Origin of the sequence: Streptomyces vietnamensis (genome assembly GCF_000830005.1) — a bacterium.
GTDB lineage: Bacteria > Actinomycetota > Actinomycetes > Streptomycetales > Streptomycetaceae > Streptomyces > Streptomyces vietnamensis.
The window spans coordinates 1,512,188-1,627,530 of the sequence record NZ_CP010407.1 but is presented as its reverse complement, the minus strand read 5'-3'; the positions used below and the strand labels follow the sequence as shown (position 1 = coordinate 1,627,530).

Below are 115,343 nucleotides of genomic sequence, written 5' to 3'. Positions count from 1 at the left end.
CCGGAACATCCCGGCGTTCAAGCTGATGCGCAACGCGGCCGCCTACTGGCGCGGCAGCGAGAAGAACCCGATGCTCCAGCGCATCTACGGCACCGCCTGGCCGTCGAAGGACGAGCTGAAGGCCCACCTCGACTTCCTGGCCGAGGCCGAGAAGCGCGACCACCGCAAGCTGGGCAACGAGCTGGACCTCTTCTCCATCCCGGACGAGATCGGCTCCGGCCTCGCGGTCTTCCACCCCAAGGGCGGCATCATCCGCCGGGTCATGGAGGACTACTCGCGCAAGCGCCACGAGGAGGAGGGCTACGAGTTCGTCTACTCGCCGCACGCCACCAAGGGCAAGCTGTTCGAGAAGTCGGGCCACCTGGACTGGTACGCCGAGGGCATGTACCCCCCCATGCAGCTCGACGAGGGCGTGGACTACTACCTCAAGCCCATGAACTGCCCGATGCACAACCTGATCTTCGACGCGCGCGGGCGCTCCTACCGTGAGCTGCCGCTGCGCCTGTTCGAGTTCGGCACCGTGTACCGGTACGAGAAGTCCGGCGTCGTCCACGGCCTGACCCGGGCCCGTGGCTTCACCCAGGACGACGCGCACATCTACTGCACCCGCGAGCAGATGGCGGAGGAGCTGGACAAGACCCTCACCTTCGTCCTGAACCTGCTCCGCGACTACGGTCTGAACGACTTCTACCTGGAGCTGTCCACCAAGGACCCGGAGAAGTTCGTCGGCTCGGACGAGGTGTGGGAGGAGGCCACCGCGGTCCTCCAGCAGGTCGCCGAGAAGCAGGGCCTGCCGCTGACCCCCGACCCGGGCGGCGCCGCGTTCTACGGCCCGAAGATCTCGGTGCAGGCGCGGGACGCCATCGGCCGCACCTGGCAGATGTCGACCGTGCAGCTCGACTTCAACCTGCCGGAGCGCTTCGACCTGGAGTACACCGCCCCGGACGGCACCAAGCAGCGCCCGGTCATGATCCACCGCGCGCTGTTCGGCTCGATCGAGCGCTTCTTCGCCGTGCTCCTGGAGCACTACGCGGGCGCCATGCCGCCGTGGCTGGCCCCGGTCCAGGCCACCGGCATCCCGATCGGCGACGCGCACGTCGACTACCTGCACGAGTTCGCCGCCAAGGCGAAGAAGCAGGGCCTGCGGGTGGAGGTCGACTCCTCCTCGGACCGGATGCAGAAGAAGATCCGGAACGCGCAGAAGCAGAAGGTCCCGTTCATGATCATCGCGGGTGACGAGGACATGGCCGCCGGCGCCGTCTCCTTCCGCTACCGCGACGGCTCGCAGGAGAACGGCATCCCCGTCGACGAGGCGATCGCCAAGCTCGCCAAGATCGTCGAGGACCGCGTCCAGGTCTGATGACCTGAGCCTTCAGGAGGCCCCCGGGGTGTTCCCCGGGGGCCCCTTCTCGTCCTCCCGGGTGAACGCCTGGATCAGCCAGGACGAGAACGAACCCGTCACCGCGCCGAGCAGGGCGAGCCCCACGCCCATCATGCCCACCGCCGTCAGGCGGCCCATCGGCGTCACCGGGGTCACGTCCCCGTACCCCACCGTCGCCAGCGTCGCGCACGCCCACCACACCGCGTCCCCGAACGTGCGGATCGTCGCCCCCGGGGCGGTGTACTCGTAGTGGTAGACGGTCAGCGCCCCCGCGAAGCCCAGCAGCCCCGCCGTCATTCCCGCGTACGCCATGACCCGGGCGTAGAGCGTGAGCCGGGGCTTGTCGCGGCGGCGCTGCACCCGGTCGTACACGCTCACCACCCGGAGCGGGCGCAGCAGCGGCAGCACCACGACCACCGTGTCGAGGAAGTGGTGGCGCATGAAGCGGAACAGGCCGAGACCGCTCAGCCTGACCCGTACGACATAGTCGACGATGAAGACCGCCCACGCCGTGTACGTGAGCGCGAGGCACAGGTCGCGCAGGGGCCCCGCCAGATCATGGCCGAGGATCCGCAGCGCGTAGGCGGCGAGATAGACCAGGGCCATCACCGTCAGCGGGGTCTCCATCAGGTCGTCCCAGCGTTCCTGCGCGGGCGGGATCAGCGGCCTCTCTCTCATCGGATCAGCATGGCCGCTGCATGGATCTTCCGCCCCGGCGACACGTTCCGAACGGGCGACGCAATATGCTGCTCAGCATGACGACTGAGCCGGAACAGCAGATCGGAGTGGGGACGCAGGACGCGTTCCAGCGCCTGTGGACGCCTCACCGGATGGCGTACATCCAGGGCGAGAACAAGCCGACCGGGCCGGGGTCCGAGGACGGCTGTCCGTTCTGCGTGATTCCGTCGAAGTCCGACGAGGACGGTCTGGTGATCGCGCGCGGCCAGGGCGTGTACGCGGTGCTCAACCTCTACCCGTACAACGGCGGCCACCTGATGGTGGTCCCGTACCGGCACGTCGCCGACTACACCGACCTCGACGAGGCGGAGACCGTCGAGCTCGCCGCCTTCACCAAGCGCGCGATGGTCGCGCTGCGCGCGGCCTCCGGCGCGCACGGCTTCAACATCGGCATGAACCAGGGCGCCGTCGCGGGCGCCGGCATCGCCGCGCACCTGCACCAGCACGTGGTGCCGCGCTGGGGCGGGGACACCAACTTCATGCCGGTCGTGGGCCACACCAAGGTGCTGCCCCAGCTGCTCGCCGACACCCGGAAGATGCTGGCCGACGCCTGGCCGGCCACCCTCTGACCCTCCGGGTGCCGTACGAGAGGACCCGGGTCAGGCGTCGTAGACGTCGGCCTTCTTCGGGCCCGGGTCCTGGATGCCGCCGCTGAGGACCAGCGAGCGGTTGGTGAAGCGCTCCGTGTCCACGTTGTGCTCGTCGAGCACCTTGATCGTCGCGGCGTGGACGGCGCGGAGCACGGGCGTGGCCATGCGGATGGCGTCGTCGGCCATGAAGCGGTTCTTCCAGGGCGGCCCGGCCCAGACGTGCCGCAGGCCGAAGGGCTCGGGCAGGGTCATCTTGCCGCCGAGGAAGTCCAGGACCGGCGGGTACCAGGTGAGCGGGGCGCGCACCGCGAGCCGCACGATGTCGTTGGTCGTGAGCAGCGGCTGCTGGACCTCCTTCGTCTCCCAGAAGCGGACGGTCTTGGCGACCTCCTTCGTCTTCGCCTTCGGCTTCGTGGTGAACAGGCTGTGGACGGGGCCGAGCGCGTGACCGGTGACCTCGATCCGCAGGGTGTCGTGGAGCGAGGTGACGGTGACCATCATCGTGAGGACCAGGTTGCCGTCGTAGAGGGTGAACTGGACGCCGAGGTAGTAGCGGTTGCCCGAGTCGAACTGCTGCTCGTTGCAGATGCGCTGTATCTCGTGCGGCTTGACCTGGTAGTGGACGATGTTGTCGCTCTCGGGACGGGTGACCTCGTCCGCGCCCTCGCCGACCGAGGAGACGATCCAGTGCTTGACGGTCGGCTTGGGGAAGCCGGTCTTGAGCGCGCCGCGATCGAGCAGCGTCAGCTCGTCGTGGATCTTGCGAACGACGTCCCAGGAGCGGAACGCGTGCATCTCCTTGCCGGGCTGGGGGACGAGGTTCTCGGCGAGCGACCAGCTGCCCCAGCGGGGGCCCAGGCCGAGGATGCCCTTGCCCCCGGCGTAGAAGACGATGTTGGACTGCTGCTCGGCGGAGAGCTTCTCCAGGTTGAGCCGGAGCGCCTCGGCCGACTTCTCGCCCGGGTCCTGGGGGACGGACTTGGGGACGTGGGGGCCGACCCCGCCGCCGCCGAGCAGGCCGGCCCAGCGCTCGCGCAGGTCGACGGCGGCGTTCAGGCAGATCCGGCTCGCGAGGTACCAGCCGACGACCGGGGCGACGACCATCGCGCGCAGGTAGTTCGGCAGGATCCCGTCGAAGGGCAGCTTGAGCAGGACGAGCACCGCGAAGATCCCGGCGGCCCAGAGGAGGGCCGTGCCGACGGCGCTGTTGCGCTTGTTCTCGGAGCCGGAGACGAGGCGGCGCAGCTGGATGACGCCGAGCCAGAGCAGCAGGCCGGGCAGGAAGAGGACGCCGCAGAAGAAGGTGACCAGGGTCAGCTTGATGTCGCGCTGCCTGCGCAGATGGGTGGCGGCCAGGCAGTGCTCGACGACCGGCTGCGGCTCGGCCCCGAAGGACTGGATCAGGGCCTTGCGGGCGCCGCCGAGCATGCGGACCTGGACCGCGCGGGAGAAGGCCTCGCCGAGGTCGGGGCTGAAGAGCCCCCACTTCCCCTCCTTGACCGCGGTCTTGTAGAGCTCGTTGTCGGCTTCCTGGATCGTCTTCAGAGGGCTGTCCCGGTACGCGGCGGAGGCGAGCGCGTTCGTCGCGCCCGTGCCGCCTCCCGTGTTCTGGAGGGGGATCTGAGCCCCGGGTCCGAAACCGTCGATCGCCACTGCCGCCCCCATCGCGCGCGAGTACCTGTGCGGGCTGTTCCCAACTGCCGCGCCCCGCACACCTTCTGAGCTGGGCACCACAGCGTAACCGGGTACGGCACGATGCGTCACGGCCTGTGGATGTCGTCGGCCGAATGACGTCCGCCCGGCAGACGCCGGGCGGACGTTCATCCCTGTCGCTCCATCAACTAGGAGCCTTTTTCGGCCTGTTCGCGGATCTTCTCCGCCAGGTGCGGCGGCATCGGCTCGTGCCGGGCGTACGTGCGGTCGAACCGTCCGGTGCCGTGCGAGATCGAGCGCAGGTCGATCGCGTACCGTCCGATCTCGATCTCCGGCACCTCGGCCCTGACCACGGTCCGTCCGGGACCGGCCTGGTCGGTGCCGACGACGCGGCCACGCCGCCCCGACAGGTCGCTCATGACCGGGCCGACGTACTCGTCGGGGACGAGGACCTCGACCTGGGCGACCGGCTCCAGGAGGTGGACGGGCACGTCGGCGGCCGCCTCGCGCAGCGCGAGCGCCCCGGCCGTCTGGAAGGCGGCGTCGGAGGAGTCCACCGAGTGGGACTTGCCGTCCCGCAGGGTGACCCGGATGTCGACGAGCGGATGACCGGTGGCCACCCCGCGCGCGGCCTGCGCCCGTACTCCCTTCTCGACGGAGGGGACGAACTGGCGCGGGACGGCCCCGCCGACCACCTTGTCGACGAACTCGATGCCGCTGCCCGGCGGCAGCGGCTCCACGTCGATCTCGCAGATGGCGTACTGGCCGTGGCCGCCGGACTGCTTGACGTGCCGCCCCCGGCCCGAGGAGGCGCCGCCGAAGGTCTCGCGCAGCGCCACCTTGTACGGCACGGCGTCGACCTGCACCCCGTACCGGCCGCGCAGGCGCTCCAGGGCGACGTCCTGGTGGGCCTCGCCCAGGCACCACAGCACCATCTGCCGGGTGTCCGGGTTCTGTTCGAGCCGCAGGGTCGGGTCCTCGGCGACCAGCCGGGCGAGGCCCTGCGAGAGCCGGTCCTCGTCGGCCTTGCCGTGGGCCTGGACGGCCAGCGGCAGCAGCGGCTCCGGCATGGTCCACGGCTCCATCAGGAGCGGATCGTCCTTCGCGGAGACGGTGTCACCGGTCTCCGCGTGCCCGAGTCGGGCGACACAGGCGAGATCCCCGGCGATGCACTCCGCCAGCGGGCGCTGCTGCCGGCCGAAGGGCGAGGTGAGCCCGCCGACCCGCTCCTCCGCCTCGTGCAGCTCATGGCCGTTGTGGGACGGGTCCACGAGGCCGTGACCGGAGACGTGCACGGTCTCGTCGGGGCGCAGCGTCCCGGAGAACACCCGGACCAGGGAGATCCGGCCCACATAGGGGTCGGCGGCCGTCTTGACGACCTCGGCGACCAGCGGCCCCTCGGGGTCGCAGGTGAGCGGGGGCCGGGAGCGGCCGTCGGGGGTGGTGACGGCGGGCGCCTCGTGCTCCAGGGGCGAGGGGAAGCCGCCGGTGATCAGCTCCAGGAGCTCGAGGGTGCCGAGCCCCTGCGTCCCCCCGTCGGCGGCGGGGGCGGCCGCGAGCACCGGATGGAAGGCACCTCGGGCGACGGCCTTCTCCAGGTCGTCCACGAGGGTCTTCACGTCGATCTCCTCGCCGCCGAGGTAGCGGTCCATGAGGGTCTCGTCCTCGCTCTCGGCGATGATCCCCTCGATGAGCCGGGCGCGGGCCTCCGCGATGAGCTCCCGCTGCGCCTCGTCGGGCGGGCTCTCCCGGCGTACCCCGGAGGAGTAGTCGAAGATCCGCTCCGAGAGCAGGCCGACCAGGCCGGTCGCGGGCGCGTGCCCGTCGGCGCCGTCGGTGCCGCGCACCGGCAGATAGAGGGGGAGGACGGCGTCGGGGTCGTCCCGCCCGAAGAGCTCGGCGCAGACGGCGGTGAGCTCGGTGAAGTCGGTGCGGGCGGTGTCGAGGTGGGTGACGACGATGGCACGGGGCATGCCGACGGCGGCGCACTCCTCCCAGATCATCCGCGTGGACGCGGCGACGGCGTCGGCCTCCTGGGCGGCCGAGACGACGAAGAGGGCCGCGTCCGCCGCGCGCAGACCGGCCCGCAGCTCCCCGACGAAGTCGGCGTACCCGGGGGTGTCGAGGAGATTGATCTTGTATCCGTCCCAGCCGACCGGGACGAGGGAGAGCTGTACGGACCGCTGCTGGCGGTGCTCGATCTCGTCGTAGTCGGAGACGGTCGCGCCGTCCTCGACCCGGCCGGCCCGGTTGACCGCCCCCGCGGTCTGCGCGAGGGCCTCGACGAGGGTCGTCTTGCCCGATCCGCTGTGGCCGACCAGCACCACGTTCCGCACGGCCGAGGGCCGGTCGGCCGTAGGAGCCCTGCCGGCGGCCCCGGCGGGCGTCTTCGCCTTGTCACCCATGATGTGTTCCTCCCGACTGCTCACAGTGCTCGCACGGTGCGGCGGGACGCGGGCGCGGGGGAGTGGTGTGTCGCGGTACGGCTCCAGCGGTGCCCGCGGTGGTCCTTCGAGCTTTGCACCGACGCCAGGAAGCGTCCATACGTCGTACATCCCGGAGGCCCCCGGAGGGACGCCGACGCGGCGGGGCGGGTGCCCTCCGGTGCGCCGGGACGCGCGTGGCTACGATGGGTGAGCCGGTGGTCGTAGGGGCCGCGCGGCCCACCGAACCTCGGGAAGGCCATGCTGAACAAGTACGCGCGTGCCTTTTTCACGCGTGTCCTCACACCGTTCGCCGCGTTTCTGCTCCGCCGGGGCGTCAGCCCCGACGCGGTCACGCTCATCGGCACGGCGGGGGTGATGGCCGGTGCGCTGGTCTTCTTCCCCCGCGGAGAGTTCTTCTGGGGAACGATCGTCATCACCCTGTTCGTCTTCTCCGACCTCGTCGACGGCAACATGGCCCGGCAGGCGGGGATCTCCAGCCGGTGGGGAGCCTTCCTCGACTCGACGCTCGACCGGGTCGCCGACGGCGCGATCTTCGGCGGCTTCGCGCTCTGGTACGCCGGCAAGGGCGACGACAACATCCTGTGCGCCGTGGCGATCTTCTGCCTGGCGAGCGGCCAGGTCGTCTCGTACACCAAGGCCCGCGGCGAATCGATTGGCCTGCCCGTCGCCGTGAACGGCCTGGTCGAGCGCGCCGAGCGCCTGGTGATCTCGCTGGTCGCCGCCGGCCTCGCCGGACTCCACAAGTTCGGCGTCCCCGGGATCGAGGTCCTGCTCCCGATCGCCCTGTGGATCGTGGCCGTCGGCAGCGCCGTGACCCTGGGCCAGCGGGTCGTGACCGTGCGCCGGGAATCGGCCGAGGCGGACGCCGCCACGGCCGGGGGCGGCGGTGCGGCCTCGTGAGCACCCTGAAGGAACGCCTGAGCGACGGGCTGTACGGCGCCGGCTGGGCGACCGTGAAGAAGCTGCCGGAACCGGTGGCGACGGGCCTCGGCCGACGGATCGCCGACCTCGCGTGGAAGCGGCGCGGCAAGAGCGTCCTGCGGCTGGAGTCCAACCTCGCGCGCGTGGTGCCGGACGCCACGCCCGAGCGGCTCGCCGAGCTGTCGCAGGCCGGCATGCGCTCGTACATGCGGTACTGGATGGAGTCCTTCCGGCTGCCGACCTGGAGCAAGGAGCGGGTCGAGCGGTCCATCGACATCAAGGACCGCCACTACCTGGAGGAGGGCCTCGCCTCCGGGCGCGGGGTCATCCTCGCCCTGCCGCACCTGGCGAACTGGGACCTCGCGGGCGTGTGGGTGACCCGCTCGGTCGGCGTGCCGTTCACCACGGTCGCGGAGCGGCTCAAGCCGGAGTCCCTGTACGACCGGTTCGTCGCCTACCGCGAGTCCCTCGGCATGGAGGTCCTGCCGCACACCGGCGGCTCCGCCTTCGGCACCCTCGCACGGCGGCTGCGGGCCGGCGGCCTGGTCTGCCTCGTCGCCGACCGCGACCTGTCCGCCTCCGGCACCGAGGTCACGTTCTTCGGGGACACGGCACGGATGCCGGCGGGCCCGGCGATCCTCGCCCAGCAGACGGGCGCGCTGCTGCTGCCCGTGACGCTCTGGTACGACGACACGTCGGTCATGAAGGGGCAGATCCACGCACCGATCGACGTACCCGAGTCAGGTACGCGGGCCGAGAAGACGTCCGTGATGACACAGGCGCTCGCCGACGCGTTCGCCGGAGGCATCGCGGACCACCCGGAGGACTGGCACATGCTGCAACGACTGTGGCTCTCGGACCTGGACGAGCGGGAGGGACCGGGCGCGTGAAGATCGGGATCGTCTGCCCGTACTCCTGGGACGTGCCGGGCGGCGTCCAGTTCCACATCCGCGACCTCGCCGAGCACCTCATCCGGCTCGGCCACGAGGTCTCCGTCCTCGCCCCCGCCGACGACGACACGCCGCTCCCGCCGTACGTCGTCTCGGCCGGGAGGGCCGTTCCGGTCTCGTACAACGGCTCGGTGGCCCGGCTCAGCTTCGGCTTCCTCTCCGCCGCGCGGGTCCGCCGCTGGCTGCACGACGGCACCTTCGACGTCGTCCACATCCACGAGCCGACCTCGCCGTCGCTCGGACTGCTCACCTGCTGGGCGGCGCAGGGGCCGATCGTGGCCACCTTCCACACCTCGAACCCGCGCTCACGGGCCATGATCGCCGCGTATCCGATCCTCCAGCCCGCCCTGGAGAAGATCAGCGCCCGCATCGCGGTCAGCGAGTACGCGCGCCGGACGCTGGTGGAGCACCTGGGCGGCGACGCCGTCGTCATCCCCAACGGCGTCGACGTCGACTTCTTCGCCCGCGCCGAACCGAAGAAGGAGTGGCAGGGCGAGACGCTCGGCTTCATCGGCCGCATCGACGAGCCCCGCAAGGGCCTGCCCGTCCTCATGCGGGCCCTCCCGAAGATCCTCACCGAACGGCCGGGCGCCCGGCTGCTCGTGGCCGGACGCGGTGACGAGGAGGAGGCGGTCGCCTCGCTCCCGGCCGAGATGCGCTCGCGCGTCGAATTCCTCGGCATGGTCAGCGACGAGGACAAGGCGCGGCTGCTGCGCAGCGTCGACGTGTACGTGGCGCCCAACACCGGCGGCGAGAGCTTCGGCATCATCCTCGTCGAGGCCCTGTCGGCCGGCGCGCCGGTCCTCGCCTCCGACCTGGACGCCTTCGCGCAGGTCCTCGACCAGGGCGCGGCCGGCGAACTCTTCGCCAACGAGGACGCCGACGCGCTCGCGGACGCGGCGATCGCGCTCCTCGGGGACGCACCGCGCCGCAAGGAGCTCAGCGCCCGGGGCTCGGCCCATGTGCGGCGCTTCGACTGGGCGACGGTCGGGGCGGACATCCTCGCGGTGTACGAGACGGTGACGGACGGGGCGGCGGCGGTGGACACGGACGAACGAACGGGCGGCCTGCGAGCCCGCCTGGGCCTGTAGCCCCGAAGCCCGCCCGGCCCCCTGCACCCCACCCCCGCGCGAGCCCGCGCCTGGCTGGGCGGTGCTCTTCGCCGCCCGCCCGTGTGGGCCCGCACCCGGCTGGGTGGTGCCCCGCCTCCGTGTGGGCAATCGTCCCGCTGGGGCGGGACGGGTGGGCACACGGGACGGCGCCCTTCAGCGGCGCCTCCGCGTTCCGAGCCTGGACCCGCACCGCCAGCGCGCCGCACCGCACGTGCGGGTTCAGGCGCGGAAGCCTCGGGCGCCGGCAGGGCGCGGGCCCGTTGTGCCCACCCTCCCCCAAGCTCTCGGCTTCGCTCGAGCAGGGGGGACCCCCTTGCCCCAGCGGAACGATTGCCCACAACGGGGGCGGCACGAGGCGCCGGCAACGGGGCGGGCGCCGTACGGGTGGGCGCCGCCCCAGCGGAACGATTGCCCACAACGGGGGCGGCGGCGTCCGGGCGGGCATCGCCCTGGCGGAAACGATTGCCCACGACGGGGGCCGGCGGGCAGGGTGCCCGTATGGATGCGATCACCCGGCTCGACCTCGGGCACTTCACCCGCCCCGCCCACGAGTGGGAAGGACCCCACGCCCGCGTGGAGCCCGTTCTCGGGTATCTCGTGCGCCACGCGGGCGTGCGGCTGCTCTTCGACACCGGCATGGGGACCGGGTCCCCGGAGACCGACGCGCACTACCGACCCGTCCGGCACCCCCTGCCCGTAGGCCCGGCGGACGTCGACCTCGTCGTCAACTGCCACCTGCACTTCGATCACATCGGCGGCAACCAGCTCTTTCCCGCGACGCCCGTCCTCGTGCAGCGCAAGGAGCTCGCCGTCGCCCGCGCCGGCGGGTACACCATCGACTCGCTCCTGCCCGGCGTCCGGTACGAGGAGATCGACGGCGAGCACGAGATCGGGCCCGGCATCCGGATCGTGCCGACCCCCGGGCACACCGACGGCCACCAGTCGCTCGTCCTCGACCACGGCGACCGGATCACGGTCCTCGCGGGTCAGGCGTACGACTTCGCCCACGAGTTCGGGACCCCCTACCTGCCCTGGCTCGACCGGCTCGGCGAGCTCGCCGGCGGCCGCCCCGCGCGTGTCCTGTTCGCCCACGACCGTGACCTTTGGGAAGGTGTGCTGCCACCGCCCCGGTAGCCTGTGCGCCCGTGACCGAAACCCTGATCTGGACCGTCGTCGCGCTGATCCTCATCGGCGTCTATCTGAGCTGGACCGCCGGGCGGCTCGACCGGCTGCACTCCCGCATCGACGCCGCCCGCGCCGCCCTGGACGCGCAGCTCCTGCGCCGGGCCTCGGTCACCCAGGAGCTCGCCACCTCCGGCGTACTGGACCCAGCGGCCTCGATCGTCCTTTACGAGGCCGCGCACGCCGCCCGGCAGGCCGAGGAGGACCAGCGGGAGGTCGCCGAGAGCGAGCTGAGCCAGGCACTGCGGGCCGTCTTCGGCGAGCCCGAGCAGGTGGAGCTCGTACGGCAGGCGCCCGGCGGCGAGGAGGCCGCGGGCGAGCTCGCGCAGGCCGTCCGCCGCGTCCCGATGGCCCGCCGCTTCCACAACGACGCCGTCCGGGCGGCCCGCGCCCTGCGCCGCCACCGCAAGGTCCGCTGGTTCCGCCTCGCAGGCCACGCGCCCTTCCCGCTCGCCTTCGAAATGGACGACGAGCCGCCCGTCGCCCTTGCTGATCGTCCGACCTGACCCTCGTAACCTGGGAAAACGATCCACCGGGTCCACATTGGCCCTTGATGTGGACCGCAGGTGGCCTGTTTCCTCATCTTGTCGTCAACCCCGTTGTCACGAGTGAGGTATCCGTGTCCACCACGCCTTCCACCAGCTTCCAGTCCCCCGAGACCGGCACCGCGCGCGTGAAGCGCGGCATGGCCGAGCAGCTCAAGGGCGGCGTGATCATGGACGTGGTCAACGCCGAGCAGGCGAAGATCGCCGAGGACGCCGGCGCCGTGGCCGTCATGGCCCTGGAGCGGGTCCCCGCGGACATCCGCAAGGACGGCGGCGTCGCCCGCATGTCCGACCCGAACATGATCGAGGAGATCATCGGCGCGGTCTCCATCCCGGTCATGGCCAAGTCCCGCATCGGCCACTTCGTCGAGGCCCAGGTCCTGCAGTCCCTCGGCGTCGACTACATCGACGAGTCCGAGGTCCTGACCCCGGCCGACGAGATCAACCACTCCGACAAGTGGGCCTTCACGACCCCCTTCGTCTGTGGCGCCACCAACCTGGGCGAGGCCCTGCGCCGCATCGCCGAGGGCGCGGCCATGATCCGCTCCAAGGGCGAGGCCGGCACCGGCAACGTCGTCGAGGCCGTCCGTCACCTGCGCCAGATCAAGAACGAGATCGCCAAGCTGCGCGGCTTCGACAACAACGAGCTGTTCGCCGCGGCCAAGGAGCTGCGCGCCCCGTACGAGCTCGTCAAGGAGGTCGCCGAGCTCGGCAAGCTGCCGGTCGTGCTGTTCTCCGCCGGTGGTGTCGCCACCCCCGCCGACGCCGCGCTCATGCGCCAGCTCGGCGCCGAGGGCGTCTTCGTCGGCTCCGGCATCTTCAAGTCGGGCGACCCGGCCAAGCGCGCCGCCGCCATCGTGAAGGCCACCACCTTCTACGACGACCCGAAGGTCATCGCGGACGCCTCCCGCAACCTGGGCGAGGCCATGGTCGGCATCAACTGCGACACCCTCCCCGAGTCCGAGCGCTACGCGAACCGGGGCTGGTAAGCACCCATGAGCACGCCCGTAATCGGTGTCCTGGCCCTCCAGGGCGACGTACGGGAGCACCTGATCGCCCTGGCCGCGGCTGACGCCGTGGCCAGGCCGGTCCGGCGCCCCGAGGAGCTCGCCGAGGTCGACGGCCTGGTCATTCCCGGTGGCGAGTCCACCACCATCTCCAAGCTGGCCGTCCTCTTCGGCCTGATGGAGCCGCTGCGCGAGCGCATCGCCGCCGGCATGCCCGTGTACGGCACCTGCGCCGGTCTGATCATGCTCGCCGACAAGATCCTCGACCCGCGCTCGGGCCAGGAGACCTTCGGCGGCATCGACATGATCGTCCGCCGCAACGCCTTCGGGCGGCAGAACGAGTCCTTCGAGGCGGGCGTCACCGTGACGGGGATCGACTCCCCCGTCGAAGGCGTCTTCATCCGCGCCCCGTGGGTGGAGTCCGTCGGCGCCCAGGTCGAGGTGCTCGCCGAGCACGACGGCCACATCGTCGCCGTCCGCCAGGGCAAGGCCCTCGCGACCTCCTTCCACCCCGAACTCACCGGCGACCACCGCATCCACGAGCTGTTCGTGGACATGGTGCGCGCGGAACGGTGACACGATCCCGGTAGGATCTCTGGGGTTCGTTCAAGAAGTTGGTTACGCGAAGGAGACAGGCAGATGTCCGGCCACTCTAAATGGGCTACGACGAAGCACAAGAAGGCCGTGATCGACGCCAAGCGCGGCAAGCTCTTCGCGAAGCTGATCAAGAACATCGAGGTCGCGGCCCGCACCGGCGGTGCCGACCTGGACGGCAACCCGACGCTGTTCGACGCCGTCCAGAAGGCGAAGAAGAGCTCGGTTCCGAACAAGAACATCGACTCCGCGATCAAGCGCGGCGGCGGCCTCGAGGCCGGCGGCGTCGACTACGACACGATCATGTACGAGGGCTACGGCCCGAACGGTGTCGCGGTGCTCATCGAGTGCCTCACCGACAACCGCAACCGCGCCGCCTCCGACGTGCGCGTCGCCATGACCCGCAACGGCGGCTCCATGGCCGACCCGGGCTCGGTCTCGTACCTGTTCAACCGCAAGGGCGTCGTCGTGCTCCCCAAGGGCGAGCTGTCCGAGGACGACGTCCTCGAGGTCGTCCTCGACGCGGGCGCCGAGGAGGTCAACGACCTCGGTGAGAACTTCGAGGTCATCAGCGAGTCCACCGACCTGGTCGCGGTCCGCACCGCCCTCCAGACGGCCGGCATCGACTACGACTCGGCCGAGTCCCAGTTCGTCCCGACCATGCAGGTCGAGCTCGACGAGGAGGGCGCGCGCAAGATGTTCAAGCTGATCGACGCCCTGGAGGACAGCGACGACGTGCAGAACGTCTTCGCCAACTTCGACGTCAGCGACGAGGTCATGGAGAAGGTCGACGCCTGATCGCGGGCTTCTCGGCAGCGGATAGCCTGCAAACAGACTTGCGAACGGGCTTGTGATCAGGAAGGGGGCGGTGTGCGCGTACTGGGGGTGGACCCAGGGCTGACCCGGTGCGGTGTCGGCGTCGTCGAGGGTGTCGCCGGCCGGCCCCTGACCATGCTCGGGGTCGGTGTCGTCCGTACCGCCGCGGACGACGACATCGGCGTGCGGCTCGTCGGCATCGAGCGCGGCATAGAGGAGTGGATCGACCGCTTCTCGCCCGAACTCGTCGCCGTGGAGCGGGTGTTCAGTCAGCACAACGTCCGTACGGTGATGGGCACGGCCCAGGCCAGCGCGGTCGCCATGCTCTGCGCCTCCCGGCGCGGCATCCCCGTCGCCCTGCACACCCCCAGCGAGGTCAAGGCCGCCGTCACCGGCAGCGGCCGCGCCGACAAGGCCCAGGTCGGGGCCATGGTGACCCGGATCCTCCGGCTCTCCGCCCCGCCCAAGCCGGCCGACGCCGCCGACGCCCTCGCCCTCGCCATCTGCCACATCTGGCGGGCCCCCGCCCAGAACCGCCTGCAGCAGGCCGTCGCCCAGAACCGTCTCCAGCAGGCCGTCGCCCAGCACGCCTCCGCAGTGAAAGGCCGTACCCGATGATCGCCTTCGTGAGCGGCCCGGTCGCCGCCCTCGCCCCCACGACCGCCGTCGTCGAGGTCGGGGGCGTCGGCATGGCCGTCCAGTGCACCCCGAACACCATCGCAGGCCTGCGCCTCGGTGAGCATGCCCGGCTCGCCACCTCCCTCGTCGTCCGCGAGGACTCCCTCACCCTGTACGGCTTCGCCGACGACGACGAGCGGCAGGTCTTCGAGCTCCTCCAGACCGCCAGCGGCGTCGGCCCCCGCCTCGCCCAGGCCATGCTCGGGGTGCACAGCCCCGACGCGCTGCGCCTCGCCGTCTCCACCGGCGACGAGAAGGCCCTCACCGCCGTCCCCGGCATCGGCAAGAAGGGCGCCCAGAAACTCCTCCTCGAACTGAAGGACAAGCTCGGCGCCCCGCTGGGCAGCAGCGGACTCGTCGGCGCACAGCGTGCGGCCACGGGCCCCGCCCCCTGGACGGAGCAGCTCCTGTCGGCGCTGATCGGCCTCGGCTACGCGAGCCGCGAGGCGGAGGAGGCGGTGGCGGCGGTGACGCCGCAGGCCGAGGAGTCGATCGCCGGAGGCGGCTCGGCGCCGGTCCCGCAGCTCCTGAGAGCCGCCCTCCAGACCCTGAACCGAGCCCGCTGACGGGCCCGGCTCCGCGGGGCTTGTTCCCCCGCCCCTTCCCGAACGGGGGCCGGGGGCCTGCCCCCGTTCGGGAAGGGGCGGGGTGGGGAAGAAGCCCCGCGCGGCGGCCGCCCCTCCCGCACCCACCGACCACCCGCACCACCACCGAGATAGGCAGACCACGTGAACTGGGACGACGAGACGGAGACCGGGGCCGCGCGCCTCGTCGGTGCCTCCGCCGAGGGCGACGACCAGGCCGTCGAGGCGGCCCTGCGGCCCAAGGACCTCAGCGAGTTCGTCGGCCAGGAGAAGGTCCGCCAGCAGCTCGACCTCGTCCTCAAGGCCGCCCGCCAGCGCGGCGCCACCGCCGACCACGTCCTGCTCTCCGGCGCCCCCGGCCTCGGCAAGACCACCCTGTCGATGATCATCGCGGCCGAGATGGGCGCGCCGATCCGCATCACCTCCGGCCCCGCCATCCAGCACGCCGGCGACCTCGCCGCGATCCTCTCCTCCCTCCAGGAGGGCGAGATCCTCTTCCTCGACGAGATCCACCGCATGTCCCGGCCCGCCGAGGAGATGCTCTACATGGCGATGGAGGACTTCCGCGTCGACGTCATCGTCGGCAAGGGCCCCGGCGCCACCGCCATCCCGCTGGAACTGCCGCCGTTCACCCTGGTCGGCGCCACCACCCGGGCGGGACTCCTGCCGCCGCCGCTGCGCGACCGCTTCGGCTTCACCGCGCACATGGAGTTCTACGACCCGGCCGAGCTCCAGCGCGTCATCCACCGCTCCGCCGGACTCCTCGACGTGGAGATCGACCCCGCCGGCGCCGCCGAGATCGCCGGCCGCTCCCGCGGCACCCCCCGCATCGCCAACCGCCTGCTGCGCCGGGTCCGGGACTACGCCCAGGTCAGGGCCGACGGAGTGATCACCCGCGCCATCTCCGAGGCGGCCCTGAGCGTGTACGAGGTGGACAGCCGCGGCCTCGACCGGCTCGACCGCGCCGTCCTGGAGGCCCTGCTCAAGCTCTTCGGCGGCGGACCGGTCGGCCTGTCCACCCTCGCCGTCGCCGTCGGAGAGGAGCGCGAGACCGTCGAGGAGGTCGCCGAACCCTTCCTCGTACGCGAAGGTCTGCTGGCCCGCACACCCCGTGGCCGGGTCGCCACTCCGGCGGCATGGACGCACCTCGGACTCGTTCCGCCGCAGGCAGCGGGCCCGGCGGCGACACCAAGCGGACAACAGGGGCTCTTCGGGGCGTGACGGTGCTGACACTCGCCCGGACCGGAACCAGGGTGCGATGCTGGACGTTGTTCCATCGATGCGGACTCGCCTAGACTCCGCCGTTGCCGCCCTTTCTGGTCGGCGCGCCCACCCCCGAAGATCAGGCCGCGGGTTCTCCGCGACCGTGCGAAGGAAACCCGTCCCGTGAGCATCGTGACTCTCCTCCCCTTCATCGTCCTCATCGGGGCCATGTTCCTGATGACCCGCTCTGCCAAGAAGAAGCAGCAGGCGGCGGCGCAGATGCGCAACGAGATGCAGCCCGGCACCGGCGTACGGACGATCGGGGGGATGTACGCCACGGTCAAGGAGATCGGCGACGAGACCGTTCTCCTCGAGGTCGCGCCCGGCGTGCACGCGGTCTACGCGAAGAACGCGATCGGCGCGGTCCTCGACGACTCCGAGTACAACCGGATCGTCCACGGCGACGACGAGGAGTCGGACTCCGACACCGTCGTCCCGGACGACGCCTCCTCGCTGACCGAGGCCGTCGAGGCCACGGACGCGGAGACCGTCGAGGACGCGCCGAAGGCCGACCTGACGAAGAAGTCGGACGCGGCCGAGGCCGCCGCCGAGGGTCAGAAGGACGGCAAGGCCGACGGCGAGACCGACGCGAAGTAGTCGCGGCCGGGGACCGCGCGCACGCCCACCGGCGAGCGCGGTCCCCGGAACGGTTCCACGTCTGCGGGGGCAGGTCCCCACACACACTTCGTGGCCGTCTCACGCACACCCGGCGTGAGGCGGTTGGACAGGGAGATACGACAGGTGGCAGCACCGAAGAAGGGCCGAAGGCCGGCGGGGGGACAGAGCCGTCCGGGCCGCGCCCTGGCACTCATCCTGATCGCCATGGTCGCGCTCACCGGCGGGATGTTCTGGTCGGGGCACACCACCCCGCGCCTCGGCATCGACCTCGCCGGCGGTACGTCGATCACGCTCAAGGCGAAGGCCGAGCCCGGCCAGGAGTCGGCGGTCAACGAGACCAACATGAACACGGCGGTCGGCATCATCGAGCGCCGTGTCAACGGTCTGGGTGTCTCCGAGGCCGAGGTTCAGACGCAGGGCGCCGAGAACATCATCGTCAACATCCCTCGCGGGACGAACGAGAAGCAGGCCCGCGAGCAGGTCGGCACCACCGCCCAGCTCTACTTCCGGCCCGTCCTCGCCGTCGCGGCCGCCACGCCGCAGACGGCGCCGAGCGCCACGCCCTCCGGCAAGCCCTCGGGTTCGCCGAAGCCGTCCGCCTCGGCCTCCTCCGGCACGACGGTGGGTGAGAAGTCGGCGACCCCGACGGCCACCGCCTCCCCGCAGGGCCGTGCGCTCACCGAGGCCCTCAAGGCCCCGAGCCCCACGCCCACGGCGAGCTCCTCCGCGAAGCCGAAGGCCACCGGGACCCCGCAGGCGACCCCGAAGCCCGACCCCGCCACCGCGGCGCTCCAGCAGAAGTTCGCCACGCTGAACTGCCTCGACCCCAAGGCGCGCACCGCCGCCGGCCAGGGCGTCAAGTCGACCGAGCCCACCGTGGCCTGCGGCAAGAACGCGATCGGCCAGTGGGAGAAGTACCTCCTCGGCCCGGCCGAGGTGGACGGCAAGGACGTCGACAAGGCCAAGGCCGGCCTGGACCAGCGGACCGGCCAGTGGATCGTGGACATGGAGTTCACGGACGCCGGCTCGAAGAAGTTCCAGTCGATCACCAGCAAGCTGTCGCAGCAGGCCGAGCCGCAGAACCAGTTCGCGATCGTCCTGGACGGCGAGGTCGTCTCCGCGCCCCGCGTCCAGACCACGCTGAGCGCCAGCGCCCAGATCTCCGGCAGCTTCACCCAGCAGTCCGCCCAGGACCTCGGCAACGTCCTGTCCTACGGCGCCCTGCCGCTCGCCTTCCAGACCCAGAGCGTCGACACCGTCACCGCCGCGCTCGGCGGGGACCAGCTGCAGGCCGGCCTCATCGCCGGCGCCATCGGTCTCGGCCTGGTCATCATCTACCTGGTCGCCTACTACCGCGGCCTGTCGCTGATCGCCATCCTCAGCCTCGGCGTCTCCGCGCTCCTCACCTATGTGCTCATGGCCCTGCTCGGCCCGGCCATCGGCTTCGCGCTGAACCTGCCGGCCGTCTGCGGCGCCATCGTCGCCATCGGCATCACCGCGGACTCGTTCATCGTCTACTTCGAGCGCATCCGCGACGAGCTCCGCGAGGGCCGTACGCTCCGCCCGGCCGTCGAGCGAGCCTGGCCGCGCGCCCGCCGCACGATCCTGGTCTCCGACTTCGTGTCGTTCCTGGCCGCGGCCGTGCTGTTCATCGTGACCGTCGGCAAGGTCCAGGGCTTCGCGTTCACGCTCGGCCTGACCACCCTGCTCGACATCGTCGTGGTGTTCCTCTTCACCAAGCCGGTCATGACGCTGCTCGCCCGGACCAAGTTCTTCGGCAACGGTCACGCCTGGTCCGGTCTGGACCCGAAGCGCCTCGGCGCCAAGCCGCCGCTGCGCCGCACCCGCCGTACCCACGCCCCCGTCGACACGAAGGAGGCGTGAGATGTCGAAGCTCGGCAATCTCGGCGCCCGGCTCCACCGCGGTGAGGTCGGTTACGACTTCATCGGCAAGCGCAAGATCTGGTATGGCCTGTCCATCCTGATCACGATCACCGCCATCGTCGCCCTGGCCGTCCGCGGCCTCAACATGGGCATCGAGTTCCAGGGCGGTGCCGTCTTCACCACCCCGAAGACGGACGTCTCCGTCAGCCAGGCCCAGACGTACGCGGAAGAGGCCTCCGGCCACGACGCGATCGTCCAGCAGCTCGGCAACGGTTCCCTGCGCATCCAGGTCGGCGGCCTCGACACCGACAAGTCCGACCAGGTCCGCGCGGAGCTCGCCAAGGACCTGAACGTCCCCGAGAGCAAGATCGCGGCCGAGCTCGTCGGCCCCAGCTGGGGCGAGCAGATCGCCACCAAGGCCTGGACCGGCCTCGGGGTCTTCATGATCCTCGTGGTGATCTACCTGGCCATCGCCTTCGAGTGGAGAATGGCGGTCGCGGCACTCGTCGCCCTCATCCACGACCTCACGATCACGGTGGGCATCTACTCCCTGGTCGGCTTCGAGGTCACCGTCGGCACGGTCATCGGTCTGCTGACGATCCTCGGCTACTCGCTGTACGACACCGTCGTCGTCTTCGACTCCCTCAAGGAGCAGACGAAGGACATCACGAAGCAGACCCGCTACACCTACAGCGAGCTGGCCAACCGCTCGATCAACGGCACCCTGGTCCGTTCGATCAACACCACCGTCGTCGCGCTGCTGCCGGTCGCCGGCCTGCTCTTCATCGGTGGCGGCGTCCTCGGCGCCGGCATGCTCAACGACATCTCGCTGTCGCTGTTCGTGGGCCTCGCCGCGGGTGCGTACTCCTCGATCTTCATCGCCACCCCGCTCGTGGCGGACCTCAAGGAGCGCGAGCCCTCGATCAAGGCGCTCAGGAAGCGCGTCCTGGCCAAGCGCGCCAGCGCCGCCGCCAAGGGCGAGTCGCTGGACGCGGCGGACGACCTGTCCTCCGAGGCCGCCGTCGTGGGCCCCCGGGCCGGCCGTCGCGGCACCCAGGAGCACCGAGGATGACCGCCGAGGCCCAGGACGTCACCGAGCTCCTGCTCAGCCGCATCCGTGACGTCCCCGACTACCCGAAGCCGGGCGTGCTGTTCAAGGACATCACGCCGCTGCTCGCGGACCCGGCGGCGTTCACGGCCCTCACCGACGCCCTCGCCGCGCTGTGCTCCGCGCACGGCGCGACGAAGATCGTCGGCCTGGAGGCCCGCGGCTTCATCCTGGCCGCCCCGGTGGCCGTCCGCGCGGGCCTGGGCTTCGTCCCCGTCCGCAAGGCCGGCAAGCTCCCCGGGGCGACGCTCAGCCAGGCGTACGAGCTGGAGTACGGCACCGCCGAGATCGAGGTGCACGCCGAGGACCTGGCCGCGGGCGACCGCGTCATGGTCATCGACGACGTCCTCGCCACCGGCGGCACGGCCGAGGCCTCCATCGAGCTCATCCGCCGCGCGGGCGCCGAGGTCGCGGGTGTCGCCGTCCTCATGGAGCTCGGTTTCCTCCCGGGCCGCGCCCGGCTCGAACCGGCTCTGGGCGGTGCTCCGCTCACGGCGCTGATCACGGTCTGACATCGGGGTTCACCCCGATCGGGGCGCTCCGGGGAATCCCCGGGGCGCCCTTCCGCGTTCTCCTGAACACCCCCCGGCCGCACGGCGCTGCCCCTCCGGGAGCGGTCCGAAACCCGGGCACGTGAGCACAGCCACTCTTGGCTCGATACCATGGCCTTTCCGGGCCTGACCGGGGGACCCGGAACCGCACGAGGAGCGCTCTTGCCAGACGAGGCCCAGTCACTCTCCGCCGCGCAGCCCGACCCGAAGGCCGAAAAGGCCGCGCCGGGGACCGGCACGCCCCAGAACAAGCCAGCGGAGACCAGGCCCACGCCTGCTGCGCCCGTCCCCGCGCCCCCCGCCCCCGAGCGGCCCGCGCCCGCCCGCTCCGGCGGCTCGTCCAACCGCGTCCGCGCCCGCCTCGCCCGGCTCGGCGTCCAGCGCTCCTCCCCGTACAACCCGGTCCTCGAACCGCTGCTGCGGATCGTCCGCTCCAACGACCCCAAGATCGAGACGGCGACGCTCCGCCAGATCGAGCGGGCCTACCAGGTCGCCGAGCGCTGGCACCGCGGCCAGAAGCGCAAGAGCGGCGACCCGTACATCACGCACCCGCTCGCCGTCACCACCATCCTCGCCGAGCTCGGCATGGACCCGGCGACCCTGATGGCCGGGCTCCTCCACGACACCGTCGAGGACACCGAGTACGGCCTCGAGGACCTGCGCCGCGACTTCGGCGACCAGGTCACGCTCCTCGTCGACGGCGTCACCAAGCTCGACAAGGTCAGGTTCGGCGAGGCCGCGCAGGCCGAGACCGTCCGCAAGATGGTCGTCGCCATGGCCAAGGACCCGCGCGTCCTGGTCATCAAGCTCGCCGACCGCCTGCACAACATGCGCACCATGCGCTACCTCAAGCGGGAGAAGCAGGAGAAGAAGGCCCGCGAGACCCTCGAGATCTACGCGCCCCTGGCCCACCGCCTGGGCATGAACACCATCAAGTGGGAGCTGGAGGACCTCGCCTTCGCGATCCTCTACCCCAAGATGTACGACGAGATCGTCCGGCTCGTCGCCGAGCGCGCCCCCAAGCGGGACGAGTACCTCGCCATAGTGACCGACGAGGTCCAGGCCGACCTGCGCGCCGCCCGCATCAAGGCCACCGTCACCGGCCGCCCCAAGCACTACTACAGCGTCTACCAGAAGATGATCGTCCGCGGCCGTGACTTCGCGGAGATCTACGACCTGGTCGGCATCCGCGTGCTCGTGGACACCGTCCGCGACTGCTACGCGGCCCTCGGCACCGTCCACGCGCGATGGAACCCGGTCCCCGGCCGGTTCAAGGACTACATCGCGATGCCGAAGTTCAACATGTACCAGTCGCTGCACACGACGGTCATCGGACCCAACGGCAAGCCCGTCGAGTTGCAGATCCGGACCTTCGACATGCACCGGCGTGCCGAGTACGGCATCGCCGCGCACTGGAAGTACAAGCAGGAGGCCGTCGCCGGCGCCTCCAAGGTCCGTGCCGACGTGCCGAAGAAGGCCGGCAAGGACGACCACCTCAACGACATGGCGTGGCTGCGCCAGCTCCTCGACTGGCAGAAGGAGACCGAGGACCCCTCGGAGTTCCTGGAGTCGCTGCGCTTCGACCTCTCCCGCAACGAGGTCTTCGTCTTCACACCGAAGGGCGACGTCATCGCGCTGCCCGCCGGCGCCACCCCCGTCGACTTCTCGTACGCGGTCCACACCGAGGTCGGCCACCGCACGATAGGGGCGCGGGTCAACGGGCGGCTCGTACCGCTCGAATCGACCCTCGACAACGGCGACCTGGTCGAGGTCTTCACCTCCAAGGCAGCCGGCGCCGGGCCCTCCCGCGACTGGCTGGGCTTCGTCAAGTCCCCGCGCGCCCGCAACAAGATCCGCGCCTGGTTCTCCAAGGAGCGCCGCGACGAGGCCATCGAGCAGGGCAAGGACGCCATCGCGCGGGCCATGCGCAAGCAGAACCTGCCGATCCAGCGGATCCTGACCGGCGACTCCCTCGTCACCCTCGCCCACGAGCTGCGCTACACCGACATCTCCTCGCTGTACGCGGCGATCGGCGAGGGCCACGTCACCGCCCAGTCCATCGTGCAGAAGCTGGTCCAGGCGCTCGGCGGCGAGGAGGCCGCCGTCGCCGACATCGAGGAGGTCGCCCCGCCGACCCGAGGCCGCTCCAAGCGCCGCTCCAGCGCCGACCCCGGTGTCGTCGTCAAGGGCGTCGAGGACGTCTGGGTGAAGCTGGCCCGCTGCTGCACGCCCGTGCCCGGCGACCCGATCATCGGATTCGTCACCCGGGGCAGTGGCGTATCGGTTCACCGCAGCGACTGCGTCAACGTGGATTCGCTGTCCCGGGAGCCGGAGCGGATCCTGGAGGTCGAGTGGGCCCCGACCCAGTCCTCGGTCTTCCTCGTCGCCATCCAGGTCGAGGCCCTGGACCGCTCCCGGCTCCTCTCGGACGTCACCCGGGTCCTCTCGGACCAGCACGTCAACATCCTCTCGGCGGCCGTCCAGACCTCCCGCGACCGGGTGGCCACCTCCCGCTTCACCTTCGAGATGGGCGACCCGAAGCACCTGGGCCACGTCCTGAAGGCCGTACGGGGCGTGGAGGGCGTCTACGACGTCTACCGCGTGACCTCGGCCCGTCGGCCGTAGCGCCCGTCGGCCGTAGCGCCGTACGCACGAGGAAGGCCCCCGGCGCGATGCCGGGGGCCTTCCTCGTACCGAAACAGCCACGGCGTCAGCCGCCGAACTCCTCCAGGCCCTTCAGCGCCTGGTCGAGCAGGGCCTGACGGCCCTCCAGCTCACGCGACAGCTTGTCGGCCTTGGCGTCGTTGCCGGCGGCGCGGGCCGCGTCGATCTGCTTGCGCAGCTTCTCCACGGCGTCCTGGAGCTGACCGGTCAGACCCGCGGCACGCGCACGCGCCTCCGGGTTCGTCCGGCGCCACTCGGCCTCCTCGGCCTCCTGGATCGCCCGCTCCACCGTGTGCATCCGGCCCTCGACCTTGGGACGGGCGTCACGCGGGACGTGGCCGATGGCCTCCCAGCGCTCGTTGAGGGAACGGAAGGCCGCACGCGCCGCCTTCAGGTCCGTCACCGGCACCAGCTTCTCGGCCTCGGCCGCGAGCTCCTCCTTCAGCTTGAGGTTCTCGGTCTGCTCCGCGTCCCGCTCGGCGAAGACCTCGCCGCGCGCCGCGAAGAAGACGTCCTGGGCGCCGCGGAAGCGGTTCCACAGGTCGTCCTCGTGCTCGCGCTGGGCGCGGCCGGCCGCCTTCCACTCCGCCATCAGCTCGCGGTAGCGGGCCGCCGTGTTGCCCCAGTCGGTGGAGTTCGACAGCGACTCCGCCTCGGCGACCAGACGCTCCTTCGCCTTGCGGGCGTCCTCGCGCTGGGCGTCGAGCGACGCGAAGTGCGCCTTGCGGCGCTTCGAGAACGCCGAGCGGGCGTGCGAAAAGCGGTGCCACAGCTCGTCGTCGGACTTGCGGTCGAGCCGGGGGAGGCCCTTCCAGGTGTCCACGAGCGCCCGCAGCCGCTCGCCCGCGGAGCGCCACTGCTCGCTCTGGGCCAGCTCCTCGGCCTCGGCGACGAGCTTCTCCTTGGCGGTGCGCGCCTCGTCGGTCTGCTTGGCCTTCTGGGCCTTGCGCTCCTCGCGGCGCGAGTCGACCGTCTCGACGAGCTTGTCCAGGCGGGTCGCGAGCGCCGCCAGGTCGCCGACGGCGTGGTGCTCGTCGACCTGCTTGCGGATGTGCTCGATCGCCGCGGTGGCGTCCTTCGCCGAGAGGTCGGTGGTCCTCACCCGCTTCTCGAGGAGGCCGATCTCGACAACCAAGCCCTCGTACTTGCGCTCGAAGTAGGCCAGGGCCTCCTCAGGGGTGCCGGCCTGCCACGATCCGACGACCTTCTCACCCTCGGCCGTCCGCACGTACACGGTGCCCGTCTCGTCGACGCGGCCCCACGGGTCGCTGCTCACAGCGCCTCCTCACCATGATGCCGTCACGGGGTCGTACCCCCGGGCATCGTCCACAGTTTCCCGGCGGGCCTCGCCCGCCATCGCAGCGCGGCCGACGGCCCACGCTGCACAACGCCAATCTAGGCGAACCGCGGCCCGGCTGTCCGCACTCAGCGCGACCCAGATTCCACGGTCACGCGTGCGTGCGGACGAGCGGGCTCACTTCTTGGTGACGGTCGCCTTCTCGATGGTGACGGGCTTCTTCGGAGCGCCGTCCGTGGCGCCGCCCTCGACACCGGCCTTCGCCACCTCCTGGACCGCCTTCAGGCCGGCCGCGTCGATCTTCCCGAAGGGGGTGTAGCTCGGCGGCAGCTTCGTGTCCTTGTAGACGAGGAAGAACTGCGAGCCGCCGGTGCCCGGCTGCCCGGTGTTGGCCATGGCGACCGTGCCGGCCGGGAAGGTCACCGCGCCGTCCGCGCCCGCCTTGCCGAGGGCGGTCAGGTTCTCGTCGGGGATCGTGTAGCCGGGGCCGCCGGTGCCGTCGCCCTTGGGGTCGCCGCACTGGAGCACGTAGATGCCCTGGGTCGTGAGGCGGTGGCACTTGGTCCCGTCGAAGTACTTCTTGTCGGCGAGGTGCTTGAAGGAGTTCACCGTGTGCGGGGTCTTCCCCGCGTCCATGGTGATCGTGATCTCGCCCTCGTTGGTCTTCAGGGCCATGGCGTACGTGGCCTTCTGGTCCACGGTCAGCTTCGGCTCCGGGCTCGACGACTCGCTCTCCGTGGGCGCCGGGGTGGTGGGCGTGTCGCCCGCCGCGCTGTCCGAGCCCTTCGAGGAGTCGCCCGTCAGCGCCACGGAGGCGTACACGGCGCCGCCCGCGGCCAGCACCACCGCGAGGGCGGCCGCGATGACGGTGTTGCGGCGCTTCGCCTTGCGCCGGTTCTCCTCCCGCCGCTGCTGCTGCCGCGCGTACTTCTCCCTGGCAAGCTGCCGCCGTCGCTGATCGCTGGTGACCACCGGGTCCGCTCCTGTCGCTCGGTTGTTCCTGTCCTGGCCGGATGTGCCCGTACCGTATACGGGTTGGCTGTGGAACCGGCACCGCCGGTAGGCTCTGATCTGCCGCATTCCGTGTTTTCTACGAGTTCCGCGCCCCCGTGCCGGACGACACCTAAGGACGAACGTGCTGATTGCCGGGTTCCCCGCCGGGGCCTGGGGGACCAACTGCTATCTGGTCGCCCCCGCCGCAGGCGAGGAGTGCGTGATCATCGACCCGGGCCACCAGGCCGCCCAGGGGGTCGAGGAGACGCTGAAGAAGCATCGGCTCAAGCCCGTCGCCGTCGTCCTCACCCATGGACACATCGACCATGTCGCCTCCGTCGTTCCGGTGTGCGGCGCCCATGACGTCCCCGCGTGGATCCACCCGTCCGACCGCTACATGATGAGCGACCCGGAGAAGGCCATCGGCCGCTCCATCGGGATGCCCCTCATGGGCGAGCTGACCGTGGGAGAGCCCGACGACGTGCGCGAGCTCACCGACGGCGCCCGGCTGAAGCTCGCCGGTCTGGAGTTCTCCGTCGCCCACGCGCCCGGTCATACCAAGGGGTCGGTGACCTTCCAGATGCCCGAGACCACGGAGATCCCCTCCGTGTTCTTCTCCGGGGATCTGCTGTTCGCCGGCTCCATCGGACGCACCGACCTTCCCGGCGGTGACATGGACGAGATGCTCGCGTCGCTGGCCCGCGTGTGCCTGCCGCTCGACAACTCGACCGTGGTCCTGTCGGGACACGGTCCCCAGACGACCATCGGCCAGGAGCGCGCCACGAACCCCTATCTGCGAGAAGTGGCGGCTGGCCGCCACAGGGGCAGTAGCACGGACGCTCCCCGACGAGGAATGTGACGACTTTCGTGAGCACCTTCAAGGCCCCCAAGGGCACGTACGACCTGATCCCGCCCTACTCCGCCAAGTACCTGGCGGTCCGGGACGCGATCTCCGGACCGCTGCGCAAGTCCGGATACGGCTACGTCGAGACCCCCGGCTTCGAGGACGTGAACCTCTTCGCCCGCGGCGTCGGCGAGTCCACCGACATCGTGACCAAGGAGATGTACGCCTTCGAGACCAAGGGCGGCGACAAGCTCGCCCTGCGTCCCGAGGGCACCGCCTCCGTGCTGCGCGCCGCTCTGGAGGCGAACCTCCACAAGCAGGGCAACCTGCCGGTCAAGCTCTGGTACTCCGGCTCGTACTACCGCTACGAGCGCCCGCAGAAGGGCCGCTACAGGCACTTCTCCCAGGTCGGTGCCGAGGCGATCGGCGCCGAGGACCCGGCGCTCGACGCCGAGCTGATCATCCTGGCCGACGAGGCCTACCGCTCGCTGGGCCTGCGGAACTTCCGCATCCTGCTCAACTCGCTCGGCGACAAGGAGTGCCGCCCCGTCTACCGGGAGGCCCTCCAGACCTTCCTGCGCGGCCTCGACCTCGACGAGGAGACCCTGCGCCGCGCCGAGATCAACCCGCTGCGCGTCCTCGACGACAAGCGGGCCGACGTCCAGAAGCAGCTGGTCGACGCGCCGCTCCTGCGCGACTACCTGTGCGACGCGTGCAAGGCGTACCACGAGGAGGTGCGCGCCCTGATCACCGCGGCGGGCGTCGTCTTCGAGGACGACCCGAAGCTGGTGCGCGGCCTGGACTACTACACCCGCACCACCTTCGAGTTCGTCCACGACGGTCTCGGCTCGCAGTCGGCGGTCGGCGGCGGCGGCCGCTACGACGGCCTCTCCGAGATGATCGGCGGCCCCGCGCTGCCGTCGGTGGGCTGGGCCCTCGGCGTGGACCGCACGGTCCTCGCCCTGGAGGCGGAGGGCGTCGAGCTCGACATCCCCGCCGCCACCAGCGTCTTCGCCGTGGCCATCGGCGAGGAGGCCCGCCGCCTCCTCTTCGGCAAGGTCACCGAGCTCCGCAGGGCCGGCGTCGCCGCCGACTTCTCCTTCGGCGGCAAGGGCCTCAAGGGCGCCATGAAGGACGCCAACCGCTCCGGTGCCCGCCTCGCCGTCGTCGCCGGTGAGCGCGACCTCGCCGAGGGCGTCGTGCAGCTCAAGGACATGGAGTCCGGCGAGCAGCAGGCCGTCGCCGTCGACGAGCTCGTGGACGCCGTACGGGCCAAGCTGGCCTGATCCGCCGTACGGAAGGGCCCGGACCGCACCCTGGTCCGGGCCCTTCCTCATCCCGCGCGAACGGCCTTATCCCGCGCGAACGGCCCGGCGACAGGTCCGTGTTGCAGAATGACCGTGCCCACAAGGCCGGTCGAGCGAGGGAAAAGGTGACATGGCGAAGGCAGCGGTGGACGAGGTCGGCTCCGGCCGGGACGGCGGCGGCACGATCGGGGCGAGCCGGGCCTTCTCCTGGCTCCTCGTGATCACCGGAGCGGCCGGACTGCTCGCCGCCTGGGTCATCACCATCGACAAGTTCAAGCTGCTCGAAGACCCCAATTTCACGCCGGGCTGCAGCCTCAACCCGATCGTCTCCTGCGGCAACATCATGAAGAGCGAGCAGGCCTCGGTCTTCGGCTTCCCGAACCCGATGCTCGGCCTCGTCACGTACGCCATGGTGATCGCGATCGGCGTCGGCCTGCTCGCCGGCGCCCGCTACCGCCGCTGGTACTGGCTCGGCCTCAACGCCGGCACCCTCTTCGGCGTCGGCTTCTGCACCTGGCTGATGTACCAGTCGCTGTACGAGATCAACTCGCTCTGCCTGTGGTGCTGCCTCGCCTGGGTCGCCACCATCGTCATGTTCTGGTACGTGACCTCGCACAACGTGCGCCACGGCGTGATCCCCGCCCCCGGCGGCCTGAAGACCTTCTTCGACGAGTTCACCTGGATCCTGCCGGTCCTGCACATCGGGATCATCGGCATGCTGATCCTGACCCGCTGGTGGGACTTCTGGACCGGCTGAGCCGGGGCGGCCCTGTCAGTGCCCTGACTTAGGCTTCATGACGTGGAGCCCGACCTCTTTACCGCAGCAGCCGAAGACCGCCAGGAGAAGGACCCGGCCAGCAGCCCGCTGGCCGTCCGGATGCGCCCCCGCACCCTCGAAGAGGTGGTGGGCCAGCAGCACCTGCTCAAGCCCGGATCGCCGCTGCGCCGACTCGTCGGGGACGGCGACGGCGGCCCCGCCGGCGCCTCCTCGGTGATCCTCTGGGGCCCGCCGGGGATCGGGAAGACGACCCTCGCGTACGTCGTCTCGAAGGCCACGAACAAGCGCTTCGTGGAGCTGTCCGCGATCACCGCCGGCGTCAAGGAGGTCCGGGCCGTCATCGACGGCGCCCGGCGCGCGGTGGGCGGCTTCGGCAAGGAGACCGTCCTCTTCCTCGACGAGATCCACCGCTTCTCCAAGGCCCAGCAGGACTCGCTCCTGCCGGCCGTCGAGAACCGCTGGGTGACGCTGATCGCCGCCACCACCGAGAACCCCTACTTCTCCGTCATCTCCCCGCTCCTCTCCCGCTCCCTGCTCCTCACCCTGGAGCCGCTCACCGACGAGGACCTGAAGGGCCTGATGGCCCGGGCGCTCACCGGCGAGCGGGGGCTCGGCGGGGCCGTGACCCTGCCGGAGGACGCCGAGGCGCACCTCCTGCGCGTCGCCGGCGGCGACGCCCGGCGGGCCCTGACCGCCCTGGAGGCCGCGGCGGGCGCGGCGATCGCCAAGGGCGAGCAGGAGATCACCCTCCAGACCGTCGAGGAGACCGTCGACCGCGCGGCCGTGAGGTACGACCGGGACGGCGACCAGCACTACGACGTGGCCAGCGCGCTCATCAAGTCGATCCGCGGCTCGGACGTGGACGCGGCCCTGCACTACCTGGCGCGGATGATCGAGGCGGGGGAGGACCCGCGCTTCATCGCCCGCCGCCTGATGATCTCCGCGAGCGAGGACATCGGCCTCGCCGATCCCAATGCCCTGCCGATCGCCGTCGCCGCCGCCCAGGCCGTCGCCATGATCGGCTTCCCCGAGGCCGCCCTCACCCTGAGCCACGCCACCATCGCCCTGGCCCTCGCCCCGAAGTCGAACACGGCGACGACCGCGATCGGCGCCGCCCTCGCCGACGTACGGGGCGGCCTCGCGGGCCCGGTCCCCCCGCACCTGCGCGACGGCCACTACAAGGGCGCCGCCAAACTCGGCCACGCCCAGGGGTACGTGTACCCCCACGACGTACCGGGCGGCATCGCGGCCCAGCAGTACGCCCCGGACGCGATCCACGGCCGCCGGTACTACGAGCCCACGCGCCACGGAGCGGAGGCGAGATACGCGGACGTGGTGGAGCGCGTACGGGCCCGTCTGAAGGGCGAGGGGATCTAGGGCCCGTCCGACCCGGTACACTGGTGCGGATCGCTGCGTCCCGTGTCCGACTCCGGTCGGAACCACCAGAACGGGACAGTCAGCCGGAGACCTGGCCCTCGGGCGGGGTTTCCAGGAGCGTCGCGCACCTTCGAAGGTGTCGCGGGCCACCCATCACCACCCGGATTCCCGGGAGCGGCGATGGGTCGTTCGCGTGCTGCACGTATGTGCCCAGACCTGGGAGCGGCTGCCCGCCACGTCCGTCCCGTACGGACCAGACGGGTTTCCCGGGCTGCGGATGCGACCTCCCCTAACCCTGGTGAAGCCGTATTCGTACAGATAGAGAGGTTGGTTCATGGCGAACCAGTCCCGTCCCAAGGTCAAGAAGTCGCGTGCCCTCGGCATCGCGCTGACCCCGAAGGCCGTCAAGTACTTCGAGGCCCGCCCCTACCCGCCGGGCGAGCACGGCCGTGGCCGCAAGCAGAACTCGGACTACAAGGTCCGTCTGCTCGAGAAGCAGCGTCTGCGCGCCCAGTACGACATCAGCGAGCGCCAGATGGCGCGCGCCTACGACCGCGCCAAGAAGGCCGAGGGCAAGACGGGCGAGGCGCTGGTCGTCGAGCTCGAGCGTCGCCTCGACGCCCTGGTCCTGCGTTCGGGCATCGCCCGCACCATCTACCAGGCCCGCCAGATGGTCGTGCACGGTCACATCCAGGTCAACGGTGGCAAGGTCGACAAGCCGTCGTTCCGTGTCCGTCCGGACGACGTCGTCATGGTCCGCGAGCGCAGCCGCAACAAGCCGCTGTTCGAGATGGCCCGTGAGGGTGGCTTCGCCGCCGACGGCGAGACCCCGCGCTACCTGCAGGTCAACCTGAAGGCCCTGGCCTTCCGCCTCGACCGCGACCCGAACCGCAAGGAAATCCCGGTCATCTGCGACGAGCAGCTGGTCGTCGAGTACTACGCCCGCTGATCTCAGTACAGGCGTAGTACCACCCCTGCGGTGTTCAGCCCGCCGCTTCCCCGCCCTTTCCGGTGGGGGAGCCGGCGGGCTTCCGCGTTCCCGGGACCGCCGCGGACCGGGCCGTACGGAAGGGACGCGGGGCCGTCGCGTCCGCCGCGCCGCCGACGGCCGGATCCCGGCGCCCGGCGAGCGCGCGCTCCACGACCGCGTCGAGCGGGAGGTGCCGCCCCTCCTGGACCGCGACGTCGAACGCCTCCGCGCCCAGCGCCTCCGACGCCCGCTGCGCGCACAGCGCCCTCGGCCCGTCGAACGCCGCCGAGCCGAAGAGGCGGATGCCCACCGTGTCCCACACCGGCACCACGGCCCCCTGGAGGAGCGCCGCCTCCGCCGGGTCCCCCTCGCTCACCGTCACGAGCGCGAGCAGCTCGATCGCCAGGACGAGCCCCACCAGGTCGCGGAAGGTGTGGTTGATCGAGACGCACTCGGTGAGCAGCTCCCGCGCCTCCCCGTACGCCTCCCGGGTCCACGCCGAGAACGCCAGGACGTAGAGGGCGTACGCCCGGGTCCAGAGCTCCCCGCGCTCCTCGCAGACCTCCCGGACCTCCCGGCAGATCGCGACCGCCCCCTCCAGGTCGCCCCGGAAGGCCCGCGTCATCGCCACCTCGACCTGCCCCATCAGCACATTGCTGTTGAGCTCGCCGAGCTCCCGGTAGGAGTCCAGCGCCCGCCCGATCAGCGACTCGGCCCGCGGCAGATCGTCCGACAGCAGCGCCAGACAGCCCATCCGGTGCGTCGCGTACGCCTCCGCCAGCGCGTTCCGCGAGGACCGGGCCCGCTCCCCGCACTCGTGGAGCGCCGCCACCGCCGCCGTACCGTCCCCCTGCAGGACCGCCACGTACCCGAGCACCCACAGCGCCTTGAGCCGCGCCTCCTCGTGCCCCGACTCCAGCGCGACCGCCCGCTCCAGCCAGTGCCGGCCCTCCGAAAGCCGCCCGCAGCCCACCCAGGCGAACCAGAGCGTGCCCGCCAGGTGCTGGGCGAGGTGCGCGTCCTCCGGGAATTCGAGGCACACGTCGAGCGCCGCCCGCAGATTGGGCAGCGCCACGTCCGTACGGGCCGCCACCTCCGCCTGGCGCGGACTGAACCACTCCAGCTCGCACCAGGTGGCCAGACCCATGTACCAGTCGCGGTGCCGCCGCCGCATCCGCTCCGTGTCGCCGAGCGCCGCCAGCCACTCCGCCCCGTACGCGGCGACCGTGTCCAGAAGCCGGTACGAAGGACCCGCGGGCGTGTCCTCCCGCGACACGAGCGACTGCGCGAGCAGACCCCCGAGGTGGTCGAGGACCCGCTCCGGCGGCAGCTCCGGGCCCCCGCACACGTACTCCACCGCCTCCAGGTCGAAGGGGCCGGCGAACACCGAGAGCCGTGCCCAGAGCAGCCGCTCCTCCGGGGTGCACAGCTCGTGGCTCCAGCCGATCGCGGTGCGCAGCGTCTGATGGCGGGGAAGCGCCCCGCGCTCGCCGTCCGCTAGGAGACGGAAGCGGTCGTCGAGACGGTGCAGCATCTGCTCGACCGAGAGGAGCGGGAGGCGGCTGGCCGCGAGTTCCAGGGCGAGCGGAATGCCGTCGAGGCGCCGGCACAGCTCCCGTACGGCCGCCGTGCCGGGCTCCGGGGCCACGACCGTCCCCGTGCCCGTCCCCGTACCCGTACCTGCGAAGTCCGGCGCGCCCGCCTCCGCCGCCCGCTCGGCGAGGAGCGCCACCGCGTCCGCCTCGTCCATCGGTGCCAGCGGGAACACCGCCTCGCCCGCCACCCGCAGCGGCCGCCGGCCGACCGCGAGCACGGTGAGACCGGGCGCACGGGCCAGGAGCTCCCGCACCAGCGGCGCGCAGCTCTCCACCAGGTGCTCGAAACCGTCGATCACCAGCAGCATCCGCCGCTCCGCCAGGTGCTCCAGCAGCACCTCGCGCGGGGCCCTCGGCGTGTGGTCGGTCAGACCGAGCGCCTCGACCAGGGCGTACGCCACCAGATCCGGGTCGCGCAGCGGCGCGAGCTCGGCGAGCCTGACCCCCTCGCCGTAGCGTTTCTGCGCTCCCGCGGCAGCCCGCAGCGCAAGCCGTGTCTTGCCGACCCCGCCGACGCCCACGACCGTGACCAGGCGGGATGTCTCGAGGAGCGCCGTCAGTGCGGCCTCCTCGGCGGTCCGTCCGACGAACCGGTTCAGCTCCGCCGGGAGATTGCTCCGTCGCATGGGACACGGAGCGTACTCACCCGCGCGCACTCCGTACAATCGGGTTCCCGTAACTCCCGTCCCACGGGCGGTAATGCGGTACGGCAGGACAGCCCGGGCGCGATAGGGTCGGGAGACGACTTTTCACAGGCCCGACGACAGGCCCACGACAGCAGAGAGCGGTGCACAGTGACCGGTGGAGAGGTTGCCGGGATCCTGGTGGCCGTGTTCTGGGCGATCCTCGTCTCCTTCCTCGCCGTGGTGCTGGTGAGGCTGGCGCAGACGCTCAGGGCGACCACCAAGCTGGTGGCGGACGTGACCGAGCAGGCCGTTCCCCTGCTGGCCGACGCCTCCGCGACCGTGCGCTCGGCACAGACCCAGCTCGACCGGGTCGACGCCATCGCCTCGGACGTCCAGGAGGTCACCTCCAACGCCTCCGCGCTGTCCACGACCGTCGCCTCCACCTTCGGCGGCCCGCTCGTCAAGGTGGCCGCCTTCGGCTACGGCGTCCGCCGGGCGCTCGGCCGGGGCCGCGAGGCGGAGGACGCGCCCCGGGCCGCCGTCCGCCGTACTGTGATCGTCGGCCGTACCGTGCCGTCCTCGCGACGCCGGAAGCAGAAGGGCTGAGCCGCGATGTTCCGCCGCACGTTCTGGTTCACGGCCGGCGCAGCCGCCGGCGTGTGGGCCACCACCAAGGTCAACCGGAAGCTGAAGCAGTTGACCCCCGAGAGCCTCGCCGCCCAGGCGGCGAACAAGGCCGTCGAGACCGGCCACCGGCTCAAGGACTTCGCCCTCGACGTCCGTGCGGGCATGGTCCAGCGGGAGGCCGAGCTGGGCGAGGCGCTCGGCCTGGAAGCCCCTGTGGACCAGGGCCGGGAGCTGCCGGAGCCGCGCCGGAGGGCCGCGCTCGGCCCGGTCGCGCACCCGACCACCTATTCGTTTTCCAAGATGCCTTCGAGTTCGTACAACCGGAATGAGGACCACTGATGGAGTCGGCTGAAATCCGCCGCCGCTGGCTGAGCTTCTTCGAGGAGCGCGGTCACACCGTCGTCCCTTCGGCGTCGCTCATCGCGGACGACCCGACTCTGCTGCTCGTCCCGGCCGGCATGGTGCCGTTCAAGCCCTACTTCCTGGGCGAGGTCAAGCCGCCCTTCACGCGCGCCTCCAGCGTGCAGAAGTGCGTGCGCACGCCGGACATCGAGGAGGTCGGCAAGACCACCCGGCACGGCACGTTCTTCCAGATGTGCGGCAACTTCTCCTTCGGCGACTACTTCAAGGAAGGCGCCATCAAGCTCGCCTGGGAGCTGCTGACCACCCCGGTGGAGCACGGCGGCTACGGGCTGGAGCCGGAGAAGCTCTGGATCACCGTCTACAAGGAGGACGACGAGGCCGAGCAGATCTGGCGCGACGTCATCGGCGTCCCGGCCGAGCGCATCCAGCGCCTCGGCAAGAAGGACAACTACTGGTCCATGGGCGTCCCCGGCCCCTGCGGCCCCTGCTCCGAGATCAACTACGACCGCGGCCCCGACTTCGGCGTCGAGGGCGGCCCGGCCGTCAACGACGAGCGGTACGTGGAGATCTGGAACCTGGTCTTCATGCAGTACGAGCGCGGTGAGGGCTCCGGCAAGGAGGACTTCCCGATCCTCGGCGAGCTGCCGTCGAAGAACATCGACACGGGCCTCGGCCTCGAGCGCCTGGCGATGATCCTCCAGGGCGTCCAGAACATGTACGAGACGGACACCCTCAAGGTCGTCATCGACAAGGCCACCGAGCTCACCGGCGTCGCCTACGGCAAGGCCCACGACAGCGACGTCTCGCTGCGCGTGGTCGCCGACCACATGCGTACGTCCGTCATGCTCATCGGCGACGGCGTCACCCCGGGCAACGAGGGCCGCGGCTACGTGCTGCGCCGCATCATGCGCCGCGCCGTCCGCAACATGCGCCTCCTCGGCGCCACCGGCCCGGTCGTCCAGGACCTCGTCGACACCGTGATCAACACGATGGGCGAGCAGTACCCGGAGCTGGTCACCGACCGCAAGCGCATCGAGACCGTCGCCCTCGCCGAAGAGGCCGCCTTCCTGAAGGCCCTCAAGGGCGGCACCAACATCCTCGACACCGCCGTCACCGAGACCAAGGCCGCCGGCGGCACGGTCCTCGCCGGCGAGAAGGCCTTCCTGCTCCACGACACCTGGGGCTTCCCGATCGACCTCACCCTGGAGATGGCCGCCGAGCAGGGCCTCTCCGTGGACGAGGACGGCTTCCGCCGCCTGATGAAGGAGCAGCGGGACCGGGCCAAGGCCGACGCCAAGGCCAAGAAGACCGGCCACGCCGACATGACCGCGTACCGGGAGATCGCCGACACCAACGGCGCCACCCAGTTCACCGGTTACACCAACACCGAGGGCGAGACCACGGTCGTCGGCCTCCTCGTGAACGGCGTCCCCTCGCCGGCCGCCTCCGAGGGCGACGAGGTCGAGGTCGTCCTCGACCGCACCCCGTTCTACGCCGAGGGCGGCGGCCAGATCGCCGACCAGGGCCGCATCAAGCTGCACAGCGGTGCCGTCATCGAGGTCCGCGACGTCCAGCAGCCGGTCCCGGGCGTCTCGGTCCACAAGGGTTCGGTGCAGGTCGGCGAGGTGACCGTGGGCTCCACCGCCTACGCCACCATCGACGTCAAGCGCCGCCGGGCCATCGCCCGCGCCCACTCCGCCACGCACCTCACCCACCAGGCGCTGCGCGACGCCCTCGGCCCGACGGCCGCCCAGGCCGGTTCCGAGAACCAGCCCGGCCGCTTCCGCTTCGACTTCGGCTCGCCGAACGCCGTTCCCGGCACGGTCCTCACCGACGTCGAGCAGAAGATCAACGAGGTCCTCTCGCGCGAGCTGGAGGTCCACGCCGAGGTCATGCCGATCAACGAGGCCAAGCGCCAGGGTGCCATCGCCGAGTTCGGCGAGAAGTACGGCGAGCAGGTCCGCGTCGTCACCATCGGCGACTTCTCCAAGGAGCTGTGCGGCGGCACGCACGTCAACAACACCGCCCAGCTGGGCCTGGTGAAGCTGCTCGGCGAGTCGTCCATCGGCTCCGGCGTGCGCCGCATCGAGGCCCTCGTCGGCGTCGACGCGTACAACTTCCTCGCCCGCGAGCACACGGTCGTCGCCCAGCTCCAGGAGCTCGTCAAGGGCCGCCCGGAGGAGCTGCCGGAGAAGATCTCCTCCATGCTCGGCAAGCTGAAGGACGCCGAGAAGGAGATCGAGAAGTTCCGCGCGGAGAAGGTCCTGCAGGCCGCCGCCGGTCTCGTCGACTCCGCCCGCGACATCCGCGGCGTCGCCCTCGTCACCGGGCAGGTCCCGGACGGCACCGGCGCCGACGACCTGCGCAAGCTGGTCCTCGACGTCCGCGGCCGCATCCCCTCGGACCGCCCGGCCGTCGTGGCCCTGTTCACCACGGTGGGCGGCAAGCCGCTGACGGTCATCGCCACCAACGAGGCCGCCCGCGAGCGCGGCCTCAAGGCCGGCGAGCTGGTCCGCACGGCCGCCAAGACCCTCGGCGGCGGTGGCGGCGGCAAGCCGGACGTCGCCCAGGGCGGCGGCCAGAACCCGGAGGCCGTCGGCGAGGCCATCGCCGCGGTCGAGCGCCTCGTGGTGGAGACGGCGTGACGATGCGCCGCGGCCGCCGTCTCGCGGTCGACGTCGGGGACGCCCGGATCGGGGTCGCCTCGTGCGACCCCGACGGGGTCCTCGCCACGCCGGTGGAGACCGTGCCGGGACGCGACGTCCCGGCCGCCCACCGGCGGCTCCGCCAGATCGTCGAGGAGTACGAGCCGATCGAGGTCGTCGTGGGCCTGCCCCGCTCGCTCAGCGGGCGGGAGGGCCCGGCCGCGACCAAGGTCCGCGCCTTCGCCCGGGAGATGGCCAAGGGCATCGCCCCGGTCCCGGTCCGCCTCGTCGACGAGCGGATGACCACCGTCACCGCGACCCAGGGCCTGCGGGCCTCGGGCGTGAAGGCGAAGAAGGGGCGGTCCGTCATCGACCAGGCCGCCGCCGTGATCATCCTTCAGAACGCTCTTGAGTCCGAACGGGTATCAGGTAATCCGCCCGGCGAGGGTGTCGAAGTGATTATCTGACTTCTCTTGTTTTCGCTTCGTTCAGCGACTGCGGCGCTAACGTGCGAGCTGTGAAGGGCAAGCGTGTGAGACGGGCCTTCAAGTTCCGTTTCTATCCGACCGATGCGCAGGCGGCAGAGCTGTCTCGCACGTTCGGGTGTGTGCGAAAGGTCTACAACCTGGCTCTCCAAGCTCGCACCGAGGCGTGGTCCCAGAGGTGTGAACGCGTGAATTATGTTCAGACTTCGGCGATGCTCACCAACTGGAAGAAGGCCGAAGGACTCGCCTACCTGAGCGAGGTGTCCTCTGTCCCTCTGCAGCAGGCCCTGAGGCACTTGCAGGGGGCGTTCGTGAACTTCTGGGAGGGGCGAGCGAAGTACCCGCGGTTCAAGTCGCGGAAGAAGTCACGCGCGACAGCGGAGTACACGCGTTCGGCGTTCCGGTGGCGCGATGGGCGTCTGACGCTCGCGAAGCTGAGCGAGCCGCTTCGCATCGTTTGGTCGCGGGCCCTCCCGCCCGGCGCGGAACCGTCTACCGTGACTGTTTCGCGGGACGGGGTCGGCCGCTGGTTCGTATCGCTGTTGGTGGAGGATCCGGAGGTTCGGCCGCTGCCGCCGGCTGACAGTCCTGCTGTCGCGCTCGACGTAGGGCTCACGACGCTGGCGACGCTGTCGACAGGGGAGAAGATCGCCAACCCGAAGTACGAGCGGCGCGACAGGAAGCGTCTCGCACGCGCTCAGCGGAAACTGGCACGGAAGCAGTCGGGGTCACGGAACCGCCAGAAGGCACAGCTCAAAGTCGCGAGGGTTCACGCCAAGATCAGCGACCGGCGTAGGGATTACCTGCACAAACTGACTACTCGACTCGTTCGTGAAAACCAAATGATCGTGATCGAGGACCTCAATGTGCGGGGCATGTTGAAGAATCGCTCGCTGGCGCGCGCGATCTCCGATGCATCCTGGTCGGAGCTCCGCGCCATGCTGGGGTACAAGTGCCATTGGTACGGTCGTCGGCTTGTCGTGATCAATCAGTGGTACCCGTCGAGCAAGACGTGCTCCAACTGCGGATACGTGCTCGCCAAGCTGTCGCTCGGGGTCCGCCACTGGACCTGCCCCGGCTGTGGGACGACTCACGACAGAGATGAGAACGGGGCGAAGAACCTTCTGGCCGCCGGGCTGGCGGTGACGGCCTGTGGAGCCGGTGCAAGACCCCGACGGGAGCGGTCCCGGACAGGGCGACCGGCGCTGAAGCAGGAAGCCAAGCGGGTGACCGCTGGAGATTTCTCCGACTATCGGTGTGGAGGGATCGGTGTCAACTGATCGCGATACGGTAACGTTCCGCGCGATGCGGCGGTGTTCGAACAGCTGCCGCACTACGTAGAGGCGGATCGTCCGGAAGCCTCGCGGCTGTTTTGGGGATCGATGACTGAGTATGGCCGGGGCCCTGGCTCCGAACCGTGGCACCCCGGGGACCCGCTCTACGGGGACCAGGGGTGGGAGGGCCAGCAGCAGTACCCGCACCCGCAGCAGGCGAGCCAGTACGGCCACGAGGGCCAGGGCTACGCGGATCCGTACGGTCAGGGCGGCGGTCAGGGCTACGGGGGCGACCCGTACCAGCAGCAGGCGCAGCAGCAGTACCAGCAGCAGCCGCCCCAGCAGCAGTACGTCGATCCGCAGTACCAGCAGCATCATCAGCAGCAGTTCCAGCAGCCGCAGCAGTACGAGACGGGGTACCCGGGCGGCGGTTACGACACGCCCGGGCAGCTCGGACAGCAGTACGACGGCAACTGGGAGACCGGTCAGGCGGCGATGGCCTACGGCGCGCCCCCGGCCGATCCGTACGGCGGCCAGAACCCGGACCTCTACGGGACGCCCGAGGCCTACCCGCCGCCCCAGCCGCCCGGCCGCCGGCAGAACCCGCCGGAGCCGGTCGTCGACTGGGCGCCGGAGGAAGAGGCGCACCCGGAGCCGGAGCCGGAGGAGGAGAAGCACCCCTTCTTCACGGGCGGCGACGACGAGGACGACGACTACCACGAGGAGCCGGGCCGCGGGCGCGGCCGGGGCTCCCGCGACGACGACCGCGAACGCCGCAGCAAAGCGAAGAAACGCAAAGGCAAGAACGGCGTGGCCTGCCTGGTCGTCGCGCTCGTCCTGGTGGGCGGCGTCGGCGGCATCGGCTACTTCGGCTACCAGTTCTGGCAGGGCGAGTTCGGCGCGGCGCCCGACTACACGGGCAGCGGCAGCGGCGAGGTCCAGGTCGAGATCCCGAAGGCCGCGGGCGGCTACGAGATCGGCAACATCCTCAAGAAGGCCGGCGTCGTGAAGAGCGTCGACGCCTTCGTCTCGGCGCAGCAGAAGAACCCGCGGGGTCTCTCGATCCAGGCGGGTGCCTACACGCTGAAGAAGGAGATGTCGGCGGAGAGCGCCGTCACGCTGATGCTGAACCCGGTCAGCCAGGCCAACCTCATCATTCCCGAGGGCAAGCGGAACGCCTGGGTCTACGAGAAGCTCGACGAGCGCCTCGACCTGGCTCCGGGCACCACGAAGAAGATCGCGCTCGCGAAGGCGGACTCCCTCGGGCTGCCCGACTGGGCCAAGAACCACGAAGAGGTCAAGGACCCCCTGGAAGGATTCCTCTTCCCGGCGAGCTACCCCGTCGCCAAGGGCACCAAGCCCGAGGACGCCCTGCGCAAGATGGTGTCCCGCGCGAACCAGGAGTACACCAAGCTCGACCTGAACGCGAAGGCGAAGGCGCTGGGTCTGAAGGGGCCGTGGGAACTCGTCACGGTCGCGAGCCTGGTGCAGGTCGAAGGCAAGTACAAGCACGACTTCGACAAGGTCGCGCGCGTGGTCTACAACCGGCTCAAGCCCGGCAACATGGAGACCGTGGGCCGCCTGGAGTTCGACTCGACGGTGAACTACCTCAAGGGTCAGAGCACCCTCGACGTCGGCACGGTCGATGACCTGCGCAAGATCGACGACCCGTACAACACGTACAAGGTGATCGGGCTCATCCCCGGTCCCATCAGCAACCCCGGCATCGAGGCCGTCAACTCGGCGATGAACCCCGCCGACGGGCCGTGGTACTACTTCGTCTCGATCAACGAGAACAAGACCGTCTTCTCCGTGACGAACGAAGAGCACAACCGGAACGTCGCGGAGTATGAGAAGCAACGGAAGCAGGGCCAGTGAGCAAGCAACATCGCGCGGCCGTCCTCGGTTCGCCCATCGCCCACTCGCTCTCCCCGGTCCTGCACCGGGCCGCGTACGCCGAGCTCGGGCTCGACGACTGGTCGTACGAGCGCTTCGAGGTCGACGAGGCGGCGCTGTCGGGGTTCGTGGGCGAGCTGGACGGGACCTGGGCCGGGCTCTCGCTGACGATGCCGCTCAAGCGGGCGATCATCCCGCTGCTCGACGAGATCAGCGACACGGCCGCCTCCGTGGAGGCCGTCAACACCGTCGTCTTCCGCGAGGACGGGCGCCGGGTCGGCGACAACACCGACATCCCCGGCATGATCGCCGCCCTGCGCGAGCGCGGCGTCGAGAAGGTGGAGTCGGCGGCCGTCCTCGGCGCCGGCGCCACCGCCTCCTCCGCGCTCGCCGCCCTCGCCCGGATCTGCGCGGGCCCCGTCACCGCGTACGTACGGAGCGAGGCGCGGGCCGAGGAGATGCGCGGCTGGGGCGAGCGGCTCGGCGTGGACGTCCGCACCGCCGACTGGGACGACGCGGCCGAGGCCTTCGCCTCCCCGCTGGTGATCGCGACCACCCCGGCCGGCACCACGAACGCCCTGGCGACCGCCGTCCCCGACCGGGTCGGCACGCTCTTCGACGTCCTGTACGACCCCTGGCCGACCCCGCTCGCCGCCGCCTGGTCCGAGCGCGGCGGCAAGGTCGTCGGCGGCCTCGACCTCCTCGTCCACCAGGCCGTCCTCCAGGTGGAGCAGATGACGGGCGTCCCGAAGGCCCCGCTCGCGGCCATGCGGGCGGCGGGGGAGCGGGCGCTGGCGGCTCGGTAGGCTCCACCCCGTACCGAGTCGATCACGGGGGAGCGGTAGTGGACACGGGCGGGGAACTCGTACTGGCGTCGCGGTGGGGCGTGGCCTTTGACCTCGTGCGACTGGTCTTCGCGGCGTTCCACCACCACTTGCCCGAATGGGTGAGGTATCCGTTGCTCGCGTTCGGCTGCGCCGTGGTCGTCCACCTCGGGCTCGGCTGGCTGCGTGAGCGATTCGGCGCGCCCCTGGAGGAGAGCGAGGCCGACCGCGAGAGCGGCGAGGCCGTCCAGGAGAGCGAGGCCGACGTCCGATAGCTGGACCGGAGGGCGGGTTCGTCCCCCGGACGTGGGAGGATCGGGGTTGGCGGGCCAGGGCCGCGCACCCGGCCGCGTCGTCGCAGTGCCCAGGCGCGAGCAAGAGGAGCATCGTTGAGCAGGTTGCGTTGGCTGACCGCTGGGGAATCCCACGGACCCGCGCTGGTCGCGACCCTTGAGGGTCTGCCCGCCGGCGTCCCGGTCACCACTGAGCTGGTGGCCGACCACCTCGCGCGGCGACGCCTCGGCTATGGGCGTGGCGCCCGCATGAAGTTCGAGCAGGACGAGATCACCTTCCTCGGCGGTGTCCGGCACGGACTCTCCCTCGGCTCCCCGATCGCCGTCATGGTCGGCAACACCGAGTGGCCCAAGTGGGAGAAGGTCATGTCGGCCGACCCGGTCGACCCCTCGGAGCTCAAGGAGACGGGCCGCAACGCGCCCCTGACCCGGCCCCGGCCCGGCCACGCCGACCTCGCCGGCATGCAGAAGTACGGCTTCGACGAGGCCCGGCCGATCCTGGAGCGCGCCAGCGCCCGGGAGACCGCCGCCCGTGTCGCCCTCGGCGCCGTCGCCCGGTCCTTCCTCAAGGAGGCCGCCGGCATCGAGATCGTGAGCCACGTCGTGGAGCTCGCGGCCGCCAAGGCTCCGTACGGCGTCTACCCGGCCCCCGGCGACGTCGAGAAGCTCGACGCCGACCCGGTCCGCTGCCTCGACGCCGACGCGTCGAAGGCGATGGTCGCGGAGATCGACCAGGCCCACAAGGACGGCGACACCCTGGGTGGTGTGGTCGAGGTCCTCGCGTACGGCGTGCCCGTCGGGCTCGGCTCGCACGTCCACTGGGACCGGCGTCTCGACGCCCGGCTCGCCGCCGCCCTCATGGGCATCCAGGCCATCAAGGGCGTCGAGGTCGGCGACGGGTTCGAGCTGGCGCGCGTGCCCGGTTCGCAGGCGCACGACGAGATCGTGCGGACCGAGGACGGCATCAAGCGCACCTCCGGCCGCTCCGGCGGCACCGAGGGCGGTCTGACCACCGGCGAGCTGCTGCGCGTCCGCGCCGCGATGAAGCCGATCGCGACCGTCCCGCGCGCCCTGGCCACGATCGACGTCGCCACCGGCGAGGCCGCGGCCGCCCACCACCAGCGCTCCGACGTGTGCGCCGTCCCGGCCGCCGGCATCGTCGCCGAGGCCATGGTCGCGCTCGTCCTCGCGGACGCGGTCGTCGAGAAGTTCGGCGGCGACAGCGTGACCGAGACCCGCCGCAACGTGCGGTCGTACCTCGACAACCTGAACATCCGGTGACCGGCGGACCCCTGGTCGTCCTCGTCGGGCCCATGGGCTCCGGCAAGTCCACGGTGGGCGCGCTCCTGGCCGAACGGCTCGGCGCGCCCTACCGGGACACCGACGCCGACATCGTCGCCGCCGAAGGACGCGAGATCTCCGACATCTTCGTCGAGGACGGCGAGGAGCACTTCCGCGCCCTGGAGCGGGCCGCGGTCGCCAAGGCCGTCGCCGAGCACGAGGGCGTCCTCGCCCTCGGCGGCGGCGCGATCCTGGACGCCGGGACCCGCGCCCTGCTCGCCGGTCTGCCCGTCGCGTACCTCTCGATGGACGTCGAGGAGGCCGTGCGGCGGGTCGGACTCAACACCGCCCGGCCGCTGCTCGCCGTCAACCCGCGCCGCCAGTGGCGCGAGCTGATGGAGGCGCGCCGCCATCTGTACGAAGAAGTCGCACGCGCCGTCGTCGCCACCGACGACCGCACGCCCGAAGAGGTCGCCCAGGCGGTCCTCGACGCACTGGAGTTGAAGGACGTATGACGGACCAGGACCAGGTGACCCGTATCCAGGTCGGCGGTTCCGCGGGCACCGATCCGTACGAGGTACTGGTCGGGCGGCAGCTCCTCGGTGAGCTCCCCGGCCTGATCGGCACCCAGGCCAAGCGGGTCGCCGTGATCCACCCGGAGGCGCTCGCCGACACCGGCGAGGCGCTCCGCGCGGACCTCGCCGAGCAGGGCTACGAGGCGGTCGCCATCCAGGTGCCGAACGCCGAGGAGGCGAAGACCGCCGAGGTCGCCGCCTACTGCTGGAAGGCGCTGGGCCAGACCGGCTTCACCCGCAGCGACGTCGTCGTCGGCGTCGGCGGCGGCGCCACCACCGACCTGGCGGGCTTCGTGGCCGCGACCTGGCTGCGGGGCGTGCGCTGGATCGCCGTGCCGACCACCGTCCTGGCCATGGTCGACGCGGCCGTCGGCGGCAAGACGGGCATCAACACCGCCGAGGGCAAGAACCTCGTCGGCGCCTTCCACCCGCCCGCCGGGGTCCTGTGCGACCTCGCGGCGCTCGACTCGCTGCCGGTGCACGACTACGTCAGCGGTCTCGCGGAGATCATCAAGGCCGGCTTCATCGTCGACCCGGTGATCCTCGACCTCATCGAGGAGGACCCGCAGGCCGCCCGTACGCCGGCCGGTCCGCACACCGCCGAGCTGCTCGTCCGCTCGATCAAGGTCAAGGCGGAGGTCGTCTCCGGCGACCTCAAGGAGTCGGGCCGCCGGGAGATCCTCAACTACGGCCACACCCTCGCCCACGCCATCGAGAAGAACGAGCGGTACAAGTGGCGCCACGGCGCCGCCGTCTCCGTCGGCATGGTTTTCGCCGCCGAGCTCGGCCGCCTCGCCGGGCGGCTCGACGACGCCACCGCCGACCGGCACCGGGCGATCCTGGAGTCCGTCGGCCTGCCGCTGACCTACCGCGGTGACCAGTGGCCGAAGCTCCTGGAGACCATGCGGGTCGACAAGAAGTCCCGCGGCGACCTGCTGCGCTTCATCGTCCTCGACGGGCTCGCCAAGCCGACCGTCCTGGAGGGTCCCGACCCGGCCGTCCTCATCGCGGCGTACGGCGAGGTGTCCGCGTGAGCGAGACGCGTCCGGTTCTGGTGCTCAACGGCCCCAACCTGGGCCGTCTCGGCTCCCGCGAGCCCGACATCTACGGCGCCACCTCCTACAAGGGGCTCGTCGAGTCCTGCCGGACCCTCGGCGCGGAGCTCGGCTTCGACGTCGACGTCCGGGAGACCAACGACGAGGGCGAGATGATCCGCTGGCTCCACGAGGCCGCGGACGGCTCGATCCCCGTGGTGATCAACCCCGGTGCGTTCACGCACTACTCGTACGGGATGCGGGACGCCGCCGCCCAGCGGACCGCCCCGCTGATCGAGGTGCACATCTCGAACCCGTACGCCCGCGAGGAGTTCCGGCACACCTCGGTCGTCGCGGCCGTGGCGACCGGCACGGTCGCCGGGTTCGGGATCGGTTCCTACCGGCTGGCGCTGCGGGCGCTCGCCGAGGAACTCGCCGACTGACAGATCCCGAGGGGGCCCGACCGGGCACCAGGGGGCGTCCCCGGGCGTTGCACCTGTGAGGGTCGGGGACGGTAACGTTCCGCCGTCCACGGACACACCGGTCCGGGGATCCAGCAGGCGTACGAGACGGAGTGGCACCGGATGCAGCACGCAGTGGGGGGGCCGGCGGGCGGCGGGGACCTCGGCGGGCAGCCGCCCGTTCCTCCGTCGGTGCCGCCGGGCACCCCGTACCCGGGGCCCGCGTCCGGACCCCGGCTCGGTGTGCATCCGACGGTCCAGGCCGGGGCTCCCCGGCCCCCGCACGCCCAGCCGGGCTGGGGCGCCCCCGGAGGCGTACCGCAGCATCCGGTGGGTCCCCCGCACCCTGCCGCACCCCACCCGGCGGGCCCCCAGCATCCCGCGGCGCCCCATCCGGCCGGCGCGCCGCACCCCGGGGCCCCGCAGCATCCCGGCTCCGGGCCGCACCCCGCCGCCCCGCAGCACCCCTCCTCCGCCCCGCCGCGCGCGGACCTGACCGGGCACGTGCCGCTGCCGCCCGTGAGCGCGCCGCTCGCGCCGCCCGTGGAGCACGGCGCCGGGACCGGCGCGGCGACCCTCGCCGTACTCCTCATCGGCCCCGCGGGCGCGGGCAAGACGACCGTCGCCCGGCACTGGGCGCAGCGCCGCCGCGTGCCCACCGCGCACATCAGCCTCGACGACGTCCGCGAGTGGGTCTGCTCGGGCTTCGCCGACCCGCAGTCCGGCTGGAACGAGCACTCCGAGGCGCAGTACCGGCCCCCCCGCCGCACCTGCGGCTTCGCCGCGCGCAACTTCCTCGCCAACGGCATCTCCTGCATCGTCGACGACGCCGTCTTCCCGGACCGGCCCGTCGTCGGCCTCGGCGGCTGGAAGCGCCACGTCGGCCCCGGCTTGCTGCCCGTCGTCCTGCTGCCCGGCCTGGAGATCGTCCTGGAGCGCAACGCCGAGCGCAGCGGCAACCGGCGCCTCTCGGACGAGGAGGTCGCCGCCATCCACGGCAGGATGGCCGGCTGGTACGGCTCGGGCCTGCCGATCATCGACAACTCCACGTACGACGTCGAGACCACCGCACGTGTCCTCGACGACGTCCTCGCCCGCGCGATCGCGAGCCCGCCCACCTGGTGACCCCGCCCGGACGGCCGTTCTGAACAGGACGGCCCGCCGCGACGCTCGTAGGCTCGGAGCATGTCAGAGGTGTATGCGGACCGCCGTGTGCGGCTGCGCGACCGGTGCGCGGCCGCGGGCAGCCCGGCGGCCCTGGTCTCCCGTCCCGCCAACGTCCGCTATCTCGCGGGTGGTTCACCGCCCGGCGCCGTCCTGCTCGTCGGGCCGGAACCGGAGGCGGACGTCCTGCTCTGCCCCGTCGCGCCCGGTGGCGAACCGGCCGACGGGCGGCTCGACGAACTGCTCCGGCAGCAGGTCATGCCCGCCGGGGGCGGTGATCCGGCGGTCGCCGCCGTCGACCTGGCCCGCCGGGCCGGCGCCGACGCGCTCGCCGTCGAGGAGCACCATCTGACGGTCGCCCGGCACCGGGCCATGGGCTCCGTCGCCCCCGCACTGCGCCTCGCCGACCTCGCCTGCGCCGTGGAGCAGCTCAGGATCGTCAAGGACGAGGACGAGATCGCCTGCCTGCGGATCGCGGCGGAGATCGCCGACCAGGCCCTCGGCGAGCTCCTGGAGTCGATCCTGGTGGGGCGGACCGAGCGCCACCTCGCCCTGGAGCTGGAGCGGCGGCTCGTCGACCACGGCGCCGACGGGGCCGCCTTCCCGACCTCGGTGGGGACGGGACCGCACTCCGGGCGCCGGGGGCACCGGCCCACCGACCGCCGGGTCGAGGAGGGCGATTTCCTCACCGTCTGCCTCGGCGCGGACTACCGCGGCTACCGGTGCGAGATCGGCCGGACGTTCGTCATCGGCACCACCCCCGCCGACTGGCAGATCGAGCTGTACGAGCTCGTCTTCGCCGCTCAGCGGGCCGGCCGCGAGTCCCTCGCGCCCGGCGCCGACTACCGGGACGTGGACCGGGCGGCCCGCCAGATCCTGGACGCCGCGGGGCACGCGGGGGCCACCGTGCCCCTCACCGGGCACGGAGTGGGGCTCGAAATCGACGAGGACCCGCAGCTCTCACCTTCGGCCATGGGTAAACTGGACGCTTGCGTGCCGGTCACCGTCGAACCGGGGGTCCACCTCCCGGGCCGGGGCGGAGTCCGGATCGATGACACGCTCGTCGTACGCCAGGAGGCGGACGGCGGACCCGAGCTACTCACCATCACGACCAAGGAGCTGCTCGCGCTGTAGGCGCGCCCTGCCTTCTCGGTCCACGTCAGTCCAGGAGATTCCGCAACCGTGGCTTCCACGAACGACCTCAAGAACGGCATGGTGCTCAAGCTCGAAGGCGGCCAGCTCTGGTCCGTCGTCGAGTTCCAGCACGTCAAGCCCGGCAAGGGCCCGGCCTTCGTGCGCACCAAGCTCAAGAACGTGCTGTCCGGCAAGGTCGTCGACAAGACCTTCAACGCCGGTGTGAAGGTCGACACGGCCACCATCGACCGCCGCGACATGCAGTTCTCCTACATGGACGGCGACTACTTCGTCTTCATGGACATGGAGACCTACGACCAGCTGCACGTCTCCCGTGCGGCCGTCGGCGACACCGCCAACTTCCTCGTCGAGGGCTTCACCGCCTCGGTCGCGCAGCACGAGGGCGAGGTGCTCTACGTCGAGCTCCCGGCCGCCGTCGAGCTGACCATCCAGCACACCGACCCGGGCGTCCAGGGCGACCGCTCCACCGGTGGCACCAAGCCCGCCACCCTGGAGACCGGCCACGAGATCCAGGTCCCGCTCTTCATCACCACCGGTGAGAAGGTCAAGGTCGACACCCGCGACAGCAGCTACCTCGGCCGGGTGAACAAGTAGCCGTGGCTGCTCGGAGCAAGGCGCGCAAGCGCGCCTTCCAGATCCTCTTCGAGGCCGACCAGCGCGGCGCCTCCGTCCAGGAGGTCCTCGCGGACCAGGTCCGGCTCTCGCGGTCCGACGACCGCCAGCCGCCGGTCAACGACTTCACCATGCAGCTGGTCGAGGGGTACGCCGCCCACGTGGCGCGGATCGACGAGCTCATCGCGACCTACGCGGTGGACTGGGACCTCGACCGGATGCCCGTCGCCGACCGGAACATCGTGCGCCTCGGTGCGTACGAGGTGATCTGGGAGGACGACACGCCCGACGCGGTCGCGATCGACGAGGCGGTGCAGCTCGCCAAGGAGTTCTCCACCGACGAGTCCCCGACCTTCGTCAACGGTCTGCTGGGGCGCTTCAAGGACCTGAAGCCGCGCCTGCGCCGCGACGCGGACGCCTAGGTCCCGTACGGCGCGCGAAGGGGCCCGCAGCACTCGGTGCTGCGGGCCCCTTCGCGTATCCGGGGCTCCTGTTCGCGTACCAGGGGCTCCTGGGGGAAAGAAAAGTGCCGGGCCCGTGAACGTCGGATGACGTCCACGGGCCCGGCGGTACGTTTCTGCTACGCCCTCGGCAGGGTCAGTTGTCCTCGTGGGCGACCGCGCGGCGCGCGTCCGCGTCCAGGACGCCCCAGCTGATCAGCTGCTCGGTGAGGACCGAGGGGGACTGGTCGTAGATGACGGCGAGCGTGCGCAGGTCGTCCTGACGGATCGACAGCACCTTGCCGTTGTAGTCGCCGCGCTGCGACTGGATCGTCGCCGCGTAGCGCTGGAGCGGGCCGGCCTTCTCCTGCGGGACGTGGGCCAGGCGCTCCAGGTCGAGGACCAGCTTCGGCGGCGGCTCGGCGGCCCCGCCCGGGGTCGTGCCCGGCAGGAGTTCCTGCACCGGGACCCCGTAGAAGTCGGCCAGCTCGGCAAGGCGCTGCACGGTCACCGCGCGGTCACCGCGCTCGTACGAGCCGACCACGACCGCCTTCCAGCGGCCCTGGGACTTCTCCTCCACCCCGTGGAGGGACAGACCCTGCTGGGTGCGGATGGCACGGAGTTTGGCCCCGAGCTGCTTTGCGTATTCGCTGGACATAACGCTCCCGGACGCTGTGACGACATGCGGCTGCGCCGCGCGGCTGGTAACTCACTGTGAGGTTACGCAGCGTTACACCTACCCGTCAAGCCGAATGGTCCGTACCGCCCCCTCCCGGGGGACGGCGCCCGGAGTGACGACAGGGGTGCGCGGGATGATCCCGCCCACCCCTGGTAAAGTGAACGGCGCAAATCCGACGTCCTTTAAGAGCCGTCCCGTGAGGCGGAGAAGGAGGTCCGTTTTTTCATGGACACTCAGCAGCAGTACGGCGATGAAGCCCGGCCCGTTCTCGAGGCCCCGGACATCGCGCGGGTCCTGACCCGCATCGCCCACGAGATCGTCGAGCGCGCCAAGGGCGCCGACGACGTGGTCCTCCTCGGCATCCCCACCCGCGGCGTCTACCTCGCCCGCCGGCTCGCCGAGAAGCTCGAATCGATCACCGGCACCAAGATCCCGGTCGGTTCCCTCGACATCACCATGTACCGGGACGACCTGCGGCTGAAGCCGGCCCGCGCCATCGGCCGCACCGAGATCCCCGGTGACGGCATCGACGGCCGCCTCGTCGTCCTCGTCGACGACGTCCTCTTCTCCGGACGCACCATCCGCGCCGCCCTCGACGCCCTCGGCGACATCGGCCGCCCGCGCGCCGTCCAGCTCGCGGTCCTCGTCGACCGCGGCCACCGCGAACTTCCGATCCGCGCCGACTACGTCGGCAAGAACCTCCCCACGTCGCTGCGGGAGACGGTCAAGGTCCTGCTCGCCGAGGAAGACGGTCGCGACACCGTCCTGCTCGGCAGCAAGCCCGCCTCCTCCTAGCCGGACCGGCACCCCTCGACGGGGCCCGGGGCACAGCCCTGCGCACCCGCATGCCCTCACACCTCCCCACCACGGAGAGAAACCCCGATGATGCGTCACCTCATCTCGGCCGCCGACCTCACCCGCGACGACGCCGTCCAGATCCTCGACACCGCCGAGGAGATGGCCCGGGTGGCCGACCGGCCCATCAAGAAGCTGCCGACCCTGCGCGGCCGGACCATCTGCAACCTCTTCTTCGAGGACTCCACCCGGACCCGGATCTCCTTCGAGGCCGCCGAGAAGCGCCTCTCCGCCGACGTGATCAACTTCGCGGCCAAGGGCTCCAGCGTCTCCAAGGGCGAGTCCCTCAAGGACACCGCGCAGACCCTGGAGGCCATGGGCGTCGACGCGGTCGTCATCCGGCACAGCGCCTCCGGCGCCCCGTACCGGCTCGCCACCTCCGGCTGGATCGACGCCCCCGTCATCAACGCCGGCGACGGCACCCACCAGCACCCCACCCAGGCCCTCCTCGACGCCTTCACCATGCGCCGCCGCCTCGTCGGCCGCGACGCGGGCCTCGGCCAGGACCTCGCCGGCAAGCGCATCACCCTCGTGGGCGACGTCCTGCACAGCCGGGTCGCCCGCTCCAACGTCGACCTGCTCCACACCCTCGGCGCCGAGGTCACCCTGGTGGCCCCGCCGACCCTGGTCCCCGTCGGCGTCGAGACCTGGCCCTGCGACGTCTCGTACGACCTCGACGGCGTGCTGCCGAAGTCCGACGCCGTGATGATGTTGCGTGTGCAGCGCGAGCGGATGAACGCCGCCTTCTTCCCGACCGAGCGCGAGTACTCGCGCCGCTACGGGCTCGACGGCGAGCGGATGGCGAAGATGCCCGAGCACGCCATCGTCATGCACCCCGGCCCCATGGTCCGCGGCATGGAGATCACCGCCGAGGTCGCCGACTCCGACCGCTGCACGGTCGTCGAGCAGGTCACCAACGGCGTCTCCGTCCGGATGGCCGTCCTCTACCTGCTTCTGGGCGGCAACGAGTCCGCCGTCAGCCACACCCGCACCGAGGAGAACAAGTAACCATGAGCAAGATCCTTATCCGCGGTGCCCAGGTCCTCGGCGGCGAAGCCCAGGACGTCCTCATCGACGGCGAGACCATCGCCGAGGTCGGTACGGGCCTCTCCGCCGAGGGCGCGACCGTGATCGAGGCCGACGGCCAGATCCTGCTGCCCGGCCTGGTCGACCTCCACACCCACCTGCGCGAGCCCGGCCGCGAGGACTCCGAGACCGTCCTCACCGGCACCCGCGCCGCCGCCTCCGGCGGCTACACCGCCGTCTTCGCCATGGCCAACACCCACCCGGTCGCCGACACCGCCGGCGTCGTCGAGCAGGTCTACCGCCTCGGCCAGGAGGCCGGCTACTGCGACGTCCAGCCCATCGGCGCCGTCACCGTCGGCCTCGAGGGCAAGAAGCTCGCCGAGCTCGGCGCCATGCACGACTCCGCCGCCGGCGTCACCGTCTTCTCCGACGACGGCAAGTGCGTCGACGACGCCGTGATCATGCGCCGCGCCCTGGAGTACGTGAAGGCCTTCGGCGGCGTCGTCGCCCAGCACGCCCAGGAGCCCCGCCTCACCGAGGGCGCCCAGATGAACGAGGGCGTCGTCTCCGCCGAGCTCGGCCTCGGCGGCTGGCCCGCCGTCGCCGAGGAGTCGATCATCGCCCGCGACGTCCTCCTCGCCGAGCACGTCGGCTCCCGCGTCCACATCTGCCACCTCTCCACCGCCGGCTCCGTCGAGATCGTCCGCTGGGCCAAGTCCCGCGGCATCGACGTCACCGCCGAGGTCACCCCGCACCACCTCCTCCTCACGGACGAGCTGGTCCGCTCGTACAACCCGGTCTACAAGGTCAACCCGCCGCTGCGCACCGAGAAGGACGTCCTCGCCCTGCGCGAGGCGCTGGCCGACGGCACGATCGACATCGTCGCCACCGACCACGCCCCGCACCCGCACGAGGACAAGGACTGCGAGTGGGCCGCGGCCGCCATGGGCATGGTCGGCCTGGAGACCGCCCTCTCCGTCGTCCAGCAGACGATGGTCGAGACCGGACTCCTCGACTGGGCCGGCGTCGCCGAGCGCATGTCCTTCGCGCCCGCCCGCATCGGACGGGCCAAGGGCCACGGCCGCCCCGTCTCGGCTGGTGAGCCCGCGAACCTGACGCTGGTCGATCCGGCTTACCGTGGTGTCGTGGACCCCGCGGACTTCGCCTCCCGCAGCCGCAACACCCCCTACGAGGGCCGTGAGCTGCCGGGACGCGTCACCCACACCTTCCTGCGGGGCCGGGCAACGGTCGTGGACGGGAAGCTGGCGTGACACCACTCATCGCAATCGCCGCAGAGGCGGCCGAACAGAAGTCGGCGGAGGTGACCGACTGGGCCGGACGGCTCGGCTGGGTCGCCGGACTGCTCCTCTTCGTCGTCCTCGTGTACTGGCTCATGCGCCAGGGCTGGAAGTGGCGCGGCAGCCTCCAGTCGGACCTCCCCGCGCTCCCCGCCCGCCCGTCTCCCACCACCACCCTCAACGGAGGCGGCGAGCCGCCGCAGCCCGGAATGCCGGAGACGACCGGCGAGGCGAAACTGACTCTCAGCGGGCGCTACCACGGGTCCACGACCGCCGGGCAGTGGCTCGACCGGATCGTCGCCCACGGCCTCGGCACCCGCAGCCGCGTCGAGCTCACGCTCACCGACGCCGGGATCGAGGTCGTACGCCCCGGGGCGAACGACTTCTTCCTGCCGACCGCCGCCCTGCGCGAGGCCCGCCTCGACAAGGGCATCGCCGGCAAGGTCCTCACCGAGGGCGGGCTCCTGATCGTCACCTGGGAGCACGGCGGCAAGCAGATCGACTCCGGCTTCCGCTCGGACCGGGCGGCCGAGCACACGGCCTGGGTCGAGACCATCAACTCCATGATCAACACGACGGAAGGCATCGCACGATGACGACCTCCACCAGGGGAGCCGAAAAGGTTCCCGCCGTACTCGTCCTGGAGGACGGCCGCATCTTCCGCGGCCGTGCCTACGGGGCCGTGGGGGAGACCTTCGGCGAGGCCGTGTTCTCCACCGGCATGACCGGCTACCAGGAGACCCTCACCGACCCGTCGTACCACCGCCAGGTCGTGGTCATGACCGCCCCCCACGTCGGCAACACCGGCGTCAACGACGAGGACCCCGAGTCCGCGAAGATCTGGGTCGCCGGCTACGTCGTCCGCGACCCCGCCCGCATCCCGTCGAACTGGCGCTCCCGGCGCTCCCTCGACGAGGAGCTGCGCAACCAGGGCGTCGTCGGCATCTCCGGCATCGACACCCGCGCCCTCACCCGCCACCTGCGCGAGAGCGGCGCCATGCGCGTCGGCATCTTCTCCGGCAACGCGCTGCCCGACGAGGGCACCATGCTCGCCGAGGTCCGCCAGGCCCCCGAGATGAAGGGCGCGAACCTCTCCGAGGAGGTCGCCACCAAGGAGACGTACGTCGTCCCCGCGATCGGCGAGAAGCGCTTCACCGTCGCCGCCGTCGACCTCGGCATCAAGGGCATGACCCCGCACCGGATGGCCGAGCGGGGCATCGAGGTCCACGTCCTCCCCGCCACCGCCACCGCCGAGGACGTCTACGCCGTCAACCCCGACGGCGTGTTCTTCTCCAACGGCCCCGGCGACCCGGCCACCGCGGACGGCCCCGTCGCCGTCATGCAGGCCGTCCTGGAGCGCAAGACGCCGCTCTTCGGCATCTGCTTCGGCAACCAGATCCTCGGCCGCGCCCTCGGCTTCGGCACCTACAAGCTGAAGTACGGCCACCGGGGCATCAACCAGCCCGTCCAGGACCGCACCACCGGCAAGGTCGAGGTCACCGCGCACAACCACGGCTTCGCCGTCGACGCGCCCCTCGACAAGGTCTCCGACACCCCCTACGGGCGTGCCGAGGTCTCCCACGTCTGCCTGAACGACAACGTGGTGGAAGGCCTCCAGCTGCTCGACCAGCCGGCCTTCTCCGTCCAGTACCACCCCGAGGCGGCCGCGGGCCCGCACGACGCCGCGTACCTCTTCGACCGCTTCGTATCCCTGATGGAGGCCGAGCGTGCCTAAGCGCACCGATATCCAGTCCGTCCTGGTCATCGGCTCCGGCCCGATCGTCATCGGCCAGGCCGCCGAGTTCGACTACTCCGGCACCCAGGCCTGCCGCATCCTCAAGGCCGAGGGCCTGCGGGTGATCCTGGTCAACTCCAACCCGGCCACGATCATGACCGACCCGGAGATCGCCGACGCCACCTACGTCGAGCCGATCACCCCCGAGTTCGTCGAGAAGATCATCGCCAAGGAGCGCCCCGACGCCCTCCTGCCCACCCTCGGCGGCCAGACCGCGCTCAACACCGCGATCTCCATGCACGAGCAGGGCGTCCTCGAGAAGTACGGCGTCGAGCTCATCGGCGCCAACGTCGAGGCCATCAACAAGGGCGAGGACCGCGACCTCTTCAAGGGCGTCGTCGAGGCCGTCAAGGCCAAGATCGGCTACGGCGAGTCCGCCCGCTCCGTCATCTGCCACTCCATGGACGACGTCCTCAAGGGCGTCGACGAGCTCGGCGGCTACCCCGTCGTCGTCCGCCCCTCCTTCACCATGGGCGGCGCCGGCTCCGGCTTCGCCCACGACGAGGACGAGCTGCGCCGCATCGCCGGCCAGGGCCTCACGCTCTCCCCGACCACCGAGGTGCTCCTGGAGGAGTCCATCCTCGGCTGGAAGGAGTACGAGCTGGAGCTCATGCGCGACAAGCACGACAACGTCGTGGTCGTCTGCTCCATCGAGAACTTCGACCCGATGGGCGTCCACACCGGTGACTCGATCACCGTCGCCCCGGCGATGACCCTCACCGACCGCGAGTACCAGCGCCTGCGCGACATCGGCATCGCGATCATCCGCGAGGTCGGCGTCGACACCGGCGGCTGCAACATCCAGTTCGCCGTCAACCCGGACGACGGCCGGATCATCGTCATCGAGATGAACCCGCGCGTCTCCCGCTCCTCGGCGCTCGCCTCCAAGGCGACCGGCTTCCCGATCGCCAAGATCGCGGCCCGTCTCGCCGTCGGCTACACGCTGGACGAGATCCCGAACGACATCACGGAGAAGACCCCGGCGTCCTTCGAGCCCACGCTCGACTACGTCGTCGTCAAGGCCCCGCGCTTCGCCTTCGAGAAGTTCCCGCAGGCCGACTCCACCCTCACCACCACGATGAAGTCGGTCGGCGAGGCCATGGCCATCGGCCGCAACTTCACCGAGGCGCTCCAGAAGGCCCTGCGCTCCCTGGAGAAGAAGGGCTCGCAGTTCACCTTCGTCGGCGAGCCCGGCGACAAGGCCGAACTCCTCCGCGAGTCGGTCCGCCCGACCGACGGCCGCATCAACACCGTCATGCAGGCCATCCGCGCCGGCGCCACCCCGCAGGAGGTCTTCGACGCCACGAAGATCGACCCGTGGTTCGTCGACCAGCTCTTCCTGATCAAGGAGATCGCCGACGAGCTGGCCGCCGCCGAGAAGCTCGACCCCGAGCTGCTCGCCGAGGCCAAGCGCCACGGCTTCTCCGACGCCCAGATCGCCGAGATCCGGGACCTGCGCGAGGACGTCGTCCGCGAGGTCCGGCACGCCCTCGGCGTCCGCCCGGTCTACAAGACGGTCGACACCTGCGCCGCCGAGTTCGCCGCCAAGACCCCGTACTTCTACTCCTCGTACGACGAGGAGAGCGAGGTCGCCCCGCGCGAGAAGCCCGCCGTGATCATCCTGGGCTCCGGCCCGAACCGCATCGGCCAGGGCATCGAGTTCGACTACTCCTGCGTCCACGCCTCCTTCGCCCTGAGCGACGCCGGCTACGAGACCGTGATGGTCAACTGCAACCCGGAGACCGTCTCCACGGACTACGACACCTCCGACCGTCTGTACTTCGAGCCGCTGACGCTCGAGGACGTCCTGGAGATCGTCCACGCCGAGACCCTCGCCGGCCCCGTCGCCGGTGTCGTCGTCCAGCTCGGCGGCCAGACCCCGCTGGGCCTGTCGCAGGCGCTCAAGGACAACGGCGTGCCGGTCGTCGGCACCTCCCCGGAGGCCATCCACGCCGCCGAGGACCGCGGCGCCTTCGGCCGCGTCCTCGCCGAGGCCGGGCTCCCCGCGCCGAAGCACGGCACCGCGACCACCTTCGCCGGCGCCAAGGCCATCGCCGACGAGATCGGCTACCCCGTCCTCGTGCGCCCCTCGTACGTGCTCGGCGGCCGCGGCATGGAGATCGTGTACGACGAGGCCCGCCTGGAGTCGTACATCGCCGAGTCCACCGAGATCAGCCCCACCCGGCCGGTCCTGGTCGACCGCTTCCTCGACGACGCCATCGAGATCGACGTCGACGCGCTCTACGACGGCGAGGAGCTCTACCTCGGCGGCGTCATGGAGCACATCGAGGAGGCCGGCATCCACTCCGGCGACTCGGCCTGCGCCCTGCCCCCGATCACCCTCGGCGGCTACGACATCAAGCGCCTGCGCGCCTCCACCGAGGCCATCGCCAAGGGCGTCGGCGTCCGCGGACTGATCAACATCCAGTTCGCCATGGCCGGCGACATCCTCTACGTCCTGGAGGCCAACCCGCGCGCCTCCCGGACCGTCCCCTTCACCTCGAAGGCGACCGCCGTGCCGCTCGCGAAGGCCGCCGCCCGCATCTCGCTCGGCGCCACCATCGCCGAGCTGCGCGCCGAGGGCCTGCTGCCGAAGAACGGCGACGGCGGCACCCTGCCGCTCGACGCGCCGATCTCCGTCAAGGAGGCCGTGATGCCGTGGTCGCGCTTCCGCGACGTGCACGGCCGCGGCGTCGACACCGTCCTCGGCCCGGAGATGCGCTCCACCGGCGAGGTCATGGGCATCGACGCGGTCTTCGGCACGGCCTACGCCAAGTCGCAGGCCGGCGCCTACGGCCCGCTGCCCACCAAGGGCCGCGCGTTCATCTCGGTCGCCAACCGCGACAAGCGCTCGATGATCTTCCCGGCCCGCGAGCTCGTCGCCCACGGCTTCGAGCTGCTCGCCACCTCCGGCACCGCCGAGGTCCTCAAGCGCAACGGCATCAACGCCACGGTCGTCCGCAAGCTCAGCGAGGGCGAAGGCCCCAACGGCGAGAAGACCATCGTGCAGCTCATCCACGACGGCCAGGTCGACCTGATCGTCAACACCCCGTACGGCACAGGCGGCCGCCTCGACGGCTACGAGATCCGTACGGCCGCGGTGGCGCGCAGCGTCCCCTGCCTCACCACGGTCCAGGCGCTCGCCGCGGCCGTCCAGGGCATCGACGCGCTCAACCACGGCGACGTGGGCGTCCGCTCGCTCCAGGAGCACGCGGAGCACCTGACCGCGGCCCGCGACTAAGAGCCCGTACGAGGAGGGGGACACCGGCAGACATGCGGTGTCCCCCTCGTCATGACCTGGAGCGACACCCCATGTACAAGTTCTTCTTCAACCTGGTCTTCAAGCGGATGGACCCCGAGCAGGCCCACTACATGGCCTTCCGGTGGATCCGCCTCGCCGCCCGCATCCCGGTGCTCCGCACCTTCGTCGCCGCCGTCCTCGCGCCCCGGTACAAGGAGCTGCGCACCGAGGCCCTCGGCCTGCGGATGCACGGCCCCTTCGGGCTCGCCGCCGGCTTCGACAAGAACGCCGTCGCCATCGACGGCATGTCGATGCTCGGCTTCGACCACGTCGAGATCGGCACCGTCACCGGCGAGGCCCAGCCCGGCAACCCCAAGAAGCGCCTCTTCCGGCTCGTCCCGGACCGCGCCCTGATCAACCGCATGGGCTTCAACAACGAGGGCTCCGCCGCCGTCGCCGAGCGCCTGGGCGCCCGCAACCCGGTCTTCAAGACGGTCGTCGGCGTCAACATCGGCAAGACCAAGGTCGTCCCCGAGGCCGAGGCCGTCGCCGACTACGTGAAGTCCACCGAGCGCCTCGCCGCGCACGCCGACTACCTCGTCGTCAACGTCTCCTCCCCGAACACCCCCGGCCTGCGCAACCTCCAGGCCACCGAGTCCCTGCGCCCGCTCCTCACCGCCGTCCGCGAGGCCGCCGACCGCACGGTCACCGACCGCCGCGTCCCGCTCCTCGTCAAGATCGCCCCCGACCTGGCCGACGAGGACGTCGACGCGGTCGCCGACCTCGCCCTGGAGCTCGGCCTCGACGGCATCATCGCCACCAACACCACCATCGCGCGCGAGGGCCTCGGCCTGAAGTCCGACCCCGCGCTCATCAAGGAGACCGGCGGCCTGTCCGGCGCGCCCGTCAAGGAGCGCTCCCTGGCCGTCCTGCGCCGCCTCCACGCGCGCGTGGGCGACCGCCTCGTCCTGGTCGGCGTCGGCGGCATCGAGAACGCCGAGGACGCCTGGCAGCGCATCCTCGCCGGCGCCACCCTCATCCAGGGCTACAGCGCCTTCATCTACGAGGGCCCGTTCTACGCCCGCGCGATCCACAAGGGCCTCGCCGCGCGCCTCGCGGCCTCCCCGTACGCCACCCTCGCCGAGGCCGTCGGCGCCGACAACCGAAAGGCCGCCCTGTGACCCTCTCCTTCGGCACCCGCCTGCGCTCCGCCATGGACGAGCGCGGTCCGCTCTGCGTCGGCATCGACCCGCACGCCGCCCTGCTCGACTCCTGGGGCCTGACCGACGACATCGCCGGTCTGGAGCGCTTCACCTTCACCGTCGTCGAGGCCCTCGCCGAGACCGTGGCCGTCTTCAAGCCGCAGTCCGCCTTCTTCGAGCGCTTCGGCTCGCGCGGCATCGCCGTCCTGGAGCGCGCCACCGCCGATCTGCGCGCGGCGGGCGGTCTGGTCGTCATGGACGCCAAGCGCGGCGACATCGGCTCCACCATGGCCGCGTACGCGGAGACCTTCCTGCGCAAGGACTCCCCGCTCTTCTCCGACGCCCTGACGGTCTCCCCGTACCTCGGCTACGGCGCCCTGAAGCCGGCCGTCGACCTGGCCCGGGAGTCCGGCGCCGGCCTCTTCGTCCTGGCCCTCACCTCCAACCCGGAGGGCGCGGAGGTCCAGCGCGCGGTCCGCGAGGACGGCCGGACCATCGGCGCGACGATGCTCGCCCACCTCGCCGAGGAGAACGCGGGGGAGACCCCGATGGGCTCCTTCGGCGCGGTCGTCGGCGCCACCCTCGGCGACCTGTCCTCCTTCGACCTCGACATCAACGGGCCGCTCCTCGCCCCCGGCATCGGCGCCCAGGGCGCGACCCCCGCCGACCTCCCGGCCGTCTTCGGCGCGGCGGTCCGCAACGTGGTCCCGAACGTCAGCCGCGGGGTCCTGCGCGAGGGCCCGGACGTGGCCGCCCTGCGGGACTCGGCGCACCGCTACGCGGACGAGATCCGCGCCGCCGTCGCCGGCTGACCGTCCCCCGGACAATCCGCAGGTCGGAGCGGGCGGGGGTGCCCGACGGTGAGCCGTCTCACTCCTTGACGAAAACTTGGCTCAAAACCGGGTCGATATGCCGGAAAAGTCCTGGTCGGTCGATGCTGACCAGGACTTTTCCGCTGTTCTCGCTGACTGGAGCGGCCTCGGCCGCTAGTCTCCGGAGCAGAGCAGGCGTTCAACGGTCACTCCGTTGATCGTTGCTCCACTGGTGTGGGGCGTCCAGGTTCCTCACCGGTCCGTATCCGACAGATCGACATCCGAGGTGACGTAGGCGTGGCTCTTCCGCCCCTTACCCCTGAACAGCGCGCAGCCGCGCTCGAAAAGGCCGCCGCGGCTCGCCGGGAGCGGGCCGAGGTCAAGAATCGACTCAAGCACTCCGGCGCCTCCCTCCACGAGGTCATCAAGACCGGCCAGGAGAACGACGTCATCGGCAAGATGAAGGTCTCCGCGCTCCTTGAGTCCCTGCCCGGCGTCGGCAAGGTCCGTGCCAAGCAGATCATGGAGCGGCTCGGCATCTCCGAGAGCCGCCGGGTGCGCGGTCTCGGCTCCAACCAGATCGCCTCCCTGGAGCGCGAGTTCGGCAGCACCGGCGCCTGATCGGCGACCGGTGGGGCTTCCCGATCCGGGACACGCGTCCCGGGCACCCCGGTGAAGCTGGAATAATTGCTGCATGGCAGCAGAGGTACGTCCGCGGCTGACCGTGCTCTCCGGCCCCTCAGGGGTCGGCAAGAGCACGGTCGTCGCTCATATGCGCAAGGTCCACCCCGAGGTCTGGCTCTCGGTGTCGGCGACGACGCGGAAGCCCCGCCCCGGCGAGAAGCACGGCGTCCACTACTTCTTCGTCACGGACGACGAGTTCGACAAGCTGATCGCCAACGGTGAGCTCCTCGAGTGGGCCGAGTTCGCGGGCAACCGCTACGGCACCCCGCGCGGCGCGGTCCTGGAGCGTCTGGACTCCGGCGAGCCCGTGCTCCTGGAGATCGACCTCCAGGGCGCCCGCCAGGTGAAGGACTCCATGGCGGAGTCCCAGCTGGTCTTCCTGGCCCCGCCGAGCTGGGAGGAGCTGGTCCGCCGGCTCACCGGCCGCGGCACCGAGTCGCCCGAGGTCATCGAGCGCCGCCTGCAGGCCGCGAAGGTCGAGCTGGCCGCCGAGTCGGAGTTCGACACCACGCTCGTCAACACCTCCGTCGAGGACGTCGCACGCGAGCTGCTAACGTTGATGCACGTTGTCTGATCTTTTTTCCATCTTCGGAAGGTAGAGCGTGTCCTCTTCCATCACCGCGCCCGAGGGCATCATCAACCCGCCGATCGACGAGCTGCTCGAGGCCACGGACTCGAAGTACAGCCTCGTGATCTACGCGGCCAAGCGCGCGCGGCAGATCAACGCGTACTACTCCCAGCTCGGCGAGGGTCTCCTGGAGTACGTGGGTCCGCTCGTCGACACCCACGTCCACGAGAAGCCGCTCTCGATCGCCCTGCGCGAGATCAACGCGGGTCTGCTGACGTCCGAGGCCATCGAGGGCCCCGCGCAGTAAGCACACAGCGCTTGTAATGCTTGTCACCACAGGCCCGGCGGAACATCCGCCGGGCCTGTGGTGTCTCATGGAGTCGTACGCAGCCGAGTGCGGGGAGTCGTGGAAGTCGTGTCCAAGCCGAAGGTCGTCCTGGGCGTGAGCGGCGGCATCGCCGCCTACAAGGCGTGCGAGCTGCTCCGCAGGCTCACCGAGTCGGGTCACGACGTGCGCGTCGTCCCCACCGACTCCGCGCTTCACTTCGTCGGCGCGGCGACCTGGTCCGCGCTCTCCGGGAACCCCGTCTCCACCGAGGTGTGGGAGTCCGTCCACGAGGTCCCGCACGTGCGGATCGGCCAGGCCGCCGACCTCGTCGTCGTCGCCCCCGCCACCGCCGACATGCTCGCCAAGGCCGCCCACGGCCTCGCCGACGACCTGCTCACCAACACGCTGCTCACCGCGCGCTGTCCGGTCGTCTTCGCCCCCGCCATGCACACCGAGATGTGGGAGCACCCGGCCACCCAGGAGAACGTGGCCACCCTCCGCCGCCGCGGCGCCGTCGTCATCGAGCCCGCCGTCGGCCGACTCACCGGCGTCGACACCGGCAAGGGCCGGCTGCCCGACCCGGCGGAGATCTTCGAGGTCTGCAAGAGGATCCTCGCGCGCGGCGTGACCGCCCCCGACCTCGCGGGACGTCACGTGGTCGTCAGCGCCGGCGGCACCCGCGAGCCCCTCGACCCCGTCCGCTACCTCGGCAACCGCTCCTCCGGGAAGCAGGGCTACGCCCTCGCGAAGGCCGCCGCCGCCCGCGGCGCCCGGGTCACCCTCGTCGAGGCGAACACCGGCATCCCCGACCCGGCCGGGGTCGACGTCGTCCACGTCGGCACCGCCGTCCAGCTCCGCGAGGCCGTCCTCAAGGCCGCCGCCGACGCCGACGCGGTCGTGATGGCCGCCGCCGTCGCCGACTTCCGTCCGGCCGCCTACGCCCCCGGCAAGATCAAGAAGACGGACGACGGCGGCGCGCCGACGATCGAACTCGTCCGCAACCCCGACATCCTCGCCGAGCTGGCCGCCGACCGCGCCCTGCCCGGCCAGGTGGTCGTCGGCTTCGCCGCCGAGACCGACGACGTCCTCGCCAACGGCCGCGCGAAGCTCCGCCGGAAGGGCTGCGACCTGCTCGTCGTCAACGAGGTGGGGGAGCGCAAGACCTTCGGTTCCGAGGAGAACGAGGCCGTCGTCCTCGCGTCGGACGGCGCCGAGACCCCCGTACCGTACGGGCCGAAGGAAGCGCTCGCCGAGACGGTCTGGGACCTGGTCCTGCCGCGGCTGCGCTCCACGATCTGACGCATCTCGCCCGTTCCGGCGGACGGGCCGGGGGTCGGCGTGATCTCATTTTCCCGGGACGCGAAACGCCGTCCCAGGAGTGATTTGCGCCCCACCCGGGTGGGCACGTCGGCCTTGCCGGAGACCGGTTTCACCCGGTCACCGGTATTCGCCAGGCGAGACACCTGGTCCATTGCCCGACCACGACCGATAGACTGTTCGTGGAACGTCGCGGGGCGCAGCCCCCTGCCGGTCCGCGTCACGAGTAGCCAGCAGCCGCTGCAACCCCAGGGAGCGTTGTGTCCCGTCGTCTGTTCACCTCGGAGTCCGTCACCGAGGGCCACCCCGACAAGATCGCTGACCAGATCAGCGACACCATTCTCGACGCACTGCTGCGCGAGGACCCCACCTCGCGCGTCGCCGTCGAGACGCTGATCACCACCGGCCTGGTGCACGTCGCCGGTGAGGTGACCACCAAGGCGTGGGCGGACATCCCGACCCTCGTCCGGAACAAGATCCTCGAGATCGGTTACGACTCCTCGAAGAAGGGCTTCGACGGCGCCTCCTGCGGCGTGTCGGTGTCCATCGGATCCCAGTCCCCGGACATCGCCCAGGGTGTCGACACCGCGTACGAGAAGCGCGTCGAGGGCGACGAGGACGAGCTCGACAAGCAGGGCGCCGGCGACCAGGGCCTGATGTTCGGCTACGCGTCGGACGAGACCCCCGAGCTGATGCCGCTGCCGATCCACCTCGCGCACCGGCTCTCCCGCCGTCTCACCGAGGTCCGCAAGAACGGGACCATCCCGTACCTGCGCCCCGACGGCAAGACCCAGGTCACCATCGAGTACGACGGCGACAAGGCCGTCCGCCTCGACACGGTCGTCGTCTCCTCGCAGCACGCCTCGGACATCGACCTCGAGTCGCTGCTCGCGCCCGACATTCGCGAGTTCGTCGTCGAGCACGTGCTGAAGCAGCTCGTCGAGGACGGCATCAAGCTCGACACCGACGGCTACCGCCTGCTCGTGAACCCGACCGGCCGCTTCGAGATCGGCGGCCCGATGGGCGACGCCGGCCTCACCGGTCGCAAGATCATCATTGACACCTACGGCGGCATGGCCCGCCACGGTGGCGGCGCCTTCTCCGGCAAGGACCCGTCCAAGGTCGACCGCTCGGCCGCCTACGCCATGCGCTGGGTCGCCAAGAACGTCGTCGCCGCGGGCCTCGCCTCGCGCTGCGAGGTCCAGGTCGCCTACGCGATCGGCAAGGCGGAGCCCGTCGGCCTCTTCGTCGAGACCTTCGGCACCAACACCGTCGAGACCGAGAAGATCGAGAACGCCATCGGCGAGGTCTTCGACCTCCGCCCGGCCGCGATCATCCGCGACCTCGACCTGCTCCGCCCGATCTACTCCCAGACCGCCGCCTACGGCCACTTCGGCCGCGAGCTGCCGGACTTCACCTGGGAGCGCACGGACCGCGTGGAGGCCCTGCGCCAGGCCGCCGGCCTGTAATCCCAGGCCGAAACGACCGAAGCCCGGTACCCCGAGGGGGTGCCGGGCTTCGGCCATGCCCGGCTGTCGGTGGCGTCTGGTAGGTATGGGGCTGTGAGCAGCGAGAACGAGAAGTCCGACGAGCCCGAGCAGCTCGCGCTCATCCGGGAGACCGTACGGAGGGCGAAGGTGCCGCGGGCCAAGCCGCGGACCTGGCGGGGGGCCGCGCTGGCCAAGGAGCTGCCGGTCGCGCGGGTCGTCGTGAACAAGGGGGCGCTCCACCTCGACCAGTTCTTCGACTACGCGGTCCCCGAGGAGCTGGACGAGGCCGCCCGGCCCGGGGTGCGGGTGCGGGTGCGGTTCGGGGCGGGCGCCCACCAGGTGCGGGGCGGGCGGCGCGAGGGCGGCCGGCTCATCGACGGGTTCCTGGTGGAGCGGCGCGCCGAGTCGGACTACTCGGGGCCGCTCGCCGCGCTCGCCGACGTCGTCTCGCCGGAGCCGGTGCTCGGGCCGGAGCTGCTCGGCCTCGCCCGGGCCGTCGCCGACCGGTACGCGGGAAGCCTCGCCGACGTCCTCCAGTTGGCCGTCCCGCCGCGCAACGCGACCGCCGAGCGCAAGCCCTCGCCCGCGCCGCTGCCGCCGCCGGGACCGCCGGAGCCGGGCAGCTGGACGCGGTACGAGCGCGGGCCCGCGTTCCTCGACTCCCTCGCGCGCGGCGGGGCGCCCCGGGCCGTGTGGAACGCGCTGCCGGGGCCGTACTGGGCCCAGGAGATCGCCCGGGCCGTGGCCGCGACCCTCGCCTCCGGGCGGGGCGCGCTCGTCGTCGTCCCCGACGGACGGGCCGCCGGCCGGGTCGACGCGGCACTGACCGAGGTCCTGGGGGAGGGGCGGCACGCGCTGCTCACCGCCGAGGCGGGACCCGAGAAGCGGTACGCGCAGTGGCTGGCTGCCCGGCGCGGCGCCGTGCGGGCCGTCGTCGGCACCCGGGCCGCCATGTTCGCCCCCGTACGGGACCTCGGGCTCGTCGTCATCTGGGACGACGGCGACGGCAGCCACAGCGAACCGCACGCCCCGCAGCCCCACGCGCGCGAGGTGCTGCTGCTGCGCGCCGCCCACGACCGGTGCGCCTTCCTCCTCGGCTCCACCAGCTGCACCGTCGAGGCCGCCCAGCTCGTCGAGTCCGGCTGGGCCCGGCCGCTGGACGCCGGCCGCGAACAGGTCCGCAGGGCCGCCCCCCTGATCCGTACCGTCGGCGACGGCGAACTCGCCCGCGACGAGGCCGCGCGCGCCGCCCGGCTGCCCTCGCTCGCCTGGCAGACCGTACGGGAAGGCCTGAAGACCGGGCCGGTGCTCGTCCAGGTGCCCCGGCGCGGGTACGTACCGAGGCTGGCCTGCGAGCGCTGCCGCACGCCCGCCCGCTGCCGGCACTGCGCCGGGCCCCTGGAAGCCCCCGAGCAGCAGGAGCTGCGGTGCGGCTGGTGCGGGCGCGGCGCCCCCGACTGGCACTGCGCGGAGTGCGGCTCGGCCCGGCTGCGGGCCCAGGTGGTCGGCGCCCGGCGGACCGCGGAGGAGCTCGGCCGGGCGTTCCCCGCCGTGCCGGTACGGACCTCCGGACGCGACCACGTCCTGGACAGCGTCCCCGGGCGTCCCGCGCTCGTCGTCTCCACCCCCGGCGCCGAGCCCGTCGCCGAGGGCGGCTACGCGGCCGCGCTGCTCCTCGACGGCTGGGCCATGCTCGGCCGGCCCGACCTGCGCGCGGGCGAGGAGGCGCTGCGCCGCTGGATCGACGCGGCCTCCCTCGTCCGGGGGCAGGCCGAGGGCGGCACCGTCGTCGTGGTCGCCGAACCGACCCTCCGGCCCGTCCAGGCGCTCGTCCGCTGGGACCCCGTGGGACACGCCCAGCGGGAACTGGCCGAGCGGGCCGAGCTGGGCTTCCCGCCGGTCTCCCGGATGGCCGCCGTCACCGGGCCGGCGGAGGCCGTCGAAGGCTTCCTGGCCGCGGCCGGGCTCCCCGCCGACGCCGAGGTCCTCGGCCCCGTGCCGCTGCCCGTCGTCCGGCCCGGCGGGCCGCGCAGACCCGGCGACCCGCCGCAGGGCGAGCAGTGGGAGCGGGCCCTGGTCCGGGTTCCGCCCGGCAGCGGCGCGGCCCTGGCGGCCTCGCTCAAACAGGCCAGGGCGGGGCGCCTCGCGCGCGGCGGCGGGGACCCGGTACGGATCCGCGTGGACCCGCCGGACATCGGCTGACGCCGCCGTCCCCGGACACGCCACGGCCGCCCGTCCCCGGTGGGGCGGGCGGCCGTGTTGCGCGTACGGGGTCAGACGTTGCGCGGGCCGGGGAAGGCCGGCGGGCGCGGGTCCTCGCGGAGGGCGGCGCTGCCCGAGGTGGGCTGCGGCGGCATCGAACGGGCGGCGGGGACCGAGGGGATCGCACGGGTCACGCCCGGCTCCACCGCGTGGTCCTGGTCCACGGCCACGCCCGGCTGGGGCGCGCGACGGGCGCCGTAGCGGCGGTGGACGGCCTGCTTGGTGACCCCGAGCGCGGAACCCACCGCGTCCCAGGAGAACCCGAGCGAGCGGTCGAAGTCGACCGCCGCGGTCACCAGCGTCTCGACACTGTCCCGCAACTCCTGGGCGAGACGTACGGTCGGGGCGGGCGCGCGCCCGTAGACGACGAAGCCCGTCGACGGGCCGGAGCGGCGAGGGCGGTAGACATTGCCCAGCTGGGCCGTGAGCGTGCGCAGTGCGTCCACCTGCCGCCGGACCCGCTCGATGTCCCGCACCAACAGGTGCAGACTTGCCCGGGCTTGGGCGTCGTGGGTTGCGTGGTCGGCCATGTGAAAGCCTCTCGAACCGGCGTTTAAGGGGGCGGGCCGCGGAGGGGGAACAGCGGCCCGATTCGGTCAATCTCTCTTGACCAACGCGCCACCGGGAGTTGGGTCACGCTGCGGGGGCGTACACGCATATGCGCGGGGCGCTCGTCCTCCCGTACGCCCCCTTCCCCGTAGGGCGCCTAGACTGGTGCGCTGCCCGCAACGCCCCCGGAGAGACAGGCAGTCCCACCCATGAAGCTCGTCTTCGCAGGCACCCCCGAGGTCGCCGTTCCCGCCCTGGACGCCCTGCTCGCCTCCGGGCGGCACGAGGTGGCCGCCGTGGTCACCCGGCCCGACGCCCCGGCGGGGCGCGGCCGGCGGCTCGTCGCCAGCCCGGTGGCCCAGCGGGCGGAGGAGGCCGGGATCGAGGTCCTGAAGCCGGCCAGGCCCCGCGACGAGGAGTTCCTCGCCCGGCTGCGGGAGATCGCGCCGGACTGCTGCCCGGTCGTCGCGTACGGCGCGCTGCTGCCCAAGGTCGCCCTCGACATCCCCGTCCACGGCTGGGTCAACCTGCACTTCTCGCTGCTGCCCGCCTGGCGCGGCGCGGCGCCCGTGCAGCACTCCCTGATGGCCGGCGACGAGGTGACGGGCGCGTCCACCTTCCTCATCGAGGAGGGCCTCGACTCCGGCCCGGTCTACGGCGTCGTCACCGAGGACATCCGCCCCACCGACACCAGCGGCGACCTGCTGACCCGGCTCGCCTTCGCGGGCGCCGGACTGCTCGCCGCGACCATGGACGGCATCGAGGACGGCACGCTCAAGGCCGTCCCGCAGCCCATCGAGGGCATCACGCTCGCCCCGAAGATCCAGGTCGAGGACGCCCACGTCGACTTCGCCGCCCCCGCGCTCCGGGTGGACCGCGTGGTCCGCGGCTGCACCCCGGCCCCCGGCGCCTGGACCGTCTTCCGCGGCGAACGCCTCAAGCTGATCCAGGTCACCCCGCTCCCGGACCGCACCGACCTCGCCCCGGGCGAGCTCGCCGTCGGCAAGAACAACGTGTACGCGGGCACCGGCTCGTACGCCGTCGAACTGCTCTGGGTCCAGCCCCAGGGCAAGAAGCCGATGAAGGCCGCCGACTGGGCCCGCGGCGTCCGCATCGCCCCCGGTGAGCGGCTGGGGGCGTAGGGCGCGGGCGGCTCCGCGGGCGACGTAGGCTGGGAGCGTTCGACCCTCTTCATTTCGTCACGCGGAGCACCTTTGAGCGAGCAGGCACGTCGTCGTCCCCCCAAGCCCTACCGGCGGCCCCAGAAGGACCCCGTCCGGATGCTCGCCTTCGAGGCGCTCAGGGCGGTGGACGAGCGGGACGCCTACGCGAACCTGGTGCTGCCGCCGCTGCTGAGGAAGGCCCGCGAGAAGGGCGACTTCGACGGGCGGGACGCGGCGCTCGCGACCGAGCTCGTGTACGGGACGCTGCGCCGGCAGGGCACGTACGACGCGATCATCGCGGCCTGCATCGACCGGCCGCTGCGCGAGGTCGACCCGCCCGTGCTCGACGTCCTCTCGCTCGGCGCGCACCAGCTGCTCGGGACGCGGATCCCCACGCACGCCGCCGTCTCCGCCAGCGTCGAGCTGGCCCGGGTGGTGCTCGGCGACGGACGGGCCAAGTTCGTGAACGCCGTGCTGCGGAAGATCTCGCAGCAGGACCTCGACGCCTGGGTCGAGCAGGTCGCCCCGCCGTACGACGAGGACGCCGAGGACCACCTCGCCGTCGTCCACTCGCACCCCCGCTGGGTCGTCTCGGCGCTCTGGGACTCCCTCGGCGGCGGCCGCGCCGGGATCGAGGACCTCCTGGAGGCGGACAACGAACGCCCCGAGGTCACCCTCGTCGCCCGCCCCGGCCGCTCCACCACCGAGGAGCTCGCCGCCGCCACCGAGACCCTGCCGGGCCGCTGGTCGCCCTACGCCCTGCGGATGGCCGAGGGCGGCGAGCCCGGTGCCATCGAGGCGGTCAAGGAGGGCCGGGCCGGCGTCCAGGACGAGGGCAGCCAGCTCGTCGCGATCGCCCTCGCCAACGCGCCCGTGGAGGGCTCCGACACCCGCTGGCTCGACGGCTGCGCGGGCCCCGGCGGCAAGGCCGCCCTGCTCGGCGCCCTCGCGGCCGAGCGCGGCGCCTTCCTGCTCGCCTCCGAGAAGCAGCCGCACCGCGCCCGCCTCGTCGAGCGCGCCCTCGCCGGCAACCCCGGCCCGTATCAGGTGATCGCCGCCGACGGCACCCGCCCGCCGTGGCGCCCCGGCTCCTTCGACCGCGTCCTCGTGGACGTGCCCTGCTCGGGCCTCGGCGCCCTGCGCCGCCGCCCCGAGGCCCGCTGGCGCCGCCGCCCCGAGGACCTCGACGGCTTCGCCCCGCTCCAGCGCGCCCTGCTCACCGAGGCGCTGAGCGCCGTGCGCGTCGGCGGAGTGGTGGGGTACGCGACCTGCTCGCCGCACCTCGCCGAGACCCGGGTCGTCGTCGACGACGTCCTCAAGAAGGTCGGTGGCGCCGAGCTGATCGACGCCCGTCCGCTGCTGCCCGGCGTCCCGGCGCTCGGCGACGGCCCGGACGTCCAGCTGTGGCCGCATCTGCACGGTACGGACGCCATGTATCTGGCGCTGCTGCGCCGGACCGCGTGACCGGCAGGCCCCCGACCCTTCGATCATCTGACCGTAATCTCCCGGTCTGCGCCGGTCCCGGACTCGTCGCTTCGTACCGAAACTGGTCTGGACCGGATTCGAAACCGCTCAGCGGCAAAGAAGTACCCAAGAACGTGGGAGGCTTGGCTCATGGCGCAGATCAACCCCAGCATCCTGTCCGCGGACTTCGCCCGGCTCGCCGATGAGGCGAAGGCAGTCGGCGGTGCCGACTGGCTGCACGTCGACGTGATGGACAACCACTTCGTGCCCAACCTGACGCTGGGCGTGCCGATCGTGGAGTCGCTGGCCCGCGCCACCGACACCCCGCTCGACTGTCACCTGATGATCGAGGACCCCGACCGCTGGGCCCCGCAGTACGTGGAGGCGGGCGCCGGTTCGGTGACCTTCCACGTCGAGGCGGCCGCCGCGCCGGTGCGGCTCGCGCGGGAGATCCGGGCCAAGGGCGCGCGGGCCTCGATGGCGCTCAAGCCGGCCACGCCCATCGAGCCGTACGAGGACCTGCTCCCCGAGCTCGACATGCTGCTCATCATGACCGTCGAGCCCGGCTTCGGCGGCCAGGCCTTCCTCGACATCATGCTGCCCAAGATCCGCCGCACTCGGGAACTGATCTCCAAGCACGGTCTGGAGCTCTGGCTCCAGGTCGACGGCGGGGTCGCCGAGTCCACGATCGAGCGGTGCGCCGAGGCCGGCGCCGACGTCTTCGTCGCCGGTTCCGCGGTGTACGGAGCGGCGGATCCGGCCGCCGCCGTCGCCTCGCTCCGGGCCCGCGCGGAGGCCGCGACCGCCTCCGCCGCGTGGGCGTGTGGCCACTGAGCCTCCGGCGGATGAACGCAGTCCGTCGGGCCGCCGACAGGACTGATCAAGGCCCGCCGGATCTGACAGGATGAACGGCGAGTCCAGAGTGTGAACAGTGTGAACGACAGCCGTACGTGAACAGCGGTACGTGAACAGCAGTGAGGAGATCGCGGTGGCGGGTATGTCGGCGGGACGGTCAGCCCTGCGGATGGGCCCCGCGGAGCTGGTGCAGGCGGCGGCCATGGCCCGCCGCTTCTACCTCGAGGGCAAGTCCAAGATCCAGATCGCCGAGGAGTTCGGCGTGAGCCGCTTCAAGGTGGCCCGGGTCCTGGAGACCGCCCTGGAGCGCGACCTCGTGCGGATCGAGATCCGCGTACCGGCCGAGCTGGACGCCGAGCGATCCGACGCGCTCCGCGCCCGCTACGGGCTCCGCCACGCCGTCGTCGTCGAGTCCCCGGCGGAGGGCGACGACGAGTCGCCCGACCCGGAGAACCTCGGCGAGGTCGCGGCCGACCTGCTCGGCGAGCTCGTCACCGAGGGCGACGTCCTCGGCCTGGCCTGGGGCCGTTCCACCATCCACATGGCGGCCGCCCTCGACCGGCTGCCGCCCTGCACGGTCGTCCAGCTCACCGGGGTGTACGACGCCGGGACCGCCGAGCGCGGCTCCGTCGAGGCCGTACGGCGCGCCGCCCAGGTCTCCGGCGGCGAGGCCCACCCCATCTACGCGCCCATGCTGCTGCCCGACCCGGCGACCGCGGCCGCGCTGCGCAGCCAGACCGGCATCGCGCGGGCCTTCGAGTACTTCGACAAGGTGACCGTCGCCTGCGTCTCCATCGGCTCCTGGGAGCCGGGCATCTCGACCGTCCACGACATGCTCTCCGACGCCGAGCGCGCCCACTACGCCTCGCTGGGCGTCGCCGCCGAGATGTCCGCGCACCTCTTCGACACCGAGGGGCGCCGGGTCGGCCGCGACCTGGGCGAGCGCTGCATCACCGTCGAGGCGGACCGGCTGCGCCGGATCCCCGAGGTCGTGGCGATCGCCGGCGGGCAGCGCAAGGCGGCGGCGATCGGCGCGGTGCTCCGCTCCGGGCTCGTCACCAGCCTGGTCACCGACCGCGCCGCGGCGGACTACCTGCTCACCGAGTCCAGCCCCGGCACGCACCCGGCGCTCGAGCGCAAGGACCCCGACGGCAGCTGAACGCGCGCGCGGTCCTGGGGGCCGGAGCAGTCCCGCGACGGTAGGTTCGGGACATGTTGCTCCGGCCCCTGCGCGTGCTCCTCGCGCTCGTCCTCGCCGTCTTCCTGGCCGGGTGCTCCTCGGCGGGCGGCGGCGGTACCAGCACCGGCACCGCCACCCCGGCCCCCACCCGTACGGTCGCGGCCGCAGCGCCCACCGGGACCTCCGGGCTCCCCACCGTACGAGTGGCGGAGCTGCCGCCCGAGGCCCGGAAGACGCTCGCCCTCATCGCGCACGGCGGCCCCTTCCCGTACGCCAGGGACGGCGCCGTCTTCTCGAACTTCGAGCGGATCCTGCCCCGCAAGGAGCGCGGCTACTACCACGAGTACACGGTGAAGACCCCCGGCGAGCGCGACCGGGGCGCCCGGCGCATCGTCACCGGCCGGGGTGGGGAGACGTACTACACGGACGACCACTACGAGACGTTCCGGGAGGTGGTCGCGGATGAGGATCGATGACGCCGTCCTCCTGGACCTGCACGGGGTCACCGACAAGGTCGCCTTCATGAACCGCTGCGTGCGGGCGCTGCCGCTGCCCATCTGGTTCGGCCGCAACTGGGACGCCCTCGCCGACTCCCTCGCCGATATGCGCGAACCCATGGCGGTCGTGGTGACCGGCTGGCAGGCTTATGCCGAGGCCAGTCCCGAGGACTGGGCCATCGCCCAGGAGGTCTTCTCGGCGGCGGCCCGGGCCAGCTCCGAAGGCCTCGTGGTCCTCCTCTCGCTCGGCCATTTGGAGGATCCGACAGCGCGCCCCGCCCAAGGCTCGGACGTTTAGCCCGGACCGTCTGCGCCACCCCTCGTGGGACAATGAACTACGTGCTTTTTCCCCTGGCTGAAATGCCTAGGGGCCGATCCGAACGACTGGGATGTCAGCACGTGCGTTTCCTCAATGACGTCAAGCCGCCCTACGACCTGACGTACGACGATGTGTTCATGGTGCCGAGCCGCTCGGCCGTCGGTTCCCGCCAGGCCGTGGACCTCTCCTCGCCCGACGGGACCGGGACCACCATCCCGCTCGTCGTCGCCAACATGACCGCCATCGCCGGCCGCCGGATGGCCGAGACCGTCGCCCGCCGCGGCGGCCTGGTCGTCATCCCGCAGGACATCCCGATCGAGGTCGTCACCGACGTCATCTCGTGGGTGAAGAGCCGCCACCACGTCCTCGACACCCCGATCGTCCTGGAGCCGCACCAGACCGTCGCCGACGCGCTCTCCCTGCTGCCGAAGCGCGCCCACGACGCCGGTGTCGTCGTCGACGAGAACCGCCGCCCGGTGGGCGTCGTCACCGACGCCGACCTCTCCGGCGTCGACCGCTTCACCCAGCTCTCCGAGGTCATGTCCAAGGACCTGCTCCTCCTGGACGCCGACATCGACCCGCGCGAGGCCTTCAACACCCTCGACGCCCACAACCGGCGCTACGCCCCGGCCGTGGACGCGGACGGCAAGCTCGTCGGCATCCTCACCCGCAAGGGCGCCCTGCGCGCGACCCTGTACTCCCCGGCCGTCGACGCCCAGGGACGCCTCCGCATCGCCGCCGCCGTCGGCATCAACGGCGACGTCGCCGGCAAGGCCAAGCAGCTGCTCGACGCGGGCGTCGACACGCTCGTCATCGACACCGCGCACGGCCACCAGGAGTCGATGATCTCCGCGATCAAGACCGTCCGGGCGCTCGACCCGCAGGTCCCGATCGTCGCGGGCAACATCGTCGCCGCCGAGGGCGTCAAGGACCTCATCGAGGCGGGCGCCGACATCATCAAGGTCGGCGTCGGCCCCGGCGCCATGTGCACCACCCGCATGATGACCGGCGTCGGCCGCCCGCAGTTCTCGGCCGTCCTGGAGTGCGCCGCCGAGGCGAAGAAGTACGGCAAGCACGTCTGGGCCGACGGCGGTGTCCGTCACCCGCGCGACGTCGCCATGGCGCTCGCCGCCGGTGCGTCCAACGTGATGATCGGCTCCTGGTTCGCCGGGACGTACGAGTCCCCCGGCGACCTCCAGCACGACGCCCAGGGGCGTGCGTACAAGGAGTCCTTCGGCATGGCCTCGGCCCGCGCCGTCCGGAACCGGACCTCGGACGAGTCCGCCTACGACCGCGCCCGCAAGGCGCTGTTCGAGGAGGGCATCTCCACCTCGCGCATGTTCCTCGACCCGCAGCGTCCGGGCGTCGAGGACCTGATCGACTCGATCATCGCGGGCGTGCGGTCCTCCTGCACCTACGCCGGTGCGGCGTCGCTCGCCGAGTTCGAGGAGAAGGCGGTCGTCGGTCTTCAGTCGGCGGCGGGTTACGCGGAGGGCAAGCCGCTGCACGCCAGCTGGAGCTGACCGCTCACGCAGTAGTACCCCTTCTTGGGCCCCGGGACCTCGCTCCCGGGGCCCAAGCCCGTTGCGGGCCGCACCCGCCGTACGGGCCGGCCCGTACGGCGGGTGCGGCCCGCGCGGGGTGGGATCAGGGGCCCGAGCGGGCGCGAGGCGGCTTCAGCGCGTCCCGCAGCGCTTCCGCCACCGCCGCCGCCATGCGCGCATGCCCCGCATCGTTCGGGTGCAACCCGTCCGCCAGGTGCTCCGGGCCGAGCAGCGGGCGGCCGGAGAGGACCAGGAGGTGGGTGTCGCCCTCCGTCGCCAGGTCCCGGCCCGCCCGCTCCATGGCCCGCCGCAGCTCCGTCAGGGTCGCCCCCAGGGCGTTGCGGGTGTGCTCCGCCTCCGGGCGCAGGACCGGCGAGACGATCAGCAGCGGGGCGTCCGGGTGACCCTGGCGTACCAGGCCCACGAAGGCGCGGACCGTCGCGTACAGCCAGTCCGCCGTCGCCGGCACCCGGGACCAGCAGTTCGTGCCGAACGCGAGGGTGATCAGATCGCCCTGGAGGCGGGACAGGTGTTCGGCGAGCGGTAGCTCGCCCCTCGCCCCGCCCGCGTACCCCAGATTCACCGTGTCCAGGCCGAGCAGCCGCCCCGCCGTGGCCGGCCAGGAGTGCGCCGGGCGGGTCGACCACCAGCCCTCGGTGATCGAGTCGCCGTGGACGAGCCACCGGGGCCGCGCCGGGGCGGGGGAGAGGGCGCCTCCGACGGCCCGCAGCGCGAGCGGCACGGGCGCCTGGTCCTCCGGGAGGTGGAGGGTGAACACGCCGCCGTCCGACGGGGCGCCGCCGTCCGACGGGAGGGGGAGCCTCACGACGGCCTCCGGCGCCGGAGGCGCGCAGACCTCGCCGACGAGCCGCGTGCCCCGCCACAGGGCGAAGCAGTGGCGCAGCGCCCGCAGCGGATCGTCCGGCGCCGGGACGGCCGCCCGGTAGCGGAGCTCCACCGCGCGCGTGCCGGGCGCGGCCGTGAACTCGATCCGTACCCCGATGGGCAGCGCGGCCCGCTCGGCGATGTCCCACGGCAGCCGTTCGAGGTCGTCGGGGTCGGCGCGCACGGGCCGGCCCCCGTCCAGCCAGGCCGTGCCGCGCAGGAACGGTGACGGGTCGAGCCAGTGCACCGGGGCCTCCGATCGTGGGCCGCCGAAGGCGGTCGTCAGGGGCTCGCAGCGTGCGTCATTCCCCATGAGGAGTCCATACGCGTGCGCGTGCCGGTTCACACCCCGATGTGTCGATTCATGCGGGGGCGCGCAATGTTTGCCCGTCTGTGCCCGAAGCGCGCAATGATCATCCGGCACTGCGCAACAACCCTGCATTACGACTGCGAAGCTCTGCCCCTTAGGCTCATGCCTCGTACCAGGAGTGGCGTCGACCGCCTGCTCGGCGGTTCCCGTCCCCTGTGGGTGTGCTCAGGCATGCCCGCGTACCGCCGCGGTCGTCTCCGTACCCCACAGGCAGCGATAAGGAGCCTCCGCAGTGCTGGATCAAGGCGCAGCCCCGCCGGTCGTCGACACGACCGCCCCGAAGACCTCCGCTCTCGGCGCTCTCGTCCGGCGCAAGCCGGTGGAACGCCTGGTCGACGAGGGTGGCCAGGGAGAGGGCGGCAGCCTCCGCCGCTCGCTCTCGATGTGGCAGCTGACCATGATCAGCATCGGCGCCACGCTCGGCACCGGCATCTTCGTCGTCCTCGGCGACGCCGTTCCGAAGGCCGGCCCCGCCGTCACGATCGCCTTCGTCATCGCCGGCCTCACGGCGCTGTTCTCGGCCCTCTCGTACGCCGAGCTGGCCGGCTCCATACCGGTCGCCGGGTCCTCCTACTCGTACGCGTACGCAACGATGGGTGAACTCGTCGCCTGGGTCTGCGGCTGGTGTCTGGTCCTGGAGTACGGCGTCTCCGTCGCCGCCGTGGCCGTCGGCTGGGGCGAGTACCTCAACGAGCTGCTCGACGGGACCATCGGCGTCACCATCCCCGACGTGCTCTCCTCGGCTCCCGGCGAGGGCGGTGTCATCAACCTGCCCGGCCTGATCGTCGTGATGCTCGCCATGGTGTTCCTGCTCGGCGGCGCCCGTGAGTCCGCCGTCGTCAACACGATCATGGTCGGGGTGAAGATCGTCACCCTCGTGATCTTCTGCGCGATCGGCTTCATGGGCTTCAAGTCCGGCAACTACAAGGACTTCATGCCGCTCGGCATGACCGGTGTCGGCGCCGCGAGCGCCACCCTCTTCTTCTCGTACATCGGCTTCGACGCCGCCTCCACGGCCGGCGAGGAGGCCAAGAACCCCAAGCGCGACCTGCCGCGGGCGATCATGCTCTCGCTGCTCATCGTCACCGTGCTGTACGTCCTCGTCGCGGCCGTCGCCGTCGGCGCCTGGCACTGGAAGGCCTTCGAGGGCTCCGAGGCCACCCTGGCCGCGATCATGAACGACGTCACCGGGCAGACCTTCTGGGGCACGATGCTCGCCGCCGGCGCCGTCATCTCCATCGCCAGCGTCGTCCTCACCGTGCTCTACGGCCAGACCCGCGTCCTCTTCGCGATGTCCCGCGACGGCCTGGTCCCGAAGGTCTTCGGCAAGGTCAGCGGCAAGACCGGCACCCCGCGCATCAACACGGTCATCGTGTCGCTCTTCTGCGGCGTGCTCGCCTCGGTCATCCCGCTCGGCAAGCTCGTCGACGCCACCAGCATCGGCACCCTCTTCGCCTTCGCCCTGGTCAACGTCGCGGTCATCGTGCTCCGCCGCACCCGCCCGGACATGCCGCGCACCTTCAAGGTCGCCCTCGGCCCGGTCTTCCCGATCCTCGGCTTCGTCTTCTGCATCTACAACATGGCGAGCCTCGACGTCATCACCTGGGTGGTCTTCGGTTGCTGGATGGCCGCCGGGCTCGTGTTCTACTTCCTGTACGGCATGCGCCGCTCCCGACTGGCCACGGCTCCGGCCCTGGCAGAGGCTCCAGCAGAGAAGTGATCCACCCGTAGTGCGACTCAACGACCTCGACGAACGCATCGTCCACGCCCTCGCGGAAGACGCCCGCCGCAGCTACGCCGACATCGGCTCGCTCGTCGGACTCTCCGCCCCCGCCGTGAAGCGGCGCGTGGACCGGCTCCGGGCCGAGGGCGCCATCACCGGCTTCACCGTACGGGTGGACCCGGCGGCGCTCGGCTGGGAGACCGAGGGCTTCGTCGAGATCTACTGCCGCCACAACACCTCGCCGGACGACATCCGGCGAGGTCTGGAGCGGTATCCCGAGGTGGTGTCCGCGTCGACCGTCACCGGTGACGCGGACGCCGTCGTCCAGGTCTTCGCCTCGGACATGCGCCACTTCGAGCGCGTCCTGGAACGCATCGCGGGCGAGCCCTTCGTGGAGCGGACCAAGTCCGTCCTCGTCCTCTCGCCGCTGCTGCGGCGCTTCTCCTCGGGCTCACCGGCGTAGGAACGCGGAGAGAGGGGCGGTGCGGGCCGTGGTTCCCGCGCCGCCCCTCCGTCGTGTGCGACTACTCGGTCGGGTAGTCGATCTGCCAGGGCAGCACCTTGAAGTCGCCGGTGCCCTTCTGCACCTGCTCGAAGGGCGCCGCGCTCAGGCAGGGCGGAACCTCCAGGTTCGTGTCGCGCCCGACCCAGCTGTAGCCCAGACGGTCGTGCTTGCCGTCGTCGTGCACCGAGACCCCGACCCGCTTGTTCCGGAAGGCGTCCACGTCGGTCTCGATCACCTTGCCGGTCACCACGGCCACCTTGCCGCCCGTGGTGAGGCAGTCGACCTTCGCCACCGCGTAGCCGCCCTTCCCGCCCTTGTAGTGGCTGAACCGGAAGGTGCCGGTCGCCGCCTCGGGATCCTTGTTGTCCTTCGCCGCCAGGTGCGCGTCGAAGCTGAACGTGATGTCGTCCCCGGCCGGCCGGTACAGCTTGGCGGTACCGGTCAGCGCGGCGGCCTCCCTGACGGTGGCGGCGGCCGGCACGGGAGCGTCGTTCCCCGAGGCGACGGCGACACCCCCGGCCCCCAGCGTGAGCAGTACGGCAGCGGCGACGGCGATGGTCTTCGTACGGCGGTTCATGGTGCCCCTTTCGGCAGGCCTTCCGGACGAGCACCACTCTTCCGCGCAGGTCCCGCCCGGGCGTCGGGCCGCAGGACGGTCCTCGTCTCCGCCGCGCGGCGGGGGAGACGTACGACCCCGGTCGGAGCCGTACGCAACGAATCGACGCCCCGGCCGCCGATCGCGCAACGGTTCGACGGTCGGTCCGCAACGCCTCCGCCTTGTCCCGGGAGAGCGCGAAACCGTACCGTTTTTGACGTCTTCCCCCTCAACTTTCGACCCCCGAGGATCGCCGATGCCCGCGCTGCGCACCGCCCTGCTCCAGAGCTCCGGTGAGCTCGGTGACGTGGCCGCCAACCTCAAGATCCTCGACGAGGCCGCCGCCCGCGCCGCGGCCGCCGGCGCGAGCGTGCTGCTCGCCCCCGAGCTCTTCCTCACCGGCTACGCCATCGGCGCCGACATCGCGCGCCTCGCCGAGCCGGCCGACGGCCCCTCCTCGCGCGCCGTCGCGGCGATCGCCGTGCGCCACGGCCTGGCCGTCGGCTACGGCTACCCGGAGCGCGACACCGAGCGACACGGCGTCCTGTACAACTCCGCGCAGCTCATCGGCGCCGACGGCGCCCCGCTCGCGCAGTACCGCAAGACCCACCTCTTCGGCGACTTCGAGCTGAAGTGGTTCACCCCCGGCGACCGCGCCGTCGTCCAGACGGAGCTCGAAGGCCTCACCGTCGGCATGATGATCTGCTACGACGTCGAGTTCCCCGAGAACGTCCGGGCGCACGCCCTGGCCGGCACGGACCTCCTCCTCGTACCGACCGCGCTCATGCACCCCGCCGAGGTCGTGCCCCTGTCCGTGGTCCCGGTCCGCGCCTTCGAGAACCAGCTCTACATCGCGTACGCCAACCGGACCGGCCCCGAGGGCGCCTTCGAGTTCGTCGGCCTCTCCACCCTGGCCGGCCCCGACGGCACCGCCCGGGCCCGCGCCGGACGCGGCGAGGAGCTCGTCCTCGGCGACGTCGACCCGGCCTTCCTCGCGGCCTCCCGCCAGGAGAACCCCTACCTCCGCGACCGGCGCCCGGACCTCTACGGCCCCCTCGTCTGAACCGGCCCTCCCCCTCCCCGCCTGATCTCTTTCTTTTCCGTGCAAGGAGTCCGTACCCCATGACGTCCACGGTGCCCACGACCGCCGTCCCCCACAGCGACGGCCAGCCGCCGATCACCATGTTCGGTCCGGACTTCCCGTACGCCTACGACGACTTCCTGGCCCACCCGGCCGGGCTCGGCCAGATACCGGCCACCGAGCACGGCACCGAGGTCGCCGTCATCGGCGGCGGGCTCTCCGGCATCATCGCCGCGTACGAGCTCATGAAGATGGGCCTCAAGCCCGTCGTCTACGAGGCCGACCAGATCGGCGGCCGACTGCGCACCGTCGGCTTCGAGGGCACCGGCACCGAGGGCCTCACCGCCGAGATGGGCGCCATGCGCTTCCCGCCCTCCTCGACCGCGCTCCAGCACTACATCGACCTCGTCGGCCTGGAGACCAAGCCCTTCCCGAACCCGCTGGCCGAGTCGACCCCGTCGACCGTCGTCGACCTCAAGGGCGAGTCGCACTACGCCACCACCGTCGACGACCTCCCGCAGGTCTACCGCGACGTGATGAACGCGTGGAACGCCTGTCTCGACGAGGGCGCCGACTTCTCCGACATGAACCAGGCCATGCGCGAGCGCGACGTCCCGCGCATCCGGGAGATCTGGTCGAAGCTCGTCGAGAAGCTCGACAACCAGACCTTCTACGGCTTCCTCTGCGAGTCCGAGGCCTTCAAGTCCTTCCGGCACCGCGAGATCTTCGGCCAGGTCGGCTTCGGCACCGGCGGCTGGGACACCGACTTCCCCAACTCCATCCTGGAGATCCTCCGCGTCGTCTACACCGAGGCCGACGACCACCACCGCGGCATCGTCGGCGGCTCGCAGCAGCTGCCGCTGCGCCTGTGGGAGCGCGAGCCGGAGAAGATCGTCCACTGGGCGCAGGGCACCTCGCTCAGCTCCCTGCACGAGGGCGCCCCGAAGCCGGCCGTGACCCGGCTGAACCGGACCGCCGGCAACCGGATCACGGTCACCGACGCCTCCGGCGACATCCGTACGTACCGGGCGGCGATCTTCACCGCCCAGTCCTGGATGCTGCTGTCCAAGATCGCCTGCGACGACTCGCTCTTCCCGATCGACCACTGGACCGCGATCGAGCGCACCCACTACATGGAGTCCTCGAAGCTGTTCGTCCCCGTCGACCGGCCGTTCTGGCTGGACAAGGACGAGGAGACCGGCCGGGACGTCATGTCGATGACGCTGACCGACCGGATGACCCGCGGCACCTACCTCCTGGACGAGGGCCCGGACAAGCCGGCCACGATCTGCCTCTCGTACACCTGGTGCGACGACAGCCTGAAGTGGCTGCCGCTCTCGGCGAACGAGCGGATGGAGGTCATGCTGAAGTCGCTCGGCGAGATCTACCCGAAGGTCGACATCCGGAAGCACATCATCGGCAACCCGGTGACGGTCTCCTGGGAGAACGAGCCCTACTTCATGGGCGCCTTCAAGGCCAACCTGCCGGGCCACTACCGCTACCAGCGCCGCCTGTTCACGCACTTCATGCAGGACCGGCTGCCCGAGGACAAGCGGGGCATCTTCCTCGCCGGCGACGACATCTCCTGGACGGCCGGCTGGGCCGAGGGCGCGGTGCAGACGGCGCTCAACGCGGTCTGGGGCGTCATGCACCACTTCGGCGGCGCGACCGACGGCACCAACCCGGGTCCGGGCGACGTGTACGACGAGATCGCCCCGGTCGAGCTGCCGGAGGACTGATCCCGGTTCCTAAGGGCGTGCCAGTGGGGTGAGCAGCATCCGCCCCACCAGGCCCACCGACCGGTCGAGGCGTTCGGTGAACTCCTCGGCCAGGTCGGGCAGCCGCCGCAGCTGCCACAGCGAGCGGGCGGCGAGCCAGGCCCCGTCGCGGGCCCGGTCCAGGCTCCAGCAGCCGAGCAGATGCGTCAGCGGGTCCGCGACCTCCAGGAGGTCCGGGCCCGGCATCAGTTCCTCCCTGATGCGCTCCTCCAGGAGGACGAGGATGTCGCCGACCCGGTCGAACTCGTCCTCCAGGTCGGCCGGCGCGCACTCCAGGATCTGGCAGGCGTCGACCACCGCGAGCGCCAGGTCGTGGCCGATGTGGGCGTTGATCCCGGCCAGCGCGAACTGCAGCGGCCGTACGCCGGGATGGCGGCGGTAGTGGAAGAGGGGCCGCCAGCAGGCGGGGGCGGGACGGCCGGTGGCGGCGGCGTCGACCGCCGCGAGATAGCGCTCGGCGAACCGTACGTCGAGGGTGGCGGCGGCCCGCCGGTCGGCGAAGGTGCCCGCCTCGATGGCGTGGCCGATCTCCTCGGTGACCGTCAGATAGACCCGGTTGAACACGGCGACCCCGTCGGCCGGATGCCAGGCCGCGCGGAGCGCCCGCATCCGGTCCACCACGGGGTCGACCGCGACGAACTGGCCGATCCGTTCTTCGGTCCCCTGGGTCTGCGCCATGGGGGCAGGCTCCCAGCCGCCGGGCCCGGGAGGGTGCTCCTCGGGCCCGGCTTCCCCAGAACGGGCGAATCACTCAGTTCTTCGACATGTCTTCCGCGTTCGTCTCGTACGAGCTGGTACCGGCGTCCAGGAGCGGTTCCTGCGTCTTGAGGTGGGCCGGGGCGAAGGCCCGCAGCACGTGGTAGCCGGTGATGACGACGATCGTGCCGAGCGCGATGCCGCCCAGCTCGAAGGTGTCGGTGAAGGTCAGCTTCACGCCGCCGACGCCGATGATGATGCCGGCGGCGGCCGGGACCAGGTTGAGCGGGTTGCGCAGGTCGACCTTGGCGTTGACCCAGATCTGGGCGCCGAGCAGGCCGATCATGCCGTACAGGATCACGGTGATGCCCCCGAGGACGCCGCCGGGGATCGCGGCGACGACCGCGCCGAACTTGGGGCAGAGGCCGAAGAGCAGCGCGAAGCCGGCGGCGGCCCAGTAGGCGGCGGTCGAGTAGACCCGGGTGGCGGCCATGACGCCGATGTTCTCGGAGTACGTGGTGTTCGGCGGGCCGCCCACACCGGTGGAGAGCATCGACGCGACGCCGTCGGCGGCGATCGCGGTGCCGAGCTGGTCGTCGAGCGTCTTGCCGGTCATCTCGCCGACGGCCTTGACGTGTCCGGCGTTCTCCGCGACCAGGGCGATGACCACGGGCAGCGCGACCAGGATCGCGGACCACTCGAAGCTCGGGCCGTGGAGCGACGGCAGGCCGACCCAGTCGGCCTTGGCGACGCCGGAGAGGTCGAGCCGCCAGTGGTCGGTGACCTGGCCGCCCGGGGACATCGAGTGGATCTTGCCGAAGACGAGGTCGAAGACCCAGGAGATGCCGTAGCCGAAGACCAGGCCGAGGAAGATCGCGATCCGGGACCAGAAGCCGCGCAGACAGACCACGGCCAGACCGGTGAACAGCATCACGAGCAGGGCCGTCCACTGGTCCTGCGGCCAGTACGTCGACGCGGTGACCGGCGCCAGGTTGAAGCCGATCAGCATGACGACCGCGCCGGTCACGATCGGCGGCATCGCCGCGTGGATGATCCGCGCGCCGAACTTCCGGACCGCGAGACCGGCCAGGAAGAGCACCCCGCCCACGACGAACACCGCACCGGTGACGGTGGCGCTGGTGCCGCCGGAGGCCCGGATGGCGGCGGCGACGCCGACGAAGGAGAGCGAGCAGCCCAGGTAGGACGGGACGGTGCCGCGGGTCGCCAGCAGGAAGATCGCGGTGGCGACACCGGACATCATGATCGCGAGGTTCGGGTCCAGACCCATGAGGACCGGGGCCACGAACGACGCCCCGAACATCGCGACGACGTGCTGGGCGCCGAGGCCGACCGTACGGGGCCAGGAGAGCCGTTCGTCCGGGCGGACGACGGCTCCCGGAGCGGGTGTTCTCCCGTCGCCGTGCAGGGTCCAGCGCACGCCGAGGTTCATGAGGTCGCTCCCGTTCTCCGGTTCCGGCGGCCGCGTCGGGACCGCAAAAGATCAGCCATCATGGTAGGCGCCGCCGCCGGGTGGAGTTTTCGACGATTCGTCCCGGGACCTAGCCCACCGGTCCGGCGTCCTGGCCCACCGGCCCCGTGCTCTTCGCCGGCACCGGTGTCGACGACGCCGTCTCCCGGCCGCCGGTCCTGAGCACTCCCGCGCCGAGCACCAGACCCAGGACGAGCAGGGTGACCAGGCCGAAGGAGAAGACCAGGGAGGTCGCGTCGGCGATGCCGCCGATCGCCGAGGGGGCGATCAGACCCGAGGTGTACGTGATGGTGGCGACGCCCGCGATGGCCTGGCTCGGGTTCGGACCGCTGCGCCCGGCCGCGGCGAAGGCCAGCGGGGCGACGACCGCGATCCCGAGTCCGATCAGACCGAATCCGGCCATCGCGACGGCGGCGTGCGGGGCGAGGACGACCAGGACCCCGCCGAGGGTGGCGACGGCGCCCCCGACCCGTACCGTACGGACCGCCCCGAAGCGGTCCACCACCCGGTCGCCGACCAGCCGCGCCACCGCCATCGTCAGCGCGAAGGCGGTCGTGGAGGCGGCCGCGAGCCCCGCCGAGCTGCCCAGCTCGTCGCGGAGGTAGACGGCCGACCAGTCGAGGCTGGCGCCCTCGGCGAACACCCCGCAGAAGCCGATGGCGCCGATGATCAGCGCGGACCTCGGCGGCAGCGAGAAGCGCGGCGGCGCCTCCTCCTCCGGGGTGCTGCGGACGTCGAGCACGCCCTGGCAGAAGACCAGGCCGAGCGCGGTGAGCACGAGGGCGGCGATCAGGTGGTGCAGCCGGGCGTCGCCGCCGAGGTGGGCGGCGACCGTGCCGGCGGCGGAGCCGAGCAGGGCGCCCGCGCTCCACATGCCGTGCAGGCTCGACATGATGGACCGGCCGAGCCGGTTCTCGGTCTCGACGCCCAGCGCGTTCATCGCCACGTCGGACATGCCCGCGGTCGCCCCGTACACGAGGAGCGCTCCGCACAGCCCCCAGACGTTCGGGGCGAGCGAGGGCAGGGTGAGCGACAGGGTCCACAGGGCGAGCAGGCCGCGCAGCGCCGTGCGGGCGCCGAAGCGGTGCGAGACGGCCCCGGCGAGCGGCATCGCGAGGGAGGCGCCGAGCGCGGGGAAGGCGAGTGCGAGCCCGAGCTGTCCGGCGCTGACGCCCGCGTGCTCCTGGATCCAGGGGATCCGGGTCGCGAAGCTCCCGGTGACCGAGCCGTGCACGCAGAAGACGGCGGCGACGGCGAAGCGCGCCCGCCGGAGGCGATCGGTGCTTGTGACGGTCTCCGCCGCCATGGGCCCTCCCTGTGGTCGTGGTTGGTCCGCGTTGTGGCGCGTAAACTATCAGGAACCCTGCCTGATAAATAGACCGCAGTGAGGGCCTCTGGGTCCGATCCGGGTCTGAGAGGATCGCCGCATGGCCGCATCCCCGAGCACCGCACGAGCCATCAACGACCGGTTCGCCCTGCGACTGCTCCAGGACGAAGGCCCGTTGACGGCCGCTCAGCTCAAGACGCTCACCGGGCTCTCCCGTCCGACCGTCGCCGACCTCGTCGAGCGGCTCCAGGGCTCCGGGCTCGTCCACGTCGTCGGCGAGGCCGGGGCCGAGCGCCGCGGCCCCAACGCCAAGCTGTACGGGATCGTCGCCGACCGCGCCCACCTCGCCGCCCTCGACGTCCGGACCCGCTCGGTCTCCGTCACCGTCGCCGACCTCCTCGGCACCACCCTCGCCGAGGCCTCCGTCCCCGTCGGCGACGACAGCCCCACGGGACCCGCCGTCGAGAAGGCGGTCGCGCTCCTGGAGCGGACCGTGAAGGAGGCGGGCGCCGACCGGCTGCACAGCGTCGCCGTCGGCGCCCCCGGGCTCATCGACCCCGCCACCGGCGAGCTGCGCGACTCCTCGGGGCTGCCCGCCTGGCACCGGCGGCTCGTCGGCGTCCTCCAGGAACGGCTGCCCGCCCACGTCCTCGTCGAGAACGAGACCAACCTCGCCGCCGTCGCCGAGCTCCGCGAGGGCGCGGCCAGCGACCGCGAGGACTTCGTCCTGCTCTGGCTCGGCCAGGGCGTCGGCGCCGCCGTCGTCCTCGACGGCCGTCTGCGCCGGGGCGCCTCCGGCGGCGCGGGGGAGATCGGCTTCCTGCCGGTCCCCGGCACCTCCGGACTGCCCTCGGCCACCGGCTGCGACGGCGGCTTCCACGAGCTGGCCTGCGCGGCGGCCGTCGACGCCCTCGCCGCCGCCCACGGCCTCGACCCGGTCGGCGCGCTCGCCTCGGGCCACGGACCCTTCCTCGACGCCCTCGCCCGCCGCCTCGCCGTCGGCGCGGCCGCCGTCGCCTCCGTCCTGGACCCCGGCTGCGTGGTTCTCGCCGGGGACACCGGCCACCAGGGCGGCCCCGGACTCGCCGCGCGCGTGGAGGCCGAACTCGCGGCCCTCTCCCCGCTCCGCACGGAGGTCCGCGCCACCGCCCTCGGTGACGCGGCGGTCCTGCGCGGCGCGCTCCTCCGGGCGCGGGACGCGGCGCAGGACGAGCTGTTCCCCTAGGTCTCGGGCGGGAAGCGCCGCGCGAGGAACTCCTCGAAGGTCACCCGGCCCACCGCCCGTTCCGGCGCCAGATGGCCGCCGTGCCGCAGCCCCTGGTAGACGCGGCCCGGCAGCGGCACCTCCACGAGGCGGCGCCGGCGCCCGGTCGCCCGCAGATAGGCCTGGGCCAGCTTCCTGAAGGTGAGGATCTCCGGGCCGCCCATGTCCTCCACCCGGCCCGCCGGGGACCGTACGGCCAGCTCGGCGAGGCGCGCGGCCACCTCGGTGACCTCCAGCGGCTGGTCCCGGACGTCCTTGGGGAGCAGCATCACGGGCGGCTTCGCGAGGCCCTGGAGCAGCTGGAGGACCAGGTCGTGGAACTGGGTGGCGCGCAGCAGGGTCCACGGGATGCCGGACGCACGGATCATGCGCTCCACTCCGTACTTGGTCCGGTAGTAGGGGAGCGGCACCCGGTCGACGCCGACGATCGAGATGTACACCAGGTGCGGCACCCGGGCCCGCTGCGCGGCCTCGATCAGGAGGCGGGCGGCGTCCTTGTCGCCGCGCAGGATGTTGCTGCAGTGGACGACCGCGTCCACCCCGTCGACCGCCCGGTCGAGCAGCGGTCCGCCCTGCCGCAGGTCGACGGCGTACGGCGGTGAGTGCCGGCTGAGCACCCGCACCTCGTGGCCGTCCGCGCGCAGCCGCTCGCAGACGGGCCGTCCGAGCGTTCCCGTGCCGCCGGTCACCAGGATCGTGCCCATGTCTTCAGCCTGACCGCCCCGGAGCGGGGACGCGACCGCGCCGCGCCACCCTGTCCGGGACGCGACCGCGCCGCGCCCCGGACAGGGTGGCGCGGCGCGGTGGGGCCCGGCGGCGGCAAGGGCCGTGAGTGTCCGCCGCCGGGGGTCAGCCGTGGGTCGTCGGAAGGGGGCGCGTCAGCAGGCGCCGAGGTCCTTCCAGACGCCCCAGTCGCCGGTCGTGCCCGGCTCCTCGTTCTGGGTCCACCACTGGGCCTTCCACTGGTGGCCCTTGTGGGAGACCGTGTTGCCCGCGGTGTAGACCGTGCCGGCCACGTACGCCGGGGCGGTGCAGCCCGTGGTGGGCGGCGTCGTCGGAGGCGTGGTCGGGGGAGTCGTCGGCGGGGTGGTGGGCGGCGTGGTCGGGGGCGTGGTGGGCGGGGTGGTGGTGCCCGGCTCCACGACCGTCGTGCCGCGCGCCAGGTCGCCGGCGAGGGCGTACGTCGTGCCGTTGATGTTCACCGTCCAGTTGGAGGGGGTGGACACCGGCAGGTAGTAGTTGAAGGCCAGGTCGATCGTGGCGCCGGGGGCCAGCGACTGCCAGGCCGGGAGCTTCAGGGAGACGCGGTGGAAGTCGCCCTTCAGGCCGCCCACGTTGGAGCCCGTGTGGTCGCTGCTGATGACCTTCGTGCCGAAGCCGGACTGGTCGGAGGCGTTGTTCGGGGCCGAGGTGGCGTAGTCGAACTGGAACTCCGTGCCGCCGGGCAGCGTCGTCGCCGTGTTGTTGGTGATCTTGATCTTCGGGGTGATCGGGTAGTTCGAGTCGCCCAGCTTGAACTCGGTGAACTGGGTGTCGATCTTCACGGCCTGGGTCGGCAGCGCCTTGTTGGACTTCTTCGCGCCGTACGGGGTGGCCGCCTTGAACTTGTCGTACATCAGCGAGGTGAGCGTGGAGCCCATCTCGTACTGGCCCTTGGTCGCGTTCCAGGCGTAGTCGCCGGCCATCTCCCAGACCATGGTGCCGCCGATGCCGCGGTCGACCACGTAGTCGGCCTTCGCGGCCACGGACTGCTCGTCCTCGGTGGAGAGGAAGACCTTCTTCTCGGCGTTCCACAGCCACGGCGCGACCAGGGTCGAGTCGTACTTGCGGGCGTACGTGCCGGTCAGCGTGGTGCTCGCCGGGAAGCCGTACTGGGTGACGTAGTCGCCGACGATCCCCTTCTCCAGGTTCTTGGCGTGCCACATCGGGTTGGAACCGGCGGGCGACTCGGCGCCGTTGGAGTCCTTGTCGTGCCACAGGTTGTCGATGCCCGAGGCGCCGTCACCGCACTTGGTGAGGCCGGAGCCGGCCGGGCAGGTGGTCGTGGCGGCCTTGCCCCACAGGCCGTCCGTGCCGCCCTGCACGTTCCTGAAGCCGCGGGTGTAGTAGGGCAGGCCGATGTTGATGCGGCCGGCCGGCATCGAGCCGCGGAAGTAGTGGTACGCCCAGTCGGTGTTGAGGTAGCCGATGCCGCCGTACTGCGAGGTGGAGTACACGCTCGCGGCGGCGAGTTCGCCGTCCTTGCCGTCGTCGAAGAGGGAGGCGTTGGGGCCGACGTACTCGTTCCAGGCGCCGTGCAGGTCGTAGGACATGATGTTGACGTAGTCCAGGTACTTCTGCATCTGGAAGGTCTCCATGCCGCGCAGCAGGTAGCCGGAGGAGGGGGCGGCGACGGTCAGCAGGTAGTGCCTGCCGTCGGCGGCGCCGGCCGTGTCCAGCTTCTCGCGCAGGGACTTCATGAGGGCCGCGTAGCCCTGCACGAGCCCGGCGCGGCGCGCGTTGGAGAGCTGCCAGTCGAGCGGGTTGCCCGAGTCCTTCATCGTCGTCGGGTACTCGTAGTCGATGTCGACGCCGTTGAAGCCGTACTTCCGGATGAAGTCGACGGCGGAGTTCGCGAAGGTGTCGATCCCGGCCTGGTTGACCGAACCGTCGGCGTTGGTGGCCATCGAGTAGAAGCCGCCGGAGTTCACCCGGTTGCCGTTGTCGTCGAAGTAGCCGCCGGTCTCCGCCCAGCCGCCGACCGAGATCAGCGTCTTGACGTTGGGGTGCTGCTTCTTGAACTTGTTGAGCAGGTTGAAGTGGCCCTTGTACGGGTACGCGGGGTCCATCTCCGCGCCGGCGACACCGGGCCAGGTCATCCCGGTGGCCGCGTTGTCCGGGCCGTCCGTGCCCACGGAGAGCTTGTTGTCGCCGCCGATGTGGCCGAAGGCGTAGTTGATGTGGGTGATCTTGTCCCACGGGATGTCCTTGGCCAGGTACGCGGGCTGACCGTTCTTGCCGGTGCGCCAGCCGGTGAAGTAGCCGATGACCCGGCGCTGGTGGTCCGCGCCCATCTTCTCGCGGCCCTCGGTGTCGTAGACCGAGCAGTACGGCACGTCGACGCCGGGGGTCTTGTAGAGCCCGTCGGGGCGACAGGACTCGTTGTCGGCCGCGTACGAGACGCCGCCGGAGAGCGAGCTGAGCAGCAGCCCGGCGACGGCCGCGCCGGACGCGAGCAGCGAAGCCCTCTTGGTCGTGGGGGACAGCACGATCGGTCCTCCTGGGGAGGTCAAGGAAACACGCAACGAACAGGGGGGTGGTACGTGTTGGGCCCGTGGAGTGCGCACGCCGACGGACCGTTACCTCGGAGGTGACACGGAGATTAAGAGGACTAGACCAGTGCGTCAATAGGTCTGGACCAAAGAAGGCGGCTGGGGGATTCTGTGAGCCAGCCCACAGGGTTCCGGCCTATCGCCTCACGCGAGCCGTGGCACACTGGCCCTGTATCAGCAGCAGCGCACTCCGGGGTCGGTGTAATTCCGAACCGGCGGTATAGTCCGCGACCCGTCCGCAAGCCAGCGGCCGGTTGACCAGGTGAAATTCCTGGACCGACGGTGAAAGTCCGGATGGGAGGCAGTGCGCGGCGGGTGACCCCTCTCAGGGGCGTGCCGGCCGTACGTCCGCTGGTCGCCGTGTCGTCACCGATCGGCGTACCCGCGAGGACGCGGCCTTTCGGCACACCCTGCGCGAGGCGTCCTTCCCGCTCTCTGTCGTCATCGACAGGCCCCGGAGTCCGTGCCCGAAGAGGCAGGAGGACCCGGTGGCCCAGCAGGCCGACATCACCGCCATGCGACGCGCCGTCGAGCTCGCCGCACGCGGACTCGGCGCCACCAGCCCCAACCCGGTCGTCGGCTGCGTCATCACCGACGCCTCCGGACACCAGGTCGGCGAAGGCTTCCACCAGGGCGCCGGCGGCCCCCACGCCGAGGTCCACGCCCTGCGCGCGGCCGGCGTCCTGGCCCGCGGCGGCACCGCCTACGTCACCCTCGAACCCTGCGACCACACCGGCCGCACCGGCCCCTGCTCCCAGGCCCTCATCGAGGCCGGGATCAGCCGGGTCGTGTACGCGGTCGGCGACCCGAACCCGCAGGCCAGCGGTGGTGCCGACACCCTCCGCGCCGCCGGGGTCGAGGTCGAGCAGGGACTCCTGGAGGACGAGGCCGAGGCCGGCAACCTCGCCTGGCTCACCTCCGTGCGCCGCGGCCGCCCCTTCGTCCGCTGGAAGTACGCCGCCACCCTCGACGGCCGGATCGCCGCCGCCGACGGCACCTCCCGCTGGATCAGCTCCGCCGAGTCCCGCGCCGACGTCCACCGCCTCCGCGCCGAGGCCGACGCCGTCGTCGTCGGCGGCGGGACGCTGCGCACGGACGACCCGCACCTCGCCGTCCGCGGCATCGAGAACGCCACCCAGCCGCTGCGGGTCGCCCTCGACACCCGCGCCGAGCTCCTGCCCACCGCACGGATCCTCGACGACGCCGCGCCCACCCTGCTGGTCGTCGGCGAGGACGCCGACACCCGGCACCTGCCCGACGTCGAACTGCTCCGGCTGCCCCTGCACGACGGTCGCATCGGCGTGCACGAGCTGCTCACCCAGCTGCACGCGCGCGATGTCCGCTCGATTCTCCTCGAAGGCGGCCCCACCCTCGCGGGCGCCTTCATCGCCGCGGGCGCCGTCGACCAGGTCGTCGGCTACCTCGCCCCGGTCCTCCTCGGCGCGGGCCCCGCCGCCCTCGCCGACGCCGGAATCACCACCATCACCGAAGCGTTGCGGCTCGACGTCACCGAGACCGCGCGCGTCGGATCCGACCTCCGCATCACCGCCACCCTCAAGGGAGCCTGACCGTGTTCACCGGAATCGTCGAAGAACTGGGCGAGGTCGTCGCCGTCGAACAGCTGGAGGACGCCTCCCGCTTCCGGCTGCGCGGCCCCCTGGTCACGGAAGGCGCCCAGCACGGCGACTCCATCGCCGTCAACGGTGTCTGTCTCACGGTCGTCGAGTTCGGCGACGGCGAGTTCACCGCCGACGTCATGGCCGAGACCCTCAAGCGGTCCAGCCTCGGCGCCCTCGAAGTCGGCTCCCGCGTCAACCTGGAGCGGCCCATGGCCGTCGGCGGCCGCCTCGGCGGCCACATCGTCCAGGGTCACGTCGACGGCACCGGCACCATCCTGGAGCGCACCCCGTCCGAGCACTGGGAGCTCGTCAAGGTCGGCCTGCCCGCCCACCTCTCCCGGTACGTCGTCGAGAAGGGCTCGATCACGGTCGACGGCGTCAGCCTCACCGTCGTCGAGGTCGCCGACGACTGGTTCACCATCAGCCTCATCCCGACCACCCTCGACCTGACCACGCTCGGCATCAAGCAGTCCGGCGACCCGGTCAACCTCGAAGTGGACGTCATCGCCAAGTACGTCGAGCGGCTGCTCGGCACCGACGCCAAGGAGAACGAGAAGTGAACTGGCTCAACTCCGAGGCGTTCACCGTCCTCGACCAGAAGATCATCTGGTCCGACATGATCGGCAACATCTTCGGACTGGTCGCCCTCGCCCTCGGCTGGCGCCGCTCCGTCTGGACCTGGCCCGTGCAGTTCCTCGCCGGCCTGATCCTCTTCGGCGCCTTCTTCGGTCACCTCGCCGGCAGCGCCGGCAAGCAGGTCGTCGTCATGCTCGTGGCGCTCTACGGCTGGTGGCAGTGGCAGCGCCGCAAGGGACAGGGCGCGGACGGCCAGATCGCCGTGCGCTTCGCGACCTGGGGCGAGCGGGCCGCCATGATCGCCGCGGCCGCCGTCGGCACCGTCGGCGTGGCCCTGCTCTTCGAGGCCTTCCCGAAGCTGTCCTGGGACCCCTGGCCCGACGCGTACATCTTCGTCGGCACCATCGTGGCCATGTACGCCCAGGCCCGGGGCATGGTCGAGTTCTGGTTCGCCTGGCTGCTCGTCGACCTGGTCGGCGTCCCGCTGAACTTCGCCAACGGCTACGCCTTCTCCGGCTTCGTCTACGTCATCTACGGCGCGCTCGTCCTGTGGGGCATGCGCGACTGGTGGCTGCGGTCCCGCAGCACCACCGTCCTGGAAGGAGCCCACGCATGAACGCGCATTCCCTCTGGGACGCCACCGACCTCGCCCTCGACCCCGTCGAGCAGGCCATCCGCGACATCGCCGCCGGCCGCCCCGTCGTCGTCGTCGACGACGAGGACCGCGAGAACGAGGGCGACCTCGTCATCGCCGCCGAGAAGGCCACCCCCGAGATCGTCGCCTTCATGATGAGCGAGTGCCGCGGCCTGATCTGCGCCCCCATGGAGGACGAGGAGCTGCAGCGCCTCGAACTCCCGCAGATGGTCGAGCACAACACCGAGTCGATGCGCACGGCCTTCACCGTCTCCGTCGACGCGTCCCCCGCCCACGGCGTCACCACCGGCATCTCCGCCGCCGACCGCGCCACCACCCTGCGGATGCTCGCCTCCGGCAGCCACGAGCCCTCCGACTTCGTCCGGCCCGGCCACATCTTCCCGCTGCGCGCCAAGCCCGGCGGCGTCCTCGTCCGCAACGGACACACCGAGGCCGCCGTCGACCTCGCCCGCCTCGCGGGCCTCCGCCCGGCCGGCGCGATCGTCGAGATCGCCGGCGAGGACGGCGTGATGCTGCGCCTGCCCGAACTGGTCCCCTTCGCCCGCAAGCACGGCCTGACGATCATCTCCATCGAGGACCTGATCGCCTACCGGCGCTCCGCCGAGCCGACCGTCCGCCGCGAGGCCGAGGTCCAGCTCCCCACCGCGCACGGCGAGTTCACCGCGTACGGCTACCGCTCCACCGTCGACGGCGTCGAGCACGTCGCCCTCGTCCACGGCGAGATCGGCGACGGCGAGGACGTCCTCGTCCGGGTCCACTCCGAGTGCCTGACCGGCGACATCTTCCAGTCGCAGCGCTGCGACTGCGGCCCCCAGCTGCAGGCCTCCATGGACCGGATCACCGAGGCCGGGCGCGGCGTCGTCGTCTACCTGCGCGGCCACGAGGGCCGCGGCATCGGCCTGCTGTCCAAGCTGCGCGCGTACGAGCTCCAGGAGCAGGGCCGCGACACCCTCGACGCCAACCTGGAGCTCGGACTGCCCGCCGACGCCCGCGACTACGCGGCCGGCGCGCAGATCCTCGGCGACCTCGGCGTCCGCAGCCTGCGCCTGATGACCAACAACCCCGACAAGATCGACGCCCTCGCCCGTCACGGCCTGAGGGTCGAGGGCCGGGAGCCCATGCCGGTCCAGGCCGGCGAGCACAACCTCCGCTACCTGCGCACCAAGCGGGACCGGATGGGGCACGACCTGCCCTGGCTGGACGGCTCCCCGGCTTCCACCTGCAACAACCAGTAATCCCGTAATCCCGTACGCACGAAATCGGCTAGGAGAGACATGAGCGGCAAGGGCGCACCCGTCCTCAGCGTGAAGAACTGCGGCGACCTCCGGGTCGCGGTCATCGCGGCGCAGTGGCACGAGAAGATCATGGACGGACTCGTCGACGGCGCCCTGCGCGCCCTGAGCGAGCTCGGCATCGACGAGCCGACGCTCCTGCGCGTCCCCGGCAGCTTCGAGCTCCCGGTCGTGGCGAAGGTCCTCGCCGGGCGCGGATACGATGCCATCGTGGCACTCGGCGTCGTCATCCGCGGCGGAACACCGCACTTCGAGTACGTGTGCCAGGGCGTCACCCACGGCCTCACCCAGGTCTCGATCGACACCGGCGTACCCGTCGGATTCGGTGTCCTCACCGTCGACAACGAGGAGCAGGCGCTCGACCGGGCCGGTCTCGAAGGATCCTCCGAGGACAAGGGCCACGAAGCGGTCACCGCCGCCGTCGCCACCGCCACCACGCTGCGCACGGTCAGCGAACCCTGGCGCTGAGCGCGTGCCCCTTACCCCGTACTCTTAGGACCATCATGGCGAACAAAACCTTCGAAGAGCTCTTCTCCGAGCTCAAGCTCAAGGCAGAGACCGGCGACCCGGCCACCTCCCGCACGGCGGAGCTGGTGGGCAAGGGCGTCCATGCCATCGGCAAGAAGGTCGTCGAGGAGGCCGCCGAGGTCTGGATGGCCGCCGAGTACGAGGGCAAGGAAGCGGCCGCCGAGGAGATCTCGCAGCTGCTGTACCACGTCCAGGTGATGATGGTCGCCCGCGGGATCTCGCTCGACGACGTCTACGCCCACCTCTGAGCACGACCAAAGCCCACACCCTCCCCAAGACTCCCAGGCAAAGGAAGCTCACCCCATGCTGCGCATCGCCGTCCCCAACAAGGGTTCCCTCTCCGGACCTGCGTCGGCCATGCTCCATGAGGCCGGCTACCGCCAGCGCAAAGAGTCCAAGGAGCTCGTGGTCGTCGACCCCGAGAACGAGGTCGAGTTCTTCTACCTGCGGCCGAAGGACATCGCGATCTACGTCGCTTCCGGGAAGCTGGACATCGGCATCACCGGCCGTGACCTGCTCCTGGACTCCGGAGCCAGCGCCGAGGAGATCCTCCCGCTGAACTTCGGCCGCTCCACCTTCCGCTACGCCACCCGCCCGGGCACCGCGAGCGGCCCCGAGGACTTCGGCGGCATGACGATCGCCACCTCCTACGAGGGCATCGTCGCCAAGCACCTCGCCGACCAGGGCATCGACGCCTCCGTCGTCCACCTCGACGGCGCCGTCGAGACCGCGATCCAGCTGGGCGTCGCCCAGGTCATCGCGGACGTCGTGGAGACCGGCACCAGCCTGCGCAACGCGGGCCTGGAGGTCATCGGCGAGCCGATCCTGACCTCCGAGGCCGTCGTCATCCGCCGCCACGGCGCCTCCGACGACCACCCGCAGGTGCAGCAGTTCATGCGCCGCCTCCAGGGCGTCCTGGTCGCCCGCTCGTACGTGATGATGGACTACGACTGCCGGGCCGAGCACCTGGAGCAGGCCGTCGCCCTCACCCCGGGCCTGGAGTCGCCGACCGTCTCCCCGCTGCACAACGAGGGCTGGGTCGCCGTCCGCGCGATGGTCCCCGCCAAGGAGGCGCAGCGGATCATGGACGACCTGTACGAGATCGGCGCCCGCGCCATCCTCACCACCGCCATCCACGCCTGCCGCCTCTGACGGCCGCCGGCCCGCACGTCCCACCAGGCACCGTCCCGGCAGGCACTGTCCTGCCGGGCACCGTCTCACCAGGCACTGTCTCACCAGGCACTGAGGAACCACCGATGTCGCAGTCCACGACGCCCGCCCTCCCGGTCACCTTCCGTCCCGGGCGCACCCGGGCCGTCCTGCTGACCATGAGCGTCGCGATGTTCGTGGTCATCACCGGCGTCGCGATGATGCTGGAGCGCCTCGGACCGGGAGAGCGCGCCAGCTTCGTCTTCACCGCCGCGCTGCTGTCCGGGGTCCTGGTCCTGCTCAGCCGCCCCAAGGTCGTCGCCGACGACGAGGGCGTCACGGTCGTCAACATCACCAGGACCCGGCGGCTCGCCTGGGCGGAGATCCTCCGGGTCAACCTCCGCCCCGGCGACCCGTGGGTCTTCCTCGACCTGAGCGACGGCACCAGCCTGCCCGTGCTCGGCATCCAGCCCGGCATCGCCAAGGAATCGGCGATCCGCGACGCCCGCGCCCTGCGGGCCCTGGCCGAGAGCCACGGGACGGTCGCGGAGACCCGCTGAGACCCCCGGCCGTATCGGGGGAAACCCCGGTTCGTCCCCCATCCGGGGGCCGACCCCCTGCCACTGGGGGCGGTCACATGACTACTCTGGAGACGGTGGTGCCCAGCGGCACCACCGTCTCGCGTGTGCAGGGCCGCAGCCGCGGCCCGCGAGACCACCCTTCGACCCGAGGAGTGACTCCCTCCAGCAATGGACGGATCGTCCGGTAGTACCTGCGCCGCCCCCTCCCTGGAGGCGGCGGCATGATCGTCTCCCTTCTGCTGCTCGTCGCGGCCTTCCTCCTGATCCTCGCCAACGGCTTCTTCGTGGCCGCCGAGTTCGGTCTCGTGACCGTCGAGCGCGCCGAGGCCGAGCGGGCGGCGGCCGCCGGCGACCGGCGCGCGCGCACCGTCGTCACCGCGCTGCGCGAACTGTCCTTCCAGCTCTCCGGCACCCAGCTCGGCATCACGATCACCTCGCTGGTCGTCGGCATGCTCGCCGAGCCCGCGCTCGCCGGACTCCTACACGGGCCGCTCACCGCGACCGGACTGCCCGAAGGGGCCGTCTCCGGGGTCTCGGTGGTGATCGGCATGCTGCTCGCCTCCGCCGTCCAGATGGTGGTCGGCGAGCTCGTGCCGAAGAACTGGGCGGTCTCCCGGCCGCTCCAGGTCGCCCGCTTCGTCGCCACCCCGCAGCGCCGCTTCTCGGCGCTGTTCCGGCCGGTGATCTCCCTGCTCAACCGGGTCGCCAACAGCCTCGTACGGCTCCTGGGCGTCGAGCCCACCGAGGAGCTGGACTCGGTCCGCACCCCCGGCGAGCTCGTCTCGCTCGCCCGGCACTCGGCCCAGGCCGGCGCGCTCGAACAGGACACCGCCGACCTCTTCGTACGGACCCTGTCCCTCGGCGGCCTCACCGCCGAGCAGGTCATGACCCCGCGCGTGAAGGTGAGCGCCCTCCAGTGGGACGCCACCGCGGCCGACGTCCTCAACCTCACCCGGGCCACCGGCCTCTCGCGCTTCCCGGTCTACCGCGACCGCATCGACGAGATCGTCGGCATGGTCCACCTCAAGGACGCGCTCGCCGTCGCCCCGCACGCCCGCCTGCGCACCCCCGTCGGACGGATCGCGGTCCCGCCGCTCCTCGTCCCCGAGACGCTGCCCGCCCAGACGCTCCTGGAACGGCTGCGGCGGGAGCAGCCGATCGCGGTGGTCGTCGACGAGTACGGGGGCACGGCCGGCGTCGTCACCCTGGAGGACATCGTCGAGGAGCTCGTCGGCGAGGTCCGCGACGAGCACGACACCGCCGCCGACGGACGGCCCGAGCTGGCCGCGGCACCCGCCGAGGACGGCCGTCCCGCCTGGGAGGCCGACGGCTCCTGCCGGGTCCACACCCTGCGCCGGATAGGCCTCGACGTGCCCGACGGGCCGTACGAGACCGTCGCCGGACTCGTCGCCGACCTCCTCGGGCGCATCCCGGCCCCCGGGGACCGGGCCGAACTCCCCGGCTGGCGGCTCTCGGTGCGCCAGGTCGACCGCTACCGCGCCGAGCGGGTGCGGATCGTCCGTACGACCCCGGACCCGGCCGACGTGCCGGACCCGGAGGGCACGTCGGTCTCCGGCCCGGACGGCACTTCGGTCTCCGGCCCGGACGCGGCAGGCGCGCCCGCCGCTCCCGTGCCCGTCCCCGCGGAGGCGGTCCGATGAGCACCCTGCAACTCCTCTTCGCCGTCCTCCTGGTCCTCGCCAACGGCTTCTTCGTCGGGGCCGAGTTCGCCCTCGTCTCCGTCCGGCGCAGCCAGATCGAGCCGCTCGGGGGCGCCAGGGCCAAGCAGGTCCTGCACGGCCTGGAGAACCTGCCGCAGATGATGGCCGCCGCCCAGTTCGGCATCACCGTCTGCTCCCTGACGCTCGGCGCCGTCGCCGAGCCGACCGTCGCCCAGCTCCTCGAACCGGTCTTCCACGCGATCGGGGTCCCGGAGGGGCTGATCCACCCGCTCGGCTACGTCATCGCCCTCGCCGCGGTCGTCTTCCTCCACCTCGTCATCGGCGAGATGGTCCCGAAGAACCTGGCGATGGCCGACCCCGAGCGCACCGCCCTCTGGCTCGCCCCCGGCCTCGTCGGCTTCGCCCGGCTCTGCCGGCCGGTCACGGCCGCGCTCGGGGCCTGCGCCCACTTCGTCCTGCGGGCGTTCAAGGTCGAGCCGAAGGACGAGGTGGAAGCGGTCTTCACCAGCGCCCAGCTCGGCCGGCTCGTCGAGGACGCGGGCCAGGCGGGACTGCTCGACCCGGTCGAGCAGGAGCGCCTGGAGGACGCCCTCGAACTGGGCAGCCGCCCGGTGACGGACGTCCTGATCGCCCCCGCCTCCCTCGTCACGGTCCCGCCGTCGGTCACCCCGCGCGAGATCGAGGAGCTGACCGTACGGACCGGGTACTCCCGCTTCCCGGTCCGCGCCGAGGGCCGGGCGACCTTCATGGGCTTCGTGCACGTGAAGGACGTCCTGGACCTGGAGGAGCGGGAGCGGGCGGTCCCGCAGCGGCTGTGGCGCCCGATGGCGACGCTCCGCGCCGAGCTGCCGCTCGACGACGCCCTCACCGTGATGCGCCGTGCCGCCACGCATCTGGCGCAGGTCGCGGACGGCTCGGGCCGGGTCCTCGGCCTGGTCGCCCTGGAGGACGTCCTGGAGATGCTGGTGGGCGAGGTCCGCGACCCGGCGCACCGCGTACAGCCGCCGTCCGGACCCGGTCCGTCCACGGTACGGGTCTAGGGGACGGGCCCGTGACGTCCGCCATCGGGCAGGACGTCACGGGCCCGCACCGTGCCACCGTGCGGAAAGGTCCTAGCCTGGGAGCATGGGCGGCGGCGGTCTGACCGGACTGTTCCTCTGCGGAGACGTGATGCTCGGCCGGGGAATCGACCAGATCCTTCCCCATCCGCTGGATCCCGCCCTGCCCGAGCGGTACGTGCGGGACGCCCGCGACTACGTGGTCCTCGCCGAGGCGCGCTTCGGGCCCGTGCCCCGGCCGGTCGACCCCGCCTACCCCTGGGGCGAGGCGCTCCGGCTGATCGACGACGCCGGGCCGGACGCCCGCGTGGTCAATCTGGAGACCTCCGTCACCCACCACGACGTGCCGGTGCCCGGCAAGGCCGTCCACTACCGCATGTCTCCGGCCGATCTGCCCGCGCTCACCGCCGTCCACCCCGACGTGGTCGTCCTCGCCAACAACCACGTCCTCGACTACGGGCGGCGCGGCCTCGACGACACCCTCGACGCCCTCGCCGCCGCCGGGCTGCGCACCGCGGGCGCGGGGCGGGACGCCGAGGAGGCCGCCCGGCCCGCGGTGGTGCCGCTGCCGGGCGGACGCCGGCTGCTCGTCCACGCGCTCGGCCTGGCGTCCAGCGGGGTGCCCCCCGACTGGGCCGCCACCGATCGCGGGGGAGGGGTGCACTACGCCGAAGGGCCGTACGACGCGGCGGCGACCCGTCTTGCCGACCGGCTGCGCGCGGACCGGCGCCCCGGGGACCTGGTCGTCGTCTCGGTGCACTGGGGCTCCAACTGGGGCTACGCCCCCGAGCGTGCCCAGGTCGCCCTCGGGCACGCGCTCGTCGACGCGGGCGCCGACATCGTCCACGGGCACTCCTCGCACCACCCCCGGCCCCTGGAGGCGTACCGGGACAGGCTCGTCCTGCACGGGTGCGGCGACCTCGTCAACGACTACGAGGGGATCACCGGACAGGAGCAGTACCGCGACGACCTGCGGCTGCTGTACTTCGTCACCGTCCACGACGAGGACGGCACCCTGGCGGAGGTCCGGCTCGTACCGCTGCGCAGCCGACGCCTGCGGCTCGAACGGGCCCCGCGGCAGGACGCGCGATGGCTCCACGACGTGCTCGGCCGCGCCAGCCGCCCCTTCGGCATGCGGATCGACTCCGATCCCGAGGGGGAGACCCTCACGGCCCGGCCCCTGCGCAGGCCCTAGTACCCCGGCGGCTCCTGCTGCGGGCCGCGGTCGACCGGGCCGCGGCCCGACAGGACCTCGCCGTACGCCTGCATGAGGTCGGCGAGCCGGAGGGTCGCGAGGTCCTCCCGGGTCGGGCTCCCCGGGTATCCGGAGAGCCGCAGGTCCCGGTAGGCGCAGGACTTCTCGTACAGGGTGCGGAGGAAGCGGCCGTTGCCGAGCTCGTCGATCCAGCCCTGGTCGACGACATGCCCGCTGATCGAGCGGAGCTCGTCGAGCGCCTCCTCGTCCCAGCCGTCCCCGTTGGCCGCCGCGAGGACCTCGCCGATGGCGGTGAGCTCCAGCGGCCGGTACGAGGGGAAGTCGACCCGGGTGGTGAACCGGGAGGACAGACCGGGGTTGGTGCTGAGCAGCCGGTCCATGCCCTCGGGGTAGCCGGCCAGGATGACCACGAGGTGGTCCCGGTTGTCCTCGGCGCGCTTGAGGAGCACCTGGAGGGCCTCGTCGCCGTACGCGTCGCCCTTGCTGTAGCCGGTGTTGGAGAGCGCGTACGCCTCGTCCACGAACAGCACGCCGCCGACCGCCGAGTCGATCAGCTCGTTGGCCTTGACCGCCGTCTGACCCAGGAACTCGCCGACCATGTCGGCCCGTTGGGCCTCCACGAGGTGGTCGCCGCCGAGCAGCCCGAGGGCGTAGAAGACCCGTCCCAGGATCCGGGCGACCGTGGTCTTCCCGGTGCCCGAGGGGCCCGAGAAGACGAAATGGCGCTTCGGCGGCTGGACGGGAAGCCCCTGTCCGGCCCGGAGCCGGGCCATCTCCAGCTGCGCCGAGAGCGCCTTGACCTGCCGCTTGACCGGTTCGAGCCCGACCATGCCCTCCAGTTCGGCGAGCGCCTCCGCGAGGAGCACCGGATCGGTGGGTCCGGCCGGGAAGCGCGGCGGCACCGGCTGGCCGGGCAGCGGGGCCTTCTGCCGTACGGTCTCCGGCGGCGCCGCGGGGGCGGTCGGCGGCACCGGCTCGGGCGCCAGCCGCAGCCCGTCGCCGAGCCCGCCGGGGTCGGGTTCGGCGCCCGGCACGGTGTCGACCGCGTCCTGGCCGAGCCCCCCGCCGAGGGTGCCCATCGCGACCGTCGCGAGGCCCGGGTCGTCCACCCCGTCGTAGCCCTCGAACCCGTCGTACTCGGCGATCGCCGCGAGCCGGGCGGCGGTGTCCATGAACGCCGGGTCGATCCGGTGCACCGCCCGGTAGAGCGGCAGTGCGGCGGCGCTGCGCCCGGTGCCCTCGTGGGCCCGCGCGAGCCAGTAGCGCAGCTCCTTGCGCTGCGGCTGCTCGCTGCGGCACCGCATCAGCGAGGCCGAGAGGAGCGGCTCGGCCTGGCTGTACATCTCCAGGCGCACCCGGGCCATGCCGCCGAAGAGCCCGGCCTCGATGCCCAGCAGCGGGTCGTCGACGAGGGTCTCGGTGTGCCGGACGAGCTGGTCCCAGTCCTTGACGAGATAGGCGCGGCAGGCGTGCAGGAAGCGCACCTGCGGATCGGTGTCGACCGGGGGGAGGCCGGCGAGGGCGCGGTCGAGCTCCGGCACGTGGCGGCCGTCGAGCCAGTGGGAGGCGTGCGCGAGCAGCAGGTCGCGCGGGCTCTCCAGGACCGGCTGCACCCACCAGCCCAGCCAGTACCAGGAGTTCAGGGTGCGCCGGTACCGGGTCCGCTGCTCGCCGAAGCGCTCGCGGTTGCGGTACATGCGCAGCAGCGCGGTCGTGGTGTCGACCCGGAGCGCGTGCAGCCCGAGCCAGGCGTCCGCCATCCCGGGATCGATCCGTACCGCCGTCCGGAACTCGTCCTCCGCCTGCGGATACGCGCCCATCGTGTAGGCGTCGACTCCGCGCAGCCAGGCGAGCTCGGCCGGGGCCTGCGAGCCCTGCGTGCCGATGTCCATCGGGTCCCCCACAACCGTCATCGCATGGACGGGATTTGACCGCACCTGGGGGCATCGTACCTGCGCAGGGGGTGCGCGCTTAAGGAGAAGCGCATGATCCGGAATCGGTGACCCTGGGTGAGCATCAGGGGTGGATGAGGGCCTGGAGAAGGCCCGGAGGGGGCTCTTGGAGGGCTTCCGAGGGCAGAACGAAGCCCCCGATCACGGGGGAACAACCGGGGGCTTCGTGTCCGCGGCGGCTCCGAAAAGCCGCACATTCAGAACGTAAGACCTGTACGCCCCGTCGGTCAAGCGAAGTTGAGGGACTTGCGGAAGCGGACTTCCACCCCCTCAGATCACGGACATGAAGCCGTCACCGTGCGTGATGATCTGCTCCGTGCCCGCTGTCGCAGCCGGCCCGGGAAGCCAGTCGTATCCCTCCTCGCACTCCCGTACCAGGGTGTCGGCGAAGGGCCGGGAGGGGTCCTCGGCGAAATGGCGAGTCTCCGCCACGGTCCAGCCGTCCCAGAAGGAGGCCTGCTCCGGCCCGTCCCGCCGGCGCCCCCGCACCCAGGACTCCTCGGGCCCGCGCTCCATCCACAGCAGCCACGCCAGGAACGGCCGCACCATCCGCCGGCCGGCGCCCACGCCCTCGACGAGGATCACCGGGGCGGGGGGCAGCGCCCGCGCCTCCCCGAAGCGCCGCAGCCGCCAGTCGTACGGGCGGTAGGACGCGGTCTCGCCGCGCGAGAGCGGCTCCAGGACCTGCTCGCGCAGCCGCCCGGTCCACGCGAAGAGCTCCTCGTGCGTGGCGAGGTCGTCGAGGCGCAGGACGGGGGCGTCGCCGAGGGCGGCGGAGAGGCGGGCCGCGAGGGTGGACTTGCCGGAGCCCGCGTGGCCGTCGACCGCGACCAGCCGGACCGGTCCGCAGGAGGGCGGCAGCCGGAGCAGCGCGTGCGCGGCGCGGTCGAGGTCGTTCATGGCCCCAGGGTAGGGGAGCGGGAGACCGCCGCAGGTCAGGGAAGTGCCGCCGTCAGTGGTGGAGACCAATATTGGTACGGCGACGCGAGGCGAAGTGCTGGCGGAGGCCCCGCGGAAGCCGGGATAGTGGGCCCGCGCAGCCCCGCCACCGCAGTTCCGTACGCCCACCGTTCTCGACTGGGGGTCACCGCCCATGACCAACTCCACCCCGCGCAGAACCGTCCTCGCCGCAGCGCTCGCGGCCGCCGCGGGAACGGCCGCCGCCGGCCCCGCGACGGCTTCGGACCTGGGGGAGGCCGACTCCGCCGAGCGGGGCCACGCCCCCGCCGCCGGACTCGTCGACAACCGCTTCTGGTCCTCCTACACGGACTGGAGATGCGGCACAACGGCCGGTACGAAGGCGGTCCCCGGCCTCCGCCCCGGCCTGGTCCTCGCCACCCCCGCCGGGCGCGTCGACTACACCGACCCGCACACCGGCCGCACCTCCGCCTGGGAGTACGCGAGCTGGACCTCGCCCGTCCACACCCCGGCCGTGCCCGCCACCGAGGTCATCGCCTCCTGGAACGCCGAGACACCGCCCGGCACCTGGCTCCAGGTCGAACTCTCCGGCACGTACTCCGACGCCACCGCCACCCCCTGGTACGTGCTCGGCCGCTGGGCCTCCGGCGACGGTGACATCCGCCGCACGTCGGTCGACGACCAGACCGACGGCAGGAGCACGGTCTGGACCGACACCTTCTCGATCGACGACGCGGCGAGCGGCCTGCGGCTGAGCGCGTACCGCCTCCGCCTCACCCTCTACCGCACCCCGGGCAGCGACCTCACCCCGACGGTGTGGCGGCTCGGCGCCATGGCCTCGGACATCCCCGACCGCTTCACCGTCCCGGCCTCCGAGCCCGGCCCCGCCCACGAGCTGGCCGTCCCGCGCTACTCCCAGAACATCCACGTCGGCCAGTACCCCGAGTACGACAACGGCGGCGAGGCCTGGTGCAGCCCGACCTCCTCCCAGATGATCGTCGAGTACTGGGGGCGCCGCCCCACGGCCGAGCAGCTGGCCTGGGTGAACCCGGCCTTCGCCGACCCGCAGGTCTGCCACGCGGCCCGCTTCACCTACGACCACCAGTACCAGGGCTGCGGCAACTGGCCCTTCAACGCCGCCTACGCGGCCTCCTACCCCGGCATGAACGCCGTGGTCACCCGGCTCCGCTCGCTCACGGAGCTCGAAACCCTGGTCCGGGCCGGCATCCCGGCCATAACGTCCCAGTCCTTCCGCAAGGACGAGCTCACCGGAGCCGGGTACGGCACCTCGGGCCACCTGATGACCGTCATCGGCTTCACGGCGGACGGCGACGTCATCGCCAACGACCCCGCCTCCCCCAGCAACGAGGCCGTCCGCCGGGTCTACCGGCGGCGCGAATGGGAGAACATCTGGTTGAGGACAAAACGGTACGACGCGAACGGCAAGGTCAGAGGCGGTACGGGAGGTATCTGTTACATCTTCTGGCCGGTCAAGTCAGCACCAAGTCAGCACCGCGCGCTGCAGGCACTCGGCCTGTTGTGAGCATGTGCGGCCCGACGGTCGTCTCGACGACCTGACGGCAGCGCTCCCGGCCGGCTCACTCCTGGATTCAGCGCGGACCTCCTCGTCGTGGAGGGCGACCCGCTCGCCCCCTGCTACGTGCTGCACGTCTCCACCGCCCGTACGAAACTGGCGGAGCCTGTGTTGCGGGAGGTCCGCCAAAGCCAGGCGCAGCGACGTGGGCGAGGTGCGGGCTGTGGTGCTGCTCCTTGAGGAGGAGGTCACGACCGTGGACCCGGCCCCAAGGCTTCTGCTTCTGCCTCCTCGCCCAGTTCCTCTCGACGTACGACGTCGCCGTCACCGACGCCCGGTGTACGTGCGATCGGGAGCTCATCGAAGGCCGCCTGGATCAAGGACAACTTCCGGTCGATCTATGTCTGGTAGTCGTCGCGTGCGCATCTCCCCTTCACAGGCTTCGCACAGGCAACACCGCTTGCGAGCTTGACGATTGCGTGCGACACACCGCGAGGTCTCCGGCAATCGGTTTTCCGCTCCGTGTTCAGGGCACCAAGGCCGACACTTGCCGAGTCCTGGTTTTTCGGGGTTGAGTAGCGTCGCGCGCATCGGGGACTGACCATCCCGGCGTGACGCGCGTACGTCATCGGCGGTCGGGGGGACAGTGCCGCCACGGGGAAGGACGGCATCGTCGTGTCGCGACGCCGGCTCGCTGTGAACGTCACCCAGGTCACCCCTGCCTGCCCTCGTTCGCTGTGAAGAATGCTCTCCTTGCGGTTCAAACCGGGGTTGTTCAACTCTCGATCACGTTCGTCCACCACTCTCACCACCACCCTCACGTCCATCGCCGCCCTGGCCGTTCTCGGCGGTGTGGCCGTGCGGCCCGACCTGGCCGTGCAGAACACCGAGCCGGAGATGGCCGCGGTGGCCGACTCGTACGACGGCTACGACGTCAAAGCGGCCCAGCAGCTGCGTGAGGACCAGTGCGTCGCCATCGAAGCGCTGCGCATGGGCGGGCCCAACCTGTATGCCCTCGGGCAGAGTTCCCTCGTCCTTCCGCCCGATCAGCTTCATGTGAAGCTCAAGCGGGACATGTTCGACGACAAGACTCCGCTGCACGCGGCCCGTAACGCGGACAGCGCTCTCACGGACCAGTGGATCGACAAGATTCAGAAGCAGGGCTACGCGTGGTCCAGCGCCGCCGGCCTGGACTCCTATCCCAATGCGCCGCGGGATCCGGGCAAGATCTTTGAGAAGACCGGGCTGGGCCCGTGGCTGGACCAGGGGTACTGGGCCCCGCTCGACGTACTCAACCCCTTCTACGACTCATCGCCCACCGCCGACGACAAGACGAAGGCCGCCGCCCTCACCATCGGCGACGCCCTCTACACCGGCGGCGGGACGCCGGAAGAGAAGGAGGCGTGGGCGCTGTGGAAGAAGAACTCCGGGAAGGTCGAACCCAATCAGCCCTTCGTTCCCCGGGTGTTCGCCGATGACGCGCGCATCTTCCTCGCCTCCGGCGGCTTCCCCCGTACGGCCCCGGAGCCCGGCACTCCGGAGTTCCGGATCGCCGTCGAGGACCTGAAGGCCCGCTTCGGGGCCTGTGGCTGGCATGACCCGATCGACCCGAACAAGGTCCTCGGTAAGGAGGTGGCGCAGGCCTCGGCCGAGTGGCAGCAGGAGATCGCCGGCCAGGCCACGCAGCGGCAGCAGATCCTCACCGCTGGCAAGGACGCCACGAAGGCGCTGCAGGACGGCACCTACGCCCTCAGTCTGCTCCTCGGGCAGTCGTGGCTCGCCGACTACTACACCCGCTGGCAAGACCACTGGACCTCCGGTGGTGTGGGCTGGATCGGCAACGGCTACACGGTGATCGAGGTGCCTGGCGCGCCGGGCAAGTGCCTGGACGTCCAGGGCGGCGGCAAGACCAACGGAACGCCGGTCCAGATCCACACCTGCAACAACACCGCCGCGCAGAAGTGGCAGCTCGAAGGTGGCGAGGAGGATCTGCACCTCCGCAACGTCAACTCGTTCAAGTGCCTGGACGTGGCCGGGAACGCGTCGGCCAACGGTACGAAGATCCAGATCACGGACTGCTACAGCACCAAGGGCCAGTCATGGAAGGGCGACGTCCGCGCCGCCTCGCTTCTGAAGAGCCTGACCACGGGCAAGTGCCTGGACCTGAGCGCGTTCACCCTCGGTACGGACGCGCGGCTGTGGGACTGCAAGGGCACCAGCGCGCAGAAGTACCTGATCAAGCCGACCGGGGAGAAGGGCGCCGGCAGCACCCCCTACCCGGTCAAGGCACAGTTTGACGCGGCAAAGAAGGGCCTTGCCGACGCCCAGGCAGCCGCGAAGACGTACCTGGCCACGGTCAAGGCCCAGCTGGAGAATGCCAAGAAGTCGGCCGTCTCCTCCGATGCAGCCGTGCAGGCTGCGTACGACATCGCGGACGTCGCCGGCGCCCCGCGTGGCCGCGGTCTCCTGGTCGGTCAGCAGAAGGCGCAGGTCACCAAGGGAGCCGTCGCCGCGCTGACGGCGATGGTGAAGGCCGGTGAGACCGCCGAGGCTGCCACCCGGGCAGCTGCGGGCGACAGCGCGACTATCGCGCAGCGCGCCATTGCACAGACCGCGCAAGCCAGCGCCGAGTTCCGCAAGGAAGCCGCGCACACCGCCGAACTGCAGGCGAAGGCGGCGGCCGACGCGGCCAAGCTGCACCGTGACAACGCCAAGAAGGAAAAGGAGACGGCGGAGGCGAAGCTCACCGTCGCCCTCAAGGCTGAGGGCGACGCCAAGGCGGCCGCCGCCGACGCGCACGCGAAGCGTCTTGCGGCCGAGTCCGAGGAGGCAAAGGCGAAGGCGGAGAAGGACACCGCCGCCGTCAAGCAGAACGAGGCCGCCCAGCACAAGAAGACGGCCCAGACCGAAGCGGCGAACGCCCAGGAGGCCAAGGGGAAGGCGGAGGCCGACGAGAAGACCGCGTTCGCGCGTAGGAACGACGCGGTCAAGGCGCGCGACGACGCCAAGGCCAAGCGGGACGACGCCTGGGACGCCGAGCAGAAGGCCGAAGCCACCCGCGCCAAGGCCGACGCGAAGGAGGCCTACGCGCGCTCCCTGGACGCCGGCGCCGACGCCGACGCCGCCCGTGCCGCCGCGGACGCGGCGAACCGGCACGCGAACGACGCCGAGGCCGCCGCGGGCCGGGCCCGTACCGCTGCGGACGCGGCGACCCGGGCGGCGGCTGAGGCGGACGCCGCGGCCACCCGCGCCGAAGCGGCCGCCAAGCGGTCCCGCGCTGACGCGGACGCCGCCCAAGCCGCCAAGCTGAAGGCCGACGCCGCGGTGAAGACCGCGACCAGCGCCGCCGCCGACGCCATTGAGGCCTCCCAGTCCGCCGCAGAGGAGGCTCGGACCGCTGTCAGGCTGGCGGATGAGGCGGAGAAGCTGGCCAAGACCGCCAAGACCCAGGCGGACGAGGCCAACAAGGAGGCCGTCAAGGCCATCGCCGCCGCCGCGAAGGCTGCCGGCTTCGCGCACGTCACCGCCCAGGCCGCCGTGGACGCGGGCAACGCCGCCGTTCAGGTCGCCAAGCCCGCCAACGACGCGATCCAGCTCGGCTCGCCGTACGCCGCCACCGACTCCGCCGCCGGCCTGGTCGTGCTGACCGGGCAGGCGTCCAAGTCGATCGCCGAGCAGCAGAAGGCCGTCGCCGACGCCCACGCCCAGAACGCGCAGGCGGAGGCCGCGGCCGCCAAGAGCATCGCCGACCAGGCGTCCGGCGACGCGAAGCTCGCCTACCAGTACGCGGCCAACGCTGCCGGACACGCGGCGACCGCCCGCGGATACTCCAAGGAGGCCCTCGGCTACGCGGCCGACGCCGCCGCGTCCGCCGCGAAGGCCGCGGCGTCGCTGGCCCGCACCGTCGAGTACGACCGCAAGGCCGCCGAGGACGCCGCCGCAGCCGACAAGGCCGCGGGGCGCGCCGAAGGCTACGCCAGGACGGCCCGCGACTCCGCCGACCAGGCCGCCCTCGACGCCCAGGCCGCCCGCGAGGCCGCCACCGCGGCCGAGCAGTCCGCCAAGGACGCGCGAGCGGCGGCTGACCGCGCTGCTGCTGCCACCGAGGCCGAACAGGCTGCCAAGGACGCCGCCGCATACGCCAAGGAGGCCCAGGAGGCGGCCGACAGGGCCGAGAAGGCCGCGAAGACAAAGCAGATCGGCACAGGAACCGTCGTCGACGAGCAGGGCGGCTCCATCGGCAACATGTTCTACGTCGTCGACCACATCGAGAACATCGGTGACCCGCAGACCGTGCGGAAGACGGAGGGCTGCGACGGCTGGATCGACAAGCTCGCCTATACGGGCAACTGCACGATCACGGTGAAGATCCGGTTCAAGGCCGTCCTCGACCTCTACCTGTGCTCGACGCCGGAGCTGAACCCCTCGAAGGCCACGTGCCCCGCCGACGCGACCGTGTACCTGGGCGAGTACCCCACCAAGGAACTGTCCCAGGAGGTCACGCACAACATCACGATCGCCGAATACCAGGCGAACGTCGACCCGGTGGACATCCTCTTCGGGGGCTGGATCAGGTGCGCCCAGAAGATCGCCCCCGGCGGTGAGGACGGAAGCTGGGGCGGCTGCGGCTGGGCCGCCCTGGACGTCGTGACCCTGTTCGCGGGCAAGGCCCTCAGGCCCATCGCGGACGCCGTGATGGCGGTGGACGCCGCCGCGAGGACGGGCATCGCCTTCGCCGACGCCTACAAGGCCCTGCGGGCCCTCGGCCTGAGTGAAGAGATTGTCTTCCGTATCGGGGTCAAGGGCCTCGACGAGTACATCAGGACCTGCACCAAGGTCCGCGCACCACTGGCCGCACGGGCGTCCGCGTCGGCCGCCGTCGAGGGGTGCCCCACGGGGCTGGTCCGTTACAACGGTGACGAGATGAGCCGACTGGCATACCAGTTCAGGGTGGAGTCCGGCTACTTCGACGCGGATCACAACGTTGCCGTCGCGAAGGTGCCGGGGTGGAACGACGCCAAGACCGGTGACTACGTGATCGGCAACAGCGGTTTCAACGGACACTCGGAGACGGTGATCCTTGAGAAGTTGAAGGCAAAGGGGTTTGATCCCACCCAGATCACCGCTCTGTACACCGAGCGGCAGCCCTGCCCGGCGTGTGGCTCCGCCCTGTCCGGTGCTCTCAAAGAGGGCACACCCGTCACCTGGTCCGTCCCCTACCACCCCGACTACTGGCGTGAGGCGAAGGATCTGCTCGCCACCTACGTCAAGAGGGCCGGTGGAATGCGCCTGGCGCGCTCCGCAGTGGACGGCCGGAAGGCCGAGGAACGAGAAGCACATGAATAATCCGAGGTTCGACCTCCCTCCCCAAGCCCCACCCGAAGTCATCGCCGAGTGGAACGAGCTGGCTGCTCAGGTCTGCCGTGAACTGGCCCGGGCCGGACTTCCCGCCCGCAGAGCCGACCTCGACGGTGGCTCGCTGGACAGGCCCGGTGCGGACGTCCACGTGGACCGGATTCTCGAAGGCGGGGTGTACGTGGACTGGCGGACGGACGCGGATTTGCGGACCGCTGCCATCGAGCTCTTCGAGAAGGGGATCGACTACGCGGATCCGCCTCCGGTCGTGCGCCACCACCGGGATATTCACAAGATCATGCAGGGCGCCCTGCTGGGAATCCTCGCCTCGGCCGGATTCCAGGTCGAGAAACCGGATCCGCACGCGCACGGAAGTGCGGTGTACGTGAAGGGTTTCCGACCCTGATCCAGTTCGCGTCGGGCCCGACGGCCTGAAGCAACGGAGACCCCCGCCGGGCGACCCCGGCGGGGGTTTCTTCGTCGTCCTTGCTCGACCATCCAGGCTCCCGCGAGGGCCCCGGAGTCAGCACCGATCCAGCACGACGCACCCGAACGGACCGGAACGGACGCCAGCGGAAGTCAGCACCAGATCAGCACCAGCGCGTTCGCGCTCGATTTGCCTCGCCCGGTCCGTGCCTCTGACCTGCATGTTTGTGCAGGAGGGCGCCGCGTGGTAGGCGGTGCCCTTCCATTTGGAGAACATCTGGCTCCGCACCAAGCGCTACGACGCGAACGGCAAGGTCAGAAGCGGTACGGGCGGAGTCTGCTACCTCTACTGGCCCACCGAGCCGGGACCGGGCCGGCAGCGCGTGCTGCAGGAGCTCGGCCTGGTGTGAGCATGCGCGGGCAGGCGGGGCGGCAGCCGCTAGATCGGGGGAAAGGCTGAGAACCGCCTGCGCGCGATGATCATGGAGTGGCACAGTCGGACCATGCGCAGTGACGAGGCCGACGTACAGGGATCTGTCATCGAGCTGGCACAGGAGCGGTGGGGGGTCACACCGACCGGGGAGTTCCCGGCACGGTTCGCGGAGCCGGGCTGGAGCCATGCGGAGACCGTCGACCGTCGCTGCCCCGCGTGCGGCGGCGAACTCCACGCCCTGCGCAGACCGTACGAGTCCCAGGGCCGCACCTACCAGTACACGGCGCTCGTCTGCCCCGCCTGTCCCACCGCCTTCACCCTCGCCGATCTCGGGGTGAAGCGGTACGACCAGCTGACCGACGCCGTGCCCCGCCAAGGCGGACGGGCGGCCCGTGCCCGTCCGGCCCCCACCGTGACCGCCGTCGTCAAGGTCCCGGCGCAGCCGCGTCCGGGCCGTGGTCCGGCGTGGCCCGAGGACCTGGTCGTGCCCGACGCGACCGAGCAGCGCGCCTTGTCGTGGTGCAAGGTCGCCGATCCCACGTGGCGTCCGGCCGACGCGGTGCTCGCGGCGGCCGAGGACGTACGGGTGATCCTCCCCGAAGGACCGGAGTACGAGGAGCTGCGGACGCGGCTGAAGGAGCGGGACGTCCCGTACCGCGTCAGCCGGTACTGGGAGGAGGCCGGGGAGGTCGGCACCGTCAGCGACACCGGCGGCCGTACGGAGCTGGTCGCGGCCGGTCCGGACGGCGCGGCCCCCGCCGCCGGACCCTGGGCGGCGGCGGCCCGGGATGCCTTCGCCGCCCAGTGGGACGCGCTGGAGGAGCTGCCGGACGGTGACGGCGACGCGTACGTGCCCGTCGGCGAGCTGGTGCCGGCCGACTGGGCCGCTCTCCTTCCGCACCCGTCGTTCAACCCGGTGCAGGCCGCCGCCGTCCCGGTGGTCCTCGAAGGCACCGGGCATCTGGTCGTCGTCGCGCCGACGGGGGCGGGAAAGACCCCGATCGGGATGGTCGCGGCGCTTGAGGCGCATGCCCGCGGACGCAAGGCGGCCTGGCTGGTGCCGCAGCGCTCGCTCACCGACGAACTCGACCGCGAGCTCCAGCTGTGGCGGAGCCGTGGGCTGCGGGTGGTGCGCCTGACCGGTGAGGCCGCGGTGGACACGGAGCTGATCCGGTCGGCCGACGTGTGGGTGGCCACCACCGAGAAGTTCGAGGCGATCTGCCGCGCGGGCTCGCTGCGGGACGCGCTCGCGGAGGTCGGCTGCCTGGTCGTCGACGAGATCCATCTGCTCGGCGACCCGACGCGCGGGGCCGTACTGGAAGCGCTCCTCGCCCGCGTACGGGAGGACAGCGCGGCCACCCGGATCGTCGGCCTGTCCGCGACCGTCGCCAACGCGGACGAGGTCGCCGAGTGGCTGGGCGCCCGCCTGGTCCGCACCACCTGGCGGCCCACCCGGCTCACCTGGCAACTGCCCCTCCTGCCCCCGGTCGACGAGGCAGACCGGGCGGCGCGTGCCGCCGTCCGCACCGGGGCCGCCGTACGCATCGCCCGGCAGGTCACCGCGGACGGCGGCAGCGTCCTCGTCTTCTGCGGCAGCAAGCGCAGGGTCCGGGCCACGGCGCTCGCGCTGGCCGCCGACCGGGGCGTGCCGACCGCGGGCGTGGACGCGGACGACGCCGAACTCGTCGAGCGGCTCTGCACCAAGGCCGGCGTACGGCTGCACTACCGGGACTGGCCCTACAAGCGGGAGGCCGAGCAGGCCTTCCGGGCCCGTGAGGCGGAGATCCTGGTCGCCACCTCCACGGTGGCCGCCGGCGTCAACCTCCCCGCCCGCGCGGTGATCGTCTGCGACACGACCCTCGGCCTGGACCGCGTCGAGGTGTCGATGGTCCAGCAGATGTTCGGACGGGCCGGGCGCATCGGCGCCGGAGAGCGCGAGGGCTGGGCGTTCCTGCTCACCGACCCGGCGGAACGGGCGCACTGGCAGGCCCGGCTGGCCGCCGGATACACCGTACGGTCGCGTCTGGACGAGCACCTGGCCGACCACCTCCTCGCCGAGGCCGTGCAGGAGCGCCTTTCGACCCTGGAGGGGGCGGAGACCTGGTGGGCCGGGACCTTCGCCGCGTACCAGGGCCACGACAGCGTCGAACCCCTGCACGAGGCGGCGCAGTTCCTCGCCGAGGTGGGCTGTCTGCGCCCCGCCGCCGACGAGGACCGTCTGGAGCCCACCCCGCTGGGCCGGCTGACCAGCCGCTTCATGGTCGACGCCACGATCGCCGACGACCTGGCGACGGCGCTGCGGCAGGCCCCGGTACCCGAAGACCCGCTCGCCGCCGAGCAGTTGCTCGCGGCCCTGCTCAGCACCCGCCTCCCCGTACTCGAACAGGCACCCTTCACCGAGCGGGCGAAGTCCGCCCTGCGCCGGGTCCTGCGCGAGACCGAGCGCACGGACGACGAACCGGACGATCCCTGGGGCCTCGGCCCGGCGGAGGAACCGGCGCAGGCCGACGACGAGCAGCGGCCCCAGGCCGGTGACCTGGCCCGCGCGGTCCTGCTGCTCGCGGCGACCCGGCCGAACCTCTTCCGCGGCCGCCCCGCGTACGTCCTCGGCATCCCCGTGGAATCCATGACCGGCATCCTGGAGGAAGGCCGGCGCTACCTGGCCTGGCTCGGCGCGCAGGGCCCCCTCGGCACGGTCCACCCCTGGGTGGCCGTCGTCGCCGGCGACCTCGCGCTGCGCATCCGCTGGCGGACCCTGGGAGTCCGCCGAGGGGCCGGACGCCTCCTCTGGATGTGCGAGCGCATGGCCACGGCCCCGCTCGCGCCCGGCCTCGTCCCGCGCCTGTGGAACGCGGCCCGGGCCCGCGGCATCGACGCGCCCGACTGGAACGGCCCGACGCCGCCGGGCGACTGCGCCCTCACCCCGGACCGCTACCGCGCGCTCCTCGCGGAACGCGCCACCGGCGCCCGCCTCACCCTCCAGGACGGCACGGTCCGGGTGTGGGCCCCGCCGGGAGCCGTGATCCGCCTGTGGAACGGTGCGACCACCGCCCTGCACCTCGCCGACGCCGAGGAGACCACGCTGCTCCTGCCGCCCGCCGACCCGGCCGACCCGGCGGCGGGGCGCTGCGGCGCCGCCGTCTTCACCCGCGGTGACCGACTGGCGGCAGGCTGGCTGGAAGCGTACGCGGCCCTGCGGGCCTGACCCGTTCGGAAGCCGACGCCTGCCCGGGGACCGCTCTCCGGCGCAACGCCGGAGAGCGGTCCCCGGGGCGAGGCGCGGCGGCCCTGGATCGAGACGCGGCGGTTCCGGATCGAGAGGTGGTGGTCCCGGACCGAGGCATGGCCGTCCCGACCGAGGCGCGCCGGTCCCGAACCGAGGCGCGCCGGTCCCGGGGACGTGACCGGCGTCCTACCCCGGGGACGGTCCCGTGGCGCAAGGTGGTGGCCATGACCTCCACCACCCACTCCCGTCTCCTCGTCCGCGCCCGCACGGGCGGCCCCCGCGAGGACGGCCCCGAGATCCTGGAGCACGTCCTCGGCTGGACCCTGGTCGTCCTGCTCGCCGTCCTCGTCACCCGGGCGGGTCTCATGTGACGTGAGGCCGGTCGACCGGCAACCGTGTGGATCCCCGGTGGCCGCGTGATCCTCCGGTACGGAACGGGCATACTCCCCCCGATCGCCGCGCCCCGCGCGCCCGGCAGGGAGGAGCGTCCGACCATGGCCGACAGCACCGCGGACGGCGTCGAGCGCCGACTGCCCACCGACGAGGCCCGGGAACTGCTCTCCCTGGTGCGTGACATCGCCCGCCGGGAGATCGCCCCGGGCGCCGCGGAGGAGGAGGCCGACGGCCGCTTCCCCCGCGAGCTGTTCGCACTGCTCTCCCGCTCCGGGCTGCTCGGACTGCCGTACGACCCCGAGTACGGCGGGGGCGGCCAGCCGTACGAGGTCTACCTCCAGGTCCTGGAGGAACTCGCCGCGGCCCGGCTCACCGTGGGCCTCGGCGTCAGCGTCCACACGCTCTCCTGCCACGCGCTCGCCGGCTTCGGCACCGAGGCGCAGCGGGCCGCGCACCTGCCCGCGATGCTGGGCGGCGGCCTCCTCGGCGCGTACTGCCTCTCCGAACCCTCCGCCGGATCGGACGCGGCGGCCCTGCGGACCCGGGCGGTGAGGGAGGGCGAGGACTGGGTGATCGACGGGACCAAGGCCTGGATCACCCACGGCGGGATCGCGGACTTCTGCACCGTCATGGCCCGTACCGGCGGCCCGGGCGCGCGCGGCATCACCGCCTTCCTCGTGCCGGGGGACGCGCCGGGGCTGAGCGCCGCCCCTCCCGAGCGGAAGATGGGGATGAAGGGCTCACCCACCGCGCAGCTCCACTTCGACGGGGTGCGGGTCGCCGACGACCGCCGTCTCGGCGCGGAGGGGCAGGGCTTCGCGATCGCGCTCGACGCCCTGGACTCGGGGCGGCTCGGCATCGCCGCCTGTGCCGTGGGCCTGGCCCAGGCGGCCCTGGACGAGGCCGTCGCGTACGCGCGGGAGCGCCGCCAGTTCGGCCGGCCGATCGCCGACTTCCAGGGGCTCCGCTTCCTGCTCGCCGACATGGCGACCAAGGTCGAGGCGGGCCGCGCGCTGTACCTGGAGGCGGCGCGGCTCAGGGACGAGGGGCGGGCCTTCGGCCGGTGCGCGGCGATGGCCAAGCTCTTCTGCACGGACGCCGCCATGCAGGTCACGACGGACGCGGTGCAGGTGCTCGGCGGCTACGGCTACACGGCGGACTTCCCCGTGGAGCGCTATCTGCGCGAGGCGAAGATGCTCCAGATCGTCGAGGGGACCAATCAGATCCAGCGCGTGGTCATCGCCCGTCACCTGGTCGGACCAGAGTCCCGCTGACGCGTACGGTGCGGTCCGCCCAGACCGGTCCCGCGGCGAGCCGGGCCCACTCCTGGTCGCGGTGGCCGGGCAGGGTGCGGCCCTGGCTGGCCCAGAGGGAGAGCACGTCCCGGTAGATGGGCGGGTCGGCGGGGACGGGGGGCTTCACCTGCGCCTGTGCCGCCTGCCCCTGCGCCGGTACGGGAACCGGGACGGGCACGGAGGCCGGTGCGGGCGCCGTCACCGTAGCCATCACCGTCGCCGTCGCCGTCGCGGCCGAGGGCGCCGTCGACTGGGTCGCCGACGGGGGCGTCGACTGAGGAACCGATTCTTCACCGCGCGGGTCGGCCTGCCGGTGCCGACCGTAACCGCTGGGAGTGGTGTACAGCGTCGTCATGCCGGGACCAACGCGCCCCGGCGGCCGGGGTCACCGCCGAGCGGATTCGAGCGGCAGTTCGCCCGGTACCCGGTGCACGACTCTGGTCCCCGGACCGGTAGCTGACGTACCGTCAGATCCCATTCGCCGCTCAGGAGGTCAGCCGTGGACGACGACCGGCCCGTCGCGCTCGACGAATACCCCGTGCACCAGGCACCGCTCTCGATGAAGCACCACGTCAGCGGCGACCGGAACGCCTACGACCGGTGCATCTTCCACGTCTTCGACCACGCCGGACGCGCCCTGCTCATCGCCGGGCTCGGCGTTTACCCCAACACCGGGGTCGTCGACGCCTACGCCACCCTGCGCACCGGCGACCGGCTGCACGCCGTCCGCGCCTCGGACGCCCTCGGCGACGACCGGACGAACCTCTCCGTCGGCCCGCTCGCCATCACCGTCGACGAACCGCTCAAGCGCCTCTCCCTGCACTGCGCGGCCGACCCCGACGACCCCGACGGCCTCTCCTTCGACCTCACCTGGACCGGCGACTTCCCCGCCGTCTGGGAACCCCACCACACCCAGCGCCACGGCGGCAGGCTCACCCTCGAAGGCCGCCGCTTCGTCCAGGCCGGACACTGCACGGGCACCATCAGGGCCGGCGGCGAGGAGTTCACCGTCACCGCGGGGGAGTGGACCGGCACCCGCGACCGCAGCTGGGGCGTCCGCCCCCTCCCCGGCGAGGAACCCGGCCGCGCCGCCGAGTTCCG

101 protein-coding genes, 1 pseudogene and 1 riboswitch (2 of these 103 running past the window's edge) are annotated in these 115,343 nt (G+C 71.7%); of the genes and pseudogenes, 84 read left to right on the top strand and 18 right to left on the bottom strand.

What is annotated here, in order from left to right:
• Positions 1–1,360, top strand: the 3' portion of a protein-coding gene (gene thrS, locus SVTN_RS07025) for a threonine--tRNA ligase (RefSeq protein ID WP_041128280.1). It extends 617 nt beyond the left edge of the window; only the last 1,360 of its 1,977 coding nucleotides appear in the window; its start codon lies off the left edge, out of view; it ends in the stop codon at positions 1,358–1,360.
• A 12-nt stretch (positions 1,361–1,372) separates the two neighbouring features.
• Here thrS and SVTN_RS07020 read toward each other — a convergent pair whose 3' ends face one another.
• On the bottom strand, positions 1,373–2,059 hold the full coding sequence (locus SVTN_RS07020; RefSeq protein ID WP_041128279.1) for a potassium channel family protein: 687 nt from the start codon (positions 2,057–2,059) through the stop codon (positions 1,373–1,375).
• 65 nt (positions 2,060–2,124) lie between these two features.
• On the opposite strand from SVTN_RS07020, the gene SVTN_RS07015 reads away from it, so the two are divergent.
• Positions 2,125–2,688 (top strand): HIT family protein, encoded by a 564-nt coding sequence (locus SVTN_RS07015; RefSeq protein WP_030692008.1) that lies wholly within the window; start codon positions 2,125–2,127, stop codon positions 2,686–2,688.
• Positions 2,689–2,718: 30 nt separating this feature from the next.
• On the opposite strand, the gene SVTN_RS07010 is transcribed toward SVTN_RS07015, so the two are convergent.
• Positions 2,719–4,374, bottom strand: coding sequence for a hypothetical protein (locus tag SVTN_RS07010; protein ID WP_041128278.1), 1,656 nt, complete (start codon positions 4,372–4,374; stop codon positions 2,719–2,721).
• Positions 4,375–4,550: 176 nt separating this feature from the next.
• On the bottom strand, positions 4,551–6,767 hold the full coding sequence (locus tag SVTN_RS07005; RefSeq protein ID WP_041128277.1) for an elongation factor G-like protein EF-G2: 2,217 nt from the start codon (positions 6,765–6,767) through the stop codon (positions 4,551–4,553).
• A gap of 279 nt (positions 6,768–7,046) precedes the next feature.
• Here SVTN_RS07005 and pgsA point away from each other — a divergent pair, with 279 nt between their 5' ends.
• From pgsA to SVTN_RS06925, 16 genes are all read left to right on the top strand, one after another.
• Positions 7,047–7,709: a phosphatidylinositol phosphate synthase gene (gene pgsA / locus SVTN_RS07000; protein ID WP_041128276.1), complete on the top strand. Its 663-nt coding sequence runs from the start codon at positions 7,047–7,049 to the stop codon at positions 7,707–7,709.
• A complete protein-coding gene (locus SVTN_RS06995) occupies positions 7,706–8,620 on the top strand; it encodes a phosphatidylinositol mannoside acyltransferase (RefSeq protein ID WP_041128275.1) in 915 nt (304 codons plus the stop codon). The genes pgsA and SVTN_RS06995 overlap by 4 nt, the downstream gene beginning before the upstream one ends.
• Positions 8,617–9,771: a glycosyltransferase family 4 protein gene (locus tag SVTN_RS06990; protein ID WP_041128274.1), complete on the top strand. Its 1,155-nt coding sequence runs from the start codon at positions 8,617–8,619 to the stop codon at positions 9,769–9,771. Before SVTN_RS06995 ends, SVTN_RS06990 begins: the two co-directional genes overlap by 4 nt.
• 519 nt (positions 9,772–10,290) lie before the next feature.
• The gene (locus SVTN_RS06985; protein ID WP_041128273.1) at positions 10,291–10,926 is read left to right on the top strand and encodes an MBL fold metallo-hydrolase; all 636 of its coding nucleotides are present in this window, start codon (positions 10,291–10,293) and stop codon (positions 10,924–10,926) included.
• A gap of 11 nt (positions 10,927–10,937) precedes the next feature.
• Positions 10,938–11,480 carry a LemA family protein gene (locus SVTN_RS06980; protein WP_041128272.1) on the top strand — a complete coding sequence of 181 codons (543 nt, stop codon included), beginning with the start codon at positions 10,938–10,940 and terminating at the stop codon, positions 11,478–11,480.
• Between the two features lie 113 nt (positions 11,481–11,593).
• Positions 11,594–12,508 (top strand): pyridoxal 5'-phosphate synthase lyase subunit PdxS, encoded by a 915-nt coding sequence (pdxS, locus tag SVTN_RS06975; protein WP_041128271.1) that lies wholly within the window; start codon positions 11,594–11,596, stop codon positions 12,506–12,508.
• 6 nt (positions 12,509–12,514) lie between these two features.
• Complete coding sequence (gene pdxT / locus SVTN_RS06970; protein WP_041128270.1) at positions 12,515–13,102, top strand: pyridoxal 5'-phosphate synthase glutaminase subunit PdxT; 588 nt, start codon at positions 12,515–12,517, stop codon at positions 13,100–13,102.
• Positions 13,103–13,165: 63 nt separating this feature from the next.
• Positions 13,166–13,918: a YebC/PmpR family DNA-binding transcriptional regulator gene (locus SVTN_RS06965; RefSeq protein WP_041128269.1), complete on the top strand. Its 753-nt coding sequence runs from the start codon at positions 13,166–13,168 to the stop codon at positions 13,916–13,918.
• A 72-nt stretch (positions 13,919–13,990) separates the two neighbouring features.
• Positions 13,991–14,554, top strand: a complete 564-nt coding sequence (ruvC, locus tag SVTN_RS06960; protein WP_041128268.1) for a crossover junction endodeoxyribonuclease RuvC — start codon at positions 13,991–13,993, stop codon at positions 14,552–14,554.
• On the top strand, positions 14,551–15,180 hold the full coding sequence (gene ruvA / locus SVTN_RS06955) for a Holliday junction branch migration protein RuvA (RefSeq protein WP_041128267.1): 630 nt from the start codon (positions 14,551–14,553) through the stop codon (positions 15,178–15,180). Before ruvC ends, ruvA begins: the two co-directional genes overlap by 4 nt.
• A gap of 162 nt (positions 15,181–15,342) precedes the next feature.
• Complete coding sequence (gene ruvB / locus SVTN_RS06950) at positions 15,343–16,419, top strand: Holliday junction branch migration DNA helicase RuvB (protein WP_041128266.1); 1,077 nt, start codon at positions 15,343–15,345, stop codon at positions 16,417–16,419.
• Positions 16,420–16,584: 165 nt separating this feature from the next.
• The gene (gene yajC, locus SVTN_RS06945; RefSeq protein WP_041128265.1) at positions 16,585–17,058 is read left to right on the top strand and encodes a preprotein translocase subunit YajC; all 474 of its coding nucleotides are present in this window, start codon (positions 16,585–16,587) and stop codon (positions 17,056–17,058) included.
• A gap of 144 nt (positions 17,059–17,202) precedes the next feature.
• Positions 17,203–18,963, top strand: coding sequence for a protein translocase subunit SecD (secD, locus tag SVTN_RS06940; RefSeq protein ID WP_041128264.1), 1,761 nt, complete (start codon positions 17,203–17,205; stop codon positions 18,961–18,963).
• A gap of 1 nt (position 18,964) precedes the next feature.
• Complete coding sequence (gene secF / locus SVTN_RS06935; protein ID WP_041128263.1) at positions 18,965–20,035, top strand: protein translocase subunit SecF; 1,071 nt, start codon at positions 18,965–18,967, stop codon at positions 20,033–20,035.
• Complete coding sequence (locus SVTN_RS06930; protein WP_041128262.1) at positions 20,032–20,583, top strand: adenine phosphoribosyltransferase; 552 nt, start codon at positions 20,032–20,034, stop codon at positions 20,581–20,583. The genes secF and SVTN_RS06930 overlap by 4 nt, the downstream gene beginning before the upstream one ends.
• Before the next feature lie 201 nt (positions 20,584–20,784).
• Positions 20,785–23,247: a RelA/SpoT family protein gene (locus tag SVTN_RS06925; protein WP_041128261.1), complete on the top strand. Its 2,463-nt coding sequence runs from the start codon at positions 20,785–20,787 to the stop codon at positions 23,245–23,247.
• An 85-nt stretch (positions 23,248–23,332) separates the two neighbouring features.
• On the opposite strand, the gene SVTN_RS06920 is transcribed toward SVTN_RS06925, so the two are convergent.
• Positions 23,333–24,562: a DUF349 domain-containing protein gene (locus tag SVTN_RS06920; protein WP_041128260.1), complete on the bottom strand. Its 1,230-nt coding sequence runs from the start codon at positions 24,560–24,562 to the stop codon at positions 23,333–23,335.
• Between the two features lie 198 nt (positions 24,563–24,760).
• A complete protein-coding gene (locus SVTN_RS06915) occupies positions 24,761–25,555 on the bottom strand; it encodes a peptidylprolyl isomerase (RefSeq protein ID WP_041128259.1) in 795 nt (264 codons plus the stop codon).
• A gap of 163 nt (positions 25,556–25,718) precedes the next feature.
• On the opposite strand from SVTN_RS06915, the gene SVTN_RS06910 reads away from it, so the two are divergent.
• From SVTN_RS06910 to rpsD, 5 genes are all read left to right on the top strand, one after another.
• Positions 25,719–26,435, top strand: coding sequence for an MBL fold metallo-hydrolase (locus SVTN_RS06910; protein ID WP_041128258.1), 717 nt, complete (start codon positions 25,719–25,721; stop codon positions 26,433–26,435).
• Between the two features lie 8 nt (positions 26,436–26,443).
• On the top strand, positions 26,444–27,706 hold the full coding sequence (hisS, locus tag SVTN_RS06905; RefSeq protein ID WP_041133668.1) for a histidine--tRNA ligase: 1,263 nt from the start codon (positions 26,444–26,446) through the stop codon (positions 27,704–27,706).
• A gap of 151 nt (positions 27,707–27,857) precedes the next feature.
• Positions 27,858–28,484, top strand: a complete 627-nt coding sequence (locus SVTN_RS06900; protein WP_041128257.1) for a vitamin K epoxide reductase family protein — start codon at positions 27,858–27,860, stop codon at positions 28,482–28,484.
• Between the two features lie 42 nt (positions 28,485–28,526).
• Complete coding sequence (locus tag SVTN_RS06895; protein WP_041128256.1) at positions 28,527–29,882, top strand: replication-associated recombination protein A; 1,356 nt, start codon at positions 28,527–28,529, stop codon at positions 29,880–29,882.
• A 334-nt stretch (positions 29,883–30,216) separates the two neighbouring features.
• A complete protein-coding gene (gene rpsD / locus SVTN_RS06890; protein ID WP_041128255.1) occupies positions 30,217–30,831 on the top strand; it encodes a 30S ribosomal protein S4 in 615 nt (204 codons plus the stop codon).
• 34 nt (positions 30,832–30,865) lie between these two features.
• Here the strand turns inward: rpsD and SVTN_RS06885 are convergent, their stop codons facing one another.
• Positions 30,866–33,073: an ATP-binding protein gene (locus SVTN_RS06885; protein WP_041128254.1), complete on the bottom strand. Its 2,208-nt coding sequence runs from the start codon at positions 33,071–33,073 to the stop codon at positions 30,866–30,868.
• Between the two features lie 168 nt (positions 33,074–33,241).
• Between SVTN_RS06885 and SVTN_RS06880 the strand changes: the two genes are divergently transcribed.
• The 16 genes from SVTN_RS06880 to nusB all read left to right on the top strand — a co-directional run bounded on the left by SVTN_RS06880 (position 33,242) and on the right by nusB (position 48,184).
• Positions 33,242–33,679: a DUF948 domain-containing protein gene (locus SVTN_RS06880; protein ID WP_041128253.1), complete on the top strand. Its 438-nt coding sequence runs from the start codon at positions 33,242–33,244 to the stop codon at positions 33,677–33,679.
• A gap of 6 nt (positions 33,680–33,685) precedes the next feature.
• On the top strand, positions 33,686–34,039 hold the full coding sequence (locus tag SVTN_RS06875) for a DUF6167 family protein (protein ID WP_041128252.1): 354 nt from the start codon (positions 33,686–33,688) through the stop codon (positions 34,037–34,039).
• The gene (alaS, locus tag SVTN_RS06870; RefSeq protein ID WP_041128251.1) at positions 34,039–36,708 is read left to right on the top strand and encodes an alanine--tRNA ligase; all 2,670 of its coding nucleotides are present in this window, start codon (positions 34,039–34,041) and stop codon (positions 36,706–36,708) included. Before SVTN_RS06875 ends, alaS begins: the two co-directional genes overlap by 1 nt.
• A gap of 2 nt (positions 36,709–36,710) precedes the next feature.
• Complete coding sequence (gene ruvX / locus SVTN_RS06865) at positions 36,711–37,175, top strand: Holliday junction resolvase RuvX (RefSeq protein ID WP_052499010.1); 465 nt, start codon at positions 36,711–36,713, stop codon at positions 37,173–37,175.
• 50 nt (positions 37,176–37,225) lie between these two features.
• Entirely contained in the window at positions 37,226–38,473 is a 1,248-nt protein-coding gene (locus tag SVTN_RS06860) for an RNA-guided endonuclease InsQ/TnpB family protein (RefSeq protein ID WP_041128249.1), read from the top strand.
• A gap of 102 nt (positions 38,474–38,575) precedes the next feature.
• Positions 38,576–40,345, top strand: coding sequence for an endolytic transglycosylase MltG (mltG, locus tag SVTN_RS06855; protein WP_041128248.1), 1,770 nt, complete (start codon positions 38,576–38,578; stop codon positions 40,343–40,345).
• Entirely contained in the window at positions 40,342–41,169 is an 828-nt protein-coding gene (locus tag SVTN_RS06850; protein ID WP_041128247.1) for a shikimate dehydrogenase, read from the top strand. The genes mltG and SVTN_RS06850 overlap by 4 nt, the downstream gene beginning before the upstream one ends.
• Before the next feature lie 80 nt (positions 41,170–41,249).
• Complete coding sequence (locus SVTN_RS06845) at positions 41,250–41,462, top strand: hypothetical protein (RefSeq protein ID WP_159026430.1); 213 nt, start codon at positions 41,250–41,252, stop codon at positions 41,460–41,462.
• Between the two features lie 114 nt (positions 41,463–41,576).
• Positions 41,577–42,761, top strand: a complete 1,185-nt coding sequence (aroC, locus tag SVTN_RS06840) for a chorismate synthase (protein WP_041128245.1) — start codon at positions 41,577–41,579, stop codon at positions 42,759–42,761.
• A complete protein-coding gene (locus SVTN_RS06835; RefSeq protein ID WP_041128244.1) occupies positions 42,758–43,276 on the top strand; it encodes a shikimate kinase in 519 nt (172 codons plus the stop codon). Before aroC ends, SVTN_RS06835 begins: the two co-directional genes overlap by 4 nt.
• Positions 43,273–44,370, top strand: coding sequence for a 3-dehydroquinate synthase (aroB, locus tag SVTN_RS06830; protein WP_041128243.1), 1,098 nt, complete (start codon positions 43,273–43,275; stop codon positions 44,368–44,370). Before SVTN_RS06835 ends, aroB begins: the two co-directional genes overlap by 4 nt.
• Complete coding sequence (aroQ, locus tag SVTN_RS06825; RefSeq protein ID WP_041128242.1) at positions 44,367–44,813, top strand: type II 3-dehydroquinate dehydratase; 447 nt, start codon at positions 44,367–44,369, stop codon at positions 44,811–44,813. Before aroB ends, aroQ begins: the two co-directional genes overlap by 4 nt.
• A gap of 141 nt (positions 44,814–44,954) precedes the next feature.
• Positions 44,955–45,956 carry an AAA family ATPase gene (locus tag SVTN_RS06820; RefSeq protein WP_245727465.1) on the top strand — a complete coding sequence of 334 codons (1,002 nt, stop codon included), beginning with the start codon at positions 44,955–44,957 and terminating at the stop codon, positions 45,954–45,956.
• Between the two features lie 60 nt (positions 45,957–46,016).
• Positions 46,017–47,129 carry an aminopeptidase P family protein gene (locus SVTN_RS06815; protein WP_041128241.1) on the top strand — a complete coding sequence of 371 codons (1,113 nt, stop codon included), beginning with the start codon at positions 46,017–46,019 and terminating at the stop codon, positions 47,127–47,129.
• 48 nt (positions 47,130–47,177) lie between these two features.
• Positions 47,178–47,744, top strand: coding sequence for an elongation factor P (gene efp / locus SVTN_RS06810; protein ID WP_041128240.1), 567 nt, complete (start codon positions 47,178–47,180; stop codon positions 47,742–47,744).
• A gap of 2 nt (positions 47,745–47,746) precedes the next feature.
• Positions 47,747–48,184 carry a transcription antitermination factor NusB gene (gene nusB, locus SVTN_RS06805; RefSeq protein WP_041128239.1) on the top strand — a complete coding sequence of 146 codons (438 nt, stop codon included), beginning with the start codon at positions 47,747–47,749 and terminating at the stop codon, positions 48,182–48,184.
• A gap of 175 nt (positions 48,185–48,359) precedes the next feature.
• On the opposite strand, the gene bldD is transcribed toward nusB, so the two are convergent.
• Complete coding sequence (gene bldD / locus SVTN_RS06800; RefSeq protein WP_017242229.1) at positions 48,360–48,860, bottom strand: transcriptional regulator BldD; 501 nt, start codon at positions 48,858–48,860, stop codon at positions 48,360–48,362.
• Positions 48,861–49,106: 246 nt separating this feature from the next.
• Here bldD and pyrR point away from each other — a divergent pair, with 246 nt between their 5' ends.
• The 14 genes from pyrR (at position 49,107) to SVTN_RS06730 (ending at position 65,699) form a co-directional block, all read left to right on the top strand.
• Entirely contained in the window at positions 49,107–49,676 is a 570-nt protein-coding gene (gene pyrR / locus SVTN_RS06795; RefSeq protein WP_041128238.1) for a bifunctional pyr operon transcriptional regulator/uracil phosphoribosyltransferase PyrR, read from the top strand.
• Between the two features lie 87 nt (positions 49,677–49,763).
• The gene (locus SVTN_RS06790) at positions 49,764–50,744 is read left to right on the top strand and encodes an aspartate carbamoyltransferase catalytic subunit (protein WP_041128237.1); all 981 of its coding nucleotides are present in this window, start codon (positions 49,764–49,766) and stop codon (positions 50,742–50,744) included.
• A gap of 2 nt (positions 50,745–50,746) precedes the next feature.
• Entirely contained in the window at positions 50,747–52,033 is a 1,287-nt protein-coding gene (locus SVTN_RS06785) for a dihydroorotase (RefSeq protein WP_041128236.1), read from the top strand.
• On the top strand, positions 52,030–52,656 hold the full coding sequence (locus SVTN_RS06780) for a PH-like domain-containing protein (protein ID WP_041128235.1): 627 nt from the start codon (positions 52,030–52,032) through the stop codon (positions 52,654–52,656). Before SVTN_RS06785 ends, SVTN_RS06780 begins: the two co-directional genes overlap by 4 nt.
• Positions 52,653–53,795 carry a glutamine-hydrolyzing carbamoyl-phosphate synthase small subunit gene (gene carA, locus SVTN_RS06775; protein ID WP_041128234.1) on the top strand — a complete coding sequence of 381 codons (1,143 nt, stop codon included), beginning with the start codon at positions 52,653–52,655 and terminating at the stop codon, positions 53,793–53,795. Before SVTN_RS06780 ends, carA begins: the two co-directional genes overlap by 4 nt.
• Positions 53,788–57,096, top strand: coding sequence for a carbamoyl-phosphate synthase large subunit (carB, locus tag SVTN_RS06770; protein ID WP_041128233.1), 3,309 nt, complete (start codon positions 53,788–53,790; stop codon positions 57,094–57,096). Before carA ends, carB begins: the two co-directional genes overlap by 8 nt.
• A 71-nt stretch (positions 57,097–57,167) precedes the next feature.
• On the top strand, positions 57,168–58,277 hold the full coding sequence (locus tag SVTN_RS06765; protein WP_041128232.1) for a quinone-dependent dihydroorotate dehydrogenase: 1,110 nt from the start codon (positions 57,168–57,170) through the stop codon (positions 58,275–58,277).
• Entirely contained in the window at positions 58,274–59,110 is an 837-nt protein-coding gene (gene pyrF, locus SVTN_RS06760; RefSeq protein WP_041128231.1) for an orotidine-5'-phosphate decarboxylase, read from the top strand. The genes SVTN_RS06765 and pyrF overlap by 4 nt, the downstream gene beginning before the upstream one ends.
• A 297-nt stretch (positions 59,111–59,407) precedes the next feature.
• On the top strand, positions 59,408–59,731 hold the full coding sequence (locus SVTN_RS06755; RefSeq protein WP_030204477.1) for an integration host factor: 324 nt from the start codon (positions 59,408–59,410) through the stop codon (positions 59,729–59,731).
• 73 nt (positions 59,732–59,804) lie between these two features.
• On the top strand, positions 59,805–60,368 hold the full coding sequence (gene gmk / locus SVTN_RS06750) for a guanylate kinase (RefSeq protein ID WP_078908242.1): 564 nt from the start codon (positions 59,805–59,807) through the stop codon (positions 60,366–60,368).
• Between the two features lie 28 nt (positions 60,369–60,396).
• Positions 60,397–60,669: a DNA-directed RNA polymerase subunit omega gene (rpoZ, locus tag SVTN_RS06745; protein WP_005319902.1), complete on the top strand. Its 273-nt coding sequence runs from the start codon at positions 60,397–60,399 to the stop codon at positions 60,667–60,669.
• Between the two features lie 108 nt (positions 60,670–60,777).
• Positions 60,778–61,989: a bifunctional phosphopantothenoylcysteine decarboxylase/phosphopantothenate--cysteine ligase CoaBC gene (coaBC, locus tag SVTN_RS06740; protein ID WP_041128229.1), complete on the top strand. Its 1,212-nt coding sequence runs from the start codon at positions 60,778–60,780 to the stop codon at positions 61,987–61,989.
• Positions 61,990–62,267: 278 nt separating this feature from the next.
• Entirely contained in the window at positions 62,268–63,476 is a 1,209-nt protein-coding gene (gene metK, locus SVTN_RS06735) for a methionine adenosyltransferase (protein WP_041128228.1), read from the top strand.
• A gap of 93 nt (positions 63,477–63,569) precedes the next feature.
• The gene (locus tag SVTN_RS06730; RefSeq protein ID WP_041128227.1) at positions 63,570–65,699 is read left to right on the top strand and encodes a primosomal protein N'; all 2,130 of its coding nucleotides are present in this window, start codon (positions 63,570–63,572) and stop codon (positions 65,697–65,699) included.
• Between the two features lie 71 nt (positions 65,700–65,770).
• Here SVTN_RS06730 and SVTN_RS06725 read toward each other — a convergent pair whose 3' ends face one another.
• Positions 65,771–66,289, bottom strand: coding sequence for a hypothetical protein (locus SVTN_RS06725; protein ID WP_041128226.1), 519 nt, complete (start codon positions 66,287–66,289; stop codon positions 65,771–65,773).
• A gap of 228 nt (positions 66,290–66,517) precedes the next feature.
• Between SVTN_RS06725 and fmt the strand changes: the two genes are divergently transcribed.
• The 7 genes from fmt (at position 66,518) to SVTN_RS06690 (ending at position 73,309) form a co-directional block, all read left to right on the top strand.
• Positions 66,518–67,450 (top strand): methionyl-tRNA formyltransferase, encoded by a 933-nt coding sequence (gene fmt / locus SVTN_RS06720; protein WP_041128225.1) that lies wholly within the window; start codon positions 66,518–66,520, stop codon positions 67,448–67,450.
• A 72-nt stretch (positions 67,451–67,522) separates the two neighbouring features.
• The gene (locus SVTN_RS06715; RefSeq protein ID WP_041128224.1) at positions 67,523–68,935 is read left to right on the top strand and encodes an RsmB/NOP family class I SAM-dependent RNA methyltransferase; all 1,413 of its coding nucleotides are present in this window, start codon (positions 67,523–67,525) and stop codon (positions 68,933–68,935) included.
• Between the two features lie 150 nt (positions 68,936–69,085).
• Positions 69,086–69,769, top strand: coding sequence for a ribulose-phosphate 3-epimerase (gene rpe, locus SVTN_RS06710; RefSeq protein WP_041128223.1), 684 nt, complete (start codon positions 69,086–69,088; stop codon positions 69,767–69,769).
• 130 nt (positions 69,770–69,899) lie between these two features.
• Positions 69,900–70,949, top strand: a complete 1,050-nt coding sequence (locus SVTN_RS06705; protein WP_174518238.1) for a sugar-binding transcriptional regulator — start codon at positions 69,900–69,902, stop codon at positions 70,947–70,949.
• Positions 70,950–71,002: 53 nt separating this feature from the next.
• Positions 71,003–71,446 (top strand): guanyl-specific ribonuclease, encoded by a 444-nt coding sequence (locus SVTN_RS06700; RefSeq protein ID WP_041128221.1) that lies wholly within the window; start codon positions 71,003–71,005, stop codon positions 71,444–71,446.
• The gene (locus tag SVTN_RS06695) at positions 71,433–71,765 is read left to right on the top strand and encodes a barstar family protein (RefSeq protein WP_041128220.1); all 333 of its coding nucleotides are present in this window, start codon (positions 71,433–71,435) and stop codon (positions 71,763–71,765) included. The genes SVTN_RS06700 and SVTN_RS06695 overlap by 14 nt, the downstream gene beginning before the upstream one ends.
• Before the next feature lie 101 nt (positions 71,766–71,866).
• The gene (locus SVTN_RS06690) at positions 71,867–73,309 is read left to right on the top strand and encodes a GuaB1 family IMP dehydrogenase-related protein (RefSeq protein ID WP_041128219.1); all 1,443 of its coding nucleotides are present in this window, start codon (positions 71,867–71,869) and stop codon (positions 73,307–73,309) included.
• 124 nt (positions 73,310–73,433) lie between these two features.
• Here SVTN_RS06690 and SVTN_RS06685 read toward each other — a convergent pair whose 3' ends face one another.
• The gene (locus SVTN_RS06685; RefSeq protein ID WP_078908241.1) at positions 73,434–74,528 is read right to left on the bottom strand and encodes a GDSL-type esterase/lipase family protein; all 1,095 of its coding nucleotides are present in this window, start codon (positions 74,526–74,528) and stop codon (positions 73,434–73,436) included.
• A 289-nt stretch (positions 74,529–74,817) separates the two neighbouring features.
• Between SVTN_RS06685 and SVTN_RS06680 the strand changes: the two genes are divergently transcribed.
• Both SVTN_RS06680 and SVTN_RS06675 read left to right on the top strand, forming a co-directional pair.
• On the top strand, positions 74,818–76,305 hold the full coding sequence (locus SVTN_RS06680) for an amino acid permease (protein WP_041128217.1): 1,488 nt from the start codon (positions 74,818–74,820) through the stop codon (positions 76,303–76,305).
• 10 nt (positions 76,306–76,315) lie between these two features.
• Complete coding sequence (locus SVTN_RS06675; protein ID WP_015032260.1) at positions 76,316–76,771, top strand: Lrp/AsnC family transcriptional regulator; 456 nt, start codon at positions 76,316–76,318, stop codon at positions 76,769–76,771.
• Between the two features lie 61 nt (positions 76,772–76,832).
• On the opposite strand, the gene SVTN_RS06670 is transcribed toward SVTN_RS06675, so the two are convergent.
• On the bottom strand, positions 76,833–77,390 hold the full coding sequence (locus tag SVTN_RS06670; protein WP_041128216.1) for a hypothetical protein: 558 nt from the start codon (positions 77,388–77,390) through the stop codon (positions 76,833–76,835).
• Between the two features lie 274 nt (positions 77,391–77,664).
• Here SVTN_RS06670 and SVTN_RS06665 point away from each other — a divergent pair, with 274 nt between their 5' ends.
• Complete coding sequence (locus SVTN_RS06665; RefSeq protein WP_041128215.1) at positions 77,665–78,471, top strand: carbon-nitrogen hydrolase family protein; 807 nt, start codon at positions 77,665–77,667, stop codon at positions 78,469–78,471.
• 59 nt (positions 78,472–78,530) lie between these two features.
• Positions 78,531–80,228 carry a flavin monoamine oxidase family protein gene (locus SVTN_RS06660; RefSeq protein WP_041128214.1) on the top strand — a complete coding sequence of 566 codons (1,698 nt, stop codon included), beginning with the start codon at positions 78,531–78,533 and terminating at the stop codon, positions 80,226–80,228.
• Positions 80,229–80,237: 9 nt separating this feature from the next.
• On the opposite strand, the gene SVTN_RS06655 is transcribed toward SVTN_RS06660, so the two are convergent.
• The 3 genes from SVTN_RS06655 to SVTN_RS06645 form a co-directional block, all read right to left on the bottom strand.
• On the bottom strand, positions 80,238–80,945 hold the full coding sequence (locus SVTN_RS06655; RefSeq protein WP_041128213.1) for a DUF5995 family protein: 708 nt from the start codon (positions 80,943–80,945) through the stop codon (positions 80,238–80,240).
• Between the two features lie 73 nt (positions 80,946–81,018).
• Positions 81,019–82,413 (bottom strand): uracil-xanthine permease family protein, encoded by a 1,395-nt coding sequence (locus tag SVTN_RS06650; protein WP_041128212.1) that lies wholly within the window; start codon positions 82,411–82,413, stop codon positions 81,019–81,021.
• A gap of 109 nt (positions 82,414–82,522) precedes the next feature.
• The gene (locus SVTN_RS06645; protein ID WP_041128211.1) at positions 82,523–83,758 is read right to left on the bottom strand and encodes an MFS transporter; all 1,236 of its coding nucleotides are present in this window, start codon (positions 83,756–83,758) and stop codon (positions 82,523–82,525) included.
• Between the two features lie 121 nt (positions 83,759–83,879).
• Here SVTN_RS06645 and SVTN_RS06640 point away from each other — a divergent pair, with 121 nt between their 5' ends.
• A complete protein-coding gene (locus tag SVTN_RS06640; protein ID WP_041128210.1) occupies positions 83,880–85,004 on the top strand; it encodes an ROK family transcriptional regulator in 1,125 nt (374 codons plus the stop codon).
• Here SVTN_RS06640 and SVTN_RS06635 read toward each other — a convergent pair.
• Positions 85,001–85,747 (bottom strand): SDR family oxidoreductase, encoded by a 747-nt coding sequence (locus tag SVTN_RS06635; protein ID WP_041128209.1) that lies wholly within the window; start codon positions 85,745–85,747, stop codon positions 85,001–85,003. The genes SVTN_RS06640 and SVTN_RS06635 overlap by 4 nt on opposite strands.
• Before the next feature lie 174 nt (positions 85,748–85,921).
• On the bottom strand, positions 85,922–88,291 hold the full coding sequence (locus SVTN_RS06630; RefSeq protein ID WP_041128208.1) for a chitinase C-terminal domain-containing protein: 2,370 nt from the start codon (positions 88,289–88,291) through the stop codon (positions 85,922–85,924).
• Positions 88,292–88,535: 244 nt separating this feature from the next.
• Positions 88,536–88,666, top strand: a riboswitch (FMN riboswitch).
• A gap of 176 nt (positions 88,667–88,842) precedes the next feature.
• Here SVTN_RS06630 and ribD point away from each other — a divergent pair.
• The 11 genes from ribD (at position 88,843) to SVTN_RS06575 (ending at position 98,689) form a co-directional block, all read left to right on the top strand.
• The gene (gene ribD, locus SVTN_RS06625) at positions 88,843–89,922 is read left to right on the top strand and encodes a bifunctional diaminohydroxyphosphoribosylaminopyrimidine deaminase/5-amino-6-(5-phosphoribosylamino)uracil reductase RibD (RefSeq protein WP_041128207.1); all 1,080 of its coding nucleotides are present in this window, start codon (positions 88,843–88,845) and stop codon (positions 89,920–89,922) included.
• 2 nt (positions 89,923–89,924) lie between these two features.
• On the top strand, positions 89,925–90,533 hold the full coding sequence (locus SVTN_RS06620; protein WP_041128206.1) for a riboflavin synthase: 609 nt from the start codon (positions 89,925–89,927) through the stop codon (positions 90,531–90,533).
• On the top strand, positions 90,530–91,165 hold the full coding sequence (locus SVTN_RS06615; protein WP_041128205.1) for a nicotinamide mononucleotide transporter family protein: 636 nt from the start codon (positions 90,530–90,532) through the stop codon (positions 91,163–91,165). Before SVTN_RS06620 ends, SVTN_RS06615 begins: the two co-directional genes overlap by 4 nt.
• Positions 91,162–92,439 carry a bifunctional 3,4-dihydroxy-2-butanone-4-phosphate synthase/GTP cyclohydrolase II gene (locus SVTN_RS06610; protein WP_041128204.1) on the top strand — a complete coding sequence of 426 codons (1,278 nt, stop codon included), beginning with the start codon at positions 91,162–91,164 and terminating at the stop codon, positions 92,437–92,439. Before SVTN_RS06615 ends, SVTN_RS06610 begins: the two co-directional genes overlap by 4 nt.
• Positions 92,440–92,478: 39 nt before the next feature.
• Entirely contained in the window at positions 92,479–92,964 is a 486-nt protein-coding gene (gene ribH / locus SVTN_RS06605; RefSeq protein WP_024760819.1) for a 6,7-dimethyl-8-ribityllumazine synthase, read from the top strand.
• Positions 92,965–92,999: 35 nt separating this feature from the next.
• Positions 93,000–93,272, top strand: a complete 273-nt coding sequence (locus SVTN_RS06600; protein ID WP_030691288.1) for a phosphoribosyl-ATP diphosphatase — start codon at positions 93,000–93,002, stop codon at positions 93,270–93,272.
• Positions 93,273–93,327: 55 nt separating this feature from the next.
• On the top strand, positions 93,328–94,176 hold the full coding sequence (gene hisG, locus SVTN_RS06595; protein ID WP_041128203.1) for an ATP phosphoribosyltransferase: 849 nt from the start codon (positions 93,328–93,330) through the stop codon (positions 94,174–94,176).
• 104 nt (positions 94,177–94,280) lie between these two features.
• Positions 94,281–94,733, top strand: a complete 453-nt coding sequence (locus tag SVTN_RS06590; RefSeq protein ID WP_041128202.1) for a PH domain-containing protein — start codon at positions 94,281–94,283, stop codon at positions 94,731–94,733.
• Positions 94,734–94,975: 242 nt separating this feature from the next.
• Positions 94,976–96,415, top strand: coding sequence for a hemolysin family protein (locus tag SVTN_RS06585; RefSeq protein ID WP_052499008.1), 1,440 nt, complete (start codon positions 94,976–94,978; stop codon positions 96,413–96,415).
• Positions 96,412–97,476 carry a hemolysin family protein gene (locus tag SVTN_RS06580; RefSeq protein ID WP_041128201.1) on the top strand — a complete coding sequence of 355 codons (1,065 nt, stop codon included), beginning with the start codon at positions 96,412–96,414 and terminating at the stop codon, positions 97,474–97,476. Before SVTN_RS06585 ends, SVTN_RS06580 begins: the two co-directional genes overlap by 4 nt.
• Before the next feature lie 85 nt (positions 97,477–97,561).
• Complete coding sequence (locus SVTN_RS06575) at positions 97,562–98,689, top strand: CapA family protein (protein ID WP_041128200.1); 1,128 nt, start codon at positions 97,562–97,564, stop codon at positions 98,687–98,689.
• Here the strand turns inward: SVTN_RS06575 and SVTN_RS06570 are convergent.
• Positions 98,686–100,602: an AAA family ATPase gene (locus SVTN_RS06570; RefSeq protein ID WP_041128199.1), complete on the bottom strand. Its 1,917-nt coding sequence runs from the start codon at positions 100,600–100,602 to the stop codon at positions 98,686–98,688. The genes SVTN_RS06575 and SVTN_RS06570 overlap by 4 nt on opposite strands.
• 330 nt (positions 100,603–100,932) lie before the next feature.
• Positions 100,933–101,562 (bottom strand): uridine kinase family protein, encoded by a 630-nt coding sequence (locus tag SVTN_RS06565; RefSeq protein WP_041128198.1) that lies wholly within the window; start codon positions 101,560–101,562, stop codon positions 100,933–100,935.
• Positions 101,563–101,755: 193 nt separating this feature from the next.
• Here SVTN_RS06565 and SVTN_RS06560 point away from each other — a divergent pair, with 193 nt between their 5' ends.
• The 7 genes and pseudogenes from SVTN_RS06560 (at position 101,756) to SVTN_RS06540 (ending at position 114,221) form a co-directional block, all read left to right on the top strand.
• Entirely contained in the window at positions 101,756–103,123 is a 1,368-nt protein-coding gene (locus tag SVTN_RS06560; protein WP_041128197.1) for a peptidase C39 family protein, read from the top strand.
• A 744-nt stretch (positions 103,124–103,867) separates the two neighbouring features.
• Complete coding sequence (locus SVTN_RS06555) at positions 103,868–108,460, top strand: ricin-type beta-trefoil lectin domain protein (protein WP_245727463.1); 4,593 nt, start codon at positions 103,868–103,870, stop codon at positions 108,458–108,460.
• Positions 108,453–108,875: a hypothetical protein gene (locus SVTN_RS06550; RefSeq protein WP_041128196.1), complete on the top strand. Its 423-nt coding sequence runs from the start codon at positions 108,453–108,455 to the stop codon at positions 108,873–108,875. The genes SVTN_RS06555 and SVTN_RS06550 overlap by 8 nt, the downstream gene beginning before the upstream one ends.
• A 289-nt stretch (positions 108,876–109,164) precedes the next feature.
• Positions 109,165–109,305 (top strand): annotated as a pseudogene (locus tag SVTN_RS44180) (peptidase C39 family protein); the annotation flags it as partial.
• Between the two features lie 93 nt (positions 109,306–109,398).
• Entirely contained in the window at positions 109,399–112,533 is a 3,135-nt protein-coding gene (locus tag SVTN_RS06545) for a DEAD/DEAH box helicase (protein ID WP_245727461.1), read from the top strand.
• 245 nt (positions 112,534–112,778) lie between these two features.
• Entirely contained in the window at positions 112,779–112,925 is a 147-nt protein-coding gene (locus SVTN_RS43670; protein ID WP_107072737.1) for an SCO1431 family membrane protein, read from the top strand.
• Between the two features lie 123 nt (positions 112,926–113,048).
• Positions 113,049–114,221, top strand: a complete 1,173-nt coding sequence (locus SVTN_RS06540) for an acyl-CoA dehydrogenase family protein (RefSeq protein ID WP_041133663.1) — start codon at positions 113,049–113,051, stop codon at positions 114,219–114,221.
• On the opposite strand, the gene SVTN_RS46370 is transcribed toward SVTN_RS06540, so the two are convergent.
• Positions 114,184–114,597, bottom strand: coding sequence for a hypothetical protein (locus SVTN_RS46370; RefSeq protein WP_342669661.1), 414 nt, complete (start codon positions 114,595–114,597; stop codon positions 114,184–114,186). The two genes, SVTN_RS06540 and SVTN_RS46370, sit on opposite strands and share 38 nt — an antisense overlap.
• 204 nt (positions 114,598–114,801) lie before the next feature.
• Here SVTN_RS46370 and SVTN_RS06530 point away from each other — a divergent pair, with 204 nt between their 5' ends.
• Positions 114,802–115,343, top strand: partial view of an Rv3169 family protein gene (locus SVTN_RS06530; RefSeq protein ID WP_425429044.1) — the 5' portion only. The gene runs 520 nt beyond the window's last position; 542 of the gene's 1,062 nt are visible here — the first part of the coding sequence; it begins with the start codon at positions 114,802–114,804; the stop codon falls past the right edge of the window.

Coding starts and splice junctions, on each gene's coding strand:
- SVTN_RS06900 (WP_041128257.1), top strand. CDS start 27,858: ATGGCGAAGGCAGCGGTGGACGAGGTCGGCTCCGGCCGGGACGGCGGC.
- bldD (WP_017242229.1), bottom strand. CDS start 48,860: ATGTCCAGCGAATACGCAAAGCAGCTCGGGGCCAAACTCCGTGCCATC.
- rpsD (WP_041128255.1), top strand. CDS start 30,217: ATGGCGAACCAGTCCCGTCCCAAGGTCAAGAAGTCGCGTGCCCTCGGC.
- carA (WP_041128234.1), top strand. CDS start 52,653: ATGACGACCTCCACCAGGGGAGCCGAAAAGGTTCCCGCCGTACTCGTC.
- SVTN_RS06635 (WP_041128209.1), bottom strand. CDS start 85,747: ATGGGCACGATCCTGGTGACCGGCGGCACGGGAACGCTCGGACGGCCC.
- SVTN_RS06820 (WP_245727465.1), top strand. CDS start 44,955: ATGCAGCACGCAGTGGGGGGGCCGGCGGGCGGCGGGGACCTCGGCGGG.
- SVTN_RS06965 (WP_041128269.1), top strand. CDS start 13,166: ATGTCCGGCCACTCTAAATGGGCTACGACGAAGCACAAGAAGGCCGTG.
- SVTN_RS06885 (WP_041128254.1), bottom strand. CDS start 33,073: ATGCGACGGAGCAATCTCCCGGCGGAGCTGAACCGGTTCGTCGGACGG.
- SVTN_RS06585 (WP_052499008.1), top strand. CDS start 94,976: ATGATCGTCTCCCTTCTGCTGCTCGTCGCGGCCTTCCTCCTGATCCTC.
- aroB (WP_041128243.1), top strand. CDS start 43,273: ATGACGGACCAGGACCAGGTGACCCGTATCCAGGTCGGCGGTTCCGCG.
- SVTN_RS06640 (WP_041128210.1), top strand. CDS start 83,880: ATGGCCGCATCCCCGAGCACCGCACGAGCCATCAACGACCGGTTCGCC.
- SVTN_RS06560 (WP_041128197.1), top strand. CDS start 101,756: ATGACCAACTCCACCCCGCGCAGAACCGTCCTCGCCGCAGCGCTCGCG.
- alaS (WP_041128251.1), top strand. CDS start 34,039: ATGGAGTCGGCTGAAATCCGCCGCCGCTGGCTGAGCTTCTTCGAGGAG.
- SVTN_RS06695 (WP_041128220.1), top strand. CDS start 71,433: ATGAGGATCGATGACGCCGTCCTCCTGGACCTGCACGGGGTCACCGAC.
- ruvA (WP_041128267.1), top strand. CDS start 14,551: ATGATCGCCTTCGTGAGCGGCCCGGTCGCCGCCCTCGCCCCCACGACC.
- SVTN_RS06645 (WP_041128211.1), bottom strand. CDS start 83,758: ATGGCGGCGGAGACCGTCACAAGCACCGATCGCCTCCGGCGGGCGCGC.
- ribH (WP_024760819.1), top strand. CDS start 92,479: ATGAGCGGCAAGGGCGCACCCGTCCTCAGCGTGAAGAACTGCGGCGAC.
- ruvX (WP_052499010.1), top strand. CDS start 36,711: ATGCGCCGCGGCCGCCGTCTCGCGGTCGACGTCGGGGACGCCCGGATC.
- SVTN_RS06685 (WP_078908241.1), bottom strand. CDS start 74,528: ATGGGGAATGACGCACGCTGCGAGCCCCTGACGACCGCCTTCGGCGGC.
- SVTN_RS46370 (WP_342669661.1), bottom strand. CDS start 114,597: ATGACGACGCTGTACACCACTCCCAGCGGTTACGGTCGGCACCGGCAG.
- SVTN_RS06790 (WP_041128237.1), top strand. CDS start 49,764: ATGATGCGTCACCTCATCTCGGCCGCCGACCTCACCCGCGACGACGCC.
- fmt (WP_041128225.1), top strand. CDS start 66,518: ATGAAGCTCGTCTTCGCAGGCACCCCCGAGGTCGCCGTTCCCGCCCTG.
- SVTN_RS06550 (WP_041128196.1), top strand. CDS start 108,453: ATGAATAATCCGAGGTTCGACCTCCCTCCCCAAGCCCCACCCGAAGTC.
- SVTN_RS06540 (WP_041133663.1), top strand. CDS start 113,049: ATGGCCGACAGCACCGCGGACGGCGTCGAGCGCCGACTGCCCACCGAC.
- SVTN_RS43670 (WP_107072737.1), top strand. CDS start 112,779: ATGACCTCCACCACCCACTCCCGTCTCCTCGTCCGCGCCCGCACGGGC.
- SVTN_RS06815 (WP_041128241.1), top strand. CDS start 46,017: ATGTCAGAGGTGTATGCGGACCGCCGTGTGCGGCTGCGCGACCGGTGC.
- SVTN_RS06590 (WP_041128202.1), top strand. CDS start 94,281: ATGTCGCAGTCCACGACGCCCGCCCTCCCGGTCACCTTCCGTCCCGGG.
- SVTN_RS06765 (WP_041128232.1), top strand. CDS start 57,168: ATGTACAAGTTCTTCTTCAACCTGGTCTTCAAGCGGATGGACCCCGAG.
- SVTN_RS07005 (WP_041128277.1), bottom strand. CDS start 6,767: ATGGGTGACAAGGCGAAGACGCCCGCCGGGGCCGCCGGCAGGGCTCCT.
- SVTN_RS06665 (WP_041128215.1), top strand. CDS start 77,665: ATGCCCGCGCTGCGCACCGCCCTGCTCCAGAGCTCCGGTGAGCTCGGT.
- SVTN_RS06725 (WP_041128226.1), bottom strand. CDS start 66,289: ATGGCCGACCACGCAACCCACGACGCCCAAGCCCGGGCAAGTCTGCAC.
- SVTN_RS06610 (WP_041128204.1), top strand. CDS start 91,162: ATGAACGCGCATTCCCTCTGGGACGCCACCGACCTCGCCCTCGACCCC.
- pyrR (WP_041128238.1), top strand. CDS start 49,107: ATGGACACTCAGCAGCAGTACGGCGATGAAGCCCGGCCCGTTCTCGAG.
- pgsA (WP_041128276.1), top strand. CDS start 7,047: ATGCTGAACAAGTACGCGCGTGCCTTTTTCACGCGTGTCCTCACACCG.
- secF (WP_041128263.1), top strand. CDS start 18,965: ATGTCGAAGCTCGGCAATCTCGGCGCCCGGCTCCACCGCGGTGAGGTC.
- SVTN_RS06565 (WP_041128198.1), bottom strand. CDS start 101,562: ATGAACGACCTCGACCGCGCCGCGCACGCGCTGCTCCGGCTGCCGCCC.
- SVTN_RS06985 (WP_041128273.1), top strand. CDS start 10,291: ATGGATGCGATCACCCGGCTCGACCTCGGGCACTTCACCCGCCCCGCC.
- SVTN_RS06655 (WP_041128213.1), bottom strand. CDS start 80,945: ATGGCGCAGACCCAGGGGACCGAAGAACGGATCGGCCAGTTCGTCGCG.
- gmk (WP_078908242.1), top strand. CDS start 59,805: ATGGCAGCAGAGGTACGTCCGCGGCTGACCGTGCTCTCCGGCCCCTCA.
- SVTN_RS06650 (WP_041128212.1), bottom strand. CDS start 82,413: ATGAACCTCGGCGTGCGCTGGACCCTGCACGGCGACGGGAGAACACCC.
- SVTN_RS06700 (WP_041128221.1), top strand. CDS start 71,003: ATGTTGCTCCGGCCCCTGCGCGTGCTCCTCGCGCTCGTCCTCGCCGTC.
- SVTN_RS06875 (WP_041128252.1), top strand. CDS start 33,686: ATGTTCCGCCGCACGTTCTGGTTCACGGCCGGCGCAGCCGCCGGCGTG.
- SVTN_RS06545 (WP_245727461.1), top strand. CDS start 109,399: ATGCGCAGTGACGAGGCCGACGTACAGGGATCTGTCATCGAGCTGGCA.
- SVTN_RS06670 (WP_041128216.1), bottom strand. CDS start 77,390: ATGAACCGCCGTACGAAGACCATCGCCGTCGCCGCTGCCGTACTGCTC.
- SVTN_RS06600 (WP_030691288.1), top strand. CDS start 93,000: ATGGCGAACAAAACCTTCGAAGAGCTCTTCTCCGAGCTCAAGCTCAAG.
- SVTN_RS06660 (WP_041128214.1), top strand. CDS start 78,531: ATGACGTCCACGGTGCCCACGACCGCCGTCCCCCACAGCGACGGCCAG.
- SVTN_RS06575 (WP_041128200.1), top strand. CDS start 97,562: ATGGGCGGCGGCGGTCTGACCGGACTGTTCCTCTGCGGAGACGTGATG.
- SVTN_RS06580 (WP_041128201.1), top strand. CDS start 96,412: ATGAGCACCCTGCAACTCCTCTTCGCCGTCCTCCTGGTCCTCGCCAAC.
- SVTN_RS06930 (WP_041128262.1), top strand. CDS start 20,032: ATGACCGCCGAGGCCCAGGACGTCACCGAGCTCCTGCTCAGCCGCATC.
- SVTN_RS07010 (WP_041128278.1), bottom strand. CDS start 4,374: ATGGGGGCGGCAGTGGCGATCGACGGTTTCGGACCCGGGGCTCAGATC.
- mltG (WP_041128248.1), top strand. CDS start 38,576: ATGACTGAGTATGGCCGGGGCCCTGGCTCCGAACCGTGGCACCCCGGG.
- hisG (WP_041128203.1), top strand. CDS start 93,328: ATGCTGCGCATCGCCGTCCCCAACAAGGGTTCCCTCTCCGGACCTGCG.
- pdxT (WP_041128270.1), top strand. CDS start 12,515: ATGAGCACGCCCGTAATCGGTGTCCTGGCCCTCCAGGGCGACGTACGG.
- SVTN_RS07015 (WP_030692008.1), top strand. CDS start 2,125: ATGCTGCTCAGCATGACGACTGAGCCGGAACAGCAGATCGGAGTGGGG.
- SVTN_RS07020 (WP_041128279.1), bottom strand. CDS start 2,059: ATGAGAGAGAGGCCGCTGATCCCGCCCGCGCAGGAACGCTGGGACGAC.
- SVTN_RS06785 (WP_041128236.1), top strand. CDS start 50,747: ATGAGCAAGATCCTTATCCGCGGTGCCCAGGTCCTCGGCGGCGAAGCC.
- rpe (WP_041128223.1), top strand. CDS start 69,086: ATGGCGCAGATCAACCCCAGCATCCTGTCCGCGGACTTCGCCCGGCTC.
- SVTN_RS06570 (WP_041128199.1), bottom strand. CDS start 100,602: ATGGACATCGGCACGCAGGGCTCGCAGGCCCCGGCCGAGCTCGCCTGG.